The following is a 115,343-nucleotide window of genomic DNA, read 5'->3' as shown; positions in this document are numbered from 1 at the left end:
TCACGTCGTCATGGGTAAAGATAATCTGCATGAGCTTGCTCCTCGCATTGTCGAGCGGCCCGAAGGCCGAGAGCCACGGATCCCAATCGGGAGATTTGCGAAACGACGAAGGCGACTGTCCGAGCTGTCGCCGAAAGGCGCGGGCGAAAGCATCCGGTGCATCGTAACCGGCGTCCATTGCTATGTCCGTGACACTTTGGGCGTCGTCCGAGGCCAAGCACCCGGAAGCGCGCTTCATGCGGGCGAGCTGGATATAGTGATACATGGACAGCCCAAAGGTCGCCGTGAACTGCCGGTGCAAATGATATTTCGAGTAGGCTGCGACGCTGCTCAGCGTGTCCAGGTCCAGATTGTCGTCCAGATGCCGATCTATGTGATCCAGCACCCGCTGCATCCGGGTATGGTAGTTTCGAAGCGCCGCCTTCATCGTTCTATTCTCCGTGGCAACACCAACTAAACGCACGCAGGCATGACCCGCTCGACCGATCTTGCGGTTTTGCCACGGTTCACACAACGTTGCCAACGACCGTTACGGGCGGGCGCGAGGGCACATAAACTCCGATGTAGGACGCGGATCAGGTAACAGTGTCCTCCGGCCCCCCGATTGAGTAGGTTCAGCGGCCGACCTAATGAATAGGCCGCCCCGAGGGGCTGTGTCATGCGATTAAGCATCTCAAAATTGTAATGAAACAATATTCAGATTGACATGATCTTTTGTCTCTTTCACGCTGATGTCATGAACATTGGTCGTGAAAGAGATATGAAATCGTGCTGACGTCAGTCACAGCATTTCTAAACCAGCGGACTGTGCGATGACGGCAATGGTGACATTGCCCGATATCGAAGAGGCACGGCGACGCATTGCCGGACACGTCGTCAGCACGCCCTTGCTGCGCTCGCAGGCGCTTTCCCATCAATCCGGCGCGCCCGTGTTTCTCAAGCTGGAAAATCACCAGCAGACCGGCAGCTTCAAGCTTCGGGGAGCCACCAATGCGGTCCTCTGCCTGGATGAGGAGGCACGTTCGCGCGGGTTGGCAACGGCTTCCACGGGTAATCACGGCAGAGCAGTCGCACACGCCGCCAGGGCATTGGGCGCGCGGGCGACCATTTGCCTGTCGGCGCTTGTTCCCGCCAACAAAGTCGAGGCGATCCGCAGCCTCGGGGCTGAAGTCCGCATCGTTGGCCAATCCCAGGATGACGCCATGCGCGAGGTCGAGCGCCTAGTAAGCGAGGAGGGCATGAGCTTCGTGCCGCCTTTCGACGATGCCTGCGTGATTGCCGGCCAGGGAACAATCGGACTCGAGATCGCGGACGGCCTGTCGGATGTTTCACTTGTCCTCGTACCTCTGTCGGGCGGTGGCTTGGCGTCCGGCGTTGCCGCTGCGATCAAGGGCAGACGGCCACAGGCCAAGGTCGTCGGCATATCGATGGAGCGGGGAGCGGCGATGGCAGCAAGCCTTGCCGCCGGTACCCCTATTGAAGTCGAGGAGCTTGAAACCCTGGCGGATTCGCTCGGCGGCGGCATCGGGCTCGACAATCGCCTGACCTTTGCCTTGTGCCGCGACCTTCTCGACGAGGTGATCCTGCTCAGCGAGGACGAGATAGCGGCTGGCATCCGCCATATGGCTACAGTCGAAGGCGAGATCATCGAAGGCGCGGGCGCGGTCGGCATCGCGGCACTGCTTGCCAATAAGGTCAGGCCTGGCGGCCCGACGGCCATCGTCGTGTCAGGCGGCAACATCGATCCGGCGGTCCATCGCAAAATTGTCGACGGCATCAAATCGGGAGCGGCGTGATGGCGCGTGTACTTGTGCTAACAGAAACCGATTTGCGTAGAATCGTGCAGCTCGACGCGGATGCGGTCGACTGTGTCGAGCAAGCCTTTGCGGCCCTGGCGACTAAGGCGGTGGAGATGCCGCCGATCATGCGGCTGGATATTCCCGCCTACCGTGGCGAGGTCGACGTCAAGACAGCCTATGTGCCGGATCTCGACAGTTTCGCGATCAAGGTAAGCCCCGGCTTTTTCAACAATCCGTCGCTCGGCCTGCCCAGCACCAACGGGCTGATGATGCTGCTGTCGGCGCATACCGGACTGGTCGAAGCCCTTCTGCTTGACAACGGCTATCTGACGGATGTGCGCACCGCTGCCGCCGGCGCCGTTGCCGCAAAGCATCTTGCCCGCCCGGACACCCGGGTTGCGGCAATCCTCGGTGCCGGCATGCAGGCGCGCCTGCAGCTCCGCGCATTGACTTTGGTACGGCCGATCCAAGCCGCCCGCATCTGGGCGCGTGATATGGAAAAGGCCAAACGGCTTGCCAAAGAGCTGACGGCCGAGCTCGGCTTTCCGGTTTCGGCCGAGGCTGACGCCGAACGGGCCTGCCGCGGCACCGACATCATCGTCACCACCACCCCTTCGGACAGGCCGATCCTCGACGCCTCATGGCTGGAGCCGGGCCAGCATGTCACTGCCATGGGCTCGGATGCCGAGCACAAGAACGAGATCGACCCGGCGGCGATCCTGCGCGCCGCTCCCTATGTCGCCGACAGCCTGAGGCAGACTCGCCGGCTCGGCGAGCTGCATCACGCCATTGCCGCGGGACTTGTGAGCGCAGCCTCGGCTTTCCCCGAACTCGGCGCCATCATCTGCGGCCAAGCTGCCGGACGTCAGTCAAGCGAAGCGATCACCCTTTGCGATCTGACCGGCACCGGCGTGCAGGACACGGCCATTGCCACGCTTGCCCTTGGCCGCGCCATTGATGCCGGCGCAGGACAGGCAATTGAAACGACAAAAGCATCAGGAGATTCAGCGTGAGCGAACCGACCCTCAATTTCACCCGCTCCGAATATGCCGATCGGCTTGCCAAGACGCGGCGCGCCATGGAGAAGGCGGGTGTCGATCTCGTCATCGTGACCGATCCGTCCAACATGCATTGGCTGACAGGATATGACGGGTGGTCCTTCTATGTGCATCAATGCGTGCTGGTGCCAGGCTCCGGCGAACCGATCTGGTATGGACGCGGCCAGGATGCCAACGGTGCGAAACGCACGGCCTATCTCAGCCACGACAACATCATCGGCTATCCCGATCATTATGTGCAGTCGAACGAGCGCCATCCGATGGATCTGCTGTCCAAGATCATCGAAGAGCGCGGCTGGGCCAATGCCTCAATCGCCGTCGAGATGGACAACTACTGGTTCACTGCTGCGGCCTATGCCTCTTTGGTCAAGCACCTGCCAAATGCGCGTTTCAAGGATGCCCAGGGGCTGGTGAACTGGCAGCGCGCTGTCAAAAGCCCGACCGAACTCGATTACATGCGCAAGGCCGGCCGCATCGTCGAGGCGATGCACAAGCGGATCGTCGAAAAGGTCGAGCCGGGTATCCGCAAATCCGATCTTGTGGCCGAAATTTATGATGCAGGCATCCGCGGCGTTGATGGCTTCGGCGGCGACTATGCCGCGATTGTACCGTTGTTGCCATCGGGCGCCGATGCGTCCGCGCCTCATCTGACCTGGGACGACAAGCCGATGAAGGGCGGCGAGGGGACCTTCTTCGAAATTGCAGGGTGCTATCGCCGTTATCATTGCCCGCTGTCACGAACCGTCTTCCTCGGCAAGCCGACCCAAGCCTTTCTGGATGCCGAGAAGGCGACGCTCGAAGGCATGGAGGCCGGTCTTGCCGCCGCAAAGCCGGGCAACGCCTGCGAAGACATCGCCAACGCCTTCTTCGCGGTGCTGAAGAAATACGGGATCGTAAAGGACAACCGCACCGGCTATCCGATTGGTCTCTCCTATCCGCCGGATTGGGGCGAGCGGACCATGAGCCTGCGCCCCGGTGACCGCTCGGAACTGCAGCCCGGCATGACCTTCCATTTCATGACAGGTCTCTGGCTTGAAACCATGGGTATGGAGATCACCGAAAGCATCGTGATCACGGAAAGCGGCGTCGAATGCCTGTCCAACGTACCCCGTAAACTGGTTGTGAAGTGATCACCGGACATGAACAGCATGACGATTATCACACGCCCATCGCCCGTAACGCCAACTGTCGATTTCGATCGTGACGGCGTCCAACATGGTCACCTGCGACTACCCTGGTCACGCGACGATTCTGCCTGGGGCTCGATCATGATCCCGATCTGCGTCGTCAAAAACGGCGAAGGCCCGACGGCGCTTCTGACCGGAGCCAACCATGGCGATGAATATGAGGGGCCTGTCGCGCTCTTCGATCTCGCCCGGACGCTGAAGGCCGACGAGATCAAGGGTAGGGTTATCGTCGTCCCGGCAATGAACTATCCCGCCTTCCAAGCGGGCACCCGCACGTCGCCGATCGACAAGGGCAATCTCAACCGCAGCTTTCCTGGGCGGTCTGACGGCGGTGCGACGGAGAAGATCGCCGATTATTTTACCCGCTACCTGCTGCCGCTGGCAGACATCGTGCTGGACTTCCATTCGGGTGGCCGAACGCTCGATTTCCTGCCCTATGCCGCGGCCCATGCGCTGCCGGATAAGCGGCAGGAAAGGGCCTGTTTCGACGCGGTCGCCGCGTTTTCTGCTCCCTATTCGATGCGGATGATCGAGATCGATGCCGTCGGCATGTACGACACGACTGCCGAGGAGATGGGCAAGGTTTTTGTGACGACCGAGCTTTCGGGTGGTGGAACCATATCAGCGCGTACGGCTTCCATTGCCAAGCGCGGTGTTTTGAACGTCCTGAAGCAAGCCGGTATCGTTGCCGGCGCGCCGGAGGCGGATGCAACGCAATGGCTCGATATGCCGTCTTCCGATTGCTTCGTCTTTTCCGAAGCGGACGGCCTTTTCGAACCCGTGAAGGATCTTGGCGACATGGTTGCGGCCGGCGAGATCATCGCCCGGGTGCATCCGATCGGCCGCACCGGATCAGTACCCTTTGACTATCGGGCGGCTCTCGACGGTGTCCTTGCCGCACGTCATTTCCCCGGCCTCATCAAGGCCGGGGATTGCCTTGCCGTCGTCGCAACCTTGACGGAGGCCCCCTGAATTACCGCGCCGCGACAACGCGGCGCGGATCACCACCCCGTTGCGGCAAAGATCCGGAAAACCGGACAGCCGATGACGGAATTCAACCACAGAGGAGTGAACAATGAGATCGAATTTTTACCGCAGCTTTGCCGCCATGGGTCTGACCATCGGCCTAGCCGCTTCCGCACATGCCGCCAGCCTCGATCAGGTCAAAAAGGATGGCTATATCCGCGGCGCCAGCGCCAATGAGGTTCCTTACAGCTATATGGACGAGAGCGGCGCTGCCAAGGGCATCGGTCCCGACGTTGCCGCTGCCGTCCTGAAGTCGATGGGCGTGAAGGAGGTCGATTGGACCGTGACGCCGTTCGGATCGCTTATTCCCGGCCTGAAGGCCAAGCGCTTCGATTTCGTCGCCGCCGAGCAGAACATTTTGCCAGAGCGTTGCAAGCAGGTCCAATTCACCACGCCGAATTCAAGCTATGGCGAGGGCTTGCTGGTGCCGAAGGGCAATCCGAAGAAACTGCATTCCTATGAAGACATCAAGAAGGATCCGTCTCTCAAAGTCGCGATCGTATCGGGTGCAGATCAGCTCGACTTCTTCCATGGCCTCGGCATTCCTGACTCTCAGATCGTCATGATCCAGGCCAATGCCGACGCGCTCTCGACCATCCAGACCGGCCGCGCCGATGCCTATGCAGCAACGGAGCTGACGGTCGCCAAGCTGGTCCAAGGCGGCACGAATGTCGAGCAGGCAGCTCCCTTCACCGATCCGATCATCCAAGGCAAGTCGGTTAGAAGCTATGGTGGTTTCGATTTCCGTCCTGAGGACAACGATCTCTACAAGGAGTTCAATACCGCGCTCGCCGCCTTCAAGAAGACGGATGACTACAAGAAGATCCTGATGTCTTACGGACTTAGCGCCGAAAGTGTCGAGGCCGCACGGACCAAGAACACGGAAGACCTGTGCGCGGGCAAGTGAGGCTGGCGATATCCAACTCGGCTCGGTCTTTGCCTGTGGGCAAGGGCTGGGCCGATCGGTCCCATGCATCTCACGAACGGAGGTAACCCGGACATGAGCTGGACGCATTATCTTCCGGCACTGCTGAAGGGGGCAGAGGTGACGGCGATCATCGCCGTCGCATCGATGCTGCTCGGCGCAATCTTTGCCTTCGCGGCCGGCCTAGCAAGGTTCGCCGGCGGTGTCCTGTTTTCCTGGATTGCGCTGGTCTATATAGAAATATTCCGGGGTACGTCGCTGCTGGTGCAGCTCTTCTGGCTCTACTATGCGCTGCCGCTGATCGGGATATCGTTCGATCCGATCACGACCGGCATCGCCGGTCTGGCGCTGAACATCGGTGCCTACGGCGCGGAGGTGGTGCGCGGCGCGTTGCAGTCGGTTCCAGATACGCAGCACGAAGCGGCGCGCGCCCTGAACTTCGGACACGGACAGGCGCTCTTCCATATCGTCCTGCCTCAGGCGGTGGTGGAGATGATGCCGCCATTCGGCAACCTCGCCGTTCAGAACCTGAAGGACACAGCGTTGGTGTCGCTGATCTCGATCAGCGATCTGACGTTCCAGGCACAGCAATTGCGCAACATCACATTGGACAGCGTCACGATCTATTCGCTGACGCTGATGGGATATTTCATCATGGCGCTTATCCTTGTCGTCTTCATGCGCTGGCTTGAGACGATCCTTCGTCGCGGCGCCGCCTTTCCGGGGAGGGCGCCGGCATGATGTATGGCTTTGCCTGGGACACGTCCTCGACGCTCTCGTTCGCACTGTCGATCCTGCCGATCCTTGGCATCGGATTGATCGTGACGCTGGAGGCGGCGGCGGCTGGATTTGCGATCGCCCTGGTCCTTGGCCTGGTGTTCGCGCTGTTGCGGCGCAGCAGCTTCGTGGCGATCTCCTGGCCGACGGCGCTCGTCATTGAATTCCTGCGCGATACGCCGCTGCTCGTCCAGCTCTTCTTCCTGTATTATGTGCTGCCGATCTACGGGATCGTCCTGCCGGCCTTTCTCACCGGAGCGCTGGCACTCGGCCTGCAATATTCGGCCTATACCTCGGAAGTTTATCGTGGCGGCCTGGATGCCGTGGCGCGCGGCCAATGGGAAGCGGCGACGGCGCTCAATCTGGGACGCGGCCTGACCTATTGGGACATCATCATCCCGCAGGCGATTCCGCGCATCATCCCGGCCATGGGCAATTATCTCGTCTCCATGCTCAAGGAGACGCCGGTTCTGTCTGTTGTCACTGTCGTCGACATGCTGAACCTCGCCAACCTCATCGGCGACCGGACTTTCGAATATCTGGTGCCGCTGTCTCTCGTTGGCCTGATCTTTCTCATCCTCACGCTCGTCTGCTCGGCGGCTATTCATTGGCTCGAGAAGGCGTTGCCGAAACACGGAATTGCATTGAGATGACCGAACCTTTGATCCGCTTTCACGACGTCACCAAGCGCTACGGCGATTTTGTCGTGCTCGATGACTTCTGTTTCGACGTCGCACCCGGCGAGAAGGTGACGTTGATCGGACCATCGGGCTCGGGCAAATCGACGGTTCTGCGCATTCTGATGACGCTGGAACCTTTCCAGGAAGGCACGTTGCATCTGGCCGGCATGTCCTACCATCAGGAGAACGGCTGCGGCCGCTTCGGCGCCAGCGAGGCGCATCTGCGCCAGATCCGCACGCACGTCGGTATGGTATTCCAGAGCTTCAATCTGTTTCCGCATATGACGGTGCTGCGCAATATCGTCGAGGCGCCGACGCGTGTGCTCGGACTGAGTCGAGCGGAGGCGGAGGCTCGCGCCATCGAGCTGTTGCGCATGGTCGGTCTTTCCGAGAAGAAGGATCAATATCCGAGCCAGCTTTCCGGCGGCCAGCAGCAGCGCGTCGCCATAGCTCGAGCCCTTGCCATGCGTCCCCGAGTCCTGCTGTTCGACGAGCCGACCTCAGCGCTCGATCCTCAGCTCGTGGGAGAGGTGCTCGGCGTCATTCGCGATCTTGCGCATGAGCACGATCTGACGATGTTGCTGGTGACCCATGAAATGCGGTTCGCACGGGAGGTATCCGATCGCGTCTGCTTCTTCGACAAGGGTCGCATTTGTGAAGAAGGCAAGCCCGAAGCGATCTTCAGTGCCCCGACGGAAGATCGTACCAAGGAGTTTCTGCGCTCTGTTCTCTGACTGAAAAGGAACTGTGCTGCGAGATGTATCCGGGCGCTAGCTTCGATCCTAAGCAATTGATCCCACGTCGAAAATGGGAGGCAGTTGTTCGAAGGCCCCGCGGGTTGTTTCCAGCGCCGAGCGAAGAGCGGAGTGTGATAGGCGACCGCCGAGGCAGATGCGAATTCCGCCGACCGGTCGTTCCCCACCGGCGACGAATGGATCGGATGGTGTGACGGCGACACCTTTGCGGGCCAACGCGCGGACAAGTCCCTCCTCCGTCCAGCGCTCTGGCACCGAGAGCCACGCGCAGAGCGACAGAGGATGGCTGCCGGCGACGAAGGGCCCCATCACCTCCGATACGATCGCTTGTCTGGCCTGGGCCTCGCTTCTCTGAACGGCAATCAGCGCATCGGCGGTGCCATCCAGAACCCAGCGAGAGGCCATTTCCGCGACGACATTGGTTGCGCTCCACCCCGTGACGCGCAGGATCGATGCAACCCGGATGGAGAAGTGCGCCGGAACGACGAGATAGCCGATGCGCAAGCCCGTCATCACCGATTTCGTGAAGCTTGTGACGAAGAAGCCGAGCTCGGGCAGCAGATCCGGCATGGAGGGCAGGGGATCCCGAAGCATCGGCTTGTAGACCTCGTCCTCGATGACGAAGACGCCGTGCCGGCGCGCGATATCGGCGATGGCGTGGCGACGCTCCGCCCCCATGGCATGGCTTGTGGGGTTGCCGAGTGAGGGAACGATGACCAGGGCCGAGACGTCGCCGACCGCGCAAGCGGCCTCGAAGGCTTCCGGCAAGATGCCTTCGCGATCGGTCGGGAGGCCGCGCAGCGTAAAGCCCAGCACGTTGGCGAGGCCGATAATGCCGTGATCGGTGAGGTTCTCGGTCAAGACGACCTCACCCGGCCGCACGACCGAGGCCACGGCCAGGAAAAGGCCGTGAGCAGCGCCATTCGTGATCAGGATGCGATCGGGATCGGCATCGACGGACAAGCGCGCCAACCAGGCTCGTGCCGCGGCGCGGTGTGCATCCAAGCCGGCGATCGGCCGGCATGGCCGCATGAAACTGCTGTTGTCGCTTTCGGCAAGAGCCTGCATCAGCTCGCGCGCCGATCGCTCGTGCGCTTCGGTATAGACGGCCCGGATAATCGAAAGGTCGGCGCTGCCGCTCGGGTCGCGATCAAGCATGAAGCTGTCGGCACGTTCGGTGACGCGGCTGCGCACGAAGGTGCCGCGCCCCACTTCACCGCGCAGATAGCCACGCCGCTCCGCCTCCTTGTAGCTGATGCTCACGGTCTGAACCGAAATCCCCAGCGCATGGGCGAGATCGCGATGCGTCGGCATCCGCGTATGAACCGGCAGGATTCCTTCGTCGATATCGGAAATGATCTTGTCGGTGAGCAGCTTATGCTTGGTCACGCCCTTGCGATGCTGAAGGACGGGTTTCCAGGCATCACTATGCTGGTCTTTTGAATCATGACGAAGCATGGATTGATCCGGTACAATTGCAGGATATCCATGTACACCATTCAATGCGGCATGGCGATGACCAAGCCAATACGCTCAGTCCATTGTCAACAACGGACTGAGCGATCCTCATTTATGCCCTGCGCCTAAGGTTGCCGGCCGGGCGCTGCGTCAGAGATTTGAGAATACGCTTTTGATCGCATCAGCCGCAGCTTTGACAACGATATCAGCCTCGTCGCGCGTCAGGCACAAGGGCGGTGCAAAGCCGAGGATGTCTCCCTGCGGCATGGCACGGCCGATCACGCCGCGCTCAAGCAAAGCCGATGCTACCTGGGGGCCGATCTTTTTCGCTGGATCGAAAAACTTGCGGTCGTCCCTGTCCTCAACGAACTCGACCGCTGCCATGAGCCCATCGCCACGGACCTCACCGACATGCTTGTGATCGCCGACAGCACTGGCAAGCTCGGACCGGAAGTAGGCACCTGTCGAACCGGCGTTTTCGACAATGCCGAGTTCATCGATCAGTTCGAGATTCGCAATGCCGGCGGCCGCACAGATCGGGTGGGCGGAATAGGTCCAGCCATGGCCGATGGCGCCGAGCTGATCGGAACCTTGTACCAGCACTTGCCACATCTTGTCGGAAACGATGCTGCCGGAAAGTGGCGCATAGGCCGAGGTCAAGCCCTTGGCGATGGTGATCAGATCCGGCTTCATGCCGTAATGGTCCGAGCCAAACATCGTCCCGAGCCGGCCGAAGCCGGTCACAACCTCATCGGCGACGAGAAGGACGTCGTACTTGTCGAGTACGGTCTGGATCTTCTGCCAATAGGTCTTCGGCGGCGGAACGATGCCGCCGGTACCAAGGATCGGCTCGCCGATGAAGGCGGCGACCGTTTCCGGACCTTCGGCCAGGATCATTTCCTCAAGCTTGTCCGCACAATATTGCGCGAACTGTTCCTCATCCATCGACCGATCGGGGCAGCGGAAGAAATAGGGTGCTTCCGTGTGTAGAATGGGTTCGCGCGGCAGGTCGAAAGCCTTGTGGAAGAGTTCGAGGCCGGTGAGGCTGCCGGTCATGACGCCTGAACCGTGATAGCCGCGCCAGCGCGAAATGATCTTCTTCTTTTCCAGCCGGCCAAGGATGTTGTTGTAATACCAGATGAGCTTGATGTTCGTTTCGTTGGCGTCCGAGCCGGAGAGCCCGAAATAAACACGGCTCATGCCTTTGGGCGCCCTGTCGATGATCATCTTGGAAAGCGTGATCGACGCTTCCGTGCCGTGCCCGACATAGGCGTGATAATAGGCGAGGTTCTTTGCCTGTTCAGCGATGGCGTCGGCGATTTTCTGCCGCCCATAACCGACATTGACGCAGTAGAGGCCGGCAAAGGCATCGAGGCTCTTCTTGCCGTTGGTGTCGGTGATGTAGACACCGTCGCCGCCGCCGATGACACGGGTCGGCGTTTCGCCGCGTGCATGCATGCCCATATGGGTAGACGGGTGAAAGAAGTGATCCCTGTCCCACGCATTCAGTTCGTTACGCTTGTCCAACATGATATTTTTCCTTGTGCTATGGGTGGGTGGCCCGTCAGGCAGCCGTGTCGATGCAGAGGTATTTGAGCTCGGTGAACGCCTCGATGCCGTGGCGCGAGCCTTCCCGGCCAAGACCGGATTGCTTCCAGCCGCCGAAGGGAACCGGTCCACCGGTGATTTTCACACGGTTGATCGCCACCATGCCGTAGTCCAGCGCCCGGCCGAGGCGCATCTGGCGTGCGCCGTTTTGCGTCACGACATAGGCGACGAGGCCGTATTCGGTATCGTTGGCGCGAGCGACGACTTCGGCCTCGGTATCGAATGAAGTCAACGCAGCGACTGGCCCGAAGGTCTCCTCATGCATGATCAGTGCATCCGGTGGCGGATTTACAAGCAGTGTCGGTTCGAAGAAGAGGGGCCCTGCCGCGTGGCGCTTGCCGCCGGCGGCGAGCCTTGCGCCGCGTTTCAGCGCGTCGGCCACATGTTCTTCGACTTTTGCCACAGCGCGCTCGTGCATCAGCGGGCCGATGTCGACGGCGTCGGTCAGTCCGTCACCGACCTTGAGCGCTGCAATGCGCTTGGCGAAGGCCGCCACGAAGGACTCCACGATCGAGCGTTGCACGAAGATGCGGTTGGCGGCGAGGCAATCCTGGCCGGACGTCGCAAATTTGGCATTGATCGCGATATCCACGGCGCGATCCAGGTCGGCGTCGTCAAAGACAATCAGGGGCGCATGCCCGCCGAGCTCCATCACCAGCCGTTTCATGGTCGGAGCGCATTGGCCGGCAATCAGTTTGCCGATGCCTGTCGAGCCGGTGAAGCTCAAAGCCCGCACTCGGGCATCCTCGCAGAGAGCACCGACGATCGTTGCCGCGTCGCCGGTGACAACGTTGAAGACGCCGGCGGGAAGGCCAGCCCGCTCACCGAGTTCGGTGAGGGCAAGCGCCGACAGCGGCGTCTGGGACGAGGGATGGGCAACGACGGTGCATCCGGCAGCAAGGGCCGCGGCCGCTTTGCGCGTAAGCATGGCAGAGGGGAAGTTCCAGGGGGTAACGATCCCGGCGACACCCAATGCCTCCCTGCGCACGATCATTTCGGTGTCCGGCAGGTGGCTGGTGACGCTCTCGGCATTGATCCGCTTGGCTTCCTCCGTATACCATTCGATGAAGCCTGCGGCGTAGCCGATCTCGCCGCGGGATTCGGTGAGCGGCTTGCCCTGTTCCAGCGTCATGATCAGCGCCAGATCCTCCTTCGCGGCGAGCATCAGTTCATACCACTTGCGCAGGATCGATGCGCGCTGCTGCGGCAGGAGCGAGCGCCAGGCTAAAAAGGCATCCGCCGCGGCGGCAATCGCCCCGAACGTCTCATCCCTGCCCAGGCTCGAAACCCAGGCGAGGGTGGTGGCCGAGGCAGGATCGCTCACCTCGAAGCTTGCACCGCTCTTTGCGGCGACCCAGCGGCCGCCGACATAGGAGAGGTCCCGCAGCAGATGCCGGTCGTTCAGTCGTGACAGGGCTTCATGATAGGCGGGTCGGGCGCGCACTGCGGTCATCGGCAAACCTCTCTTTCCAGGTGCTCCAATGTTCTCACGGAATGCCGCGAGAGATTGTCCATTGGTTGCCGCTCGAAGAGAGGAAGGACCTAAAGCGAGCGGCAGCGGTAGAGAGATTCCCTATTCGCCGCCCTGAGGCTCCGTGGAAAGGAGATTGGCGATCGGCAGCACGGTCTCCTCCTTCACGGTCTTTGTCACGATATATGTAAAATAGCGTTCGATGCCGAGGTCGCGATCGAGGAGACCATCGATCAGGCGCTGATAGGCGTCGATATTCGGTGTCATGATCTTCAAAATGTAGTCGACGCCGCCGCCGACGGACCAACAGGCGACGATTTCGGGAATGGAGGAGATGGCTCGTTCGAAACGTTCGAAGTCGCTCTGGCGATGGTTGGCGAGCGTAAGTTCGACCATGACGCTGGCGACCGGCGCCAGCCGGCGTGGGGACAAATGGGCATGATAGCCGGTAATGATCCCAGCCTTCTCCAGCTTGCGAAGGCGAAGCCAGCATGGAGTAGGCGAAAGTCCCACCTTTTCGGCGAGTGCGAGCTTGGTGATGCGGCCGTCGCGTTGAATGGCATCCAAAATGCGTAAATCGATTGCATCAAGTTTCATTTGGAGAACTGCTTGTGAATTGGCTGACTACTCGACCAATGACATTCGGCACCGGGACTTACAAGCGCATATCCAAGAACTGAGCCCCTTGACGAATTGGTCTACGCTGAGGTGGCCGCATCCGGGATTGGGCACATCCAGTGAGGAACAAAATCAACGCCAGATGGATTTTATTCTTCGGTCCAACAGCGAAGAAGCGAGAAATCCCATGCCGGCAACGTCGGAATCCAAAGCACGGACCCGTGCATTCGCCCGCGTCATGGGGCCTTGGCTTGTGATCGTCCCCGGCATCATCGTGATGCGGATACAGGACATGGGCGCGCTGATCTCCGGATTCTTCGAAAATATGGGGCTCCTATGGTTCGTGGGTGGCCTGCTACTCTTCTGCGGGCTGCTGATCATTGCGTTCCACCAATATTGGTCGAGCCCATCGGCGATTTTGATTTCCCTATTCGGCTGGTTCCTGGCGCTCCGCGGCGTCTTGCTCATGGCCACGCCGCAACTGATCGAACGCGGCGCGGCGGCCTCGATGGGCGCGCTTCCTATCGTACGGATCGGTTTCGGCATCGTCGTGCTGATCGGTCTCTGGCTCACCTTTGTCGGCTGGATCGCCAAGCCGCCTGCGGAGGATGGCCCGTGAGTGAGCCTGTTGATCCAAAGGGGTGAGCTCGCTTCGGGGCGCGCCACTGGCTTTCCCGATGTGGCTAGCGGCTATCAAGCCTCTGCCCCCCGTGCGATGTCGGCTCGTCCCATTTGTCTGGCAGAGACCGTGCCACCATCCCAAGCCTTAACGCCGAGTTTAGCAAGTTCGCGCTATAGTCGAGTCATAAGTTTGATGATTGGTACGTTTTACATGAGTTGTGATGCATCGAACGCTCAACGGCAATGCCGGATGGCAACAGGGTTGGCCGAATATGAGTAGTGCGACGGACACGTCCGGGTTTGGATCGACGACGTCGCCGGTACTGCGGGTAGCGCTGATCCAGAGTGCCCTGGTCTTCGTGGTGGCGGCGCTGTGGCAGCAGCGATGGGGCACCATCGTTGACACAAGCTGGCTCATTACAGAGGCTGAGCGGGTACTCAACGGAGAGCGGCTTTACGTCGATGTGATCGACAACAACCCGCCGTTTTCGATCTGGCTTTTCCTGCCGGCGATCATGCTGTCGAGATGGGTCGGGTTTGCTCCGGAAATCGGCATGTATCTCTACACGTGCCTTGCAGTGATCGTGGGTCTGGGTTTGTCAGCCTTGATTGTCCGGCGGGCGGGCTTTGCCGAAAATCATGCCCTGCTCCGGCTGCTGCCGCTATTCGTCGCTCTCTTCATGATTTTTCCGGGTAATGCCTTCACTGAGAGAGATCAGGTGGGCACGGTGTTGTTCTTGCCATTGCTGGCGCTCATGGCCTTGCGGGCCGATACAACACGCCGTGTCGCACCCGGTATCGCCCTGATCGTCGGCGCCGGCCTCTGCGGCAGCGTTCTTGTTCTGGTGAAGGCCTATTATGTCGTCGCTTACATTGTGCCCGCGCTCTATGTGGCCTGGCGGCGACGAAACCTTCGGTTACTCCTTGCTCCCGAGAATTGTATCGTCGGCACTGTCGGTGTCGTCTACATCGCACTCGTCTTTTTGCTTACTCCCGAATTTATGCGCGACCTCCTCCCGCAGGTGGCGGATGTCTACATGAAGATGGGTGATCCAGTCAGGGTCGCGCTATGCTATGGGCCGCTTTACCTGCTGATTGTCCTTCTGTTCCGAGTGGTTGCACCCAAAGCGCCGGTGACACCGCTTTGTGCCGTGACCTTACTCGCTTCGCTCGCTGCCGTCGCGCCGTTGATCTATCAGGGTAAAGGCTGGGCCTACCACGCTTTTGCTGCGATCTCACTGGCCTTTGTTGCTGTGCTTTGCAAAATAGCAGCGTCTTCTGGCTGGCGTTACAACCGTGAAACGCTCGGACGTGCCACTCTTTGTGCAATTGTTGTCGCATTTGCATGGTTGCCGTTCTTACCGACGCAGAAGCCGGCGGACGCTTTCGTCGCTGCAGTGAAAGCGGCATCGAAAGGGGAACCGACACTCGGCGTCATCGGCAGCGATATCGCTGCTGCCCATCCGCTCGCCAGGATTGTCGGGGCGCGCTTCTTGTCCGCCAATAACAGCGACTGGTTCGGCGCCCTTGCGTACGTTCTAGCCGAGGAGGCTTCGGCGAAAGGAGAAGTGGCGGATGCCACTCGGTACCAGAAGCGGTCGGATGCCTATCTGGACGCCAAATATGCCGAGTTCGCCAGCTACAACTACGATCTGATCGTCATCCAGCAGGATGAGCCACTTTGGACCGACCACGTGCTTGGTCAACCACGTTTTGCCGCGGTGCTTTCTGCTTATCACCCCGTTGCAAAGGATGAGCGGTTTACTGTCTATGGTCGCAATGCTCGTACCGACAACTCGAGTGCCCGGTGATTGATCCGGAAGCGGTTCCTGGCTGAAAACCCTGCGGCTCGCCCGAAACGTCTGGTAGAACCGTGTCCGCGGCGCCAAAGCTCGACTAAACAATGCCTGAGGATGAAGCCGGTCGGGATACGGCTCGTTTCCCTCCTTCGCAGAGCCGATGGCCAAGCTCTCAGGCTGACCTTTCAGACGAAAGGATCAGCCTGAGGACGCGGCCCAGCGTACCGCATCAAGCGATCAGGCGGATCGCCGCGTTACCGGCAGGGATCATGGGGCTACCGTGAAGCTGTAGGTCCCATTGGTCTTGTGGCCGTCGGCGGAAAGGGCATGCCACTCCACGGTATATTTGCCGGCGGTCAGCTTGTCGGTGATTGGCACCATCAGCGTGCTATCGCCGTTCATCAGCATGCCTTCGCCGGTCTTGACGGCTGCCTTTCCAGGGCCGGTGACCTTCACGCCGCTGAACTTGAAGTTCAGTCCTTCGGAGAAGGTAAGGTCGAGTTCTGATGGCGCCTGTTTTACCGTGCTGTCTGCTGCGGGCACGGCCGATTTGAGCTGAGCATGGGCGAATGCGTGGCCGGCAAATGCAAGGCTGGCTGTGGCAGCGATAAAAAAGAGCGTCTTCATCCGGGGCATGCTGGTCTTCCTTCTGGTTGATGATGCACAGGTTCTTTGATCTCTGGTGAACATTGGATTCTCTCTTCACGTGTTGGACGGCGCCGCGGGGAAATCATGTCTGCGGGGAGGGGCTGCCGCTCAGATCGCGGCCTTATGCCGATGCGCCACGCGGGCGGGATGCCGAGGCAGCCCGTTTCTCGTCGCGATGATCAGCATGGAGGCAGTCCGCCCGCAGCCGGCACACGATCAGGTCTCGTGCATCGCCGGCCGCCGTTGATAACAAGCGTCACGGCTCGCGCCGCAACGCAGGCTCAGGCAACGATCTGCAGGGTGGGTGGCGCGCGGGGGCCGGTATTCGGCGGATAGAGCTGGCGATGGAAAGCTTCGGTTTTGGGTGCGAGCACATCCTGGCCGATCAAGGCAAGATGCTCGCAAACATCCGTCGGCGGCGCGGGAAGCAGGGCGGCCGCGGCAATCCGGCACGCCTCGCATCCTGGTGCATGCGTCTTAGCGTGTTCCTTGTCGTCAGTCCCCTTGTCCGTGAGGCACAAGACGGGCCGGGTCCCGTCCGGTAGCTGGTATTGTCCCAGCTCGATGGGCGTGAGTTCATCGGCCTTGGCAATGGGCGGCTGATGGGCGAAGCTGACAAACATCAGCGCGAGGGCGCATATGATGCGCACCATCCACTGCGTTGTCCCCGAGAGCCTCTTTCCCACTGTCGTCTTCATCCCCTTTGCAGACAAAGTTCGTAGGACGTTCGGCGCGCAAGCTCAATGCGGCAATTTGCAGCCATCTGAGACGTTGCTAGAGCGGGAAAGCGTTTCACGGAACCGCTTTCCCGCTCTATCCCTTTGTTTTTTCGCAATTTCGGACGGAAAACCGCTACGCACTTTTCCTGGAATTGCTCTAGGCCGCCCGTTTTCCCTCGCTGTCGAAGACATGCACATGTTGCGGCGGGAATATCACCTTCACCGTTGGTCCCGCCTTCAGCACCTCGCGATTGAGCGTGAAGACCTTGAACGGCAAGCCGTGGAGCGAAAGATGGAGGATGATGCCGAAACCGGTCGGCTCGACAAGTTCCACATCGGCGCTAATGCCGGAGTCGTCATTCGATAGGACCACATGTTCGGGCCGAATTCCGAGTGTCACCTTGGCGCCCGCCGACAGGTTCGGCGATGCCGAAAGCGGGATAATGGTTCCGTCCTTCAACCTCAAACCGCCGGCCTCGTAGGTGGCGTCCAGGAAATTCATGCCCGGCGAGCCGATGAAGCCGGCCACGAAGAGATTGGCGGGGCGGTCGTAAAGCTCGAGCGGGCTGCCGACCTGCTGGACCACCCCGCCATGCATGGCAACGATCCGGTCCGCCAGCGTCATCGCCTCGATCTGGTCGTGGGTCACGTAGATTGAGGTCGCCTTCAGGTCGCCGTGCAGTTTCTTGATTTCGGCCCGCATTTGTTCACGCAGCCGTGCGTCGAGATTGGAAAGCGGCTCATCGAAGAGGAAGGCCTTCGGCTGGCGTACGATGGCGCGGCCCATGGCGACGCGCTGCCGCTGACCGCCCGAAAGCGCCTTCGGGCGGCGTTCGAGCAAAGGATCCAGCCCGAGCTTCGACGCCGCGGCCGCGACGGCTTTTCCGATCTTCTCCTTCGCGATCTTCCGGAGCTTGAGGCTGTAGCTCATATTGCCGGCGACGTTCATATGCGGATAGAGGGCGTAGGACTGGAACACCATGGCGATGTCGCGATCCTTCGGATGCAGCTCGTTGACACGATTGTCCGCTATCCGGATCTCGCCGCCGCTAATGTCTTCGAGACCGGCGATCATCCTAAGCAGCGTTGATTTGCCGCAGCCGGATGGGCCGACAAGGACGACGAACTCGCCATCCTTGATCCTGAGGTCGATATCGTGCAGCACCTGCACGTGGCCATAGGCTTTCTTGACGTTCTGGATATCGATCGATGCCATTTGACTAACCCTTGACCGCGCCGGCCGTCAGGCCCTGCACGAGATAACGCTGGATGAGCAGGAAGAAGAGGCCGGCCGGAATGAGCGCCATGACGCCCGCGGCCATCATCTGCCCGAAATCCACGGAGAATTTCGAAACGAAGGTGAGAAGCCCGACCGGGAAGGTCGCCGCCTGATTGCCATTGATGAGCATCAGGGCGAACAGCAGCTCGCTCCAGGCGGCCGTGAAGACAAAACCGAGCGTTGCGGCAATGCCGGGCAGCGTCAACGGCAAAATGATCTGCCGGAACGCCGTGAACTGCGTCGCGCCGTCGATCATCGCAGCCTCTTCGAGGTCCTTCGGGATGCCGTCGAAGAAGGACTGCATCAGGAAGGTGGCAAAAGGCACGTTGAAAGCGGTGTAGACGATGACAAGGCCGCTTAGGCTGTTCGTGAGATGCAGCGGCGTCAGGATCTTGAAGATCGGCGCAACCAGCATGACCAGCGGAAACATCTGCGTCAGCAACATCAGCGCCACGATCCAATATTTGGCGCGGAAGGTGAAGCGCGAGAGCGCATAGCCGGAAAGCGATGCACAAATCGTCACGGCAATTGCCGTAGAGGCCGAGACGATCAGGCTGTTTTCAAAGAATGTCGGAAAGTCGCTGTGTTGCAGCACAAAAGCGTAGTGCTCCCACGTGGTGCGCGAGGGCCACATGCGCACACCTTCGGTATAGAGCAGGTCGTTCGGCGTGACCGAGACCTTCAGCAGCCAGAAGAGCGGGAAGAGCGCAAAAACCACGTAGCAAAGGATTGCCAGGCGATGCGCGATAGTGGGGATGATAGATCGTCTCATGGCTCAATCCTTGTTCAGCAGGGTCTGCCGCAGCAGGATGATCAGCATGGAATAGGCGAGCAGCAGCACGAGCAGGACAAGCGCGATGGCCGAGGCATAACCGAAATCCAGTCGCTTGAACGCCTGCGTGAAGATGTAGCTTGCGACGATCTGGGTCCGATCGGCCGGCCCACCTCCTGTCATGACGACGATCAAATCGGCGAAGTTCGAGATCCAGACCGTGCGCAGCAGCACTGTGATGGCAATTGTCGGGGCAAGGAAGGGAAGCGTGATCGAGCGGAAGCGCTGGAACCAGCCAGCACCGTCAATCGAAGCGGCTTCATAGAGATCGCGTGGAATTGCCTGGAGTGCCGCGAGCAGCGTGATGGCAAAGAAGGGAATGCCCCACCAGACATTGGCGACGATCGGTCCCCACATCGCATATTGCGGATCGGAAAGGATGTTGCCGGGCTCCTTCATCAGGCCGAGAGCGAACAGCCAGTGCGGGATAGGCCCGATCACGGGATTGAAGAGCCATGCCCAGTTGAGGCCGGCGAGGAAGGATGGAACTGCCCACGGCAAAAACACCAGGGCCTGGACGATCGCCCTGCCGAAAAACGGCTTGTCCAGCAGTAGGGCAAGGATTAGCCCGAAGATAAATTGCAAAACAACCGAGGCTCCGGTCCACCAAAGCGTATTCTTAAGCGCCCAGTAAAAGGCGGCATCCTTTGAAAGATCGCGGAAGTGCTGCAGGCCGATGAAGCCGCCGGAAAACGGATTGAGCAACTGTATATCGCGAAACGCATAGGAAATGCCGATCACAAGCGGCACCAGCATCACGGCGATAATGAGGATGAGCGCCGGGGCGCTGTAGAGATAGGGTTCCGAGGCGTCGGCGAGGCGCTTCCGCCACGGCCTGCGGTCGTGACGCCTGTCGAGCGTGTCGGTAATCGAAGCCATCTGCAAGAGTTCCCGTTCGCGGCGTTCAGACGCCGTCTGTTTCATGTGCGGAAAAAAGGCGGCGGATTGCTCCGCCGCCGGAGGGACGAATCTATTTCTTGGCGAGGAACTTCTGCTGCGCCTTGGTCAGATAGTCGGCCCACTGGTCGGCCAGATCCTTTGCCGAGATATCGCCGAGCAGTGCCTGTTGCGACGTCTTGATGGCGAGCGAATCCTTGAAGAAGGCGAATTCCTCAAGATAGGTCGGCATGACGGTCGGGACGGTGTTCTTGTCCGCCAGTTCCTGGAACCAGCCCTTGAACTGGTCGCCAGCGTAGAAGGGGTCCTTTTCCGCGGCGGTATAGGCCGGCAGTGCGCCGATCTTCTTGTTCCAGGTGAGGTTGCCTTCCGGCCCTTCGAGCGTGGCGATCAGCTTCCAAGAAAGATCCTTGTTCTGGCTCGTCGAGAACATCGACCAGCCGCCGTAGCCGATGGTCGGGAAGGACTTGCCATCCGGGCCTTTCGGCAGAGGTGCTACGCCGAAGTCATCGGGTTTCATGCGCTCGGCAACGGCGATCAAAGCATCCGGATCCTGGTCGAGGAAGGCGCAGGTGCCAGAATAGAAGCCAGCGACGACTTCGTTGAAGCCCCAGTTGACGCTGTCCTTCGGCGCATATCCCTTCTTGTAGAGATCGACCATCCATTCAATGCCCTTGGCCCAGCCGGGGCTGTTCATCGTCGAGGTGCCGTCATCTTTGAAGTACTTGTTGTCGCCGGCCATGGAGGCCGCGAAGATCATCCAGCCGTTCAGGCCGCCGGGGCCGCCGCGCATGCAATAGCCGTATTTGCCGGGTAGCTTGGAGACTGCTTCGGATGCCTTGACGAAATCGTCCAAGGTCTTCGGCGGCTCGCTCACGCCCGCCTGCTGCAAGAGCTTCTTGTTGTAGAACATGGCACGCAGGTAGAAGCCGTAGGGTAACATATAGGCGGTGTTCTTGACGTCGCGACCGAGTTCCAGCGCGCGAGGCGTCAGCTCCTTCGTGTGCTCCCACTTGGCGAGATAGGGCTCAAGGCTTTCCAGCATGCCGTTGTTGCCGTAGAGCGACAGCCAGGTATCGGGCATTTCCATCACGTCCGGCGTGTCGCCGGCCGAAACCATGGTAGCGAACTTCTGGAAGGCTTCGTTCCAGGGCAAGGAAATGATATCGACCTTGGTGCCCGCGTTGGCGGCCTCGAACTTGGCGACGATCGACTTAAGCGTCTCGGTGCGCTCCGGGCTCGTGATCACCTCAACGAGCTTCAGTGTCGTATCGGCAAAGGCGGTGCCGGCCATCATGGCGGTAAAGAGTGCTGCTGTTATCAGTCTTTTCATGTTGGTTCCCCTTTTAGGTGTTCCTCTTAGGTTGATGGTCTTATGAGGCGGCGGTGATCGCTTCCTCGATATCTCTCCACAATGCCTCGGTCCCTTCGAGACCGACATGGAGACGTACGGACCGCGGGTTGATACCAAAGGTATGCGCGGAATTCGGCTGTGCCTTCTGCTGAAGCACCACCTCGCCCGGTACGATCAGGCTTTCGTGCCCACCCCAGCTCACACCCAGTTTGAAGAGCTTGAGGTGATCCGCGAAGGCGCGGATATCGACGCCTTCGCGGAAGATGAATGAAAACAGGCCTGAGGTGCCGTTGAGGCCGGCGGGCAATCGGTTGGCAAGGCCTGGATGGCAGACCTGTTCGACGACATCGAGTTCCTGCAGCCGCTTGGCAATCGTCATTGCGGCAGCCTCGTGCGCCTTCATGCGGATCGGCAGAGTGCGAAGGCCGCGGATCAAAAGCCAGGCGTCGAAAGGCGAAAGCTTGCCGCCGAGATAAGGGTATGCCTCGGCCTTCACCCGCGCAATCGTCTGTTTCGAGCCGGCGACCACACCGGCAACGACATCGCTATGACCGCCAAGATATTTGGAGGCGGAGTGGATGACGAGATCGACGCCCAGCGTCAACGGCCGCTGGAAATAGGGGCTGGCCCAACTGTTGTCGATCATCGAAATGACACCATGCCGCTTGGCGAGTGCGGCGAGCGCGCCAACATCATGGGCTTCCATCACCCAGCTCGTCGGGCTTTCCAGATAAAGGACCTTGGCGCCGGGAAGCGCTTTGGCAACAGCTTCCTCGTCGCGGCCATCCACATAGGCTACCTCGACCTTCATACGCTTCAGGATCGTGCCGAAGAGGCGGAAGGCATCCGGATAGACATGCTTGACCGCCACGATGCGATCGCCTGGCTCGACGAAGCTCAATACGGCAGACGAGATCGCAGCCATGCCGCTCGCAAAACCGAGCGCGTCCTCTGCACCTTCGAGCTTCGCGAGCATTTCCTCGAACATGCGCACCGTCGGATTGAGGCCGCGCGTATAGATCGGCCGCACTTTCTCGCCGCGATAGGAAGCGATCATGTCGTCGTAGTCGGCAAAGGTGAAAAGCGATGTCTGAAAGATCGGCGGCACCACGGCCTCGGCGTAATTGCCGTCGTCATGGGCCGTTATGAGGGAAGCGAGTTCGAACGGCTCTAGCCCGTCAGTCATTTGGACATTTCCTTGATGTCTTCCTCGACAACGTCGAGAATTTTCAATGTTTCAGCGCGCGCCGCCTCGGGATCCTGGGCGACGATCGCGTTGAACAGCGTGCGGTGAAAGGGGAAGGACCGCCGGGCAAAGTCCTGCCGGTCGAAGGGGTGGGTCCAGAAGCGCTCGAAAGTTCCACGTATCTGTTCGAGAAGCTGCTTGAACAATGGATTATGGGTGGCGTCGTAGACGGCAAGGTGAAACGCAAGATCTTCCGGACCGGAGGTGCCCTTTGCGATATGGACGCGCTCCATCTCATCGAGCTTCTCCTCGATGATCGCGATATCCTTGGTCGTGCGCTTCTTGGCGGCAACCATTCCAGCCTCGCATTCGATGCCGCGACGAACCTCAAGGGTCTGCAAAAGCGCATCGCGCAGATGCGCCGTGTCGAGCGACAACGGCATATGGATGGTCGCCTTGGAAACCGGCTTCAGCAGATAGGTGCCGCTGCCTTTGCGGGTTTCCATCACGCCCAATGCCTGGAAATGCGTGATCACTTCTCGGATCGTCGAGCGTCCCACGGAGAGGGCAGCCCCCAGCTCACGTTCGGTCGGCAGCCGTTCGCCCGCCTGGAGCTTGGAGGACTCGATGAAATCGGACAGCGCGTCGATGACTTGCTGCGTCCGATCGATCGACGGGAGAGGGGTAAGCTTTGCCTTTGCCATGTCATAAATTGGTCTGACATCTGCCATCAGGTCAATCCCTTTTCTCGTTCATCAGCTCTTTTTCTCTAAGCTGACTCCGCCCCTCCACAATGTCCTTTGCACCCCCGAAAGGGTCTCAAGGTACCTGCAACGACAGCCTGAATTGTCGGATTCCCGTTGGCCGCCGCCTAAGTTATTGGAAACGCAAAATAACGCGCCACCTCCCAATTTTTTCCACCTGCTACACAAGGGCTACCGTTCCCGAATTGGTAGGTAGTTGTGGCTTCGGAGGGGCAGCAAGCTTGCCATGATCGCCGACGAGCACAAGGCGCGTGACGAGTGATGGACACTCATGACGAGATGGGCGTCGTCAACGACCATGCTGCTCGATCGCGCCAACCTGGGCGATCGGCGGAATAGCGGTGCCGAGAACCGCACCCGATAAATCTGTCTTGCTCTACGTGTCGATCGCGACGCGGTTGAGAGTGGAGCCTGCACCCTGCGGGCGATGGACGCGTCTGTCTGCCCGTCTGACTACGAGACGTTGATCTGGCTGAAAGCGGTTAGCCGGATATTGGCCTCGCCGACATGGGGAAGATCACCCGCCGCCGTGTCATAGGGGACGAGGACGTGCAGATCGAGTCCCGATCTCCGCGCGACCTCCGCGATAGTCGACCGAAACTGTGAAATCTGCACGGGCTTTTTGTCGTCGGGTTTTCCAGCTCCGCCTTTGTCTCGGGGAATTGAAAGCAGCTCGCTCTGGTCGGCCACGAGCGCGACGGCCTTAAGCCCGCCTTTTCCCTTCCACACCACGATCTTCCAGAAAGCGTTGGGAACCTCGACTTCGTCGGCATAGAGTGGTTGCGGGGCGTCGTAGAGCGGGCCTTGGAGCACGGTCAGGCGTTTATTGAGACCCGTCTCCCACAGCCCTTGCTCGAGAACATATCGCTCGATGCCCTGCCAGAAATCGGTGGACTCGTTGAATTTCCAATGCTGGGGCGAGCAGTTGGTGAAATGGAAGGTGTCTGTATTGGCTCTGCTCGCGTTCGGGCCCCAGGTCGGGTCGTTGCGGCGGGTGAGATGGCCGCGATCGAAAAAATGGCCCCACTGCTGGTAGAAGTCGTTTGTGAGGGTTAGGGCTTCGTTTATCCGGCTGTCCTTGAACCACGTATCGGCTTCCCGCTCGGGCTGATGCGCCGACGGCCCTCCGGTGGCACGGTCGATGGCGATGTAGGTTTCGCCGTCTATGTTGGTGGCAGTGACTATCGCGATCCGGTGGGTCTTGTTCATCACCACGCTGAAGTTCTGGTAGGCCAGCTCGCCGGGAAGCGGCCGATCCGACGGTTCGAGCAGCGGCGCGACATTCGCTCCCACTGATGCCACGACCGTCGCGAGGTTTATGTCGAGGCCAGGTACGAAACCCGGATCGAAACCGTTTCGGTTGGAGTAGTTTCGATCAATGGTCTGGGCTTCCGCGAGGCTGCGCAGCGCAGTTCCCGGCGTGCTGGCGCTGAGCTTCGACAACTCTCGGTGCGCCGAGCTTGCCGCGGCGTCGGGCTGTCCGATCTTGATGGAGATTTCGAGCGGGACAATAATCTTGGTCTCACCTTCGGGAAGTGACATGTCATGCTCCATTTGGGGACGAGGGTCTGAAATCGATGACTCGGCGCGGACCTGTGAAACAACGAGGTCGCTAGCCGACCTGGGGCCTGGAGTTAATGTCCTCTCGGTCGGCGTGTCAGTCTTCCAAAGGACAAGAGCGTCCTGGAGCAGTGCACGAGATTGGTCGGGGAGGGCATCGACCCTCCTCCCCAGATCGTCGTAGATGCTGCTAATTCGGATGCCCTCGTTCACGCTTCGAGTTTGTTTGCCGTCGGGACCGTCGATATCGGCGCTGACTTCCCCGTAGTGGTGCAGAGCGATCACATCCCACAGATCATTGTGGACCGGTGAGCCAGACGAGCCTTCAAGTGTATCGGTTTCGTAGTAGAGGCGACCTTTGTCGTCGTCGCGTGACAACACGAGATTGTTGCGCAGGACGACGCTTTTTCGCTGCCCGTTCGGATGTTGGACGATGTTCGCGTAGATGCCGAGTTGATGACGGTCAGGAGTGTTTGATAGCGGCGAAAATCCAAAGCCGGCAAGATCGCCTGTCCCTCGAATGCGCTTGCCGACAGCGACGAGCGCGTAGTCGAGATCGCCTTCGTCGGATGCAATGAATAGTGTACTGGGGTCGAGGGCGAAAACAGTTTCCGGGACGATCTCTCCACGGTCGTCGAGTTCGTAGTCGAACAGGATCTGCGTGAGGGCGGCTTCCTCGGCGTTCTTGATCACATGTTGGTTTGTCAGGAAGAGTTTGGTCGATATTAGGAATCCGGTGCCGGTGCGCGACTCTCCTGGCGTGTCCATCGAGGTCATGGCAACTGATCTACGTGCCCTCGCACCGCCAGGGAGGAAGGCGGCCGGCTGGAAGTCGTTCGTCCCGTAGGTTGCCTCCGCGTGCCCAGCCTTGCGGTCGATACGAAGGCGATAGGCAAGCGCGCGCGTGTCGTTCGGTTCTGCGCCGCTCCAGTCGCCGCTCGCAACCTTCTCGCGGTTTAACTTTCGTTTGTCCAGGCTCGCCGCTAGCCGCTCGCGCACGGCCTGCAGAGTACCTGGACGCAGATCTGCACTATTCGATCCCATTGCCCCTCCACGCGCATACGCGCAAATCAATGGCATTCAAACATCAATGCAGGTGAAGAACTCGATGCTTACGCGTTTGTCCGCATCGACCATGCACAAGATTAACGATAGGCGCGGGAAAATGCAATTTTATGACGAAGTGTCGTCCCAGGACGCCAATTCACATAGTCGAGGGGCCTTATGCAGATCTGCTTGTCGGGCTTCGACGTGGTGAAATTGATTCCTCATAGAAGCGTTGCGCGAGCCGGCGCCGATCGGAGACGTAGAACAGCGAGTTTTGTTTATCGATACCTTGGCGGTCGTTGCCGGCAGCGAGCAGGTTCGATCGCGGCAATGCGCGTCTGCATCACGGGAACGCTCCGAACTGGGCGCTGTGAAGCCCGGCGTAGCAACCGCCGCTCATCAGCAGTTCAGCATGTGTACCCTGCTCGACGATGCCGTTCGGTCCCATGACAATGATGCGATCTGCATTGCGGATGGTCGTCAGCCGATGCGCCACCACCAGGGTTGTGCGCCCCTTCGCGAGGTCTGCCAGCGCCTGCTGGATGGCATATTCGGTTGCCGTGTCCAGCGCAGACGTTGCCTCGTCGAGAATGAGGATCGGCGGGTTCTTGAGGAAAATGCGCGCGATGGCCAGGCGCTGCTTCTGCCCGCCCGAGAGTTTCACGCCACGTTCGCCAGTCGGCGTGTCGAGACCGTCCGGCAGGGATTGGACGAATTCGTCGAGCGATGCGCGATGCAGCGACTCCATGATGTCCTTGTCGCTCGCGCCAAGCCGCCCATAGGCGATATTCTCGCGAATGGTCGATCCGAACAGGAAGACATCCTGCTGCACGATGCCGATCTGGCTGCGCAGCGAGGCTTGCGTCATATCGCGGATGTCGATGCCGTCGATGGTGATGCTGCCAGCCGTCACGTCGTAGAAGCGCGGCAGCAGCGAGCAGATCGTCGTCTTGCCGGTTCCCGAAGGGCCGACGAAGGCCACCGTTTCTCCGGCGGATATCTGCAGGTTCAAGCCCTCGAAGATCGTGCCCTGATCCGAATAGCCGAAGTCGACGTTCTTGTAGACGATATCGCCCTTGAGATGATCGACCGCAATCGCGTTCGGGCCATCGGCGAGGTCGGGCTGCGTGTCGATCAGCGACAGGAAGCGTTTGAAGCCGGCGATGCCCTTCGGATACATTTCGAGCACCGAGGTGATCTTGTCGATCGGGTGGAAGAAGACATTGATCAGGAGAAGGAAGCTGACGAAGCCGCCATAGGTCAGCTCGCCGGAAACCACGAACCAGGTTCCGGCCACCATGACCACAAGCTGCACGAGGCGCGTGCTGAAATAGCTGAGCGCGATGCTCGCCGTCATATAGGCATAGGCATTGAGCTTGGTGGCCTTGTAGTCCTCATTGTTGCGCGCAAAGAGCCGGCTTTCGTAATCCTCATTGGCGAAGGCCTTCACGACACGGATGCCGCCGACACTCTCCTGCACGCGAGTGTTGAAGTCGCCAACCTTGGTGAAAAGGCTGCGCCAGTTCAATGTCATCCTGGCGCCGTAACGGCTGACGAGCCAGGTCATGAAGGGCACGATGATCGTCGTCAGCAGCGCCAGCTTCCAATGCACCGAAAACATCAGCAGAAAGGCGCCGATGAAGGTCATGATGGCGATGAAGACGTCTTCAGGTCCGTGATGGGCGATTTCGCCCACCTCCTCGAGATCCTTGGTGACATGGGTGATCAGATGCCCGGTTCTGTTGTTGTCGAAATAGCGGAACGAGAGCTTCTGGATGTGCTCGAAGGCCTGGCGGCGCATGTCGGATTCGATCGAGATGCCGAGCGCATGGCCCCAGTAGTTGACCACGGCCATCAAGCCGGTGTTCAGCGCATAGATGACGAGCAGCACGGCAGCCGTCGCGGCGATCAGACCCCAGTCACGACTTGGCAGCAGTTCATCGACAAAGAGCTTGACCGCCAGCGGAAAGCCCAGTTCGAGGAGGCCAGCGACGACAGCGCAGCCGAAATCGAGAAAAAACAGGGTCTTGTAGCGCGCATAATAGGAAAAGAAGCGACGAAACATGAATGCCCTCCAAGGGCACGAGAGATCATATTGTTAGACAAGGACGGACTGAACAGCAGTCCGCATTCGGCATCGCTGTTCAGCGCTGATAGGTGCCGAAATTTCTCATCTAATTGATCTCCCTCATGAGTCGCAGGGACCTTATAGCTGACGAACCAGGCGTTGTCATCCCCAACAGCATATTGGGGCCGAGACGTGGCGATTCGCCTAGTGCGCTGCGCGCCAATTTCCTTAGGAATTTGCGCGGCTACATTTCTTTTGGATTGCTGCAGCGTCATTGCCGCGTGTCGACCCGAGAGCCACGACACGCGGCAATGCCTGCACAGTCCAAATCAACGCGCGTTATATTTCGCGTCGAGGTCGTTGATGGCCTTCACGTTGCCGGCCGAGCGGCCCTGTTCGTCGAATGTGTGCCCGAGGAAGGTCTCGGCGATGGCCTTGGCAAGTTCCGGTCCGATGACACGGGAGCCCATCGTGATGATCTGCGCGTTGTTCGAAAGTGCGGCACGTTCGGCCGAATAGGTGTCGTGCGTCAGTGCGGCGCGGATGCCGGGCACCTTATTGGCCGAGATGTTGACGCCGATGCCGGTGCCGCAGACGAGGATCGCCTTGTCATAGGTGCCATCGATGACGCCGGAGGCGACGCGATCGGCAAGGTTCGCGTAGAACGCGTCCGGGCCGGCGTCCGTGCGCGAGACTTCCTGTACGTCGAAGCGGTCCTTGAGGTGCTCGGCGAGAATTTTTGCGAGGCCTTCGCCCGCACTGTCTCCTGCAATTGCAATTTTCAACGTCTATCTCCTTGGAGTTTGGCGGTGCATTGGGCGAGGATGCCGAGATAACCCTCGACGTTCCAGGCCGAACGACCGATGAAAAGCCCGTCGATGTTCGGGCACGAAATGAGTTCTTCACAGTTCCCCGGATTGACCGACCCACCGTAGAGACAGGGGATTCGGCGACCGAGCACGTCTTGCGCGACCGATACGATCTCGGCATGGCGTGCGTCGGCATAGTCTGGCGAGGCGGGAATTCCCTTTTCGCCAATGGCCCAGACAGGTTCGTAGGCAAGAAGGATCTGCGCGCCCTTCTGCACCTCGGACAGCTTCGAAAAAGCGCCGAGAACCTGAGTTTTCAGAATATCCGTTGCCCGGCCACTTTCCCGGTCGGCCAGCGTCTCGCCGATGCAGATCAGCGGGATCAGACCGTGGCAGACGGCAGCTTCTGTCTTCAGGCCGACCGTCTCGTTGGTCTCACCGAAATGCTCGCGACGTTCGGAGTGGCCAAGCTCGACGATGTCGAGATTGCAATCCTTGAGCATGAGGGGCGAAATCTCGCCGGTCCAGGCACCCTGATCGGCCCAGTGCATGTTCTGCGCACCCACCTTGACGGAGGTGTCGGCAAGCAGAGCCTTGACCTCCCGCACCGCCGTAAACGGTGGAATGACGAAACGCTGGAGCGTCGGATCCCGCTCGCCATCGGCGACGCGTAGCGCCTCGGCATAACTGCTGGCTTCCGCCAGCGTCTTGTTCATCTTCCAACTGGTTCCAATCCAGAATCGAGGTGTGGCGCTCATGTCGTCTCCCAGTTCGAGGCGATGGTCAGGTTGATATTGGCGCGTTCGAGCTGCTCGACGGCGGCAGGCTCGGGAGCGCTGTCGGTGATGATGACGTCGAAATCGGCAAGATCGGCCATGACGTGCAGGGCGGTATGTCCGATGCGCTGATGATTGACCAGCAAGCACGTCCTGCTTGCTGACGCGATCATCGCCCGCTTCGCGCGCACGACGTTGTCATCCATGTGATAGGCAAGGGTGCCGGAAACGGCGGGCGTCGAGATGAAGGCGATATCCGCCCTGAGGCGAAACAGCGCTTCCTCCGTCACCACCCCCAGAAACGCATTGAACTTCGGAGAATATATGCCGCCTAACGCGATCAGCGTGACGCCGCTTTCATTCTTCAGCCTCTCGATGATTGCGGCGTTGTTGGTGATCAGTGTCAGCGGCCGTTTCTGCAACAGCATCTCGCCGAGAACAGCGGCCATGGAGCCGTCGTTGACCATGACCGTCATGCCGGGTTCGACAAGCTCCAGCGCGCGACGCGCCATGGCGATCTTGGCTTCATTTCCCTGGCGCTCGCGGATGCGGAAATCGCTTTCGAACTGCACACCCGCGTCAATTGTCGCGCCGCCCCGGATCTTACGGACGACGCCGGCCTGTTCGAGATCATCGAGGTCGCGATGAATGGTCATCTTCGACACGGCAAAGCGATCGGCCAAGTCGTCGAGGTCGACGCTCTTATGCTCGATGAGCAAATTGATGATCGATTGTTGCCGTTCTTCTCGTTTCACCTTCGTGCTCCGGTTTCTCCGGATCGGACGCTGGAGAACATAACACATTCATCACATATTTCCACGAATATTTTGTTATATTGTTATGATTTTATGTGACTGGAGTAGGCTCCAGAAGCGCCTGGGCAGTCCGTTCATCGGTAATCAGGCCGTAAAGGCAGCGGCTCTTGAGGACTGCGCGGATGGCCTCGACCTTCGCAACACCACCGGCCAAGGCGACTAGCCTTTCAGTTTTCGATCGCGGCAAGGAGGCAGACAGGGTTCGTGCTGTCAGCGTCGTCTCGAGGATGCGCCCATCTGCGTCGAAGAAATGACCAAGTATTTCGCCCACACCGCCCGAGGCGGCGATTTCCGCGATCTCGCGCGGCTCAACCATGCCGGAGAGTACAAGCTGCGCCTCGGAATCGACCGTGCCGAGACCGACGAGCTTCAGGTCGGCGTTGTTGGCGAGGTCGAAGACCTCCTTGACCCCTCGCTGGGCAAGCATCACTTCCCGGTCCTCGCCGGTATTGGCGAAAAAGGGGACGGGCATCATGTAAGCATGCGCACCGGTTTTTTCGGCGATGCGATGCATCACGTCATAGGGGTTGGCCACATAGTTTCTCGACAGCCCGCCGAGCATGGAGACAAATCGCAGGCCCTTCGCGTTCAACCGCGGCATATGGTGCACGGCCGATGACAATGTTCGGCCATGGCCGAGACCTATGACCTTGTTGTCGCCGCGCTCGATCTCCCGCTTCAGAAAGCCGGCACCGGCCTGTCCGAGGGCGCGAAACTCGAAACCCTCTTCGCCGAGATCCGGCGCCACCTCGCAATATTGCAGGCCGAAACGTTCCGCCAGCCGGGTCTCGAGCTCGACACATTCGACGATATCGCCGTCGATCGTCACCTTGACGACGCCTTCGGCAACCGCCCGTGCGATCAGGCGATGGGCCTTGACGGACGGCACGCCAAGGCGCTTGGCTACCTCCGACTGTGTCAGTCCACCGGCATAATGCAGCCAGGCGGCGCGCACGGCGAGCGACTCATCCGCATCGACCATCAATTGTCCCTTTCCATTCAGCCCTGCTTTACCAAGGTCGTTTTGTTGCCGTCGGCGCCTTCGACGTCGGCTGACGGCAAGGTTTCATCGCTGTTGCGGCATCAATGCTGGAGCAGGAATCAAATTCAATGCCGTGACGTAGATGTCGTAAAGCCTTGCTGGGTTCTTGCAACTATCAGATGCGCAGGCTGCTTGCGCCGGTGTCGATATGAGGCGCCCAGAAGGCGATGCTTTCGGCGATTTGGGAGATAACCTGACGGTCATTAGGCTCGCGCTCCTTGAATGACAGTTCGAGACAGATCTCGTTGTTCTCAGCGCCGCCCTCCTTGAACGCCTGCAGCAACGGCGTGGGCTGGATACGGCCCTTGGCGTTGAATTCCGCCGCGAACGGGCGATGGCCGCCCTTGTCCATCAGGCTTTGCTTGATGTGGATGATTGGAGAAACCTTGGGAACTGCGCGCGCCCAGGCATAGGGATCATAATCGTTGGGGTTTGTCGATGTGACGTCGCCATGATCGATATCGGCCATCATCCACATAGGCACCGCCAGATTGGCAGCCGTCAGGCGGTCCTGCAGCTTGATGCATTCGCTGATCGTCTCGCCGAATTCGCGGCCGATGCTCATTGGCTCCCAGAATACGTAGGAAAGGCCGGCCGAACGGGCATGCTCGGCAACCTCGGCCCAACAGTCGATCGCGATCTGGATAAGGCTCTCCCGCCGTGCCGGATCGTCGAAATCCTTGTAGGTGAAGATGGCGAATTGCGTGCCCACCGATTGTCCGCCGAGATCGGCGATGATGTCGGCGAAGGTCTTGAACCAGTCGATATAGTAGCGCCGGACATCGGCGTCGGGATGGCCGAAATGGTTGAGGCGCCCATAGGGGCCGGTCATGCCCGAGATCACGTGAACGCCGGTGCGCTCCAATGCGGCCCGCATGGTACGGGTCAGTCGCCTGATTACCGGCGCTTGCCAGCTCGGATTGATGAACTCGTGCGTCAACTGCAGATCGCGGATCTTGAGGTCGCGGGCAACCGTCTCGATGAGGTCGTCCGGCTCGGCGAAGCGGTTCACGAGCGGATTGGTGTTGAGTGAAAGTGTCAGTGGCATGGGGACGGTTCCTCGGATGTCTCAGGCGGCCAGAGCCAGTTCGCTCTCGAACCAAGCCGAGAAATCCGCCTTCTCCTTGGCGGTCATATGTAGGCCTTCCTTGGTGCGCCGCAGCAGAACATCGTCCACGGTCTGCGCCCATTCATAAGCGACCAGGTAGCGTACCTCCGCCTCGTAGAGATTGCCGCCGAAATGGCGCCCGAGGCCGGCAAGCGATGTGGCGTCGCCCACGATGTTCTTGGTCCGCGCTCCATAGAGATGGCCGTAGTGGTTCACGAGCGTGCGCGGCATCCAGGGACAGGCCTCGCGCAGCGAGTCTGCGAAGCTGGTGTAATCGGCATTCGGAATATCGCCGCCGGGCAATGTCGCGGCGCGGGTCCAGTCCCCGCCCATCTTCGGAAAGAATTTGGCGAGCTTCTGCAGCGCGTGTTCGGACAGCTTGCGGAAAGTCGTGATCTTGCCGCCGAAAACGTTGAGCATGGGTGCGCCGCCGGTCTCGTCGAGATCGAAGACGTAGTCGCGCGTCACGGCGGAAGGATTGCCTTTGCCGTCGTCGAACAACGGACGAACGCCGGAGAAGCTTGAGATCACGTCGGAACGGCGCAGTTTCTCCTTGAAATAGCGATTCACGGCAGCGATCAGATAGTCCATCTCCTGCTCATCGGCCTTCACTTCCTCAGGCTTGCCGTCGTAGGGAATATCCGTGGTGCCGATCAGGGCCATGTCGCCCTCGTAAGGATTGATGAAGATCACGCGCCGGTCATGGTTCTGAACCAGATAGGCGTGCTGACCGCCCCAGAATTTCGGAACGACAATATGGCTGCCCTTGACGAGCCGGACCTTGCGCTGGCTGTTGGAGCCGGCAACGCGGCCGATGATATCGTTGACCCACGGGCCGGCGGCGTTCACAAGGACGCGTGCCCGCACCGTGCGCAGGTCGCCGGAGCGCTGGTCGCGCATCTGGACGACCCAGCTGCCCTTGTCGCGCCGCGCGCTGATGCAGGCGGTGCGCGTCAGAATCTGAGCGCCCTTCTCGGCTGCATCGAGGGCATTCAGCAATACGAGACGCGCATCGTCGACCCAGCAGTCGGAATATTCGAAGCCCTTGGTATATTGATCGATAATCGGCGTACCTTCCGGATCGCGGCGTAGATCGAGCGAGCGGGTGCCGGGCAGCCGCTTGCGGCCGCCGAGATGGTCGTAGAGGAAAAGACCGAGGCGGACGAGCCACGCGGGGCGATCCATCGGGCTGTGCGGCAACACGAAACGCATCGGCCAGATGATGTGGCTTGCGGAGTTCAGCAGGACTTCGCGCTCGATCAGGGCTTCGCGAACCAGGCGAAACTCGTAATATTCGAGATAGCGCAGACCGCCGTGGACGAGCTTCCCGGATCGTGACGACGTGCCTTCGGCCAGATCGTCTTTCTCGCAGAGCATGACGGAGAGGCCTCGACCGGCCGCATCCCGGGCGATGCCGGCGCCGTTAATGCCGCCTCCGATCACGAAAAGATCGAGGATTTCGGGTTCAGTCATTTCACGCTCCTTAGGATGCCTTCTGCATCAAAAATCATCTGTCCTGCCCACGCGCTCGGCTTGTCTGCCCTCATGGCTGCGCGGCAAGCGTGTCCCATGCGGGGGTGATCGCCTGCCGTACGTCCAGATAGGCTGCGAACAATCGATCGTACCGGCGTGCCTGTTCCGCATCGGGCGCTTCGGTTTCGCCAAGCAGCGGCGTGACCCATTCGGCGATACAGTCGTCCATGTTCGCGTAAGCGCCGATTGCAACCGCGGCCATCATGGCGACACCTGCGGCTCCCGCCTCCTGACGCGCGGAAATCCTGATGGGCGCGTTGACGGCGGCCGAAAGCGATTGACGCAGCGCGTTGCTTCGCGCCGCTCCGCCCGTCATGCGCAGTTCAAGCGGCATGTTTCCCATAGCCGCGTAACAATCGCGCGTCGCCATGCCGAGCCCTTCGACCACGGCGCGAACGAGGTCTGGAAAGCCGTGGCGAATGGAGAGCCCGGTAAAGCCGGCACGGGCGTGAGCGTTGACGAAGGGTCCGCGTTCTCCCGCCTCAGAAACATAAGGGTGATAGAGAACGGAGCCGGGACGGCTTTCCGCAAACCATGTGTCGATCCGGGAAATGAGATCCGAGGAGGCGACCGGCTTGCCGGCTTCCGATATCAGGTCGGCCGCAATCTGCAGAATCCAGTCGATATTGATCGTTGCGCCCATATTGGTCTGAACCTGGGTGACTATGCCGGGTATCGGCAGGGCGATCACATAGCCGGTGCCCTCGGCATTGAGCTGGACGTCGGAGACCGCCTTGGCGCGCATATGCACGCCCGTAGAACCAATCGTCGAGCAAGCGGCATTCTGGCCGGCGGTTCGCACCCCGGCGCCAAGCGCCGTCATGACCATATCGACATAACCAAGGCAGACCGGCGTGCCGGCCAGCAAGCCGGTCGCGCTTGCTGCGTCCGCCGACAGCGGATGCGTGATCTCGGTTCCTTCGATGATGTCGGGCAGAAGGGACTTCCTGTGATCGAGGCCGAGGGTGTCGATGACGACGGAATCGTATTGGCGCGTACGGAAATTGCCGAAGGTGAAACTCGCCTCGGACGGATCGGTCGCGCGGACGCCAGTGAGATTGAGGTAGAGCCAATCCTTGCAATGCATGGCCGTCTCCGCTCGGTCGAGGAGCTCCGGCATATAGCGGTCCATATGCGCGAGCTGGGGACCCTGCTGGCAGGTGTTGAGCCCCGTGCCCGTTGCCTCGAAGCGTGCGCGATTGTCCGGGCGACCGTTCAGGCTGTTAACGGTCGGTGCTGCCCGCGCGTCGAGCCAAAGCCAGGCATCGCCGACGGGCACGTTGCCGGAACCGACGAGCCAGGTGCCGTCGCCCTGGCCGGTTACGGCGATGACGGCCGTGCGCGCGGCAAGGTCGCTAACCTTGTCGGCGAGGCCGCGCAGGGCGCTGACGCAGTCCGACCATGTGCGGCCGAGCGGCTGTGTCGCGGAGCCGTCGTCCCCCATCGCGTATTGATTGCGCGCGGATGCGGATGCGATCTGCCGGCCCGAAAGCTCGAAGGCCACGGCCTTGATGACAGAGGTCCCCGCATCGATTCCGATGATGATCGTTTCATTGCTAGGCATCGCGCGACAGCTCCGGCGCGCCAAGACATGCCTCAGCGGCGGCCAATTCTTGTGTCAAAATCATTCTTCATTCCTCCCCGGTCTCCTCGACGTCGCTTGCCCAAGGTGACTGTGGCAGCGCCCGATTGCCTTCATTGAACTGCGCACGCGCAGCAACCTCAATAGCTCGTGTTTGCTCGCCTTAAGCAGCGATCACATTCTAACACAAAGATATCATAGTGTGCGTAATTTTTTTCTGGCAATGTAATTTTTTTCATATAAAATAGCTGGTGTCAATTGGTTCCGATCCCTCGGAAGCAAGTGAAAATCGAATGGCGAGCACTGCGCGGCTGAGTCGTGGTAACGCTTCAGTCGAAGTGCGGCTTGTTGAGCAACTTAACGATACGGTGCAGAATACCATTGATATTCAAAGATATATTTTGGCGGTCGTTCGTTTGAGAAGCTTGAATCGATCTTGGCGGATACCTGAGTGCTCGCGATGGTAACAAACGTGATGGCTATTTCGGCTCAGCCTGTCTTGCAGATGGAGAATGTGTCACGAAACCGCTGAAGCGACGCGAGGCCGTTGACACGACCAAGAATTTATAACATGGTTTGTGGCGTTAATAACATATTTCTATCGCAGCTAGCATCATACGCTGTTGTTGCGAGGCCAGGTGATTGGAGGAGACAAGCACCGGCAACCAAGGAGGAACTTCGATGAGCCATTTCGCTTCAAGATACGGTCCGGCTTTACGTCAACGCGATCGCGTCGGTGGGCGAGGCATGCGCCGTTCTGTCAGGGCAGGCCGCCAGCGACTGGCTCTCTCCGTTTCCTTGTCAACAGAGCAATCCGGCCGATAGCGCCGAAGGTCTTTCGAACATGAGTACACAAATTCAAAAAGCGGCTTCCAAGCCGAAATTTACATTGTTGGCGAGCGCGGCGGCCGTCGTGATCGTTCTGGCGGCGATCGCCTTCGATACGACCGTCGTCAAGATCGGCTCCGACCATGACGTGCGCGAGCAGGCGTTCTCACCGGAGGCCTACGGCGTTCAGGAATTCCCGAAGGTTCTGGCGAATGTCCAGAAACGTGCCGTCAATGCTCCCGATCTCGCCAACGCGATCGCGGCGGACAAGAAAGCAGCGGGCGATAAATACGGTGTGGCCACGAGCACCGGTCCGGTCATGCCGGTTTCGCTGACCGGTGTGTTCGGCGCGCGAAAGGCCAATTACAACGAGATTAAGGTCGACGGGCTGCCGGACGGTGTCGTCGTGCGCGTCCAGACGGGTCCGGCCGTCAACGGCACTGACCTGCGCGATGCCACGGGCACGATCGAATTCGGCCAGTTCACAAACCAGATCGAGTATCAGGATGCCGGTTCGGCAATCAACAATGAGATGAAAAAGGCCGTTCTTGCCAGTCTCGACGTCGACAATCTCTCGGGCAAGACCGCGTCTGTTGTCGGCGTCTTCAAGCTCATCAATCCGAAGAACTGGCTCGTCACTCCAGTGAAGGTTGAAGTCAGATGAGTACAGCGCCGCTAAATGGGGGCGCACTGGGCGAGGTCGTTCTTGCTGCCCGCAACATCGCAAAATCCTATGGCAACGTTCATGCCTTGAAGGGCGTCAATTTCGACATCCATCGCGGCCAGGTGACCACTTTGTTCGGCGAAAACGGGGCCGGAAAGTCGACGCTGATGAAGATCCTCTCCGGCGTCGTTCAGTCGAGCTCCGGCGAGATCGTCCTCGACGGTCAGCCAGTTTCGTTTTCCTCCTCCACCCATGCCCGCGAATGCGGTATCTCGATCATCCATCAGGAATTGAGCCTCGCTCCCAATCTCAATGTCCGCGACAATATTTTCATGGGCCGCGAGATCATCAAGAACGGCGGCGTGGACTTTGCCGAAGAGGAGCGTCAGACACGCGCTCTGATGGCGGAACTTGAGGAGGAGATCGATCCGCTGACCGCCGTCGAGAATCTGCGTCTCGGCCAGCAACAGATCGTCGAGATCGCGCGTGCTCTGTCGGTCAATTCGCGTATCCTCATCATGGATGAGCCGACATCGGCGCTCAGCGCCAGCGAGGTGGAGGTTCTCTTCAAGGTCATCCGCGACCTGACGAGCCGCGGCGTCTCCATCGTCTATATTTCGCACCATCTCGAAGAGGCGCTTCAGATTACCCACCATGCGGTCGTGCTTCGTGACGGCAACATGACAGCATATGCCGAGCGCAAGGACATCGATCTTGAATGGATCGTCCGCAACATGGTCGGCGAAAACTTCGATCTTGGAAGTCCGCCGACCGGCCATAAGATCGGTGATGTGGCACTTGCGCTCGAGGAGTTGACGGTTCCAGGCCCGTCCGGCGCCACCTATAAAGCGGTGGACCGTCTTTCGCTGCAAGTCCGCGCCGGCGAGATCGTCTGCATCTATGGATTGATGGGGGCGGGCCGCACCGAACTGCTCGAATGCGTCGCGGGACGCCTCCGATCTGATGGCGGCAGGGTTCTGCTCGAAGGTCGTGACGTCGCTAATCTCAACATTGCCGGACGCATCGCCAGCGGCCTCGTGCTGGTGCCCGAAGACCGCCAGCGTGATGGCCTCGTTCAGACGATGACGGTCGGCTCCAACCTTTCGCTCGCCAGCATCGCCGCATTCACCAAGGGATTGTTTACCTCCGGCGGACGCGAGCGGGAGTTAGTGAGCGACTCGATCCGCAAGGTTCATATCAAGACGGACGGCGGCGAGGCGGCGATCGGCTCACTTTCTGGCGGCAATCAGCAGAAGGTCGTGATCGGCAAGATGCTGGCGACAGAACCCAAGGTCATGCTGCTCGACGAACCAAGCCGTGGCATCGATGTCGGCGCGAAGGCGGAAGTGTTCAAGCTTTTGGCCGAGCGTGCCAAGCAGGGCCTGGCGGTGATCTACTCGACCTCGGAAGTCGGCGAATGCCTCAGCATCGCTCACCGCATCATCGTCATGCGTCGCGGCAAGATCTCTGCCGAATTCGGGCCCGACGTCACCAAAGAGAAGATCATGGCCGCCTCCGGCGAAGCAGTGGTCGCGCACTAGCCGCATTCATGGAGCACTGATTATGTCAGTCACGAACATCACAGAAAAGAAACCAATTTCGAACGGACAGCGGCGGAACTTCAATCTCGTGCGGCTGATCCTGGAAGGGCGCGCCTTCTTCGCGCTGATCGTCATCATCGCGGTCTTCTCCTTCCTGTCCCCTTATTACTTCACACTTAGCAACTTCCTGACGATGGCCTCGCATGTGGCCATCTTCGGTATCCTTGCCATCGGCATGTTGCTGGTCATCCTCAACGGCGGCATCGACCTTTCGGTCGGCTCGACGCTCGGCCTTGCCGGCTGTATTGCCGGCTTCCTGATGCAAGGTGTCACGCTTTCGAGCTTCGGCGTCATTCTTTATCCACCGGTCTGGGCTGTCGTCGTGTTGACCTGCGCGCTTGGCGCGGTGGTCGGCGCTGTCAACGGCGTGCTGATCGCCTATCTGCGCGTTCCGGCCTTTGTCGCTTCGCTCGGCGTGCTCTATGTCGCCCGCGGCGTAGCATTGCTGATGACCAACGGCCTCACCTACAACAATCTCGGCGGCCGTCCTGAACTCGGCAATACCGGCTTCGACTGGCTCGGCTTCAACCGCCTCGCCGGCATCCCGATCGGCGTCATCGTGCTCGCCGTCCTCGCCATCATCTGCGGTCTCGTTCTCAGCCGCACGGCATTCGGCCGTTGGCTCTATGCCTCGGGCGGCAACGAACGCGCGGCCGATCTTTCCGGTGTTCCCGTCAAGCGCGTCAAGATCACCGTCTATGTCCTGTCGGGCGTCTGCGCAGCCATCGCCGGCCTGGTTCTGTCCTCGCAGCTGACGTCGGCTGGGCCGACCGCCGGCACCACCTATGAATTGACGGCGATCGCCGCGGTCGTCATCGGCGGTGCAGCGCTAACAGGTGGTCGCGGCACGGTGCGTGGCACCATGCTCGGCGCTTTCGTCATCGGCTTCCTGTCGGACGGCCTCGTCATCATCGGCGTGTCGGCCTACTGGCAGACCGTCTTTACCGGCGCAGTCATCGTGCTCGCCGTGCTCATGAACAGCATCCAGTACGGACGTCGGACCAAATCCAGCTGACGCCGCACACGAACTTGTCTCCGCCGGTGAAGTTCATCGGTCGGAGAAAGAACCGCCGGTTCGCCGGTATCACCTGAGCTCATCAAGAGGGAGAGAGACTAATGTTTAAAAAAGGTTTGCGTATCGTCATGGCAGCGGTTGCTGTGGCACCGCTTCTGGCGGGAGTAGCATGGGCCGGCGGCCAGATGACGATCATCGTCAACGATCCGTCCAACCCCTACTGGCTGACGGAAGGCAATGTCGCCAAGACGGCGGCCGAAAAGCTCGGCTACACGGCAACGGTCGGTGCCCATAAGGGCGATACAAACACCGAGAGCAACCTGATCGACACGGCCATCACCAATAAGTCGGTCGCCATCATCCTCGATCCGGCCAATGCTGACGGCTCCGTCGGCGCAGTCAAGAAGGCCGTTGCCGCCGGCATCCCGGTTTTCCTCGTCAACGCTGAAATCAACCAGGAAGGCCTTGCCAAGGGTCAGCTCGTCTCCAACAACGCCCAGGGTGCCGCCATCGGCGCCCAGCAGTGGATAGAAGCCGCTGGCGACAAGGGCAAGTATGCCGAGCTCCTCGGTGCTCCTTCCGACAACAACGCTGCAACGCGTTCCAACGGTTATGAAACCGTTCTGACGCAGTACCCGGATCAGCAGAAGGTTGCCCAGGAAGTTGCGAACTGGGACCGCACCCAGGGCCACAACAAAATGCAGTCCATCCTGCAGGCCCATCCGGACATTACCGGCGTCATTTCCGGTAACGACGAAATGGCGCTCGGCGCGATCGCCGCGCTGAAGGAAGCCGGCAAGCTCGCCAAGATCAAGGTCGGTGGATTCGACGGTTCGCCGGACGCAGTCGCTGCCATCAAGGCCGGCGAACTGCAGTACACCGTCCTGCAGCCAGTTGCCGTTTTCTCGGAAGAGGCAGTCAAGCAGGCTGATAGTTTTATCAAGACTGGCAAGACCGGCGCCAAGAGCGAAAAGCAGCTTTTCGATTGCGTCCTGATCACCAAGGATAATGTTGACAAGTACACGGCTCCGTTCGTCCTGGCGCAGTGATAACAACAGGGAGCGCCGGCACAGCGGCGCTCCCTCATTCGGCCGCCGGACGTTCGCGGAAGACGGCCAGGACATGCGTAATGCAAAGGGTTGTTCCATCTCCTCTTTTTGCCTTCGCACTGCATTCGCTGTACGAAACTGACATCGACGAGATTCAGCGGCAGAGGCTCAAGTGACACGGAAGACAAGCTTAGGAGCATCCCTCTTGGACGAATTGCCAAGTGACAGCCGGCACACGCGCCAGCTCGTTCGCCGGCAAATGATTGCCGAGGCCGTCATGACGGAAGGCTCCATGCGTATCGAGGATCTGACCGATAGGTTCGGCATCAGTCTGATGACCGCTCATCGCGATGTCGACGAGCTCGTAAGCCGCGGTCTTTTCCGCAAGACGCGTGGCATCGTCACGGCAGCCGCAACCAGCCTCATCGAATCGAGCGATGTCTATCGTTCAAACCGGCAAGCGGCCGAAAAGAAGGCGATTGCCGCTGCGGCGATGCAGTTCGTCGAGCCCGGCCAGGCCATCTTCTTCGATGATTCCACGACCGTGCTGCAGATGGCCGCCCATCTCTCCGCCAAGGTTCCGTTAACGGCGATCACCAATTCGCTGACCCTCATGAACACACTCAAGGGAATGCATGACGTAACGCTTCTAGCTCTCGGCGGCCAGTACTACAGTTGGTGCAACGCCTTCATGGGCCGCATGACCATCAACGAGATCGCCCGGCTGAGGGCGGATACCGCCTTCATTTCGATGTCGGCGATCACCGACGACATCGTCTTTCATCAGTCGCCGGAAATCGTCGATACGAAACGGGCGATGTTCGACAGCGCCGTTAAACGCATCCTTCTGGCGGACCACACGAAATTCGAGCGGCGCGCGTTGCACAGTTTCGCGGCGCTCAACGAGTTTGACGCAGTGATCGTCGATGACAAGACGCCGTCCGTCCACATCGATCGCATGCGGTCCAAAGATATCAATGTCGTCATCGCCAAGGGCGATGGGGGCCGGTCATGAGGGTGGCGATGACAGGCGGGGCCGGAATGCGGCCAGCCGTTCGCAGACCGGATCATGCCTACGGCCTTTCCACTATCCGGAGTAATGAAAATGCCGAGTCTGCTCGGAATTGATAGCGGTCTGACGGTCACAAAGGCTGTCATCTTCGATATCGACGGAACACCGATTGCTGTTGCCCGGCGCCGCGTCACGCAGTTCATACCCAAGGCCCGGCACATCGAAAGGGACATGGATGAGCTCTGGACTGCGACGGCGGATGCGATCGCTGAGGCGATCAGCCTCAGCAAGCGCGCCGCGTCCGATATCCAGGCGATTGCGGCAACCGCTCACGGCGACGGCATTTACATTCTCGATCGGTCGCGCAGGCCGCTGGGGCGTGCGATCCTGTCGCTCGACAGCCGGGCAGGGGCCGTCGTCGATCGCTGGCTCGAAAGTCCGGTTGCAGACGAAGCCATAGAGCTTACCGGGCAATTGCCGCATGTCTCTGCGCCATCGGCGCTCCTTGCCTGGATCAAGGAGAAGGAGCCGACCCGTTTTGCGGAGATCGGCCATATCATGAGCTGCAAGGACTGGCTTCGCTTCTGTCTGACCGAGGCGATTGGCACCGATCGGACAGAGGCAAGCACCTCCTTCACCAATGTCCGAAGTCAGGATTATTCGCAGGATGCGCTCAAGCTCTTCGGGCTGGAAGAGCTGGCCAATGCCTTGCCGCCGGCCACACGTTCGGACGAGGTCGTCGGTCATGTGACGCGGGCTGCCGCTGCCCGTACGGGTCTTGTGGAAGGGACCCCTGTCGTGGCCGGCCTGCACGACGTCACGGCGTCGGCTCTCGGTGCGGGAGGCTACGCCTCCGGCGTCGTTGCGGTGATCGCTGGGACATACTCGATCAACGAGACCTTGTCGTCTGAGCCGCGCGTTGACAGACGCTGGTTCTGCCGCAACGCCATTGCCCCCGGTCAGTGGAACAATATGTCGATCTCTCCGGCTTCGACGGCGAATTACGATTGGTTCCTCGATCGGCTTTGTGCCAGCGAGCGCGCGAGCAGCGAAGCGTCAGGTGGATCGATCCACGCGCTGCTGGCGCCCGAGATAGACGCCGCATTCGCGCGTCCCTCGACGGCGCTTTTCCACCCTTATCTGTTCGGCTCACCCTACGGCGCGTCAGCCAGCGCCGGCTTCTTCGGCCTGGGTGGCTGGCACGATCGCGGCGACATGCTGCGAGCTGTTCTCGAGGGAATTGCCTTCAACCACAAGATCCATGTCGATGCTTTGAGTGACGGTTTTGCCTTTGGCGAGGCGCGGCTTGCCGGGGGCATTTCTCGCAATCCGACCGTCGTCCAGATGTTCGCCGACGTGCTCGGCATTCCAGTGACGGTGACGGAGACAGACGAAGCGGCGGCTTGGGGCGCGGCTCTTTGCGCAGGTGCGGGCGTCGGCCTTTATGCCGATCCGCAGAGCGATCCCCGCGATGTCGGCAAGATCGCCAGAACCTGCCATCCGGATGCATCCCGCAGCATCCACTATCGCGAGAGATACGATCTCTTTCGTGAGATCGCCGAGGCGATGACCCCGATCTGGCCGAAGATCGGCCGCCTCGCCCCCGCTGAATCGCGAGACTAGGACAATTGGCCGTCGCGCGGGCAGCTCGCATCGACGGCAGTTCAGTAGGAAACAATGGTATGACCGATATCGCCGCCGATTTGAAACAACGCTTTACGACATTGCCGGACAAGGACATAGACGTCGTCATTCTCGGTGCCGGCGTGAACGGCGCCGGGTTGTTTCGTGATCTCTCCGCCCAGGGTGTCAACTGCCTCATCGTCGACAAGGCCGATTTCGGGTCGGGAACGAGCGCTGCGCCGTCGCGCCTCATTCATGGCGGCCTAAAATATCTTGAGACGGGTGAGTTCGGCCTGGTTGCCCAATCAACGCTGGAACGCAATCTGCTCCTTCAGAACGCGCCGCACTGCGTCGAGGCGCTGCCGACCTTCATCCCGATTTTCTCATGGACGCGAGGCATATGGGCGGCTTTGCGGACGCTGACAGGCTCGACGACAGCGCCCCGCAGCCGTGGCGCCGTTCTCATCAAGATCGGGCTCGCGCTCTATGATTTTTTCGGGTCGCGCAACCGTGTTATGCCGCGCCATCGCTTCCTATTGAAGAAGCGCGCGCTCAAGGAAATGCCGCATGTCACTCCCGATATCGTGGCGGGCGGCATCTACTACGATGCCAAGATCAGCCGGCCTGAGCGGCTTGTCTACGAACTGGTCATGGATGGGCTTCAGGCCAACAAGAACTCGCTGGCGGCAAATTTTACCACGCTGACGTCGGCGGCGGAGGGGAGGCTCAGCTTCGAGCGAGCCGACGGCACAAGATTTTCGGTTGCTCCGAAGCTCGTTGTCAACGCCGCCGGCCCTTGGATCGACCGCGTCAACAAGGCGCTCGGCGCGCACTCGCGCCTCATCGGTGGGACGAAAGGCTCGCATATTCTGCTTGATCACCCCGAGCTCGTGCGCGGCCTGAACGGCCATATGATCTACTTCGAAGCGGACGATGGCCGTATTTGCCTCGTCTATAGTTATCTCGGTCTTGCTTTGGTCGGTTCGACGGATATTCCCAACGACGATCCCGACAGCGTCCGCTGCGAAGAGCCGGAAATCGACTATTTCCTCGAAAGCGTCCAGTCTCTGCTGCCAAGTCTTCGCTTCGGGCGGGAGCAGGTGGTCTACAGCTACAGCGGCATTCGGCCCTTGCCGGCTTCGGACGCGTCGTCGCCGGGCCTGATCAGCCGCGACCATTCCGCTCCGGTGATCGAGCCGCAGTCGGATCGTCCGTTTGCCATCGTCTCCCTTGTGGGCGGCAAGTGGACGACTTTCCGCGGTTTTGCCGAGGAAGTTGCAGACCTCGTGCTCAAGCGCCTGAACCGCGCTCGGAGCCAATCCACAAAGCATCTGGCGATCGGCGGTGGACGCGATTTCCCGGCGAATTCGACAGTGCGCGCGGAATGGGTACGCGCTCTTGCGAAGCGAACCGGTGCAGCGCCAGGCCGGATCGATCAGCTCTTGAGCCGCTACGGAACCACTGCCACGGTGATCCTCGAATTTCCATCCGCGCACACCGATGCCGTGCGCCTCTTCGGGGCTCCACACTATAGCGCTCTCGAAATCGATTGGATCGTGCGGCAAGAGCTTGTCGTCCACCTGTCGGACGTGGTGTTCCGGCGTACAACGCTTGCGATCGAAGGTGCGCTGACCATGCAAGGCCTGCGGGACGTGGGCGCAATTGCCGCCCAGGCGCTTGGCTGGACGGAACAAAGGCTTGCAGCCGAAATCGAAGACGTCGTCACTACCATGTCGACGTTCCATGGCAGGCGGCTGGAAGACGGCGCCGAACGCCCATTTTCGGAAGCCAGGACGACTGTAGGCCCGGCTTCCGCCTGAGATGTTATTGTAAAGCGGCCCGGCGATTCAAAAGAATCGCCGGGCCGCTTTATTTCTTTGTTTTGAGCAAGTCGTACTGAAAACCGCTGAGCGGTTTTCCGGGAATGACTTCAGGAGAAGACCGGGTCGAGCGCGCCCGACTTATAGCGTTTGGCCATCTCGGCGACAGAGAGCGGCCGAATGCGGGCAGCATCGCCTGCCGTTCCGAACTGCTCGAACTTTTCCTTGCAAAACTTCGTCAAAACGGCCATGCCCAGCTTCATGTATTTGCGCGGATCGAATTCGCTCGGGTCTTCCTTCAGCATAGCCGAGGTTCAGAGGCTATCATCGCAAAAAAGGGGGGATTGTGTCGATGGCCTCGGAGGACAGGGCACGATAGACCCGAATCCAGAACAGCGCTTCGTTTGTCCGTTGGCTTCGTTCGGCGATCAGTGCCCGAATCAGCGCCTCCGAGCCGGCCATATCGTGCCAGCTCGTTTTTAGTCCAGTGGCGGCTTGGCCCACCGCCTGCTCGGCTTCATCCGCTTGGCCCATATTGCTCTCCTAACTTGAGGATAGCGGACCGCCTTTGCAGACGTCATTCCCCTCATATGTGGGGAGATCCCCTTGTTTGTAGAACCGATCTCGCGGTAAGATTATGAGAAAGCTGGGTGATGCGTCATGCGGGGAACTTCAGACAACCCAAAATTCGAGCACGCCTTCAATGAGATCAAAGCGGCGTCCAATGTCGACACTGCCATTCGGTCTCTGCAGGCGGCATATGACGTCGACTACGTGACCTACCATCTCGCGCAGACCATCATGGATAGGATCGACGCGCCGTTTGTTCGTACCACCTATCCCGATGCCTGGGTCTCTCGATATCTTCTCAACGGCTACGTGAAGATTGATCCCGTTGTCAGGGAAGGGTTTCTCCGTCAACTTCCGTTCGACTGGAGCGAGGTCGAGCCGACGCCGGAGGCCTATGCGCTATTGGTCGACGCGCAGAAACACGGTCTCGGCGGCAATGGTTATTCCATTCCCGTTGCCGACAAGGCCAGACGCAGGTCGCTGCTTTCCATCAATTCCGATTTGCCGGTCGATCGGTGGCAGGAGTTGGTTGCAAATTGCCGAATGGAATGGACGGAACTCGCCCATCTTATCCATGGCAAAGCTATGCTGGAACTCTATGGCGAGCACGATCCGGTGCCATCCCTGAGTCCGAGAGAGATCGAGTGCCTGCACTGGACGGCGCTTGGCAAGGACTACAAGGACATCGCACTGATTCTCGACATTTCCGAACATACGACGCGCGATTATCTGAAGACGGCGCGATTCAAGCTGGGTTGTGCCACCCTTTCGGCAGCCACCACCAAAGCCGTCCAGCTCCGCATCATCACTCCCCTGACATATCCCCTCAAATGAGGGGCTCCATTTGCGGGAATTCCCGACCGCGGTTTTCCGGTTCATTATTGCCTCGCGACAATAAACTGTTGGAGGCGAAAGTGTTCATAGTTATTCAAGCACACGAATATCATAAGTATGCGAGCATCCTCGATCAGATGTTCCGCCTTCGTAAGACGATCTTTGCAGATACGCTCGGCTGGGACGTAACTGTCGTCGGACCCTACGAACGCGACAGCTATGACGCTCTCGGCCCCGCCTACCTTGTTTGGTGCGATGAGCGCCGTATGCGGTTTTATGGTGGGGTACGCCTAATGCCGACGACGGGGCCGACGCTTCTCTACGACGTCTTCCGAGACACGTTTCCAGCCGCAACCGACCTGGTTGCCCCGGGAATATGGGAAGGCACGCGCATGTGTATCGACGAAGCTGCCATCGCACGTGATTTTCCTGCCATCGATGCCGGCCGGGCTTTTAGTCTGTTGCTGCTCGCACTTTGCGAATGCGCACTCGACCATGGCATCCACACCATGATTTCCAACTACGAACCCTATCTCAAGCGAGTATATAAGCGCGCAGGTGCCGAAGTCGAAGAACTTGGCCGCTGCGATGGATATGGGAAATATCCTGTCTGCTGTGGTGCATTCGAGGTCTCGCAGCGTGTTCTCCGGAACATGCGGCAGATGCTCGACCTGTCGGCTCCGCTCTATGCTCGCCCCAAACCCGAACGATCCGTCGCGACTCGACTGTTGGAGCTCGCGGCATGAGAAACCTGATCTTCGTCTCTGGAAATAGGAGGCGCGCATGCCCGAAGACGACAATCTGAGAGCGCGTGATTTTGCCAGAATGTTCCGGCTGATTTCCGCGGCAAAAGAAAGAGCCGAAGCGCTACAGCTTCGTAACCTTGTCCACCTGACGAATATGGCGCTGCTGCAGGTGGCACTGGACTGGGAAGGCCTGGACCCGGAGCGTGACCCCGATATCGACCTCGGAGGGCTCGTTCGTGAGAAAGAGCGGATCGCGATGAGACATGGGCGAGAGAACCTGCTTGTTCTCCCTCACACCTAAACTCCGACCCGGGCGTCCGGACATCCAATGTCATTGGGTCGACGCCCTCGTCGACCCATTCATTATACCCATAAATAAACCTCCACCTATGGTGGAGGACTGGACGAGTTCTACACGGTAGTTGAGAGACCTCCTGCTTGAACCGCTGGCGCGGCCCAGACTTCGAACAAGGAGGTTCTATGGATGAGCAAACGCTCTCGCATGCGACGTGGGACTGCAAGTATCACGTTGTTTTTGGCAGCAAATACCGAACGAAAAGACTCTACGGGGACGTACGGCGTGAGTTGGGAGAACTCTTACGTCGGCTGGCACAGCAGAAAGGCTGCCAGATCGAAGAGGGTCATTTGATGCCCGACCATGTGCATATGTTGATATCGATCCCGCCGAAATACTCGGTTGCGCATATTGTCGGCTTTTTGAAGGGCAAGACAGCCCTTTACGTTGCCAACAAATATGCGCGCAAGCGCCGCTACAAGGGTTATCACTTTTGGGCGCGCGGGTATTTCGTATCGACGACGGGCTACAACGAGCAGGTCGTCAGACAATATATCCGTAATCAGGAAAAGGCCGACAAAGCTTCCGACTTTGCCGACCTCTTCAATCGTAGCTACTAAGCGCTAACAAAACCGCTTCTAGCGGTTCAAGCGCAGCGTTTCAAACCTCCACCTTTGGTGGAGGTTATGACTTCTTCGGATGGCGAACAGAAACAATATGACGAACACTGTGCTGGTTTGGGTCCGCGCCAGCCTCAGCGAAAATGCAAAAAGAACATTGTTGGCCCTACCAACGTCACCGCAAAGATGAACAGCGATATGCCAAGCTTCAACGCACGCATGCGGCGTGATTTCACGCCATCCCAGTCGTAGCCCATCACTATATCCCCCTTCTGTATTTACGCCGATCTAGGCGGCGCATTAGGAATATCTTGTATGAGGGATGTGCGAAGCTTGCCACTTTGCGGCAGTGTCTTCGTGATTGTCCGCCACGGCCTGGCGAAATCGCAGACCTCATTATCCCGCCCCGAAGAATACCGATGTCGGCCCCCATCGCCCTCGCTTAGGACGGAGCGTTTCTTTCGCTAAGCGAATCGGAATAAACTTTCCTGGCGTGGTTCGGCGGACTGTGCATAACGTCCGGGTCTGCTCGTCGGTGCCGTCAGGTGGCGGCGCCTTCGATCGATTGTTCTGGAGAATCAATGGTGCAGCATCTTTTCGCGGCGGGAGCCATTCTACTCGCCGCAGCTCCCGGCGATGCACTCCCAACGATCGCTGACGTTTCAGCGCTTGCTGTGGCAGCGGTAGTGCGAAGGATCGATGTGCCGACATCGGCTGTCCATGTATTGACCGCCAAACCTAGCACGAGGATGCCCGGTTTCGTGGTCTGCGGCGTCGTTGATGGACAACCCGCCGACGGCAGCGGAGACATGCAAGGTACAGAGCGCTTTTTCGTGGTCATTCCCGGCGATTTTGCGATTCTCGACCAAGATGGAAAGAACCTCGTCGACACCTACTGGTCTGCAAATCAGTGCGGCTGATCTGCCAGCACTTTCTTTATCATTGCAAGTTCCTCAGGAGTGCGCCCCGATTCCAGCCGGAGCCAGGTGTTCGGATTGCCAGCGGCTTGTCGCTTGACGAACGTGTAGCCAGTCGCGTTCCAGATCTTGATCGCATCGGTCAAATTGTCGAGGATGAGATCGCCGCCGCTTGTACGGGCCATTAGAACGAGATGGCCCTCATTGTGGTGGTCAAGTACGACCGTGAGAAGCAGGGCCGACCGAGGCCAGCCGGCCTCGATGAGGAGCTTCCTCTTCAGCAGGACATAATCATTGCAATTGCCTGCGCCGTCGTCGGGATAAGTCCACCAGTTTATGATGCCAAGTTTGTATATTCCATAATGGTCATTGTCTCCGATGCCCTGGATCGTCTGATTGACCAACTCGTTGATCTGCAGCAACTCTGCCGACCGGTTCTCGTCGACCTTGGCGAATTCTTCGCTCTTTTCTCTTACCGCGCATTCGGCAGGCTGCGCCGTGCAGAAGCTGGTCCAGCCGATCGGCGCATTCGCGTCCATCAGAACACGCGCAAAGCGTTGCGACGGGGTCGCTGAAACATCCCGCACAGGCTTGGCTGTTGTGGTCGTCGAAAAAATCAACCCTGCGAGAAGGAGGATGCCTATGGCTGTCAGTCGTCGCATCTGTAGCTCCATGAACAACGCCATGAAGCCCGATGCCGCCAAATTTACTCAGAAAAACATCGCTCGCATTTTAGATAATGTGCATTTTTTGTCGGTTCGCGCCACAGGTATGTGATCTGAACCCACCCATCCTGGACTTATACCCAGCCGGCATAGAATACGCCTGCCAGGATGACGATACCCAGAAGGACGCGATAGATGACGAAAGGCCAAGTGGAGAAACGCTCCAGGAAGCGCATGAGGCCCCAGATGGTCACAAAGGAGGAAAGGCTGCCGACGATGAAGCCGACCGCAAGGATCGACCAGCCCTGAAGCGAAAGATGCGCTTTGTAAAGCTCGAACAGTTCCTTCAGTCCAGCTAGGGTAATGGCCGGCAGCCCGAGCAGGAACGAGAAGCGGGCGGCCTCGTCGCGTTTTAAGTCGAGAAACAGAGCGGCGGTCAGAGTCGATCCGGATCTCGAAACACCGGGAAAAAGCGCTCCGACCTGGGCTACGCCGACGATCAGGGCATCGACGATGTTCATTTTGCTCATGTCTCGCCGGTGCTTGCAATAAAGCTCAGCGAAAGCGAGAAGGCCGCCCATAACGAGGCATGAGACTCCGATGACCCACAGATGCCTGATGGGTGTGCCGCATGCATTCAGAGACGAGGACAACAGCACGCCGGCGATGACGATTGGTACCGTGGCCACGATGATGCCGAACGCAAGCCGCAGTGCCGGCGACGACCAGTTCCTCCGCGTGACTGCCTCAACAGAACCGAACAACACATATCGCACGTCGCTCCAAAAGTAGGATACGATGGCGGCCAGGGCGGCCAACTGCATGGCCGCTGAGAAAGCCGATCCGGGATCCTGCCAGCCAAGAAGCGCCGGGACGAGGCGCATATGGGCCGTGGACGATATGGGGAGCAGCTCCGTAAGGCCCTGCACGACGCCTAATATCGCGGTTTTCGCGTAGCCCAGAGCGACGAAGCCCGTATCAATGCCCTGCGTACAAGTTTCGGCCATGTTTCACCGTCCAGGTTCGATTTGCCGTACCAAGCCCAATGCTGCATGAGCACAGCGCACATTCTTTTCAATTGCTGCGGCGCAACTGTCAAGCCCGATGGGGGCGAACCGAAGCATCGTGACGCAGGCAAGCCGCCTGAGGATCGTCGCGTCGGCGTCGTTTGAAGTAGGTGACGCGCCTTAGCAACCTGCTTGCCCGCTATTCCATCCCGTTTGACATGCTGGCGGGCAACAGAAGTGACAACCTTGATGTTTTCAGCAGCAGCAATGTCGCGGCTACTTCGGCACTATCTGCGCTTAGAGTTCGGCGGACCTATGCGCGTTTACCGTTGCCTGAGCAGGTCGCGCAGCTCCGGCAATCGCGCATTGACCAGCCAGCCGTAATAGTTCTCCTCGGGCAGCTTTTTGCCGCCGGAGGCATCGGCTGCCTGCCTTAAGGCGAGCGCACGACGTCGCGGTTGACCGACATTATAGAGCGTGGCCGTCAGGCCGGGATTGTCGGTGATATCAAAGCCCTGGGCACGATAGGCGTCCATGGCATCCCTGACGATGGCCGCTATATAGATGACGCTTCGCTCCGGATCCATGATATCGCGATAGATCGCCTGCGGATCGTCGGACGACAGTTTCGGCAGGCCGCTGGTCGCATGAACGAGATCGGTGACTTCGAGTGCCGTCAGTGGGCTGATCTGACCCAGGCCAAATGTCTGTCCTGCATAGAAGGGTTGGAAGAAAGCGCGCTGGAACGTCATGTTTTCGTAGGCGACACCATCAATCACCTTGCCACGAAAATTCTTGTCCCACGTCTCGTCGCGGCATTCCCAAAGTTCGGCGCTTCCCGTGAAGGTGTCACAATGGGCGAATTCCGGCTTTTTCACGAAGGATTGGACGCTCACATCCTTGTAGCTGAACTTGAAATCGGCCTCCGAATAGGTAAGGGCCTTGACGTAATAGGACTTAACACGATTGACGATGGTGATGTTGTAGGTGTGTTCGCCGACAAGGGCGCCGATGATGTGGATAGGATCGATCTGATAGGCTTGAGCGGCCTTCCTGATCGAAGCCATCAGGTCCTTGTCTTCGCGAAGCACCGAGACAATCTTCTGATATTTTTCTTCATAGGTCGTGTTGAATGCCTTAGCCCGCAAGGCCGACGTGTTGGGTATGGGAGGCTGAATGCTATTGCGGTTGCCGGAGGGCACATGCACGAGGTCATACCCGAAACAGGCAGTTGTCAGAGCAAGAACAATAAGGAGACTGAGTGCTGAGGTTCTCGGCAGGCTTGTTCGCATTTCGCAATATGACTTTCAAAAGCGTTCCTGGGCGCGGGAGCGATCTTGATACCTGATCGGATTGCGAAGACAAGGCGGGTGCCGCGTCCGCCGCGCAAAAAATTTACTGCGAAGCAGCTTGGGCCTGCAAAGGCGCATTGGTAGATACCAGCAGTTACGTCTGAGGGCCTGGGTCAAGTATATATGTCGTCATGCTAAATTTACGGCCCGCGGGCGAGGTTGCGGGATGCGCCCGTTGTGTTAGTCTGGTGTAACATCCCTGTGCGGAGGGTCTCCAAATGGCTACGGTGCGCGAACCGATCCTGCATCCCGTTCCGATCGAAGAACTTAGGCCTACCCAGATAACCGTCGGCATGCGCGAGGTCAAAGCCAAGCGAAAGGCGTGGCGCACGACAGCGGAAACCAAAGGCGAAAAAGCCGGCAAATTTCTAGGAAATCACATGGTGCCAGCGGTTCGCGGGCCACGCGGCCGATTTTATGTCATCGATCATCATCACCTGTCCTTGGCGCTCTATGAGGAAGGCGTGAAGGATGTCCTGGTGACGCCGGTGGCCGATCTTTCGAAGCTTGAAGCGGATTCCTTTTGGTTCGTAATGGATTGTCATGACTGGATGCATCCCTTCGACGAGGACGGGAAACGACGCGGCTACGAAGATATTCCGAAGAGTGTCAAGGATCTCGTCGACGATCCCTTCCGCTCGCTTGCGGGCGAACTGCGGCGGGTCGGCGGTTACGCCAAGGATACGACGCCGTTCAGCGAATTTCTCTGGGCGGATTTCCTGCGTCGCCGCATAAAGCGCAAAGATCTCGATCGGGATTTCGATGCTGCGCTCGAAAAATCGCTTGAGTTTGCCAAGAGCAAGGATGCGGATTACCTGCCAGGCTGGTGCGGCCCGGTTGACGAATAATTCTGCCGGGCTCAAGTACACTGCATGACTGTAGGTATACAGGTGTGATCCCGCGTGGCCGGATATCTGTATTGATTGAACACGCCGCGACCGCGAGGCCGGGATGAACCACGAAGCAAGATGTTCAAGAGCTTAGGGAAGTCGCTGCGGAAGAGGTTTATCACCAAGAACGCTTGGATGGCTATTTCTCTATATTGGCCACAACAATTGGCTTTTGGATAATATCCACCCAACGGCCGGTATCATCGGTCGCCTGCCGCTTCAGAAAATGATAGGGCGTCTGCGTCCAGTTCTTTACTTCGTCCGTCAGGTTGTCGAGAATGAAATCGCCGCGGTCGGTGCGCACGGTGACGACCGCATGACCTTCGCCGTCCGGCAGGCGTACCACCGTAATCAGTAAATCGGCGAGCGACATGCCCTTTTCCATCAATTCCCTGCGCTTTTCCAGGGCATAATGCTCGCAATTGCCCATACCGTCGTCAGGATAATTCCAATATTGTACCACGCCATAGTGATCTAGATCGCTGACCGGCTTGACCCATTTGTTTACCGAGAGATTGACCTCGACAATCTCGTCCCAAATCTTCTGTGTAAGCTTGATGGGACGTAAGTCGGTGGGGTGGATCGAGCACTCCTCTGGGCGCCGTTTGCAAAAATCGTAATGTCCGATCGGCTGCGATGTCAGCGAACCTGTCAACATGAACGGGTTTGAGGCAGCTGATGCACTCGCGCCGTACGAAAGCAGCGCAATGGCAAAGGTCAAAACCGAGACAATGCTCTTGCATACCGAGAGCACCCTGGTTGGCTGGACAACGCAAAACATAAGGCCGCCTTTACCTAAGGATCGTTATTAACGGATCGTTAAGTTTTGCGACGTTTAAAGTCAATTTGAGCGGCTGCGTTGCGGCCATAGATCTTAATAGATGGTTAACGGCAAGCCGCTAAGAGGTAATCGTCGAAGGCTCTACCAACGTGCGAAATCGGTTTGGCGCTTCCTAAATTAGGCGCGATGGAAGACTTCGTCCGTCAGAAGCAAAAGGAAATTGTTGTCGTCCAGCTTGTTGGCGATCTGGCCGTCTTCGGTCATGTAGTCGAAGACGGGCCCCGCCGGCCGATCCGAGAATGCAAATTTGGGCCATTTCAACTGTTCGATAATGACGATGCGGCGCCCGGCGTCATTTTCGCATGCTATTCTTCGCGTCTCCTCGAAATAAGTCATGGCGACACCTCAACAATAGTTCAGAAACGAAGCTTAGGTCGGACAAATTACGAGTCAACCTGACCATCGTGAGTATCACATAGGTGTTATCGTGCGGCTTGGAAGGGGGAAGTTGCGGTCCGAATCCGAGCAATCCGCAAATAGGGCGATGCGACCTCTAGTGCCAGGTCTGTCGATTATACCAGTCATCAATGTCGCGCCGCACGCGGTTTCTTTCTAAGCCGCAACGTTACCGGTTGATGACGTCGATGACAGCCAGATAGACTTACGAAAATCCGCCGCGAGGTGCTGCCGTCAATCATCTCAGTCGAATGACGTATAGAAGTTGTCATAAAAATATGTTCTAAATCAACCGTCGGACGTGCCCGCGCCCGACAGCTGGACTATCATTTGCCCTATCCATCACCGGATAGGGCTTTTTTATAGGAATGAACCATCTTCCCCCGAAGCGGTCATCGGAAGTTTAAGCTTCCTCATCGCGGAGGCTGCGACCCCTTAATCGGGTTGTTGTTACGAACGCTGCATCTTTCTTGCTTTTATGGCCGTCTGACCAGCTGCATAACCAGCGAGATGACAAACAAAACCAGGAAAAGGAAGAATAGAAATTGCGCGATCGAAGCAGAGGCGCCCGCGATGCCCCCAAATCCGAGAACACCGGCAATCAGCGCCACAACAAAAAACACCAGAGCGTAGTAAAGCATCGTGGTCTCCTTTCGAATCATGTGGGAGATAACGGAGCTCACCGGTATTGGTTCCGAGACGTCATGCCCGCGCCATATCTGTGCTTTTGAGCTTGGCTAGGGCATGTCGCGCAAAAGTGCGCAGTGCGCAGCGGTTTTGCGATAACGACATGCGAAACCTAAGAAGCTAAAGCACGCGGAGCGGATCTGAAAGATCGCGATGTGGCTTTAGCGCATTGACCTTTCAAGCCGTGCAAATGGATGACGGCTATGAACAGGTCCGACGGCAACTATTTTGCAGGCTATCCAAATTCGAAGCCATGTCGGAACGATCTATCGCCTTCATTGGGCTCTGGCGGTTCTGCCGCCTGAAGGTAGAATTTGACAGGCGCCGTCAGCACAAACCAAATGCTTGCTCCGAACACAAAACACGCGACCGTCGTGTCCGCTGATCCGGCGAAGAATGGAAGGCTGGCGGACAGGAACAAGACTGTCATTCGCACGGACCATTCTGCTTCCCGTTTTGCGAATGCGTATGTCCTAAGAAGCGCATATTCTCGTCTGCCATATGTATCGGTCTTTCTCATCGAGAAAAGGAGCTTCCATACGGAAGGAACTGCCAGCATGATGAGCGCTGAAGCGCTGAGCATGAGCTCGGAACCGCGCAGAAAATGTTCGGCGGCAATCAAAAGAAGCGAGAGCACAGCGACATGCCAGGTCGGCTCGAGCCGCTCTGGAGGTTGTCCGGAAACGATATGCCAGGTTCGAAGCCCAGTAGCTGCGCCATCGAGCAGCGGCTGATCGATGTAGCGATTTATCCATTCCATGCGTAAATAGTCCCATTGCCGGAAAAGGAGGGAACACCACGCAAATCGGTCATCATCGTGGCGACGCGCCGACAACTGTCGAATTGCAGTTGCGCCAGGCGTAAGCCAGCGGCCGGAACTTCATGAACACGCTGCCGTTTACAGCCACCTCTTATCCACGAAGGAGTCGAACTTTGAATACCGCCAACCTCCAACTCGAAGGTCTTCTCACCGCGATCGCTTCAATCAATGCCCTTCTTGTCGACAGCGGCATCGTTTCCCGTGGCGAGATGCAGCAGGCATTGGAACGTGCGCAGCAGGGCGTCAACGGAGAAGCCCGCAGCCTTTCTGAGGCTAACCAGAAGGCGATGCTTTTCCCTATCCGCGTTCTCCTGCTCGCCAATGAGGACACTGGTCAAGGGAGATCCAGGACATTCGCCGAATATGCGGAGGCGGTCGGCAAATCATCCTGAAGGATACCCGATCCGGGAGGACATGGCTGAGGCGCGCCGATAGTTCTTGCGGCCGCGCTGAAAAGCTTTGCGGCAGGTTGTCTCATTCCGGCTTGCTGCGATCGAGTGAAGACGATTTCCGCGTCGTCGCCACCTTCTCGTCCTACTTGAGGATGATGCCTTTAGCGGCAATGCCTCGTCTCAGACGATCGATCATGTCATGACGCGTCTCTGACCATTCCCTTGTTTTTGCCCAGTATTCTATCATCAGTACTGTCTTTTCGGCGGTAAGATCCTCTGAATAGACGCGGGGCGGCGGATCCTTCCGTACACGTTCGTCCGATCTTACCAGCTCCAGGAGCGTCTGCGTCACGATGTCAATATCGACATCGTTGCCGACGCCGACCGACAATTGCTGGCGTCGGCTGGCTTGGCGGCTGTGATTTGTGATCGGTGTATTCCAGAGGGTGGAATTGGGAGCCATCAGGTACAGGCCGTCGGCTGTCTTCAATTCCGTTGCGAACAAGCCTATTTCGACGATGGTTCCTTGGACATTGAGTGTCTCGATATGCTCACCCACGCGCAGCGGTCTCAGGACCAGGAGCATAATACCGGCTGCAATGTTTTGGAGCGTGCCTTGTAAAGCCAGGCCGATTGCCAAGCCGGCAGCGCCGAGAGCGGTAATGATCGATGCTGTCTGAATGCCGAATTGTGCCAGCACAGCGACAAAGACAAAGATGAGGATACCGTAGTGCATGACGCTTTCGAAAAAGCGGGAAAGCGTCTCATCTATCCCATGTATTTTCGATATGCCTTTATAGGCCCACCGGCTGAACACTCCGGATAGAATCCAGCCGGCAATAAGAAGAATGACGGCGCCGACAATGGAGAAGCTGTATTGTACAACCAGCGCCGATGCCTGGCTGAAGGCGGTTTGCGCGGCGAGGATGAGGTTGGCCGGTTGTTCCATCGGAAAAGCAATCCTTTCAGACAGTGGCAAACATGATTTGGTCTGAAATAGTCCGCTGAACTCGTTTTCAATGAAGATATTGCAGTTTTTGCGTTGATAAAGCCTAACGGCCCCGATCGACATCGAGGCGGTGGTATCGCAGTGGGAAGCCTCCATCTCAATCAGTCAAGATTGCAACACAGCGCTGCCTTTCGATGAGCACTGGCAAACTCTCGTTCTTGCCTGGGAGATAAAGAGATTTTGGCTGTCGGCCAGTGCTGGCATGAAAAGAACCCGCAGCTTTCTGGCGGTAGCGGCGAGTTCTCTTCATTCAGTCCGCCGCAAAGCAGTCATCTGTCCGCCTTGTAGCTGCACGAAATTCTTCGACTCAGCACCGCCCCGAATTCCGCTTAATAATTGCCACATGCCAAGGCGTCCCAATAGTCGCCAATATGTATTAGCGCTTTCGGTCGTACGAACATTCCGAAGGGTGATCCGGGCAACCTATCAGCAAGATATTTCCGTGCCGAACCGATTTTCTCTGATCCTTCGCTTGCCTGGCGGATACCGAAAACCGTTGCCTTCCGGCTGACTCAACGCGGCGCGATGCGAGCCCAGGGCCATCAGTGGCATTTATGCGATTGCTCTCGACTTGACATTTGTCGAGTCATGATCGAATAATGTCAGAAATCGACATCAACTCGCAGATGAATGATGTCGATCGGCATCCGCCTTCAGGATTGCCGAATGCGAATGCGGAGGAGAGCAGGTGGAATTTTTGCTGGAGGTGGAAGGGCTGAAGAAGTCCTTTGGCGGTGTTGCCGCTTTGCGCGACGGTCGCTTTCAATTGCGCGCCGGCTCGGTTCACGCGCTGTGTGGTGGCAATGGCGCCGGCAAATCGACCTTTCTCAAGATTCTGATGGGCATCCACAAACGCGACGCCGGTTCCATCCGCCGACGCGGCAAGGAGGTGGAATTTGCCGGCCCCGCCGACGCGCTGGCTTCCGGCATTGCCATCATCGAGCAGGAACTCAGCCCTGTTCCTCACATGACTGTTGCGGAGAACATCTATCTTGGCCGCGAACCGTCAACCCGTTTTGGCGGCATCGATTTTCGCAGCATGAACCGTGCAGCGCAGAAGCTGCTGGATGATCTCGAATTCGATATCCGGGCCACGCAGTACATGATGAACTTGTCCGTTGCGCAGATGCAGCTCGTGGAGATCGCCAAGGCGCTCAGCCATGAAGCCGAGGTCATCTTCATGGACGAACCGACTTCCGCGATCGGCGAGCGAGAGGCGCAACATCTGTTTGCGGCCATCCGCCGGCTGCAAGCGCAGGGGCGCGGCATAGTCTATGTTTCGCATCGCCTGTCGGAAATCTTCCAGATCGCCGACTCCTATACAGTCTTCCGCGACGGTGCCTATGTCGGCAGCGGTGCGCTGGCGGATATCGCCAGGCCCGATCTCATCCGCATGATCGTCGGACGCGAGCTGACGGAAGAATATGTCAAGACGAATGCGCCGACAGCGCAGGTCGGTCTGGAAGTCGCTGCGCTCGCCTGCCCGAACAAGATTGAGGACATTTCCTTCTCTGTCCGGAAGGGGGAGATTTTCGGCATTTATGGCCTCATGGGGTCCGGGAGAACCGAAATTTTCAATTGCCTTTTCGGTCTCGACAAGCCTTCGGCGGGCAGCATCACGATCGATGGCGCCAGGGTTTCCATTGCGAAGCCAGCGGATGCCATGGCGCGCGGGCTGGCGCTCGTCACCGAGGACCGAAAGCAGACCGGCCTCAATCTTTCAGACTCGGTGCGGGCAAACATCTGCATGGCAAGCCTGCCTGAACTGAGCCCGGCTTTTGCGATGAACCGGGCGGGCGAGGTGGAGGCTAGCCGCCGGATGCGGGAGCAATTCCAGATCAAGGCGGCGCAGGACACCATGCCGGTCTCCGGTCTTTCGGGCGGCAACCAGCAGAAGGTGGTGCTCGGCAAGTGGTTCCTGCGCAATCCGAAGGTGTTGCTGCTGGACGAGCCGACGCGCGGCGTCGATGTCGGCGCAAAACGGGAAATCTATCGCATCATCTGCGACTTCGCCGAAGCAGGCGGAACCGTCGTGATGATCTCATCGGAAATCGACGAAGTTCTCGGCATGTCCGACCGCATCATGGTGATGCGCGCCGGCAGGAGCGCCGGGATTTATAGCCGGGAGGAGACGGATGCCCAATCACTCGTCCACCTATCGACCTGACGAGGGTCGGAGCAATCCTTCGGCAACAGAGGAGCCAGTGGTGTCAGTTAGCGAAAATGACAACAAGAGTGCGGGCGGTTGGTTCGGTTCAGACCAGCGACGGCTGCTGATTCAGGAATACGGCATCTTCCTGGCCTTCCTGCTGCTGGCGGGCGTTCTCGCCTTTTCGAACGAGTACTTCCTGACCGCAGGCAATATATCGAATATCCTGCTGCAGACCTCGATAAACGGGGTTCTGGCCATTGGCATGACCTTCGTGATCCTGACGCGCGGCATTGATTTGTCCGTCGGTTCGGTCGTGGCGCTGGCCGGTATCGTCAGCGCCAGTTTTGCGACGACATCCGCGACGGCCGGTATCGTTGGCGCGCCTTATCCGGTAGTCGTCGACCTGGGTATCGGCCTGCTGGTCGGCATTGCCTGCGGCGCGGTATCGGGTGTCATCGTCTCGCGCTTTTCCGTGCCGGCCTTCGTCGCGACGCTCGGCATGCTGTCTGCAGCGCGCGGTCTGACGCTTATTTATGGCGCGGGCCGCCCCGTTCCTGCTCTGACACCGGCTTTTCGCTGGATCGGCACCGGCGACGTCCTCAATATACCGGCACCGGTGATCATTCTCGCCGTCGTGTTCGCCGTTTCTTGGTGGATCCTCAATCGGACCCGGTTCGGTCGCTATATCTACGCGGTCGGCGGCAATCCGCATGCGGCAAAGACCTCAGGCATCAACACCACCCGCATCCGCTTCCTCGTCTACGTCATCTCCGGCGGTCTTGCCGGCATTGCCGGAATGCTGCTCAGCGCTCGCACGGGTTCCGCGCTTCCGCAGGCTGGCGTTGCTTATGAGCTGGATGCGATCGCGGCGGTGGTGATCGGCGGAACAAGCCTTTCCGGCGGCGTCGGTCGCGTCACGGGAACATTGATCGGCGCGTTGATCATCGGCGTCATGAATAACGGCCTCGATCTTATGGGCATCCAGTCCTACTACCAGCAGGTGCTGAAAGGCGCGCTGATCGTCGGTGCCGTGATGCTCGACCAGAAACGGAATTTCGGAGCCTAAGCTCCGACACGGAAATTCGGGGCAGGCGTATTGCCGACCCGTCTCAAAGGCAAGCCATGCCGGTAGCCTAAACCCAAGGTGGAGGAAATGAAATGAAAAAACTTTTGATTGCGCTTGCTTCGGCAACCGCGCTGCTGGCTTCATCGGCCGTAGCGCAGGAGAAGATCAAGATTGGTGCTGCGCCCTACGGCTTGAATGCGGAATTCATGCAGATCTGGGCGGCAGCGCTCCAGGACCATCCGGCGGTTAAGAGCGGCGAAGTTGAGCTGACGGTTTTCGACGGTCGTTATGATGCGCTGGTCCAGCAGGATCAGTTCAAGACGATGGCCACACAGAAATACAATGCGATCATCTTCGCGCCGATCGACGTCGACGCCGGCGCGGCCGCCGTGCAATCGGCCGTCGATGCCGGCATTCCGGTCATCGGCTCCAATACGCGCGTCAATTCCGATCAGTTGACGTCTTATGTCGGTTCCGACGACACGATCTCCGGCTACATGGAAGCCAAGGCCGTACTCGACAAGATCGGCTGCAAGGGCAATGTGGTGATCCTCGAAGGTCCTGTCGGCCAGTCCGCACAGATCCAGCGTCTGCAGGGCAACAAGAAGGCGCTTGCCGAATGCCCCAACGTCAAGGTTCTCGAAGACCAGACGGCGAACTGGTCGCGTGCGGAAGCCCAGACGCTGATGGAAAACTGGTTGACCGCCCACCCGAACCAGATCAACGGAGTGATCGGTCAGAACGACGAAATGGCTCTAGGTGCGATCGAGGCGATCAAGTCGGCTGGGCTTGACGTCAAGAGCTTTGCCATTGCCGGTATCGATGGTGTCACCGACGCTTTGCGCGCAGTCAAGGCCGGCGAAATGACATCGATCCTGCAGGATGCCCGGGCCCAGGCGCAGGGCGCACTTGACCTGGCGATCTACCAGGCGAAGCATGGCAACTACAAGCCGGAGTCGGACATCTGGACGACTTACAAGGACATGCCGTGGCACGACGGCAAGGACAAGAACTACAATGTGCCGTGGACCCCGGTTACGGCGCAGAACGTCGATCAGCTTCTTGCGACACGCAAATGATCCATCCGCGGGGTGGGCTGATGCCCACCCCCAATCCTTACAGGTCGAGAGAAAGTCATGACTGATTCAAAACAGATTGATCTGAATTTTTCGCTGGGCGGCAAGGTCGCTCTGGTCACGGGCGGCGCCTCCGGTATCGGCAATGCCATCGCATCGGCGTTCGCTGCCAAGGGTGCTGCCGTCGGGGTGATCGATATCAATGAATCGGTCGCGAAGTCCAAGGCTGATGAGCTCGGTAACGGCGCGAAATCTTTCGTTTGCGATGTATCCGATCCGCAATCGGTGGAGAGGGTGATCGCTTCGGCGGAGGCCGCTTTCGGTCACATCGACATCGTTGTCAATAGCGCTGGCGTGGTCATGCTGGCTCCCGCCGAGGATCTTAGCCTCGACGCCTGGGACAAGACCATTGCCATCAACCTCAAGGGAACCTTTCTGGTTTCCCAGGCTGCCGGACGCAGGCTAATTAAAGCCGGCAAAGGCGGGAAAATCATCAACATGGCTTCGCAGGCAGGCACCGTCGCCATCGACCAGCATGCCGCCTACTGCGCATCGAAATTCGGTGTCATCGGCCTTTCCAAGACACTTGCTGCCGAATGGGGAAAATACGGCATTACCGTCAATACGATTTCTCCGACCGTCGTCCTGACCGACCTCGGCAGGAAGGCCTGGGACGGTCCACGCGGCGAAGCGCTGAAGCAGCGCATTCCAACCGGCCGCTTCGCCTTCCCGGAAGAGATAGCGGCCGCAGCGGTGTTTCTGGCCTCGAACGGCGCCGACATGATCAATGGCGCGGACCTCCTGGTCGATGGCGGCTACACCATTGTCTGACGAGCGGAAAATAGGAGCAACAATGCAGCGGTTCATCAACAATCCGGACGAGGTCGTCGAGGATACGGTCAAGGGCTTCGTCAAGGCGCATGCGGATATCGTCCGGCTCGGCAGCAATCCCCGTGTTATCGCCGCCCGTCATGCGCCGGTGAGCGGCAAGGTCGGGGTGATCACAGGTGGAGGTTCCGGCCATGAGCCTGCCTTCATCGGCTATACCGGACGCAACATGCTCGATGCGGTTGCCGTCGGCGAGCTCTTTTCGTCGCCGACCGCCAAGAGTTTCCTCGACGCGGCGCGGGAAGCAAATGGCGGCAGGGGCGTCGTCTGCCTCTATGGCAACTATGCCGGCGACAACATGAACGTAAAGATGGCGACCAAGCTTGCCGAGAAGGAAGGCATTACCATCGCGACGGTCGTCGCCAATGACGACGTGTGCTCGGCGGGACCGGATGAGCGCGAGAAGCGCCGCGGCGTTGCCGGTGAGATATTCATGTGGAAATGTGCCGGCGCGAAGGCCGGGGAGGGGGCAAGCCTCGAGGAGGTGCAGGCGATCGCACAACGGGCGATCGATAATTGCCGCTCCATCGGCGTCGGCCTCGGCCCCTGCACCCTGCCGGCCGTCGGCCATCCCAACTTCTCGATCGAGCCTGGAACAATGGAGGTCGGCATCGGCCACCATGGCGAACCGGGCGTCAGGGTCGAGCCGCTGAAATCGGCAAGCGAAGTTGCGCGCGATATGACGAAGATCGTTCTCGGCGATCATAATCTTACCGCCGGAACAGAGGTGGCTGTCATCGTGTCCGGTCTCGGCGCCACACCTCTCAACGAACTCTACATTCTCCATGACACCATCGAATCCGAGATCACTGGCCGCGGCCTGAAGATCTCCAAGACCTATATCGGCAACTATTTCACATCGCTTGAAATGGTCGGAGCCACGCTCACCGTGATGGCGCTCGACGAAGAGCTGAAGCGGTTGCTGGATGTCGATGTTCACTGCCCGGCTATGCCTTGATGGAGGAAAGAGACGAGATGCAGCAATTTCAGAATGTCTCCTCGGGGGACATCGTTCTTTCGCTGGCAGAGCAGATCATCGAGAACCGTGCCTATCTTAGCGAAATCGACGGCAAGATCGGCGACGGCGATCATGGGGTCAATATGGCCAAGGGTTTCGGCATGGCCGCGGAGAGGATCAAAGGCAATGACATGTCGCTGGCCGTTGCCCTCGATACATTAGGCACCGTCCTGATGACCGAAATCGGTGGCTCCATGGGACCGCTCTACGGTGTCATGTTCACCCAGTTCGCCGAAACCATCGAAAAAGTTCCGGCTATCGATGCTGCAACCTTCAGCGCGATGCTGCATAGCGGTCTCGACGGTATCCAGGCCATCGGTTCGGCAAAGGTTGGCGACAAGACCCTTCTCGATACCCTCGTACCCGCCATAACGGCGTTCGATGCCGCCAGTCGCGACGGGAAGTCGTTTTCGGATTCGCTGAAGGCTTTGGTGGTGGCCGCGGAGGCGGGGCGCGACAGCACCCGCGATCTGGTCGCCAAGATCGGCCGGGCCAGCCGGCTGGGCGAGCGTTCGCTCGGCGTCCTTGATGCCGGCGCCACGTCCTGCGCACTGATTCTCAAATCGCTCGCGCTTGGCATCGAGGCCAGGCTCTCGCCTGCCGCATGACATTATGGGCTTTGGTGAGAGCCCATGATCCTCCCGAGCATCACCTTTCCGGCCGCTTCGGCGGCCGGAAACCATCTTGCTCAGACATACGTTGAAAACTGCAGCCTTTACGCTCATCTTCGCGGTCGATCGTGGATAAGGGGATACCAGGCAGCATGACCGCCAAGACATCATCGGCACGAAAGAATGGCACTGCGCGAAGCGGCACCGCCGAAGCGGTCGAGCCTATTCCGCTGCGTTTCGGCGATGATCCCTATGTCTGGGCATGCTGGCTCTATTACGAAGATGGCATGACGCAGGGCGATATCGCCGAGACGATGGGGATCTCCCGGGCGACGGTCAACAGCTACCTCGCTGATGCGCGCGCACGCGGCATCGTCAATATTTCCATCGAGCCCTCCCGGCTGAGTTCCCTGACGATCGCCCAGGAATTGAAGCGGCATTTCGGATTGCAGGACTGTCTTGTGGTGCCGAGCGACGACAACAGTCGTCCGCTCATCGATCGTTTGGGTGTTGCAGGCGCGCAGGCGCTGCAGAGAATTCTGAAATCCGGCGACACGCTGGCGGTCGTCTGGGGTCGCACGGTCATGGCGGTCGGTGAGCATGCCTCGATCACGGGCCTGCAGGATATGACGGTGGTTCAGGCAACGGGCGGCACCAGCGCGACATTCAGCTACACGCCGGAGCTTTGCGCGGCAGCTTTTGCCGGCGCCGTCAATGCGAAGCTGATCAACATCGCCGCCCCCGCCATTGTTTCCGCTCCGGAGGTCCGTGATGTCCTGCTGCGTGAGCCCCTGATCGAAAGCCAATTTTCCGCACTCTCGCAAGCCAACAAGGTGATATTCGGCATTGCTTCGATGCGGCCGAATTCGACCATCCACACCAGCGGATTTTTCGAGTCGGTGTCTCTGCAGCAATATTTGGCGAAAGATGCCGCAGGCGTCGTCGCCGGGCGTTTCATCGATGGGAAGGGTCACCCGGTCGCTGGGCCGCTTGATGGGCGGACGATCGGGATATCGCTCGATATGCTGAAGGGGATCGGTTTGCGGATTGCAGTTGCCGGCGGATTCGACAAGGTTCCGGCAATTCTTGCCGCGCTTCGCGGCGGCTACGTCAATGTCCTCGTCACCGATGCTGCAACCGGTCGCGGCATCCTCAACGCCGACGGCGTTACCGAAGTTGATCAGAAGCTTGCCCAGCGCCCAAAGACCGACATCGTGCCGCTCGCGAGCGCAGTCCGCACCCACATCAAGAAATTCCTGAACAATCCGGACGATGTCGTCGAGGAAATGCTCGATGGCGTGGTGAAGGCACATGCGGCCTATATCAAGTCGATTGACAGCGCCCACCGCGCGCTTGTCGCTCGTGCAGGCCCGCGACCTGGAAAGGTCGGCCTGGTGATCGGCGGCGGCACGGGACATGAGCCCGCATTTCTCGGTTATGTCGGCAAGGGTCTCGCGGATGCCGTCGCCGTGGGGAATATCTTCTCGTCGCCTCCGCCTGGCCCGATCCTTCAATGTGCCAAGGCGGCGTCCGGCGGTAACGGCGTGCTCTTTGTCTACGGCAACTATGCCGGTGACGTCATGAATTTCGAAATGGCGGCTGAAATGGCCGCTGAGGACAATATCGAGGTCCGCACGGTCGTCACGACGGACGACATCTCCTCGTCGCCCGTGGAGGACAGAGATGGCCGCCGCGGGGTCGCCGGCAATTTCTTCATTTTCAAGATCGCCGGTGCTGCCTGCGACCGTGGCATGTCGCTCGACGCTTGCGAGGCCGTAACACGCAAAGCGAATGCGCGGACATTTACGATGGGCGTCGCCTTGGAACCAAGCTCGCTCCCGCAGACCCGTCGCCATAATTTCGAGATGGGTCCCGATGATATCGAAATCGGTATGGGCATACACGGTGAACCCGGCGTGATGCGCGAAAAGATGATGACCGCCGACGCGGTGGTCGACATCGTCATGGATCGGATATTTGCCGAGATGAAGGCGGTGGCGGGCGATCGCGTCGCAGTGCTCGTCAATTCCTTTGGCGGGACGCCTCTGATGGAACTCTATATTCTTTTCAGACGTGTCGAACAGCGGCTGAGTGCGAAAGGTATTGGGATAGAGGCGAATTGGGTGGGGCATTATTGTACGTCGCTCGACATGGTCGGCGCATCGATCACGATCCTGCATCTTGACCAGGAACTGGCGGAATTGCTGCATCATCCGTGCGACACCGCTTTCCTGCGGATCACGAACTGAAAATGCGAGAGATGCGCCCGGCTGACATGGGCCGCATCCTGCTCGAATTGGGAGGATAACGATGTCGGAAAATGCGGCGCGCCGCCTTAGCAGGATGTTTCATCGCATATCCGTGTTGATCGCGGCGGAGAAGGATCATCTCTCGGACCTGGACGGCGCCATTGGCGATGCCGATCATGGGATCACCATGTCGCTCGGTTTCCAGGCGGTGAACGGGGAACTGGCAAAACGCGACCTTGATCATATGCTTCCGTCTGAGGTGTTCACGGCCGCCGCGACAGCCTTTCTCGATGCCGTCGGAGCATCCACGGGACCGCTTTATGCCACGGCATTTCGGCGGGCGGCGCAGGCCCTGAAGCAGGATGAAAGCCTTTCGCCTGCCGGTCAGGCGATAATCGTCGAGGCCATGACGGCAGGCATCAAGGAGCGCGGCAAGGGGCAGCGCGGCGACAAGACGATGCTGGACGCTTGGATTCCGGCGGCGGAGGCGGCCAACGGCGCGCAAGCTCGCGCTGTTGGGCCGTCGGAGATGTGGAGCGGCATTCTGGAAGCTGCCGAAGCCGGGGCGAATTCGACACGATCCATGGTCGCGACCCGTGGAAGGGCGGCACGCCTCGGTGAAAGATCGCTCGGCCACATGGATCCGGGCGCAGCTTCGGCGGTCATTATTTTGCGCGCCATGAAAGACGCCTTGGTTGAGCGCGACGCGGGCGAATAATCTCGGATCGGCGCGCTGCGGATCCTATCTGTTGCGCTGGCGGCTTAACAGACGCCCTGAGGACGGAACAGATTTCCTGTTTTCCATGCAGGGAAAGATGGCTGTTCCTTTAAATCCACTATTTTTATAGACAATATCTGGTCATCGATAGGCCTGTCGAAGCTTGGATCGCGAACTCGCGCTCCGATCAACGAGATGGAGGATCGCATGACATTCAATTTCATCAGTCGCTTGAAGATGGCCTTCAGTCCTCTCGCGCTTCAGGGCACGGGCAAGCCGGGCGCTCCCGGCACGCCGATCGAAGGAACGAGGGCTTTGGATGACGACCGTGAGCAATCGGCTCGCGATTACGAGTTCTACTATTGGTGCTCTACACCGGCACCCTGGTATTGAGAGAGGAAACACATCATGGCGCTGGCTTTCGACCTGCGACGACCGGTTGTGAAACGGTTTCCGAACGGTATCCGATCTCATCTTGTTTATGGTGTCGAGATTTGTTCCGTCGTCTCGTCCTTCGTATTTCTGTTCGCGCTCGTGGCGGGAGTGTTCTGATGCTCCTTTCTCCTTATTGCGATTGCGGAGCCTTCGCGCGGCACGTGCCGCATCCTCAAATAGCGATGACGGAGCTGCAATGAGCAAGGTGCTTGTCTTGCCGGGTCTGTTCGGTTCGGGGGAGGGGCATTGGCAGCATTACTGGCTGCAGGATCAGCCGGACTGCCGTCTGGTGGATCAGGACGATTGGGATCATCCGAATTTGCGAGCGTGGATGACGAGGCTTGACGCGGCTCTGGAAGAGGCGGGGGAGGCCTATATCGTCGCTCACAGCCTCGGCTGCCTGCTGGCCGCGAGACTGGCGGGCCGACCGACGGCGCAACGGGTCAAAGCTGCGCTGCTCGTCGCGCCCTGTGATCTTCCGGCGACCGAGGCGCTGCATGCGGGGCATATCTCTTTCGGAACCATGCCCGCCGAGGCTTTGCCTTTTCCCAGCATGACGATCGGCAGTTTGAACGACATATATATGACGCTCGACCGCCTTACGTTGTTCGGGCACCTCTGGAAATCCGATATCCGGAATATCGGTCTTGCGGGCCACATCAATGTCGCGAGCGGCTTCGGGCGCTGGCCGAGTGGGTATGGCCTGCTGGAGATGCTGAAGGCGCGCGCCAGGCGCCGCAGACCGCGGAGTTCTATGTCCGAGGCTGGCGCGACCGTTTAACAAAAAGGCTTTTCTTTGAAAGCTTTAAACGCCATCCTGTGGCCGCTGCGCTTCACGATATCGCGCCCAAAAATAATAGCCTGGAAAACGGATTTCGACCCCAAGGGAACCTCGGCAAGGCCGGGGCCATTGAAAGCAATATTGAGCCGTTTCCACCTAGATGGAAAAATAGATGCTGCAGATGGAACGACCAAGCTGCAATCCGGAAGAATCAAACCTGCATCTTCATCAGGATCGGCTATCCAAGCTGTTCCTCTGCAATCAGAAAATTAAACCGATTAAAATATTAAAATCGATTTAAGCATATTGAAACTGTTTGATATCGTGACGCTTTCTGTGTCCTGTGCTCTGGACAGAACGTCCTCGCTCTGATGGATATTCGTGGCAGCCAAAAAAGCGTGTACACCGTTTAGAGAACGCGCTGTGACACGCCCCTTCTTGGGCTTAGTCGTAAATTGGAAGGAGAAAGCATGGTCGATGCTAAGCAGAAATCGCAGATGGCCGAGAAGAAGGGTTTTATTGCCGCTCTCGATCAGAGCGGTGGTTCTACCCCAGGCGCCTTGCGTCTCTACGGGATCGCTGATTCCGGATATAGCGGCGACGAGGAGATGTTCCGCCTGATGCACGAGATGCGCGTGCGCATCATGACGGCGCCCAGTTTTTCCGGAGACAAGGTCATCGGCGCTATCCTGTTCGAAAAAACCATGGACGGCGAAGCCCAGGGCAAGCCGGTTCCTGCCTATCTCTGGGAAGATCGCGGCGTGGTGCCTTTCCTCAAGGTCGATAAGGGCCTCGCCGCTGAAGAGAATGGCGTTCAGTTGATGAAGCCGATGCCCGATCTGGATGCCTTGCTCGCTCGCGCTGTGAAGAAGGGTATTTTCGGCACCAAGATGCGTTCGGTCATCGCCAGTGCCGACAAGACCGGCATTGCCGCCATCGTCAAGCAGCAGTTCGAAATTGGCCGGCAGATCCTCGCCCACGGGCTCATCCCGATCATCGAGCCGGAAGTGTCGATCAAGAGCCCGACAAAGCAGGAAGCAGAAGCCATTCTGCGAGACGAGATCACCAAGGAACTCGACGCGCTGCCTGAAGGTACGCAGGTGATGCTGAAGCTCACCATCCCGACGGTCGCGGATTTCTACGCTCCCCTCATCGCTCACAAGGCAGTCATCCGCGTCGTGGCACTCTCGGGCGGTTACAGCCGCGCAGACGCCTGCGAAAAGCTCAGCCACAATCACGGCATGATCGCGAGTTTCTCGCGTGCTTTGACGGAAGATCTGCGCGTCACTATGAGCGACGCCGAATTCGATGCGAGCCTCGCTGCGACCATCGACCAGATTTATGCCGGAAGCGTCAATAAGGCCTGATCACCGCACGTGTTATATCGCTGACTGTGCGCTCTCAATGCGATTGAGAGCGCACCGCTATTTGCAAGCCATGATTGGAGTGATGCAATGATCGTAAGAGTTGCCATCAACGGTTTCGGCTGCATCGGCAGAAACGTGCTGCACGCTTTCGTCGAAGGTCCGATCCGCTCTTATCATGGTGAGGTTGTATGACGTCGGATTTCAATGCCGAGCTTCATGCCCGACCTTCGATCTACTTTACCGGTCCGGCGTTTGTTGAGCACATTGCGCTCATGCAATCTGCTCACGCTGCGTTGCATGGCAGCCGCTATCTGCCTGAAGCCGATGACAACGATGATCCGCGATTACAGGTGGAACACCATACCGAATTCATAACCATCACCCGTGTGACCCAATTGACGGCAGACGCCGAAGAGTGGCCGGTATCGAGCCTCTCGGTGGATGACATTGCGTCTCTCGTGGACATTGAGGCGCCTCTGATCGTATCTCGAGTTGGAATTCTGGTACTAGGACCCGCACCGGCGGAACTTGGACCAATCCTTTCAAGGTTCGGCTTTCACGATACAGCTGCCTCTTTCATCGGTGGGGGTGCTGCGCAAGTATGCTCGGACTTCCGTGTCCAGGAAGACCAGGCGAGCCGGATCCTTCTCTTCAATAAGGAGCTGAACGCGTATCGCCTCGGCCGGATGGTCCGCAGAATCTATGAAATCGAGACCTATCGATCCATGGCTCTTCTCGGGCTTCCCGAGGCTCGCCGCTTGGCTCCCCTTCTCGGTGGGTATGACAAGAACCTCGTTGAGCTTACGAACCGCAATCAGACGACGGCGACCACCGAACACAAAAAACTGCTTGAAGAGATTTCGGAACTTTCCGCTCAGATTATTTCGGCAGCCGCTTCTACGCGCAATCGCTTTGGTGCCACGGCAGCCTATGCGAAAATCGTCGAGGAGCGCATCGGCGAACTACGTGAATCCCATGTCCCAGGGTTCCAAAGGTTCGGTGTTTTCGTGACCAGGCGCTTCCGACCGGCCATTCGAACCTGCGAAGCGACCGCCCTGCGCCTAGACCAACTCTCGCACGCGACCATGCACTTGATCGATCTCCTGCAAACCCGCATTCAGGTTGAAATAGAATATCAGAATGCCATTCAGATCCAGGCGATGGCGGATCGGGCCGCAACCCAGGTGAAAATTCAGAGGGCTGTGGAAGGCCTTTCCATTATCGCCATCAGCTATTACCTTCTAAGCCTACTTAAAGTCGCATTTGAGACCGCCGATCACGCGGGTTACCACATCAGCCCGTTGGTGATGCTGGTGTCGATCCCGGTCGTTATTGGCGCAGTCGCCCTCGCGATCCTGCGTGTGAAGCACGCGCTATCAGCACATGCCTGACCGGCGCGGTTGGGTGTTTCAAACGGTGTCACCCGATCCTTTGGAATCGCAACTTAAAGGACATTTGGATAGCGAGCTGGCCACGCTATAAGCTCGCGCTACATTAGGGAAGAAGAGACCTTTAGCGGAAACCAATGCCAAGCCCCCCCAATTCCTCAGCCGAAAGTGCCAGCGACCCGAGCACGGGTGCTAATCGCTCGCCGGATTTGGAGTCCGCAGCCGAACAAATTGAGGCGTCGGCACCCGCCTCGGACTCAGGAGCCAACTCATCCACCCAAGCTGATCCTCCGCGACAGCCTGATGGATCCTTCGGCCAAAGCAGACTGGCAACGTACAATCTGTTGCGTGCACTCGGTCATGATTTGCAGGCGAGTTTAACCTTGGCAAGGGCAGGAGCCAGAACAGCAGTTTCCTATTTGAGGACGAAACTCAAGGGATCAATCCAGCCGGAAACCACAACAGCTGTCCGCAATCTTGGCAACTGGTTCGCGACCGCTGCGGGTAAAATAGGGGGCGGTATTCGTGGTCTGCGTATAAGACAGTTCGAAAATCAGCGGCGCGCTTCCCCAAATACCGGCCGGTGGAAAATCGCTATAGGACTGACATTTCTTGCCTGCTTCCTCCTTGTGGGAAGTGTACTAGTGTGGGCACTAAAGGATGTACCTTGGGGCGAGATCCGCGATGGAACCTTGAAGCCCGTCGTGGTGCTGGAAACCACTGACGGTGCACCATTGGTAAGACAGGGGCCTTATCAAGGACCATATGCCCAATACAACCAGTTTCCGCCGCATCTCATCGATGCCGTCCTCTCAATTGAGGATCGCCGCTTCATGGATCATTTCGGCATTGACCCCAGAGGGATCGGAAGAGCACTGCTGCGGAACCTCGAAGCTGGCTCGGTGGTAGAAGGCGGCAGCACGATTACCCAGCAGCTCATCAAGCTGCAATATCTCGATAGCGATCGGACAATAAAACGAAAAATACAGGAGGTCGTCATAGCCGTTTGGCTGGAGTGGAAGCTCGGCAAGCAGGAAATCCTGACGCGCTATCTCAATAGCGCCTATCTTGGAGCCGGCGCGACCGGCATGCCTGCCGCCGCGCGGATCTATTTCAACAAAGATATCGGCGCTCTCGACCTGCCGGAATCGGCGATGCTCGCGGGATTGCTGCGGGCGCCGAGCCAATGGAACCCGATCGACAATTTCGAAGGCGCGCGCCAACGCACCGCCGTTGTTCTTGACGCGATGGTGGCCAACGGCAAGATCACCGCACCGGATGCGGAGGAAGCCAAGGCGAGCTTCGCGAAGCTGCATCCAACGACGCCGACACCGCGCTCCGGAAGCTGGTTTGCTGACTGGATTTCGCCGCGGGCGAGCGAAATCGCCGGCTCCTCGCCGGGCTCAACCACGGTGCGCACAACTCTGGTACCGCGGTTTCAACAGATTGCCGAAAGGGTCGTGAGAAACGCGCTGGACGGTGAAGGACAGGCAGTCGGAGCATCGCAGGCGGCATTGGTTGCGATGACGCCGGATGGCGCAGTCGTTGCCATGGTCGGCGGGCGCGACTACAAGGCAAGTCAGTTCAACCGCGCCGTCACTGCGATGCGTCAGCCGGGTTCGGCCTTCAAACTCTTCGTCTATTATGCAGCGCTGAAGGCAGGATTCACCCTGTCCGACCGGATATTGGACGCGCCAATCGACATCAACGGCTGGTCGCCGGAAAATTCTAGCGGCGGCTATCACGGCTGGGTGACACTTGCCGAAGCGTTTGCCCGGTCACTCAATGCCGCCTCGGTGGCGCTTGCCGAAGAGGTCGGGCTCGACAATGTGATTGCCGCCGCGCGCGAGCTCGGCATCAAGACGCCGCTTGCCAACACACCATCTCTGACGCTCGGCACATCTGAAGTGAACTTGCTTGAGCTTACCAGTGCCTATGCGTCCGTCCATCTCGGCAAGGCGCCCGTCGAGCCCTGGGGCGTTGTGGACTTTCAGGCTGCCGGACAGCCAAAGGCGTTTCGCGTTGGCTCACAAGTGAGGCCGAATATCGACCTTTCCCCGTACCAGTCCGATCTCCTCGGCCTGCTGCAGTTGGTGGTCGAGCGTGGCACCGGACGTGGAGCTGATCCTGGCATGTTTGCGGCCGGCAAGACAGGCACCAGCCAGAACAATCGCGATGCCTGGTTCGTCGGCTTCACTGAACCGCTCGTCGCCGGCGTATGGGTGGGCAATGACGACGGCGCGCCAATGAACGGGGTCACAGGCGGCGCCTTGCCGGCGCATATTTGGCGGGACTTCATGCGCGAGGCGATGTCCGAGCCTGCGTCGAATGGAGCGCAATCGACCGAAGCAGCGATCGACAACCCAGGGGCAACGCAGTCCTGCAACATCACCGCCTGTTCCCGCAGTTACCGCTCTTTCCGCCCGGCGGACTGCACCTACCAGCCCTATGGCGGTGGGCGACGGCTTTGTGAAAAGTGATCCTCGCGTTGGTGAAAGGCGCCTTTTGGCACGCTCTCGCGCGAGCCGTTGCAGGTCGAAACGCTTGGTTCCCGCCGCCACCTAAGCAAGATCAAGCAGGGCATTGCCTAGCGAGGCGAGCGGCATTGCTTCAACGTCGTTTTTAGCGGGAAGGTCTCCTGTCCGAGATAGACGACGATGCGCGGTGCTGGATTGAGATCCTCGGTACGCTCGAGCGGTTACCAGAGATGATCCGCGATGAACTTTAATTGCAGTGCTTCCGGCGCCGACCAGGAAAGGGGAGAGCCGACGGCAAGCTCGCACCAGGCCTCAAGGTAGCCGAGATCGGAGGCCAGCGCCCGGAGCGGGTGGGCGCGCCCAAGCCCTCCTTGGCGAGGTGTTTCAAGGTGCCGACGTCCTCGTCGGTCAGCAAGGTCGCGCTTTGATGTCCGCCGTTCATTTCCTCGCAACATCGCGCTGGGTTTACAAAACGTGGAGAGCTGATCCGAGTTCAGTGTCCCGTCAGTCAACGGTGATAGCCATGACTTTGATAGCCATGACTTTTAGTTGGGTACGCGCGCAAGAGCCGACGCGATTATGAGATTTGTCAATAGAATAGACGGGAGAATATTTCCCGCGAGCTAAAACGAACGATGGAAATCTTGACGAAGGAGCCGACGCCTAACTCACGACTGCCGGGTCCGGTGGAGATCATTGGCAAGGCAAAAATTATCCGCTCGATCTACGAGGGGCGTGACATCATGCCCCTGTGGCACGACCTCCTTGGCCGGGTGACGGCCGATCATTCCGATGCAGCAGCTTTTTTTGACCTGTCGATTATTACGAATTCGGTAGGCCAAAAAAGCGAGGCCGCGATCGCGCAAAGGGCCGCGCTTCGGCTCTCGAAGACCTACCGGGTAACGTTCGGCAGTGGCACTGGCCTCAACATCCTCGTCCTCGTCGCAAAAGGCGACTTCATGGCGAACACGCCGATCGAGCTCCTGCTGGAAGAATCAAACGTCAACGTCCTGCTCCACTATGTCGATGCCGATACGACCAACCTCGACGACATCCCGAATCATGACATCGCCTTTGTCGCCGTTGCCGAATCGACCGAAAATCTGCCTGTGCTTCTTAATCTCGAAAGATTGCTGCGGGACTGGCGCGGCCCAATAATGAATAATGCGCCGCGCGCGGTCATGGGTTTGTCTCGCGACGGCGTCGCCGAATCGCTCCGGGAAGCAGTTGCCGTCGTGACGCCAGCCATCACGCGAATTTCCAGAAACGTGCTTCAGGACATCGCCAACCGTGTGCTGGCCCTGGAGGCTGCCGCCGGTATCGTCAGCTACCCGTTCATCGTCCGCCCGCTCGACACCCATGCCGGCCACGGCATGGAAAAGATCATCGACCCCGCGCAGTTGCGCGGCTTCTTGGAACTGCATCCGGACCCGCTATTTTACGTTGCCTCATTCATCGATTACAGCAGCGAGGATGGCAAGTTCCGCAAGCAACGCATAGCCTTTATCGACGGCAAAGCCTATGCCAGCCATATGGCTGTCTCCGAACACTGGATGGTGCATTACCAGAACGCCCGCATGTCGCATTTCGAGGACAGGCGTGCTGAGGAAGCCGCCTGGATGACGAGTTTCGACGAGGACTTCGCTATCCGCCACGCAAACGCCTTCGCCGAGCTCGGTCGGTGTTTCGGACTGGACTATTTTGCCATCGACTGTGCCGAATTGCCCGATGGCCGCCTGCTGGTGTTCGAGGCCGATGTGGGGATGTACGTCCACGGGATGGATTCAACGGAGGTGTTTCCCTACAAAGCGCAGGTGATGAAGAAGTTATTTCGAGCGTTTGAAGCCGCTCTGGAACAGCGCGTTCGGCAACGCGACCAATATTAGAACCACGAGTTGCCTGTGGCTATAAAACTGCGTCAGAAACACTTGCAGAATATATTTTCCCACCAGCGTCAGTAAAGCAATCGCGCTCGGATCGTTCCCGGAATCTGGCGAAGCGCATCAAGTATGTCATCCGCTATCTGGCCAACGCCCTCGGCTTCAATGACCACGTAACCCGTTTCGCCATACGTCTGCAGGAACTCGCCGACGATATTCAGTCCACGGGACGAAAAAATCACATTCAGACTATTTAGGATGCCAGGGCGATTTTCGTGAACATGGATGAAACGCGTGCCGTTTGGACGTGGCGGCAGTTGAACCTGGGGAAAATTGACCGCCCCCAGCGTCGAGCCGACGTCGGAATATTCGACAAGCTTCCTGGAGACTTCCCTGCCAATACGCTCCTGGGCTTCTTCGGTCGACCCGCCAATATGCGGAGTGAGAATGGCATTCTCCAAACCCTGAAGTGGCGTTTCGAAACGCTCCTTATTCGATGCCGGCTCCTTCGGGAACACGTCCACGGCCGCGCCTGCGAGATGTCCTTCTTTCAAAACCTTCGCGAGCGCTTCAAGATCCACCACGGTCCCGCGGGAATTATTGATGAAAATCGCTCCCTTTTTCATCCTGCGCAGTTCGGCCTCGGTTATCATGTTTCGCGTCGAACTCGTTTCCGGAACATGCATCGTCACGAAATCTGAGATTTCAAGAAGCTCGCCGAGCGTTGTCATCGATTCTGAATTGCCATGACGAAGCTTATCTGACGGATCAAAATAGCGAACGTTCATACCCATGCTTTCCGCAAGAACGCTCAGCTGCGAGCCGATATTGCCATAGCCCACAATGCCTAGCGTTTTCCCGCGCACCTCGCGACTACCTTCGGCAGATTTGTCCCATCCGCCTTCATGAGCGGAAGCCGAACGCGGGAAAATCCGCCGGGTCAGCATTATGATTTCGCCGATGACAAGTTCTGCCACCGAGCGCGTATTCGAATAGGGGGCGTTGAACACGGGTATCCCGCGTCGGCGGGCTGCATCCAGATCGACCTGATTTGTCCCCACAGAAAAACAGCCGACAGCCATGAGCTTCTTCGCGGAACTGAAAATTTCCTCTGTCAGATGCGTGCGTGAGCGAATTCCGACAATATGCGCTTCCGCTATATGACTTTTGAGATCCTTGTCATCCAGAGCCTTCGGCAGATGTGTCAGATTGACGTAGCCAGACGACGCAAAGTAGTCCACGGCGCTTTGACTGATGCCTTCCAACAAAAGCACGGAAATCCGATCGCGGGGGAGAGAAAGTTGTCCGGTCATTGAATTGCCTTCGATTCTCGTATTGGATCAGGCCGAGGTTGCTTGTCGACCACAAAAGCTCACGGATGCAGCAACGTGACTTAGCGACCAACCAACGGATAGCGCAAGAACAAACTCAGTTCCCTCGTCGGACACAAGGATGTGCACGCTGCTTTGAAATACGCAATCTCCAGATCATGGCAGCCCAGCAAGCGCCAAGGTGCAATCAGAGCACAACGACCTTTGTTCCGACGCTGACCCGGCTATAGAGATCCATCACATCCGGATTTGCCATGCGGATGCAGCCAGAAGATACCGCCTTGCCGATCGAGTTGGGTTCATTGGTGCCATGGATGCGGTAGAGGGTGGAACCGAGATAGAGCGCTCTCGCTCCGAGCGGATTATTGAGGCCGCCATCCATGTGGTCAGGTAATTCTGGCCGGCGAGCGATCATTTCCTTGGGTGGCGTCCAGTCCGGCCACTCCGCCTTGCGGCTGATCGTCTCCGTGCCCTTCCAGGCGAAGCCCTGCTTGCCGACACCAATGCCGTATTTGAGGGCAGTTCCGTCGCTGAGCACAAGATAGAGACGTTTTTCCTTGGTGGAGATCACGATTGTACCGGGTTCGTAGCCGGAAAAGGGGACTACCACACGCGGGATCGACGACCGCGCCAACCCGGCCCGCCTATCGTCCTTGGCGCCAGGAATGAATTGCGGAGAGATTGCGCCCTGATCGATCGACGCCTGTCGCTGTGGACGGCGGCGCGGCGGGAAATCGCCGTCTTCGTCGTCATAATAGCCATAGGGATCACCCCGGTAGGAATAGTCATCGCCGGAACGCCGATAATCACGATAGTCCGGCGGCGCCTCCTGCCAATAGCGCTGAGCAGCATAGCCGCCATCCGGGTCGTCGCCATAATCCCGCGAGTACCTCCATTCCTGAGCATGCACAGAGCTTGCCATCAGGACGGCCAAAGCGGGCAAAAGGGCTAATTTTATAGTCTTCATGGTCACAACTACTTTTCCAAAGAACGCGCCGGATCGCGCCCCCACGTGACAGGGCGTACGCGCCGGCGACAATTCCCGAAAACAGCAGGCGTAATTGTGGCAGCGGCGGTTGAAAGTCGCGATTTGTCGGGCTGTTTTTGGGGCCTCGGTCCAGATGCGAGATACGTGCGAAAAGGTTGCTTTGCAGGCGTGTCTTGTGATCGAGAGCATGCCGCGCATTTCGTGGCCATGGACGAACAGCCTACTTCGCGACAGGAAAGCGCGTCAGCCGCTTGCTAGAGTGAAATGCTTTAACCTCTGTCATTTTGGAAGTCGGCCGGGGCCGATCGATTCAAGTGGACCTATTTTGCGGGCCGTATGCGGTCACGCAGGGTAGCTCAGGCAAATACGGCAATACCCACGGCCAACCAGATTAACATCGTCCCCAGTGCCATCGCTCGCCTGGCGGTGCCGACTTTCTCTGCATCCTCCTCCGCGACAGGCGTGGTCACAATCCAAGGCACAGAACCAAGTGCTGCAAATCCGATGAGAGCTAAGACCAACACAACATAATCGACTGTATGCCACGGCCCCTGTTCATACACTCCCCAGTAACCCAGAAAGGCCATTCCCACTGCAAACATGGTGGCGGACGCAGAGCAAAGCCCTGTAACGGATCCGGTAGGTGCGCGCATGTTGCTTTCCCGTGTTTGCAGGTTCATGAGGCTCTGCAAATATCGCAGGAATTGAGGGCGGCGTGAAGCGCTGGTCAGCGCCGGATCGGGTTAACCACATAGCTGCAACGAGATATTGCCTTGCTTGGAGTCGAGTCGATCAACTCGCTCAGCTCAGCAAATCAGAGCGGGATGAACTTCATCAAGTTCGCGACCCCCAACGGATTTCCCAAGCGACCAGGAGGCGCGTTGGTTGCGCTTGCCGATAAATTGTCACTTTTTGTCACTGTTTCCCGGTTTTTGCGGGACAGCCTTCAGCATGCCAGCCTGGAGATCCGCCTCGTCGGCAACGATGGAGGCGGTCTCGTTCAGCAAGACGTCTTTTGCGTTCCTGCGGGCATTTTCAATCGCAATATCAGCGCTGAGGCTGCGCTCGTTTGCCTCCAGGCCATCGTCCTCACCAGTGTCCTCACCATCATCCATTTGCTGGCGAGACTTGAGGCGATTGGCCTGAGCGATCAATTCATTGCGCCGCTCGGTTTCATTCAGGGAGACAACCCGCTTTTCGCGCTGCGCCTTCAGTTCGGCAACGTCTTCTGTAAAGCGCTGGAAATCCTTGTCGTTCGCCACCCGAGCGTCGTGGCGGCTCTGCAGTTGCGGCAGTAGCGCCTTTATATCGCCGTCAGGAGTGTAGCGTGCCGGTTTGATCTTGGTCCACGGCAGGGCATTGTCATAACTCGCTTCACCAAAGCTCTTGGGATCAGAAGAGCCCGGCAAGCTGATGTCGGGCGTCACGCCGCGCAACTGTGTCGTACCGCCATCGACACGGAAAAATTGGGCAACCGTCAATTTCAACTCGCCGAATTTCGGCTTGCTGCCGTGGGTCAACTGGTCAAGATTGATCACAGTTTGCACTGTGCCCTTGCCAAAGCTGGGTTCGCCGACAATCACACCTCGACCATAGTCCTGAATCGCCGCGGCAAAGATCTCGGAAGCCGAAGCCGAGCCACGATTGATCAATACAGCTAGCGGGCCTGTCCAGGCAGGCACGGGAAGATCGTCGCTCTCAACCTCGATCTTACCGCCGGCATCGCGTTCCTGAACCACCGGGCCTTTGCCGACAAACAGACCTGTCAAATCAACTGCCTCGGCTAACGAACCGCCGCCGTTATTGCGCAAGTCGATCACAACGCCGTCGGCATTGTCCTGCTTCAGTTCAGCAAGAAGTTTGGCGACGTCGCGGCTGGCGCTCCGGTAGTCCTTGTCGCCTTTTCGCCGCGCCTCGAAGTCTTCGTAGAAAGCGGGCAGGGTAATTACCCCGATCTTGCGGGTGGCGTCGCCATCTTTTATCGGCAGAATCGTCTTCTTGGCCGCCTGTTTGTCAAGGCTGATCTTGTCGCGAACCAGGCTGATGACGTGATGCTTGCCATCCGGTCCGGCATCCGCGGGCAGAATGTCCAGGCGCACGACAGACCCCTTCGAGCCGCGTATCATCTGCACGATTTCGTCGAGGCGTGTACCGACCACTTCCTTTATAGGACCATTCTCGCCTTGACCGACGCCGACAATGCGGTCGCCCGCCGCGAGCTTGCCGGATAATTGCGCCGGGCCGCCGACGACGAGCTCACGGATCGTCGTGTAGTCATCTCTTTCCTGCAATACCGCGCCGATACCAACGAGCGAAAGCTTCATTGAAATATCGAATTCCGCCGCAGCGGCTGCGCCGAAATAGTCGGTATGCGGGTCGATCGATGTTGTATAGGCATCCATGAACGTCTGGAAGACGTCGTCGCTCTTGTACTTGTAGGCGCGATCGAGGGAATTTTTGTAGCGTTTGTCGAGCGTATCGCGAATGCCGGCATCGTCTCGGCCTGCCAGCTTCAGACGCAGCCAGTCGTTCTTGACGCGCTTGCGCCACAGGTCATTGCTTTCCGCTTCGGATTGCGGCCAGGGCTCCTTGTCGCGGACGAGGGGATAGTCTTCCTGCACACTGAAATCGAAGTTCCGTTTGATCAAGTCGCGCGCGTAGTTCATGCGGTCGACAACGCGCTGCACATACACGTTGAAAATGGAAAAGGGGATCTGCAGGTCTTCCCGGTTTATGGCATCGTCAATCTTAGTGCTGTTGGCCGTGAACTTGTCGATATCGGTCTGCAGGAAGAGGACACGGTCCGGATCCAGCGACTTGATAAACTGGTTCATGATCCTGACCGACAGGGCATCATCGAGCGGAACGGGCTTATAGTGGAAACGCGTGAGAAATTGCGCGCTCAAATGAGCGGCTTGCTCTTGTTGCTGTAGCGGCGTCAGAACTGACGGTGAACCGGTTTCCAGCGCATACGCCGATGGGGCAATCGCCAGGAACAGACAAAGGAAACTATATTGTAAACGCATTCAGCTTCGATCCAACTCTCACCGTTGACTCTTTAGTGAGTGATGTTCGTGGAGCAATTATGGTTTTTTGGCAACAAAATCGACGCGCTTTCTCTGAATGCGTGTTTAAAAAAAGCTCCGGACAGAGATTCCGGTATGTCGCGGACCGAATTGCTGGTGGAATTAGATCGATTTTGTGAGATCAGCGACTGTGACCCTCGCCAATGTTTCCATCGTCGGCTCGGGTCCTGCTTCCACGCGGTGGAGGGGTATCTCCCTTCCGCCTGAATTCATGTTCAGCGTCAGGTTATCATTTGACCGGCGCGCTTGGACACAAGGTGTCGAGCGCCAGATCCTGAAGTCTCTACCATTTATCTTCGAGACTTTGATCGGGTACATCTCGGTATTGCCACCCGTGTTCTAAATAAGATACGGCGCTGATCATTTGCGCGGCTGCAAACGCGTATCTTACGGCAGCTTCAATAATTCCTCTTGGGCAACCGCTGGGACATAGATCGGCCCTGGTAACATTCCGCCTCAAACCGGCGCATAATGATGAACAAATATACTTGCAAGAGCAACGATCAAATTTGGGGTGATCGCAAACACAACAAACATTCTTGCTTCGGCTGTGAACAGACCAAAAATAGTCGGAAAATTGTTAGCACCAAGGCTTGCGCGTCGCGATATTAACTGTTTCAGAGAAATACGTGTGAATCTACTTTGCAGCAGACGTGACTTCGTTTAAGCCTAATAGATGGATAAGCTTTCTAAAGTATATTCTATATTAGAAAAGCATTGTTATAGGGGAAGGTTACCATTTTGACCTATGGAAAGCGATTGATTCGGGCGATCGGCACTTCAGTCGCCATTGCTTCTTTATCGAGCGGTGCCGCTTATGCTACGACATTGCAGCAGGCAATTGATAAGACAATGAAGACCAATCCGCAGATCATGGAGGCTGCCCAGAATCGCGAGGCGACAGAGTTCGAATTGCGCCAGGCGCGGGGACTTTACTTGCCATCTGTCGATCTGGAGTCAGGTTATGGTCGCCGTAGACTGTCAGACACCACGTCCGGAGCTTTGAAGTCTACCACGGATTACCTGAATCCGGCTGATGTAAGCTTGACTATTACGCAGACGTTGTTTGACGGCGGCGATCGCAAGGCACAGAAGGACAAGCAGGCAGCTCGGGTCGACAGCGCATCCTTTCGCGTCCAGCAGCGCTCGGAAGCCTTGGCGCTTGAAGTGACGCAAGACTATCTCGAATATCTACTGCAGACGGAAATCGTCTCCGCGGCGGAAAAGAACGTCGCCTTCCATAAGCAGATGGTCGGCAACATCGAGGATAGCATCAAGGGCGGCGCCCTTACGGATGCCGACCGTTTTCAGGGCCGCGAGCGCCTGCAAGCAGCCAATGCCCGCCTCCAGGAAGCCAAGCAGGAACTGGATGCGACGAAGATCCGCTACCTTCAGGTGGTCGGCGAGCCGATCAGCAATGCGCAGCGTCCGGTCTCCGTGGCGCATTACCTGCCGAAGACGCTGGATGACGCCGTCTTCATCGCCCAAAAGAATAATCCGCAGATTTCGTCAGGTAAGGCTGACGTCAATGCCGCTGACGCCGATGTCCGTGGTTCCAAGGCGGCCTTCCTGCCGAAGTTGGATTTTGTCGGCAGCGCCCGCATGGGTGACGATGTTGACGGCAACAAGGGTAACACCAACGACGTCCAGGTCGGTGTCGTTGCCAAATGGAACCTCTATCACGGCGGCATCGATACTGCCCATCAGCAGGAACTGGTCCGTCGCGCCGCCGAACAGCGTTACGCGTTGAGCCAGAGCTATCGTGAAGTCGATCAGTCTGTTCGTTCCGCCTGGAGCGAGCGCACCAATCAGGCCCAGCTAGCGCATATCTTGGACGGGCAGGAGAAGACAAACGCCCAGCTCGTGACGTCCTATCGGGAGCAGTTCAAGGTCGGTCAGCGCTCGCTACTCGATCTGTTGGATGCCCAGAACACCCGCTTCAATACCGAGGTTTTGGCCAAGACGGCGGACGTCGCTTCGCTCTTTGCCGAATACAAGATCCTCGCCGCATCGGGCAGTTTATTGTCGACGATGAAGCTGAAGCCGGTCGAGCAGGCAACGCCTTATGCCCGTGATCAGTTTGGCGTGTCGTCGAACACGGCTGATCCCGGTTATGTCAAATACGACTCGCATCAGAAGCCTGGCCTGCCGATGGATCTGCTCGAGCCGATTCGTTAATCGTCGCGATCCGGATTGGATAGTACTCCATGTTGAACGTGGCACCTGAGGTGTCTGCGAGCGTATCGCTGCAGACGTTTAAATCGGCATTTAAATCGGTCGCCGCGTTTTACGGTCGCCCGAGCTCCGATACCGTGCTGTTTTCGGGCGTTCCGGACGAGGTTCTGGAGGCAATGGAGCAGGACGATGTCGAGCGGCTGTCAGAGCGCGTCGGCCTTCAGGTGCTGAAGCACAAAGAGCGCGATTGCCGGCTGGGTAATTTCGACTGTCCCGCCATCGTCACCTTTGCCGGTGGCGGCGTGCTCCCATTGCTCGAAATGACCGAAAATGGCTCCTACGTCATCGATATCGCGTCAACAGCCGGGGCGCCGCTTCGCTTGACGCGAGAAGAGCTGGCCGCGCTCAATCCGCAGGCCGCCTTTGCTTTCACGCTCTTCTATCAGAATGCTTCGGAAGAAGCGCGCGTCGGTCATGCGATGGAGATCGAGAAGCGTCATTGGTTGGCGACGACGCTGGTGCCTTACTGGCGCACCTATGCTCGCGTCATGCTGGCGGCGCTGTTTATTAACATCATCGCGCTGGCCTCACCGCTCTTCACCATGAACGTCTACGACCGCGTGTTGCCGAACAAGGCGTTCCCAACGCTCTGGGTGCTGACGGCCGGCATTTCCCTGGCCTATCTCTTCGATTTCCTGCTGAAGACGGCCCGCGCGTCGCTGATCGACTATGCCGGCCGCAAGGCGGACATGCGTCTGTCGCAGCTGATCTTCGACAAGATCCTGAATTCGACGCTAGCCTCCCGCCCGATGTCGACAGGTGAATATGCCAACCGCGTGACGCAATATGAATTCGTACGCGAATTCTTCACCTCGAACACGATCGGCGTGCTGATCGACAGCCTCTTCGTCGTCATTTTCCTGATCGTCATCTATATGATCGCCGACTGGCTGGTCGTCATCCCGGCCGTTGCTTTCGTTCTGTCCGTCGTAATCGGCCTCGTGGCCCAGGCGCAGATCGGCAAGCGTATGGCGACTGCGACGAATGAAGCATCGCGTCGCCAGTCGATGCTCGTCGAGACGATTTCGACGATCGAGACATTGAAGAGCCTTCGCGCCGAGGCGACCATGTTGCGCCGCTGGCAGGAGCTGACGAAATATTCGAGCCGCACCAGCGAGGACATCAAGCACATCTCGTCGAACGCCATCAACTTGACGATGTTGTTGCAACAGATGGTTAGTGTGTTCATCGTCGTGGCGGGCACCTATGAATTCGCCGATGGAAAAATTGCCATGGGCGCGATCGTCGCGACCGTCATGCTGGCGAGCCGCGCCGGCGCGCCTTTCGGCCAGATCGCCATGACACTGGCGCGCTTCCGCCAGGCCACCATGTCGCTGCGCATTCTCGATAAGATCATGGAACAGCCCGATGACCGCCCGTCGACTGTCGGCTTCGTCAATCGGCAGATCCGCAGTGGCGGGTTCAGCTTCCAGAATGTCTCTTTCCAATATCCGGGTTCCGACCAGTCGGTCATCAATCGGCTGTCCTTTACGGTCATGCCCGGCGAGAGGATCGGGATTATCGGCCGCATCGGTTCGGGCAAGACGACGCTCGGCCGGCTGCTCGACGGGCTTTTTCAGCCGGCCAGCGGTCGCGTGCTGATCGATGGCGTCGATATCCGCCAGTATCACATGGCTGAAGTGCGCGCCGCGGTGGCCGTCGCCGGCCAGTCGTCGGATCTGTTCTCCGGCACGGTGAAGGAAAACCTGCTGCTCGGCCGGGCCGATGCCAGCGACGAGGAGCTTCTGGCCGTCTCGCGTATGACCGGTGTCGAGGAATTCGTCGCCGTTCACCCGCGCGGTTTCGACATGCCGGTCGGCGAGCGCGGCGCGAACCTCTCGAATGGCCAAAAGCAGGCATTGACCATCGCTCGCCTGCTCCTGACCCGGCCGAAGATCGTCTTCCTCGATGAGCCCTCGGGGGCGATGGATTTGGCGAGCGAACGGCACCTGATCAACAAGCTGACGAGTGCATTCGGTCCGGAAACAACGCTGATGGTGGCGACCCATCGCCACAGCATGTTGGAGCTGGTCGATCGGCTGATCGTCATCGACAAGGGCCGCATCATTGCCGATGGACCGAAGAACGCCGTCATCGAGGCGATGCAGCGCAAGGCGGTGCCCTGATGCGTACCCATCGTCGCAACATCCACGACAATCCTCCATTTTTCGCCCGGCTGATCCTCGGTATCTGTGCCTTGATGATCGCCGCCTTCATCGCCTGGGCGGCCTTGGCCGACATCGATGAGATCGCGCGAGGCGAGGGGAAGGTGATACCGGTATCGAAGACGCAGATCGTACAGTCGTCCGAGCCCGGCATCGTCCAGCAGATCAATGTCAATCTTGGTCAGGTCGTCCATAAGGGCGATCTTCTGGTGCAGCTCGACAATACCACGACGCAATCGACGCTTGGTGAGTCGGTGGCCAAGGCCCGCGCTCTGGGTGCCAAGGTTGAGCGCCTCGCCTTGGAAGAAGCAGGCACCTACGACGCACAATTCGTCTGCCCAGCCGATATTCTGGCCACCGCCAAGGACGTCTGCGACAACGAGGAAAAGCTCTTCGAGGCGGATCGTGCCGCCTACCAGAACAAGCTTGATGTTCTCGATCAGCGTTTGAAGCAGCATCAGAACGAGCTGGACGAGGCGCATGCCAACATAGACCGCCTGACGCAGAATATCGCCGGTGCCCAGAAGCAGTATGATCTGCTGAAGCCGCTCGGCGAGAAGAAGCTCGTCGCCGAAACCGAAGTGCTGAAGGTCCAGCGAGACTTGGTCGACCTGCAGGGTCAGCTTAAAGTCTATGTCGAAAGTCTGGATCGCCTGCAGGCGGCCGTCAAAGAGGCGACGCTGCAGGTCAACGACCTCGGGCTGCAGCTGCGCCAGCAGGCGTTGACCGACAAGGGGCAGGCACTGTCGGAGCTGTCCGTCGTTGACGAGACGATCCGTGGGGCATCCGACCGGGTCAAGCATACAGATATTCGTTCCCCGGTCGATGGCATCGTCAACACGCTGGAGGTCAATACGATCGGCGCCTATGTCGATGCCGGCAAGGTCATCGCCGGCGTCGTGCCGACAGCCGACACTCTGCTGATCGAGGCGAAGATTTCGCCGCGCGACGTCGCCTTCGTGCGCGTCGGCCAGCCGGCAGTCATCAAGATCTCGGCCTACGATTTCTCGATCTTTGGTGCGCTGGACGGTACGGTCGTCAACGTATCTGCCGACAGCCTTGTCGATAAGGACAAGAACGAGACCTACTACCTCGTGCGCATCAAGACCGACAAGTCGGAGCTGGAGCGCGACGGCAAGCGCTATCCGATCATACCCGGCATGGTGGCTTCGGCCGAGATCATGACCGGCCGCAAGGCGATCCTCACCTATCTGATGAAGCCGATCAACAAGGCGCGCTCTGAAGCGCTGACGGAACGGTGAGGGCGGCCATGCGCAAAGTAGCCGGAAAGGACGAAGTCACGACGATGGCCCGCAGCGAAGCCTTGCCGTCTGTCGATGGTGACGAACTGGAGCCGCGTTTCCGCGCCGTGACTGGCGGCGGCGAGCGCCGTGGCGTTCGCCTGGAGCGGATCTACTGGGACAGCCTCGGACGGATGTCCGAAGCTGGCGGCATCAGCATCGGCGACCTCGTTTACCACACGGCGGCCGACATGCCGGAAACCGGCAATCTCGCCTCGCTGTTGCGTGTGCTGAGCTTCAAATGGGTGCTGAGCCGTTTGGACGCCATCGAGGATGTCGCATCGCTGACCAATCTCAACGCAGTCCTTCAGGCATCGCCGACGCCGGCGGTGGTGTTGACGCAAGAGCGGGGGATCAAGCTCTTCAACGATGCCTTCCTGAAGATGCTGCGCCATCGCCTGCCGTTGATTGATGACGTCCAGCAGACGGCGCGCACCCTGCGCTTTTCTATCGACACCCAGGTCGAGGAAGTGCTCTCCGTCCTGTCGGCCAATCGTGGCAAGACGCTGAACACCGGCTTCAAGATCGGCCTCGGTTCGCAATCGCTGACGGGCCAGATCAACTTGGCGTTGGCGCCGGCACACGAGGCGCCGATGCTGATTGGTTATATTTCCGTTTATTGAGAATATCGCCACTGTCGCTGTGCGCGGAGTTCGTCCCGAAACGTCGAGAAGGCGAGTCCAATCAGTGGATCTCGCCTTCGCCGGGGGCCACCTTGGCGAGCGGCATTGCGGCGACAACCGCTTGCGCATGAGGATCGCGGGAGCCGTGCAGGTAGCCGCGGCCGGCGACGATCGAATAGAGCGGCAGATATTCTGCAATGCGCTTGTCGGGCAAAACCTCATCGCGCATGTTGTCGAGGATAAGATTGTTGCCGTTGACGGAAACCGACAGGACGGCGTGGTAGAAGTGCCGCTGCTGGTCGAAGAGGATGACCAGCGCCATTTGCTCAAGATCGACGCCTGCATTGTAGAGGGCGGCCATCTTTAATATGGCATAGTCCTCGCAGTCGCCCTGCTGGCGCGACAGGGCCTCGCTCGGCTTCGCCCAGTAGTCCGTCACATGATAGGTATCCATGTCGCTGGCGTAGCGGATGGCATGGTTGACGGTGAAATTGATAGTGTTGATCTTGTCGCGGATCGAGGCGCCGGCAGTCTTTGTCTCGGCCGCTGCAACGGCGGCTGCGGCTGCGTCGCATCCGCCCGCACCGCAATCGAGCGCTTTGCCGGACCGGATCTCGGCGAGCGGGCCTGCGAACTTGTCGAGCGCAGCAAGATGCTTGAAGGGAATGGCCACGGTTCCGAACACCGAGTCGCCCATCGGGGTATTGGTCGGCTGTGCGGGATGTACCGGCTGGAGTGCAGCCGTATCGTTACCTGGTAGGCCGGCCGGTTCGACGGCGAGGCTCTGGCTTAGCGCAGCAAGGTCGACGCTCCCGATCGCCTTCGCCGTGTTTGCGGCGGTCGGCGCAAAGAGATCGATGACTGTGTCAAACAGCGGGTCCGCAAGCAGGTTGACTACCGGGCGGACGGTATCGCTGGGCGCCGCCAGGCAAATGGTCGACGACGACAGACCAAAGGCAAGGGAAGTTGCAGCAAATGCTGCAAGTATAATTTTATTTTTCTTGCGTTCCATTGGCGCTTGTTTCTCCCTGGTTGAGAGAATAATGCGCTATACCTCTGAATATGGGGTTCGGAAGCGTAGATAATCTAAGTATAAATTGAGCGATCAAATAAGTATAAAATTCCACGGGGTTTGGTGGGGAAGCATTAAGGATGATGTCGCCATGCGCATCAAAAATGATCCGCTCTGGTGCGGGAATCGATGACGCAGCAGCAGCGCGCTCTAACGCGCGCTGCGCTCGATGCCGTCGGGCTGCTTCAGAACGATTGTGAGGGCTGCGCGGCGACCTTCAGCTTGCCGCCGTCGATCGTATTGATCACCATTTTGCGCTCCACCATGCCAGTGGCGTTGAAGCGGAAGAGCCCTGTTGTGCCCCGGAAGCCGACCTTGTTCATCAGGTTGGCGGCGGTCATGGCTTGCGGTCCCTGGGAGCGGATGAGGCCGGAGGCGATAGCCATGGCGTCGTAGCCGTAGGCGCCCGAGGTTGTCAGCGGATGGTTGAAGTGGCGCTGATAGCGCTCGGCAATCAGCCCGCTGCTCTGGGTATCGTCCGTCGCGATAAACGCGCCCGTCACAGTCGGCATCGTGTACATCGATTGCGGCCAGTTGTTGGTGCCGACCAACGCCTGGCCGGGAACGGCGGCGCTGCGCACTGCACTCGCCACCATACCGATTTCGGAAGTACCGCCGAGAATGACCACGATCTCGGCCGAGCGGATGAGCGGTTGGTTCTTGGTCAGGATATCAGCGGCCTGATCGCTTGTGTTGTAACGGCCGAGACCCATGAAAGTGTTGCCGCTGTTCCAGATGGCGTTGCCCAACCTGGTGCTATCGGATTGAGAAAAATCCGCGGGCACCAGCGCCGAAACCTTCTTGTGACCTCCGGGGCCGGCCGCCTTGACGCCTTCGGTCGCGCTATCGATTTCGTCCGAGGCGAGGTTGAAGACATCGCCTCCGCTCGTGGCCGTCGGACTTGCAAGGTTAAGCAATGGTGGACGCTGGGCGGGGGAAATGGCGGCGATAGCAGCGGTCTCGCCCGGCGGCAGATAGCTGACGATAAGCGCGGCATTTCGGCCCTTGGCTGCGGCGACCTGCGCCGCGATTCCAGCGAGACCAGGGCCAACATCCTTTACACGCAGCCGAATCTGATTGTTGCCGAGCTCGCCGACACCAAGCACCGCTCCGTCGCGAACGTCGCGGGCCGGACCTTCGTAGAGACCGGCGGCACCCTTGCGCAGCAGCAGCGTGATTTCCGTGCCGCTGTCGCCGCCGTAGCTTTCTTCGATGGCGGTGGACGGCATTTTTATATCGTCGTTCTTGCTGTTGCTGCTCAGGCCGCTACCGTCCATCTGGCAGCCGGCGAGGCCAGCGCAGAGGATAAGAACGGCACCGCATGCGGGCTGCCAATGCCGTCTGTGCGGCAGCCAACCGGTCAAAAGGCTCAACGAAAGGCTGCTCGCAAACGGCACAACTCACTCCCCCAATTCTCGAACGCAGGCTGCGACAGCCTATGGCGGCGCATTTGCACACGGCGAACGGCAGAAAGTCAAGCGGTATACTTAAGGAGTTGCTTGGTTATTAAGTTAACCATGGGTAAATATATCTGCGATCGTGCATAACCGGCTATATCGGTGAGGTTAACGAAGTATTGCAATCATCCCGCTCTCGTAATTGATTGGCGCCACATTACGAGACACCGGGAGTTAGACTTATGGAAGATTCGCGCATTTCGACGGTAGACCACGAAGCGGTTTCGAACGATTTCGTATCGGGCGACCGGAACGAGGGCCTTGCAGCCGATATCGGTGTGGATCAGCGGCTGCCGTTGTCGCAGAATGCTGATGTCGCGGCGTTCGAGCTGGCACAGGCCGCCGAGCAGCAGGCCAACGGCAAGACCGCGCGCCTTGCCGCCAACGAGCCGCAAAACGCCGACACCCGTCAGCCGATCCAAATTGTGCCGGACAATGGCAACGTCGTTCATCTGCCACCGAACACCTCGATCGACGACATCCACGTCGAGGGGCGTAATCTTGTTCTCGTCCAGGCCGACGGCACGCGCATCGTCATCATCAACGGCGCGCTGCACGTCCCGACCTTCCTGATCGGCGACGTCACGCTGCCGCAGCAGGCCGTCGTCGCTGCCCTACAGCAGCAGGGCGTCAACGTCGCCGAAGGTCCTGATGGTTCGGTTCACGCGGGCAATAGCACGGATTCCGGCCACCAGTTCACGGACAGCCAGGCTGGGAATGCCCGCACGCCGCTTAATCTGATTGGTCTCCTCGGTCCTGGCGGCATAATCGGGAACGGTAACGGCGGCAATCTGCCCGGCACCCAGACTCGCGTTCCCTTTATCCTTCAGCAGGCGACCGAAACAGCCTCGCTGATCGAACGCGGCAGCAGCACTGGCGCCTTCGTCACTGAAAGCAGTAGTGGCCGCTTCGGCTTCGGCGGCCATAATGCCGCGATCACCACCGTCACGCTGGTCGGCGAGGCAGAAATCACCGGTAGCGGCACGCAGCAGCTGTCGGGACTGACCTCCGGCGGCGCTCCCGTTGTCGTCACCCAGAACGGTCAGACCGTCACCGGCGTCGCCAATGGCGTCACTGTCTTCACGTTGGTGTTCAACGCCTCGACCGGCGAGTACACTTTCACCCAGCTCGCTGCCCTCGACCATTCCCGTGGCGCCAATTCGGCCAGCGATGTGCTTGAACTGCAATTTCGGTACACGGTCTCCGACACGAGCGGCCATACGGTTTCGGCTGTCGCGACCGTCGATATCACGGACAGCGTGCCGGTTGCGGCCGTTGGTACGGCGGGTTCGGTTACCGAAGCAGCTCTGTCTGCCGGTAACGCAGCCCTGACCCATGCGACCGGCGACGCGACCGCCACTGGTTCACTTAACATCTCCTGGGGCGCTGACAGCGCCAACACCGACAAGGGCGGCCTCGGCGATCGCTCTGTCGCCTTCACCAATGCCACAGTTTCGGCGACGGGTGAGGATAACGGCGCGCTGAGCTCGCACGGTCTGGCCGTGCACACGGCGATTTTGGCCGACGGCACGCTGGTCGGCTACACCGGCGAGGCCGCTCCGACGGCAACTTCCGCATCCAACGTGGTCTTCTACGCGACGGTCTCTGACACCGACAACGGCCACTATAACTTCACGCTGGTGCAGTCGCTCGATGACGCCAAGGGTTCGGACGCCATCCAACTGACCTTCGGCTATACGGCCACCGATTCCGACGGCGATACCGCCACGAACACCTTCACCATCACCGTCGCCGACGACAAGCCTGTCGCTGCGACTGGCGATGCAGGCTCGGTCACCGAAGGCGCTCTGGCGAGCGGCAACGAGAACCCGCATGTCGAGACCGATGCGATTACTACCGGCTCGCTCAACATCTCCTGGGGTGCCGATAACGCCAACACCGACAAGGGCGGCGCCGGTGACCGCTCGGTCGCCTTCACCGATGCGTCGGTTACGACACAAGGCCAGGATGGCGAAGCACTGAGCTCGCATGGCCTTGCGGTTCATACGGCGCTGCTGGCCGACGGCACGCTGGTCGGCTATACCGGCGACGTCGCTCCGACGGCGGTCGCAGATGCCAAGGGCGCAGTTGGCTCGAACATCGTCTTCTATGCGACGGTATCGGACACCGACAATGGCCACTATAACTTCACCCTGGTGCAGTCGCTCGACGACGCCAAGGGCTCGGACGCCATCCAACTGACCTTCGGCTATACGGCCACCGATTCCGACGGCGATACCGCCGCAAACACCTTCACCGTCACCGTCGCCGACGACAAGCCTGTCGCTCACACGATTGACAACACTGCTTCGCCGCTGAATGACGATGCGCAGATCGGCGGAAACCTGGATGCCAACGACGCCAACGCGCATAGCGTCTCGGGCGCCGCCGGCGCGCTGTTCAGTGTTGGCGCCGACGGCTTTGCAAGCGTCTCGATCGATCAGTCGAGCCTTCCGGCTCTGAAGACGATCTATGTCGACGCCAACGGGTTCGCGCAGCAGGAAGACGTTACCTGGGGCAAGCCGACGATTTCCGGCGGTGCGACGACTTGGGTTGCTTCCAGCGCCAATCACGAGACCGTCGCCACGCTGACCATCAATGCCGATGGCTCCTACACGTTCAGCACCAGTGCGCCGCTCGTCCATCCGACCTCCGGCACAACGGAAGAAGGCTTGCCGCTGACCTTCACCTTCACGGTGACCGATGGCGACAATGATACATCGGCCGGCTCGCTGACCTTGCACGTTACCGATGACGTGCCGCTGGCAAACACCGTCACCGTGACCAGCGTGACGCTGAACGACGACGCGCTGAAGGGCGGAAATCCCGACACGGTCGGCGTGACCGATACCGACACGGTCAGCGGCGCGAGCGGCACGCTCTTTTCGGGCGGCGCTGATGGCGTCCATCAGGTGACGCTCGGAGCGACGACGGATTTCAGCGCCATCTATACCGGCAAGGACGGCTTTGCCCATGTCGAGTCGGTCGTTTGGGGCAGCCCGACGACGACGGCGGGCGGCGAGACGATCTGGATCGCGACGGGCAAGGACAGCGGCCAGACTGTTGCGACCCTCACGATCGGCACGGATGGTTCCTACAGCTTCACGCTCAGTGCGCCGGTCGCCCATGCGGCAAGCCCGACCGCGGAAAATACGCAGGATCTGACCTTCAACTTCACCGTCACCGATGGTGACAGCGATACGGCCGGTGGCTCGCTGACGATCACCGTCAAGGACGATGCACCAATCGCCTATAAGGTTGATACCACCTCCACGCCGCTCAATGACGACGCGCAGGCACATGGCAACCTGGATGGCGCCACCGACGCAAAGACGATCAACGGCGATGCCGGGGCTCTGTTCTCCGCCGGCGCCGATGGCGTTAAGAGCCTGTCGATGGACAGCCTGCCGACGCTGAAGGCGATCTACCTCGACAGCCACGGCATCGGCCACCAGGAAGCCGTGTCCTGGACGTCGTCTGCGGCGAACGGTGTCACGACCTGGACGGCAACCGGCGCCTCCAGCCATGCTACCGTTGCGGTTCTGACGATTGGTTCGGACGGCTCCTACAGCTTCACCGCGGATGCGCCGCTTGTTCATTCGACGTCGTCGACGACCGAAGATGGCCTGACGCTGAATTTCGGCTTCACGGTCACGGATGGCGACGGCGATACAGCGAAGGGCTCGCTGGCGATTGCCATCACGGACGACGTCCCGGTTGCTTCCGGCACGACCGTTGCGGTCAGGGCCGACGAGGGCGACATTTACAATCTCCTGTCGCATGGCAACAGCGCGCTCGATGGCACGCATGACGGATCGTCCTCGCAGCCCGCACTGTTCGGTTTCGGCTTTGCGGCCACGGTATCCGGCTCCGTTGCTTCCACCGTTTCCTTCGGTGCTGACGGCGCAGCGGTTGGTGGCGGCTTCAGCTTCACCGCGAATGCGGCGTCGACGCTTACCGCTCTGCATCTGACTTCGGGTGGCGAAGCGCTCTCCTATGCCGTCGTCAACAACGTGATCATCGGCTATGTCGATAATGACCACCACAGCGGCTTCAATCCGCTCCTCGACCGCCCTGTCCTGTCATTGTCGCTGTCTAGCAACGGCAATTTCACCTTCCAGCAGTACGATCAGCTCGACAACGTCGCCGGTCCCGGCAACGACCTGCGCTCGGGCAATAGCTCGATCTCGGCCATCGACTTCGGTTCCGTCATTCAAGCGACTGACGGCGACGGCGACAACGTGACGCTGACCGGCGCTTTGAAGGTCACCATCGTTGATGACACGCCGAAGGTCGATCTGGCCCTCACGGGCTCGATCACGATCGACGAGAGCGGCAGCGGCGACAACGACGTCAACGCCAGCAATGCGGTCAAGAGCCTGTTTGCCGGCATAACTGGCGGCACCGATCCCTATATGTCGACGGTCTACGCTCAGCACAACGTCGTCTCTCCGTCAGTTTCGATGGGCGCCGACGATGCGTCGGGCGCGACCAGCAGCCTGACGCTTCATATCGACAATGCCGACTCCGGTCTGAAGACGACTGCTGGTCAGGCGATTACGCTCTCGCAGCTCGGCGACGGTACCGTCGTTGGCAAGATTGCAGACGGCGAGATCGCCTTTGCGATCCGCCTCGACAACAGCGGCAAGGTCAGCATCGCCCAGTACATGTCGCTTGCCAACCCGAACACGTCTAAGTCGGACGGCGATACGGTCGATCTCACCGGCAAGCTCTCGGCGGTGCTGAGCGCGACCGATAGCGACGGCGACACCGTCGCCAAGTCCGTTTCCATCGGCAGCAGCATTCGTTTCGATGATGACGGCCCGTCGATCGGCGGTGCCGTATCGACGAAGACACTTGCCGAGCATGACCTTCTGACGAATTCGGGTTCGCTGTCGCCCTCTGGCATCAGCACTGGCGCGGTTGCGCTCAATCTCGCCTTCGGCGCCGACGGCCCGGCCGCCCATGCTGTCACCTTCGCAGCGGGTTCGAACGGCAGCTATTTCACCGCAAGCTACGGCAATAATCAGACGCTTGATGCGACCAAGCTCAGCTCTGGCGGCCATGCGCTGTCCTACTCACTCAGCGGTGACGGCTTGACGCTCATCGCTTACACCGGCAGCAATGCCGCCGACCAGTCGAGCTGGGTCTTCAAGGTGGTCCTGTCCCAGGACAGCGGCCACGCCAGCGGCGCCTACAACTTCACGCTTTACAAGTCGCTCGACGACGTCAACGGTCAAACCAACCTCTCGGATATCAAGCTGACCTTCCAGGTTGCTGGCCATGATGGCGACGGCGACACCACGAACGGCACGCAGAGCTTCACGGTCGATGTGATCGACGATGTACCGACGCTGGTTGATCATGCCACGGTTTCCGCGACCGTCTCGGAAACGGCGATCAATGCTCCCGTAGTGACGACGGCATCTTACACGATCGATTTCCACACGGTGAATCCTGCGGCTGCCAAACTGACAGTTACCGAAGGCACCGTCAGCGGCGGTGAGGTAGGCTCGTCGTCCAAGGGTGGCGAAATCGTGCTCGTGTCCAACGCGGGAACGACCTTTGTCCTCACCCAGATGGATATAGGTGTGTTTGACCACAAAGGCGTGTCGTCCAAGACCGTCACGATCATCGGCACCGATGCGCAAGGCCACACCTATTCGGTGACGACTGCCGGTACGACCTTCTCGGCCGCCGGCACTGCCCTCGAAGGCAAACAACTGACGTCGCTCGAGATCGATCCGCATGACAGCTCACTGACAGTCACGGCCGACAACATCCATGTTACCGACACGACGACGACGCCCACCCATGATCCCGCTGAGACGACGGTAGATCTGACCTCGCTCGTTCACGCCGGCGCCGACAGCCCATTGACCTGGTCGGTGAACACGGTTGCCGGTGGAACGTCTTCCGGTAACCTGACGGGCGGTACCGGATTGACTTACAACGGTACGGCCATCACGCTCGCCAGCACGGATGGACACACGATCACCGGCTCGGCCGGAGGCGTCACGGTCTTCACTTTGACTGTCGATCCCGCGAGCGGTCACGCCACATTCGACCTTTACCATGCGATCGACGGCGGCAAAACGCTGCCGCTCGACTTCTCGAAATACGTTACGGCGACGGATTTCGACGGCGATGCTGTCACCCTGGGCAGCGGCTCCGTCACCATCGTCGTGCAGTCGGCCACGGACAGCCTTCCGACAATCTCTTCGGCCGGCTTGGTATCAGGCGTCAGCGAAAGCGGCTTGCCGGGTGGTACGGGAGCGGCCGGCGTCGCCAATGTTCATTCGGGTAGTATCGCAATCACCGCAGGCGATGCGCCTTCGACGGTGACAATCGCAGGCCATACGTTCAACGTCGGCGCCACAATCGCCAATGGCGATACCAATGCCACCGTTCGGGGTGCCTACGGAACGCTGCACATCCTCAGCGTCACCACGACGGCCATCAATTACACCTATACGCTGACGAGCACCACGAGCGGGGCGAGCAACCATGACTCCTTCGCCGTCACGGTCAGCGACGCGCCGATTGACGGTGAAAGCCAGACTGCAACCCTGACCTTCAGCATCACCGATGATAAGCCGATCGCAAGCACCATTTTGGTCGGATCGATGCATGAGAACGACAGCAGCGCGACCTTCGCACTGGCTTCCGGAACCATCGCCTTCGGCGCCGACGGAGCGGCCCAGAGCGGGGCGATCCATGTCGACAGCGTCAGCGCCAACGGAGATCTCGTCGGGTCGACGCTGAGCACCTCCATGGTCACGATCGACGCCGGTCACGTCACCGTCACGCCGGGCAGCGCACTCGATGCCCTGGCGCTCGGCCACTCCTCGACACTCTCGATCGGTTACACGGTCACCGACGGCGACGGCAGCAAAACCAGCGGCACCTTCACGATCAGGGTAGACGGCGTCAATCACGCGCCGACCACGGTGGACGGAAGCGTCTCCACCGGCGAACATGCGGCCTATTATTTCTCGTCGAAGGATTTCGCCTTCAGCGATAGCATTGATGGCAATACGCTGAAATCCGTCACCATCACCAGCCTTCCGACGGGTGGGACGCTTTATCTTGGCGGGACAGTCGTCACGGTCGGTCAGCACATCGCCGCGAGCGCGCTTTCAACGCTCCACTTCACGCCTTCGGCGGGATTTGCCGGCGCGACCGAAACCGCGAACTTCGGCTTCACGGTCCAGGATAATGGCGGCACGGCCAACGGCGGCGTCGACACGTCGGCCGCTCATACGATGACAGTCACCGTGACCGCCGTTGACGACGGCAGGGCGACGGTCTCGATTGCCGATCAGACGACGCATACGGGCAAAGCGCTCGTCGCAGGCGACACGCTGAACGCGGCGATCGCGACAAACGACCCGGATCACGGGCAGTCCGGTCTGACCTATGCGTGGAGCTGGGCGGACGATCAGTCCCATACGGTTCTCGGAACCGGATCATCCTACACGGTGACGAACGCCGATGTCGGGCATTCGTTGATCCTGACGGTGAACTATACGGATGGCCAGGGCTTCAGCGATGTCGCGACGCAGACGACGTCTGCTGTCATCGCCCCGACGGTTTTCGCTCCGACAGTCGATGCAACGCCCCTGTCGGAAGCCAATCTTTCGGATGGCTCCAACCCGCAGCCTTCTGAACTGACAGCCACGGGCAGCATTGCCCTGGGCACCCTGGACAATCCGCACATCACCAGCGTTGTGGGTGCCGACGGCACGGCGGTAGGCGTCGATCAAACGGCCCCGGACAGCCAGACGACGACGATCCACGGTTCCTACGGTGATCTCGTAATCGACGCGAATGGTGCATATACCTACACGCTGACACATGCGGGCTCGAACCCATCGGGAGACACGGATCAGTTCACCTATACGGTGACGGATATGAACGGCAAAACGGCTCAGGAGACCCTGACGTTCAATATCGCCGACGACACGCCGACGCTGACCGGTACCGAGATTTCCGCAACCGTCTCCGACGATGGTGTGGTGACAGCCGCCGAACACTCCGCAACGATGACGGCGGGACTGACCTCGCTCGTTAACTCTGGTGCCGACAGCCCATTGACCTGGTCGGCGAACGCGGTCGCAGCCGGTACCTCTTCCGGTACCCTGACAGGCGGCACCGAGTTGACTTACAACGGCGCGGCCATCACCCTCGCCAGCACGGATGGGCATACGATCACCGGCTCGGCGAACGGTACCACGGTCTTCACACTGACGGTCGACAGCAGCGGCCATGCCACGTTCGTGCTTGACCAGACAATCGATGGTGCCAAGGACCAGACACTCGACTTCTCGCAGTATGTGAAGGCCATGGATTCCGACGGTGACTCTGTGACATTGGGCACAGGCGCCTTCACCATCGCTGTGGACCACGTCAATCACCCGGCGGAGATCGGCGGTGCCGATAGCAGGGCCGTCACGGAGGACCTGAACGTTTCCGCAGACGGTCATCTGCAGGCAAGCGGCACGTTGATCATCAATGATGCCGATCGGGGCGAAGGCAAATTCCAAGCGGCGACCATAAACCCTGACGGTACGCATCTGGGTGCGCTAACGATCGATGCGGACGGCAACTGGAGCTATAAGGTCGATGACAGCCTGTCGGCTGTGCAGAGCCTGGGTGCAAACCAGAGCAGAACCGACACGTTCACGGTTTCCTCGGTTGACGGAACGACCCATGACATCGTGGTGACGATCAACGGCACGAACGACGCGCCGACGATCTCGATCGCCAGCGGCGACAGCGCCAGCGGTGCAGTGACCGAGGCCGGCATTGGCGTTGCCGACGACAGCGCTCACAACACGGTTTCCGGTCATCTGACCGGGGCTGATATCGACAGCCCGACCTTGACGTGGTCGGTGATTGCGGGCAGCGGCCAGACGGCCGGTCAAGATGGGTCGGTTACGGGCGCTTATGGTACGCTGAGCGTCGGTGCGGACGGCACCTGGACCTATGTCCTCGATCAGTCGAAGGCCGACTCGCTGAATACTTCGGACCATCCGCAGGAAAGCTTCACGGTTCAGTTGAGCGACAACCAAGGTGGCATCACGACGCAGACGGTCGTGGTGACTGTCAACGGCACGAACGACGCGCCGACGATCTCGATCGCCGGCGGCGACAGCGCCAGCGGTGCCGTGACTGAGGCCGGTGTTGGCGTCGCCGACGACAGCGCTCACAACACAGTTTCGGGTCATTTGACAGGGGCTGATGTCGACAGCACGTCGTTAACATGGTCGGCGGTTGCCGGCAGCAACCAGACTGCCAATGGGAACGGGTCCGTCACCGGCACTTATGGCACGCTGAGCATCGATGCGAACGGCACCTGGACCTATACTTTGGATCAGTCGAAGGCCAATTCGCTGAATGCTTCGGATGTCCCGCAGGAAAGCTTCACAGTTCAGTTGAGCGACAACCAAGGTGGTGTTACGACGCAGACGATTGTGGTGACGGTCAACGGCACGAACGACGCACCGACGATCTCGATCGCCAGCGGCGACAGCGCCAGCGGTGCCGTGACTGAGGCCGGCATTGGCGTTGCCAACGACACCGCTCACAATACGGTTTCCGGCCATCTGACCGGCGCTGATGTTGACAGTGCATCGTTGACGTGGTCGGTGGTTGCGACCGGCAGCCAGACGGGCAATCCAGACGGATCGGTTACCGGCGCCTACGGCACGTTGAGTGTCAATGCGAACGGCACCTGGAGCTATCTCCTCGATCAGTCGAAGGCCAATCCGCTGACGGCTTCGGATCATCCGCAGGAAAGTTTCACGGTTCAATTGAGCGACAACCAAGGTGGCGTCACGACGCAGACTGTCGTGGTAACGGTCAACGGCACGAACGACGCGCCGACGATCTCGATCGCCAGCGGCGACAGCGCCAGCGGTGCCGTGACTGAGGCCGGCGTTGGCGTTGCCAATGACAGTGCTCACAACACGGTTTCCGGCCATCTGACCGGGGCTGATGTCGACAACACGTCCCTGACGTGGTCGGTGGTTGCGGGCAGCGGCCAGACTGCCAATGGGAGCGGGTCGGTTACGGGTGCTTACGGCACGCTGAGCGTCAATGCGAACGGCACCTGGACCTATCTCCTCGATCAGTCGAAGGCCGATCCGCTGACGGCTTCGGATCATCCGCAGGAAAGCTTCAAGGTCCAGTTGAGCGACGGCCAGGGCGGCATCTCGACGCAGACGGTCGTGGTGACGGTCAACGGCACGAACGATGCCGCCTCGATCTCGGGCTCGGCGACCGGTTCGGTCACCGAGGACGGCCAATTGACGGCGAATGGTGTGCTGACGGTTGCCGACGTCGACAATGGTCAGAGCCATTTCCAGACACCCGCATCGCTGACTGGCACTTACGGCACGTTCACCTTCAATGCGACGACCGGTGTTTGGGGCTACACACTCAACAACTCTGCCTCGAATGTGCAGGCTTTGAACGGAGGGCAAACGGTTACGGATAAGCTGACTGTAGCGTCCGCGGACGGAACAGCTTCGCAGGATATCGTAGTGACCATCCACGGCACCAACGAGGCCGTGTCGGCACCGAGCATCAGCAGTGTCACCGACAATGTCGGGTCGATCCAAGGCAACCTGGCTGACGGTGCGGTTACGGATGACACCAATCTTGGTATTCGCGTAAGCCTGACCGAAACCGGTGCTGTCAGCGGTGATACGGTGCAGCTCTATAACGGCACGACCGCACTCGGCATAGCCGTCACGCTGACGTCGACCAATATCAGCAATGGGTATGTCGATATTACCACCCCGACGCTGACGAACGGATCGACTTATAACTTCCGGGCCTCACTCACGGATGCGGGCACCACCAGCCCGCTATCGCCGAGCGGCGCCTATGATATCAAGATCGATACGACGGCGCCGACACTTGTCATTACGCAGAACAGCGGCGTGATGACCTTCACCTTCAGCGAGGCAGTGTCTGGGTTCAACATCAATGACGTTACGCAGGATAGCAATTACTCGCTCTACAACTTCAAGCATGTTGGCGTGAATGCCTTCGGCCAGGACATCTACACGGCGAATATTTTCAACTGGAACAATGGCTGGAAGTCTGCCTCAGTTTCGGGGAGTAGCTATACCGATCTAGCCGGCAACGCCGGGACAAACAGCAACGTGTTGACATTCAAGCCAGCCGGCATCTCCGGCGAGGCCATGAACCTCGCGCTCTCTGATCCGTCGCATCACGTTGGCGCGGTCACGTTGAGCATTGCCGGAGTGCCGGCAGGTTGGACGCTGAGCGAAGGCACGCATAATGCCGATGGCACCTGGTCTGTGGTGACGAATGATCCGTCGTCGCTGACGGTCACGTCGCCCAATGGCGCCACCGGCGCACTGGTTCTTCAGGTCACCGAGACCTGGACCAATGCGGACGGCTCGACGGGCATGGCCACTGTGGCCGACAACGTCGAAGCCTATGCCAAGGGTTCGCCGATTTTCGCCTGGTCGGGCGACGATACGCTCACCGCATCGAGCGGCAACGACACGCTGGTCTTTGCGAACACCATCGGCACTGACGTCGTGCACAACTTCGATACGGCGCATGACAAGATCGATCTGATCGGCTTCGCAGGCTTCAATAGCTTCGCGGATGTTCAAGCCCACCTGTCGACCGACGCGTCGGGCAATGCCGTCATCACGCTCGGCGATGGCGAGACCATCACCTTGACAGGCGTCAGCGCCGCAGCGCTCACCGCGAATGACTTCCTCTTCAACGAGGCAGTGGTGACGCACAATACCGGCGACATAGTCCTCAGCGACGGCGCGCTCTTGCCGTTCAGCGGCACACTCGACAACACCGGCAGCATCCATCTCGCCTCGACCGGTAGCGAGACGGCCTTCGAAATCGTGCAGCACGGCCTCACGCTGACCGGCGGCGGCACGATGACGTTCTCCGACGATGCGCACAACGTCATCGTCGGCAGCGGCGATGATGTCACACTGACCAATGTTGACAACACGATCTCCGGTGCCGGCCAGCTCGGCGATGGTCACCTGACGCTGGTCAACGAGGGCACGATCATTGCCGACGGCAGCCACGCGCTTGTCATCGACACCGGTGTCAACGCGGTGAGCAACACCGGCACGCTGGAGGCGACCGGAACCGGCGGCCTCGACATACACAGCGGCGTCGTCAATGACGGCCTACTGTGGGCGAATGGCGGTAACATCAATCTCGAGGGCAATGTCAGCGGCAGCGGCACGGCGCTGTTGTCGGGCCACGCCAGCCTCGAAATCGGTGGTTCGTTCAGCGAGGCGATCACGCTGAGCACGGACGCCCAGGCTACCATCACCATCGACCACGCGGCCGCATTCACCGGCACGATCGCCGGCCTCGACGGTAATGACGCGCTGCGGTTCGGCGATATCTCTGCCGCGACCGCCAGCTTCTCCTATGCGGAAAACGCTGAGAAAACTGGTGGCGTGCTGACGGTCACCGACGGTAACCACACCGCCACCATTGGTCTCACCGGCGACTACACGGCCAGCGACTTCTCGCTCGGCCACGACGGTGACTATGCCGAGATTGACTTCAGCGGGCTCGGCCACCTCTATGGCACCGACGGCAGCGACACGCTGACGAGCGGCGGTGGCTACATCATCACCGGCGGCGCCGGCGCGGATACTTTCGTGCTCGATGCCCAGGCCCTGCACAACCTCAACATGGCCGACGTCATCACCGACTTCAGCCCGAAGGGAGAGGGCGACAAGCTGGATGTTTCGAACCTGCTGAACGCACTGGTCGGCGAACACCCGGGCATGACCGAGGCGAATGCCGTCGCGTCGATGACGGCAGCGGTGGATACCGCAACCAATTCGACGAAGATCAGCATCAACACCGGCTCGGAAACCCATGTGGTCGCCACGCTGCAGAACTACACGCCGACAGGCCACGATGCCGTCCACGTGCTGTTCAACAATCACGACGAGCAGCTTGCAACCCATACGCAAACCGCTGGCGCCTGACGCCTTTAAACGGGCACTCAAATCTGGAAGCGGCGCGTCCCGGACGCGCCGCTTTTCATTTGAAATGGATGCCGCCGCGATGGCAAAGCGTTGTGTCGATCGGGAGGCGCCGCGTTAACGGCTGGTGCTGATACGCGGGTATGACCATTGATCATTGGACCAGCCCCACTGCGCACCATTACAAGCGCTGCCGCTTTCCCACCGAGATCGTTGGACACGAAGTGTCGCTAGGATCGACCATGATTGTGACGTTGCGTCGCGATCGTCGCCAACTCAGCGATGTTATCCTCCTCACAAAAAGCTGGCCTCCGCGGGTTCGTCCGACGTCGTGACGATGCTTGATCCATACCCTTCGCGCGAGATGGCCTTGATAGTGTCGTTCGGTGCCGCGCGAGCGAAACGCTGGGCTTCCTCCCACGGAGCGTTCAGCCGGATATGGGGATTTTCCTTAGTCAACAACAAGACGGCATTGCTTTGCCGTGATACCTGTGAGGAGACGCGAAATAAACGCTATTGTGCAGGATCTAGTCACCAGATTTCGAGGCTATAGTTTCCGCTCGATGTGAAATCGAATAACATCTCTTTATCTGAGATTGTCAAAGGGGGCAGTGAGAATGTCTTTGCAGCCGATCCAATACGGGCTCATGAGGGCTGTTGCCTTTGGCATTCCGATTATTCTTTCGGCTGTTTTCCTGGCCTCCTGCTCAACAGTCGGCAGAGCTGGAGGCCAATCTGCGCCCGTAACCGCAAGCAAGTCGGCAGATTCCGTCAACGACAAAGACAAAGCGGCCGACCGTCGGCGATGGGCAGAGAGAGTGCAGCGAGATAACCAGTTAGATCCGAGCGGGTCGCAACCAGGTTACTATGGGTCTTTCGGCCCCCGTTTCAGTTGGTGATCAGTGGCTATTCGTCCTGACCACTATTGGTCTCCTATGCTGGATGCTATGAGGCGCAGGCGCGCTAAGGTCGAACAAACGTGGAATTAAACCTCGAGCTGCAGGATAAAGGTGAATACAACAAAAAAGCTGATTACATTACGAGAAGCACGCGAGATAGCAATTAGTGAGGCAAAGGGCATCATTGGCGAATTCCTGCCGAAAAGTGGCATCGGCTCGATTTTGGAGGATGAGTATGTCGAGAATGAGGATTGTTGGATTTTCTTCCGGAATAGGCAAACCAATATTCCCGTTCCAAACAGGACAATAGTCGCGCACTGGGCGTTTGCGGTTAGTAGGTCAGGTGAATATTTAACAGTTCCGGACAACTACGGCGACGCGAAGGCGATAGCAGTACAACTGAGAAGACTTTCAGCTTATTATAAGTCTCACGATTTTCCTTAAAGACCGGTCACTGAAGCTGGCTTTACATTATGCCGACTCTTGGTGGAGGGCCGTTGGGTGCTAAGTGTGCGATTCATCGTTATGCGAAAAGACGCTTCCGGCACGTGATTGCAGTCTAGGAAGTTGTCGGTTGCTTTAGTGGAGCAGTTTGACGCAACAACGCTTCAGCGGCCGGAACTCGGACGACGTGACGATATCGATCGAATGCAGCTGCGGGAAGCGAATTGCACCTTCCCGCGATCCTTGATTTTGAAGCTAGGCAATCGTTCAAGGATTGGCCGGGACCTACAAGATCAAAACTCTTCCCAGGATGCCACTGCGGCTCCGCCGGAGCCACCGAATGCGCCGGCAATTCTGGACCGGAGCGAGCGCGCCGGCGATGCGGTGGGACTGGACCGTTCCGTCGCGGTAGCCGGGCGTGCATGGCTGCGTTCGCTTTGCAGATTGAATTGCCCGAGGAGGTCATTCAGCGCTGTCACCTCCTTGGCCAGGCTATAGCTTGCGGCGGTAGACTCCTCGACCATGGCTGCATTCTGTTGCGTCCCCTGGTCGATGCTATTGACGGCCGTATTGATCTCCTGCAAGCCGGTTGCCTGTTCGCGCGCGGCTTCGACGATCGCTCGTACATTGCGGTCGATCTCTTCCACCTCCCTGACGATCTGCTGGAGCGATTGCCCGGTTTTGGTGACAAGATCGACGCCGCTGCCTACCTGCTGACCGGACGTCGAAATGAGCGTCTTGATCTCCTTGGCGGCAGTGGCGGATCGCTGCGCAAGCTCGCGCACTTCCTGCGCGACGACGGCAAAACCCTTGCCGGCTTCGCCCGCACGTGCTGCCTCGACGCCGGCGTTGAGGGCAAGCAGGTTCGTCTGGAAGGCTATATCGTCGATCACGCTGATGATGTTGCTGATTTCGCCCGACGATTTCGAGATTGCCTCCATTGCCGCAACCGCCTCCTGCATGACTTCGCCGGATTTCTCGGCGCCGATGCGAGCACGGCCAACCAGCGAGCTTGCTTCCTCTGCGCGCCGAGTGGAATCCTTGACGGTCGTGGTGATTTCCTCAAGTGCGGCTGCCGTCTGTTCGACGGAGCTTGCCTGTTGCTCCGTACGCTTGGAGAGATCGTCCGCGGCAGAGCGGATCTGGTTGGCGCCGGCCGCGATGGCTTGGCCACCTTGGCCGATGGCGCGAAGCGTTTCCTCAAGCTTTGCCATCGATGCGTTGAAGTCTGCTCTCAGGCGATCAAGATGAGCGACAAATGGCTGCTCGATGCGGTAGATCAGGTTGCCGTTTGAAAGCTCGGCTAGACCGCTTGCAAGGCCATCGACGGCAAATTGGATGTCAGCCGTGTCCTTCGCCTTTTGAGCCTCGCGTTCCAACCTCTCTCTTTCTGAGAGACTGCGACCGTCGGCAGCTTCCTGTTCCAACCGGATACGTTCGACGGCATTATCACGGAACACTGCGACGGCCTCGGCCATCTGACCGACTTCGTCCCTGCGTCCGATGCCTGCAATCTGTTCTTGGGTGTTGCCGTCGGCGAGAGAAGCCATGCGCGCCCGCAGGCGTTCGATGGGCGCGGCAATGCCGCGTGCTGAAATCAGCGCTGCAATCAGGATCGCAGCGACGAAAAGAATGCCGAGCGCGATCAAGGTATTGGTAATCGTGCTCGTCGCGTGCTTGTTGAGCAGCTCACTTTTGGTGCCGATGTTCTCATTGAAGGCGACAACCCACTGGCGAATGGCGAGAGCTTCGTTGCTAATCAGTCCGTCGGCCTGCTTCAAAAGCTTGGTCGCCGCGTCGTTGTCGTCATTCTTACCCGCCATCACAGCTCTGTCGGTGACAGCAACGATATTATTGGCCTTTACCGAGAGTTCTTCGACTGCGGCCCCCTGTTCCGGCACCAATTTCCTGACATTCGCGAAGCGTTCCAGAAGGGCCTGCTTGTTTTCCTCATAGTTCTTGAGGAACCCAGCCATTTCTGAATCTTTGGAATTGTAGAGTTGGATTTGATAGGCATTGTAACTCAGTGCCGCCAATCGCTGATTGGCCATCGACATCTGGATCGATGCCGCCTCATCCGTTGAGATGAATCTGGAGTAGTTTGCAACGGTATCGCGGTATTGAGACGATACGAGTAGGGCACCAGCAATTCCGATCAGGCAGATCGGGATGATAACGCAGAGGACCTTTGTTCTGATCTTGGCGTTCTGAAAAATGCTCATGGGGCTCGTCCACTTTAGGGAGCCGGTGACCGCCTACGCGACAAGGTCTGTATAGGTCGGCTATCGCCTGCTCTGAAGGCTGGGAACATTGCAGGCGTGAGCATCCTGCTCGCCGCCTATTGGCGCTGCACGTCAAAAATGGCAGAGACATCTGATGAAACAATTAATAATCAAAAATCGTACTAATTGAATAAAGTACTTCTGTCACTTGTTGGCGGGTGAAATAACTATTATAAGTTGTTTTCACGAAGATTTATGCAATTTGAAAGTTGTATTCAAAATATAATTTGAGGTATTATTTCAGATATACCGTTAGATGGTGGAATCGGCTTTTTGGAATCCAACTTCTATTTTTCATTTGCTTTAGTTGCATGTTGGTGGATAAAATACAACCATGATCTACATTAGTGTGTACGCATTGAGAGGCGGCGTGCAATGCAGTCGCAACATGGTCCACGTCTGCGGCGCTATATGTTGAACGCCGGCGATGAGCACGGCATCCGTCAACGCCTAGGATAGATGCCACGCGCGCAGCGCTGGAATGCAACAGGAAGAGGTTTGTGGTGAATACGAGCACCAGGTGCTCAGTGATCTAGCCGATGCCCAGTGCGTAGGTCAGGCCATGCGAGATCCTGATTTGATCGGACGAAGTTAGTTGGCCGGCTGATCTTCGGTTGCCCCCGAACAAAGGTTTTTCCTTGAAGCGAGGAAATCGATGAAAGTACGAACCTTGGCGGAGAGATATTTTCTGCTGGGATAGACCGCGTGCAGGGTCGCGGTGAATTTCACCTGTTCGGGCAGAACCATCTCCAGTCTGCCCTCGGCAACGTCGGTTTGCGTCATCCATACGGGCAGGAAGACGAGGCCCATGCCTTCGAGCGCTGCGAGATGCAGCATGATTTCGTTTTCGCTTTGCATGACGGGCCGAAGGTTGACCGTTACGGGGCCTTCTGCTCCGTCGATGGTTATGCTGCCGCTTGCATTCATGCCGCTATAGGCCAGCAGCGAGTGACCATTGAGGTCGGCCAGCCGGGTCGGGCGGCCTGTACGCGACAGATAGGCGGGTGATCCGACGAGGTGAAAGGTGACCTTCATCAATGGGCGCGCAATAAGACTGGGGTCTAGCCGTTCGGGAGCCGTCGCACGCAGGGCCAGATCAAAGCCCTCGTCCACGAGATTGACGATCCGGCCGCTCAGATCCATGTCGAAGCGCACGTCGGGATAGCGCTCGTGATATTCGGCAAAGGCTTGGGCAATCAGCGTATTGGCAGCCCAAACCGGAGCGCTGAGCTTTAGAACCCCGCGCGGCATGACGGTGACGTTACTGACGGCGGCCTCCACCTCATCCAGCCCGTCGAGCATTTGCTTGGTCTGGTTGAAATAGAGCATACCGGTTTCGGTCACGCTGACGTGGCGACTGGTTCGGTTCAGCAACCGGGTTCCGAGCCGGTTTTCCAAGTGCATAACATGCTTGCTGGCCATGGCCGGCGAAAGGCCAAGGCGCTCCGCGGCTGCCGTGAAGCTCCTGAGCTCGGCCACTGTGCAAAAGACTCGCAGGCTCGTCAAACTATCCATCGATCATCAACGTATAGGAAATGTTTCTTCAATGTAAGACGCATTGATCAACATCTGTGAAAGGCTCAAATTCGCTGCATGAACACGGGCAGGGCTCGTTTTCCCGCGATTTCGCACCCGTGGACTGGTGCGGCTCAACAAGGATGCAGCAGGTGAGCAAGTTTCGGCTTCCGACTTATTTCGTCAGTCACGGCGGCGGTCCGTGGCCGTATATCACCGATGGTTTCCGCCGTAACTTCGACAAGCTCGAGCAATCGCTGATCGAGATGCGGGCAGAGCTCGCCAATGCGCCCAAGGCGGTCCTGGTGATCTCCGGCCACTGGGAAGAACAGGGCTTTGCCATTTCATCGGGTGCCAGACCGGGAATGGTCTACGATTATCACGGTTTTCCCGAGTATCTCTATCATATCAAATATGGCGCGCCCGGTTCGCCGGCGCTTGCCAAGCGCGTTCAGGACCTTCTGCATGTGCGCGGAATCGACGTCAACCTCGATCCGACGCGGGGTTTCGATCATGGCACTTTCAGTATCATGAAGCCGCTTTACCCCGAGGAAGACATCCCGCTGGTTCAGCTCTCCCTGGACGTGGGCTACGATCCGGCCTTGCATCTCGAGGTAGGACGGGCTCTTGCGCCATTGCGCGACGAGGGTGTGCTGATCATCGGCAGTGGCCTCAGCTATCATAACCTGCGGGAAATCCGGGGCACCAGCGGCTATGAGCCCTCTCGGCAGTTCGACGCCTGGCTCCAGCAGACGCTGGTCCATTCCTCGCCCTATGAGCGTGCCGAGCGGCTGCTCGAATGGGAACAAGCCCCCTCCGCCCGCGCCGCACATCCGCGCGAGGATCATCTCATTCCGCTGATGGTGGTGGTCGGTGCAGCCAGGGATGAACCCGGTGTCGTCACCTACCATCAGACCGATTTCGCAGGCGGCATCACCGCTTCCAGCTTCCGCTTCGGAAATGTGCCCGAGGCCCTCTCATCCGCACAATGAGCGACGATCGGTCAAAGCCGCTTGAACGTATCAACAGCCAATCAGGAGTAATGCCATGCCGAACACAACCAAGTGGACGCCTCATATCCTCGCCATCTTGCGGATCGTAACCGCATTGCTGTTCCTTGAACATGCGACGATGAAGTTCTTCCAGTTCCCCACCGCCATTCCCGGCGTGCCCTATCCGCTGCCCGCCATCATGCTCGTTGCCGGCGCAATCGAGATCGTGACCGGATTGCTGATAACGGTCGGCTTTTACACGCGCGTCGCAGCTTTCATCGCTTCCGGCGAAATGGCGGCCGCCTATTGGATGGCTCACGCGCCGCAGGGCTTCTGGCCGGCACTCAACATGGGCGAGGCCGCCATCATGTTCTGCTTCATCTTCCTCTATATCGCCTTCGCCGGCCCGGGCAGTTGGGCTCTCGATAATGTCCTGCGCCCGTCCGCGAAGCAGGTGTCGCTTACCGAAGGCGCATAGAGCCAATTCGCTCCCGTCCCGCCACGGGAGCGCATTCGACCCGGCAGGTCTGCTGCCCTGCGGGAAAACCAAATCAATCAAAGCAACAACCAGCTTCTGGAGACAAGCAATGAAGGCTGCTCTTCTGAAATCCTATGGTGATATCGACCAATTCGAGATCGGAGAGATTCCGACACCGAAGCCGGGGCCAGGCGAAGTCCTGATCAAGATCGAAGCCTCGGCCGTCAACCCTTTCGATCTCATCCTGCGCCAGGGTTTTATGGCTCAGTACATACCGCTTCCGCTACCGGCAGTGTTGGGCGGCGATGCCGCGGGCATCATCGCCGCAGTCGGCCAGGGAGTTACCGAAGTGGCGATCGGTGACAGGGTCGTTGCCGACTTCGCGGCTGACGGTAAAGGGGCTCATGCCGAATTCGGCGTCGTTCCCAGCACCTCCGTCGCCAAGTTGCCGGCCGCGCTGAGCTTCGAGGAAGGAGCGGCGTTGGTAAAGGCCGGGCTTACGGGGCGCCAAACCGTGGATGCTCTGGGAGTCAAGGCTGGCGACCGCGTATTGGTTTCCGGCGCCCTTGGCTCCGTCGGCCGCGCGGCCATCCAATATCTCCAGCAGATCGGCGCCAAGCCGGTGGCCGGCGTCCGGCCGGAGCGATTGGGCGAGGCTCGCGAATTGGCGGGTGAGGCGGTGGACATAACGGCGTCGCCGGAAAGCCCCGGCTTCGACTACGCGATCAGTGCTGCGGCACCAGTGGCCGAAAATCTCATCGCTCATGTCCGAGACGGCGGCCAAGTCGCGAGCATCGTTCCAGTGCCCGAGGGCGCCAAGAGGGACAGCCGCGTGATCATCCATGAACTCTATCATCGAACCGATGCCGCAACACTCGATGCAGTCCTGGATGCCGCCGTAAGGGGGGTGCTTGTAATACCGATCTCGCAAACCTTTGCTCTGGAAGAGATCGGAGCTGCCCAAAATGCAGTCGCGGCGGGCGCCCAAGGGAAGGTTGTTCTCAAGCATTGAACGGAGAATAGACAGAAGCTGTACTCGGAGGCCGTGAAGGCTCGATAGCCATCCCAGTTCACGGCCTTCGCCGGCAGACAGCCTCTCCTATCGAAGTTGGGTTGTTTTGTTCGGCAGCATTCCGATCATCGATAATCCTAGACAAATATATGGAAGATATCAGGACTCTGATCTGAGGTTACCAAGATCATGCGATGGATGTGGTCGACCTTGAGATAAACCACGTCGAGGCCGGCGGCAGGATCGTCTCTGTCGCCGTTCCGCTTTGGAGCATATGATCATTCGCCGGCCAACTAAACCATCTTAGTCGGTCGGCGCCGCTCCGGTCGAGGCGCGCACGATCAGCCCGTCTCTCAGAATTGTGAAGACGCAATGGCGACAGGGGTCAACCACACGTGCGATACGGGCCCCACCACGATCCGGAATCCGTAAGCGGCGAGAAGGTCACCAAATTTCTCTCTTCAAAGTTGCGGACCCAATGCATCCAGCGGCATAAATCCCGGCGCCAAAGCTGATAGTTGCATATTGGTCACAGCGCCCGAAGCTCGTGATAAGGGCACCTTCATATAATTGACAAACATACCGTTGGTTTGTAAATAAAGCTCAGGACATGAATATGTCTTGCGGTCGGCGTGTCGGCCGCATCGGTAGGGCGTTTCAAAGCCGTGTCGCGGGTGGGACAAGAGGGACTCAAGCCAACTTCAAGCAGAGCAATCGCAGGACTGTTCGATCGTGTTGATGCGAGGCCAATTCCATATGGGATGGGCAAATGAACCTGCATGCGCACTGGATCTTTGAAATGTAAATTACAACCAGGAGTTTAATATGAATTTGAAAAGCCTTCTGATCAGTTCTGCTGCCTCGCTTGCCGCAGTTTCTGGCGCGCATGCCGCGGATGCCATCGTCGCTGCCGAACCGGAGCCTCTTCAGTACGTTCGCATTTGCGACGCCTATGGCGCGGGATATTTCTTTATTCCGGGTACTGAAACCTGCTTGAAGATCGGCGGCAAGGTTCGTACTGAAGGCGAGTGGTATGATGCCTACAACCCGAACAGCAAGGTCGGCACATTGTGGCACACCCGCGCCGAGCTCAATCTCGATACCGCAACGGATACCGAATACGGCCCGCTGAAGACCAACATGGTTCTGCGTTGGGACTGGAGCGAAGGTAATTCGACGACCACCAAACTGCTGTTTGCCAATATCAGCCTCGGTGGTTTCACGGTCGGTAAAGCAGACTCGCAATATAACTCTTACATTGGTTACGCTGGCGACGTCATCAACGACGACGTGATCTACGACGGCCCGTACGAACTCAACCAGATTACCTACAACTATGACGCCGGCAACGGCTTCACGGCTGTGGTCTCGGTCGAAGACAGCAACTCCAGCGGCTCGGGCGCTTCCTATGGCTCCAGCTGGTGGAGCGATGACAAAGCGAATCACTACGCTCCGGACGTCGTTGCCGGTGCTGGCTTCAAGTCCGGCATCTGGGGTGTCAAGGTCGTCGGCGGCTATGACTCGATCGTCGAGGAAGGTGCCGTCAAGGCTCGCGTCGATGCCGACTTCGGTGCCTTCTCTGCCTTCTTGATGGGCGGCTGGAACACGGATGGCGACAAGCTGAACAAGTATGCCGGTACGAACCTGGACCGCTCTGCTTGCCCGGCAGGCCGTCCGGACCTTTGCGGCTGGGGCGACTGGGCAGTTTGGGGTGGCGTTGGCGTTCCGATCAACGACAAGCTGAAGTGGAACCTGCAGCTCGCTTATACCGACTCCAAGATCTTCGCCGCTACGACGAACGTCAAGTGGAACCCGGTTAAGAACCTCCTGATCGAGCCCGAAGTCTCCTATACCGATTGGGATTCGGTCAATCAGGACCAGTGGGCCGGTATCCTGCGCTTCGAGCGTAATTTCTAATCTGAAGTTATCCGGCCTTCTGCCGGGTATGAGAAGCCTGCGGTTTCCAATCCTGCAGGCTTCTTACACTGATCGGTTGACCTCCGATCAAATACGGAAAGGGTTCGGTTTTCCCTACCGAACCCTTTTCACGTGCGTCAGCAGCTGTCTTGGATTTCGATGGCCGTATCGGCTGGGATTGTGCGTCCCTAATGCGTCGGAAACCAGGTGGCCAGGATCATTTTGACAAGAGCTTGGCCGCAGGGAACCAATTGAAAGTCGCCTTTATCGAGAGCCCATTCTCCGACCAACCCTCCAATGACGGCCGTCAAAGCGGAAGCGGCAGTATCTGCCGTCCAAGGGGAGGCAACGGCCTGATGGCATCCATGGAATGAAAGATTCTTGCGAAGTGCTCTCGCATGTCATGCCGGAAAGAATTCGCGTTATCTGCGACCTCCTCACAAAATGCCATGTCGAGATACATTATGACTTTCAGTAGCCCACGTTTGCGCGGCTCCTGTTGAAGATCCGCGAATGTCGCCGAAATCGTCTCCGCCACCAGCTCAAGCGGATTGGGTGCGTGCCCTTCCGCAATTCGCTCCGCAAGTTCCTTGAACGGCTGCTGCGCCTTGTCGCGGATCGCAAACAAAAGACCCTGCTTGTTCTTGAAGTGCCAATGGACTGCTCCGCGCGTAACGCCCGCCGCCGCTGCTATTTCGTCCAGGGTGACATTTTCATAGCCCTTGTCGAGAAATAGCGCTTCCGCCGCTCGCAATACCTCACGTCTGGTTTCAGCCGCTTCCTCCTTTGTGCGTCTCATTTATTCCCCTCCGATTTCCGAGCTGCGCCCCTTCAGCCCTCGCACATAGTCATAACGTCTATTGTTGTGCTTACAACACCGTTATGTTCGGCTTCGGGATCAAGTGTTCAGCTCATCCAGCATATCGCCGTCAAGCTTGTGTATCACAGCAGCGATCTGCGTGGAGTATGCCCCTCGGAAGCTGGCAGGGAGCGCGGCCGTTAACGTTGCGATCGGAGGACGTCAAACACGAGCATCTTACTAGCCCATCGCCAGGCCGGAGGTGAAGACGAAGACGGAATAAATCGAGCTGGTCCCGCAGATGAACAACCTGTTCCTGCGACGGCCGCCAAAGGTCAAATTCCCGACGATTTCGGGAATTCGTATTTTGCCGATCAGCGTGCCATCGGGATCGTAGCAATGCACGCCGTCAAACGCGCTTGCCCATACCCTGCCATCGCGGTCCAGCCGGATTCCATCATGGATACCGCACGTCGATGTCGCAAAGACATCTCCACCGTAAAGACGCCCATCGTCACCGAGATTGAACCGGCGGATATGTTTCGGGCCATCGCGCAGATGCGTGGCCCCAGTGTCGGCAATGAACAGGGTCTTCTCGTCAGCAGAGAAGGCAAGTCCATTCGGCTGGACAAAGTCGTCGGTCATCTGCCGGATGCGGCCCGTCAACGGATCAATCCGATAAACGTGACATCCCTCCAGTTCGCGTTGCTGAACGAGGCCTTCATAGTCGGTGATGATGCCGTAGAAAGGGTCGGTGAACCAAATCGATCCATCCGATCGAACGATGACATCATTGGGCGAATTCAATCTCTTGCCATCGAAAGTTTCCGCCAACACTGTAATAGAGCCGTCATGTTCGGTGCGCGTAACCCGTCGTGTTAGATGCTCGCAGGTGACAAGTCGGCCCTGCCAATCCACTGTGTTGCCGTTGGCGTTATTGGCCGGTGCGCGGAAAACGGAAACGGAGCCGTCGGTCTCATCCCAGCGCATCATTCGATCGTTGGGAATATCTGACCAAATCAAATAGCGTCCCGCGGCGAACCACGCCGGCCCCTCGCACCAGCGCGCGCCGGTCCACAGCCTTTCCACTTGAATATGCGGGGCGAAGAGAGCCTCAAACCGCTCGTCGAGAACCTCGAACCGAACGTCTCCTGCCTGATCGTTCATGCCGTTTTCCTCCGCTTGTTCCCGAGGCTCGACAAAACAGGCCTGGTCACTTGTGTTATTGGTATACTGGTATAATGTGTTGACCACACGGTGTCTAGCTGATGGAGAAGGTAGCCGTGCATCTGGAGGAGAGATTCATGAAGAAATCGATTGCAATGACGGCCGCTGGGGGCGTTTTGGTGGCTTGGCTTTCTGGGCCAGCCCTCGCCTCCGATAAGCCGGTCATCGCCCTGGCCAATGCCTATTATGGCAATACATGGCGCCATCAAATGGTCGACGCGTTTGAGGCTGCCGCCAAGCAGGCGAAATCAGACGGTAAGATCGCCGATTATATCGTCGTCAACGGTGACGGCACAGTCGCACAACAGAACAGCCAGATCGGCGAGCTCATTCTCAAGGGCGTGAAGGTTCTTGCCGTCGACGCTGCCTCCGAGACGGCCGTCAACGGCGTGATCGAGAAGGCCTGCAAGGCCGGGATCATCGTCATTTCGTTCGATTCGGTCGCTTCGGCTCCGTGCAATTACCAGCTGAATTTTGACTTCAAGGGCTACAAGGCCCAGCAGGCTGAAGCCGTCTTCAAGATGCTCGGCGGAAAGGGCAATATTATTCAGGTTCGGGGCGTAAAGGGCTCCGCTCCCGATAACGACATGTACAACTCGCAGATGTCGGTGATTAAGAAGTATCCCGATATAAAGGTTGTTGCGACCGTCTATGGGCAGGCGACCGCTTCAGTTGCGCAGGCTGCTATCGCGAACGTTCTTCCCAGCTTGCCGCACGTTGATGCCGTGCTTGGACAAGGGGGGTCGGACGATGTCGGTATTGCCCAGGCTTTCCAGCAATTCGGCGGCGACTATACCAACCACATGCCGATCATCGAAGGCGGCGGCGGTACTGATTTCGTGAAATGGTGGGCCGACGAAAGCCAGAAGAACGGCTATAAGACAGTATCGATGAATACGACGCCTGGCATTGGCGGCGCCGCATTCTGGCTGGGTCTG

At 58.8% G+C, this 115,343-nt stretch carries 92 protein-coding genes and 4 pseudogenes (2 of these 96 only partly in view); 52 read left to right on the top strand and 44 right to left on the bottom strand.

The annotated features are described in order from the left end of the window. Positions 1-427, bottom strand: partial view of an AraC family transcriptional regulator gene (locus CCGE525_RS32230; protein ID WP_120708239.1) — the 5' portion only. 458 nt of this gene lie to the left of the window's left edge; only the first 427 of its 885 coding nucleotides appear in the window; its start codon is at positions 425-427; the stop codon falls past the left edge of the window. Positions 428-812: 385 nt separating this feature from the next. On the opposite strand from CCGE525_RS32230, the gene eutB reads away from it, so the two are divergent. From eutB to ehuA, 8 genes are all read left to right on the top strand, one after another. Further along, entirely contained in the window at positions 813-1,796 is a 984-nt protein-coding gene (gene eutB / locus CCGE525_RS32225; protein ID WP_205587497.1) for a hydroxyectoine utilization dehydratase EutB, read from the top strand. Beyond that, positions 1,796-2,812 carry an ectoine utilization protein EutC gene (gene eutC, locus CCGE525_RS32220; protein WP_120708237.1) on the top strand — a complete coding sequence of 339 codons (1,017 nt, stop codon included), beginning with the start codon at positions 1,796-1,798 and terminating at the stop codon, positions 2,810-2,812. Before eutB ends, eutC begins: the two co-directional genes overlap by 1 nt. Next, positions 2,809-3,987 carry an ectoine hydrolase DoeA gene (doeA, locus tag CCGE525_RS32215; protein WP_120708236.1) on the top strand — a complete coding sequence of 393 codons (1,179 nt, stop codon included), beginning with the start codon at positions 2,809-2,811 and terminating at the stop codon, positions 3,985-3,987. The genes eutC and doeA overlap by 4 nt, the downstream gene beginning before the upstream one ends. A 9-nt stretch (positions 3,988-3,996) precedes the next feature. Beyond that, the gene (gene doeB / locus CCGE525_RS32210; RefSeq protein WP_205587496.1) at positions 3,997-5,016 is read left to right on the top strand and encodes a N(2)-acetyl-L-2,4-diaminobutanoate deacetylase DoeB; all 1,020 of its coding nucleotides are present in this window, start codon (positions 3,997-3,999) and stop codon (positions 5,014-5,016) included. A 103-nt stretch (positions 5,017-5,119) separates the two neighbouring features. Then, positions 5,120-5,977: an ectoine/hydroxyectoine ABC transporter substrate-binding protein EhuB gene (gene ehuB, locus CCGE525_RS32205; RefSeq protein ID WP_120708235.1), complete on the top strand. Its 858-nt coding sequence runs from the start codon at positions 5,120-5,122 to the stop codon at positions 5,975-5,977. Positions 5,978-6,070: 93 nt separating this feature from the next. After that, positions 6,071-6,736 (top strand): ectoine/hydroxyectoine ABC transporter permease subunit EhuC, encoded by a 666-nt coding sequence (gene ehuC, locus CCGE525_RS32200; RefSeq protein WP_120708234.1) that lies wholly within the window; start codon positions 6,071-6,073, stop codon positions 6,734-6,736. Next, the gene (ehuD, locus tag CCGE525_RS32195) at positions 6,733-7,425 is read left to right on the top strand and encodes an ectoine/hydroxyectoine ABC transporter permease subunit EhuD (RefSeq protein ID WP_120708233.1); all 693 of its coding nucleotides are present in this window, start codon (positions 6,733-6,735) and stop codon (positions 7,423-7,425) included. Before ehuC ends, ehuD begins: the two co-directional genes overlap by 4 nt. After that, positions 7,422-8,186, top strand: a complete 765-nt coding sequence (gene ehuA, locus CCGE525_RS32190) for an ectoine/hydroxyectoine ABC transporter ATP-binding protein EhuA (RefSeq protein WP_120708232.1) — start codon at positions 7,422-7,424, stop codon at positions 8,184-8,186. Before ehuD ends, ehuA begins: the two co-directional genes overlap by 4 nt. 48 nt (positions 8,187-8,234) lie before the next feature. On the opposite strand, the gene ehuR is transcribed toward ehuA, so the two are convergent. The 4 genes from ehuR to CCGE525_RS32170 form a co-directional block, all read right to left on the bottom strand. Beyond that, positions 8,235-9,665, bottom strand: coding sequence for a MocR-like ectoine utilization transcription factor EhuR (gene ehuR, locus CCGE525_RS32185; RefSeq protein ID WP_120708231.1), 1,431 nt, complete (start codon positions 9,663-9,665; stop codon positions 8,235-8,237). Positions 9,666-9,815: 150 nt separating this feature from the next. Next, the gene (locus CCGE525_RS32180) at positions 9,816-11,195 is read right to left on the bottom strand and encodes an aspartate aminotransferase family protein (RefSeq protein ID WP_120708230.1); all 1,380 of its coding nucleotides are present in this window, start codon (positions 11,193-11,195) and stop codon (positions 9,816-9,818) included. A gap of 34 nt (positions 11,196-11,229) precedes the next feature. After that, on the bottom strand, positions 11,230-12,726 hold the full coding sequence (locus CCGE525_RS32175) for an NAD-dependent succinate-semialdehyde dehydrogenase (protein WP_120708229.1): 1,497 nt from the start codon (positions 12,724-12,726) through the stop codon (positions 11,230-11,232). Between the two features lie 120 nt (positions 12,727-12,846). Beyond that, the gene (locus CCGE525_RS32170; protein ID WP_120708228.1) at positions 12,847-13,341 is read right to left on the bottom strand and encodes an Lrp/AsnC family transcriptional regulator; all 495 of its coding nucleotides are present in this window, start codon (positions 13,339-13,341) and stop codon (positions 12,847-12,849) included. Between the two features lie 208 nt (positions 13,342-13,549). Between CCGE525_RS32170 and CCGE525_RS32165 the strand changes: the two genes are divergently transcribed. Together CCGE525_RS32165 and CCGE525_RS32160 are read left to right on the top strand one after the other, a co-directional pair. Then, positions 13,550-13,981 carry a hypothetical protein gene (locus CCGE525_RS32165; RefSeq protein ID WP_120708749.1) on the top strand — a complete coding sequence of 144 codons (432 nt, stop codon included), beginning with the start codon at positions 13,550-13,552 and terminating at the stop codon, positions 13,979-13,981. A gap of 223 nt (positions 13,982-14,204) precedes the next feature. Beyond that, the gene (locus CCGE525_RS32160; RefSeq protein WP_120708227.1) at positions 14,205-15,794 is read left to right on the top strand and encodes a hypothetical protein; all 1,590 of its coding nucleotides are present in this window, start codon (positions 14,205-14,207) and stop codon (positions 15,792-15,794) included. A 255-nt stretch (positions 15,795-16,049) separates the two neighbouring features. Here CCGE525_RS32160 and copC read toward each other — a convergent pair whose 3' ends face one another. From copC to CCGE525_RS32115, 9 genes are all read right to left on the bottom strand, one after another. Next, a complete protein-coding gene (copC, locus tag CCGE525_RS32155) occupies positions 16,050-16,418 on the bottom strand; it encodes a copper homeostasis periplasmic binding protein CopC (RefSeq protein WP_120708226.1) in 369 nt (122 codons plus the stop codon). Positions 16,419-16,711: 293 nt separating this feature from the next. Next, positions 16,712-17,083 (bottom strand): hypothetical protein, encoded by a 372-nt coding sequence (locus CCGE525_RS32150; protein ID WP_245472228.1) that lies wholly within the window; start codon positions 17,081-17,083, stop codon positions 16,712-16,714. A 223-nt stretch (positions 17,084-17,306) separates the two neighbouring features. Beyond that, positions 17,307-18,365 (bottom strand): ABC transporter ATP-binding protein, encoded by a 1,059-nt coding sequence (locus tag CCGE525_RS32145; RefSeq protein ID WP_120708224.1) that lies wholly within the window; start codon positions 18,363-18,365, stop codon positions 17,307-17,309. 4 nt (positions 18,366-18,369) lie between these two features. Beyond that, positions 18,370-19,200 (bottom strand): carbohydrate ABC transporter permease, encoded by an 831-nt coding sequence (locus CCGE525_RS32140; protein WP_120708223.1) that lies wholly within the window; start codon positions 19,198-19,200, stop codon positions 18,370-18,372. 3 nt (positions 19,201-19,203) lie between these two features. Then, the gene (locus tag CCGE525_RS32135) at positions 19,204-20,139 is read right to left on the bottom strand and encodes a carbohydrate ABC transporter permease (protein WP_120708748.1); all 936 of its coding nucleotides are present in this window, start codon (positions 20,137-20,139) and stop codon (positions 19,204-19,206) included. Between the two features lie 91 nt (positions 20,140-20,230). Then, on the bottom strand, positions 20,231-21,490 hold the full coding sequence (locus CCGE525_RS32130) for an ABC transporter substrate-binding protein (RefSeq protein WP_120708222.1): 1,260 nt from the start codon (positions 21,488-21,490) through the stop codon (positions 20,231-20,233). Positions 21,491-21,530: 40 nt separating this feature from the next. Then, positions 21,531-22,697 carry a PLP-dependent transferase gene (locus tag CCGE525_RS32125; RefSeq protein ID WP_120708221.1) on the bottom strand — a complete coding sequence of 389 codons (1,167 nt, stop codon included), beginning with the start codon at positions 22,695-22,697 and terminating at the stop codon, positions 21,531-21,533. Beyond that, positions 22,694-23,401, bottom strand: coding sequence for a FadR/GntR family transcriptional regulator (locus CCGE525_RS32120; protein ID WP_120708747.1), 708 nt, complete (start codon positions 23,399-23,401; stop codon positions 22,694-22,696). Before CCGE525_RS32120 ends, CCGE525_RS32125 begins: the two co-directional genes overlap by 4 nt. A 513-nt stretch (positions 23,402-23,914) precedes the next feature. Next, positions 23,915-26,065, bottom strand: coding sequence for a DNA/RNA non-specific endonuclease (locus tag CCGE525_RS32115; RefSeq protein WP_162950366.1), 2,151 nt, complete (start codon positions 26,063-26,065; stop codon positions 23,915-23,917). Positions 26,066-26,202: 137 nt separating this feature from the next. Here CCGE525_RS32115 and CCGE525_RS39235 point away from each other — a divergent pair. Beyond that, positions 26,203-26,378 (top strand): annotated as a pseudogene (locus CCGE525_RS39235) (LysR family transcriptional regulator); the annotation flags it as partial. A 33-nt stretch (positions 26,379-26,411) separates the two neighbouring features. Here the strand turns inward: CCGE525_RS39235 and CCGE525_RS32105 are convergent. From CCGE525_RS32105 to CCGE525_RS32070, 8 genes are all read right to left on the bottom strand, one after another. Then, positions 26,412-28,133 carry an ABC transporter ATP-binding protein gene (locus CCGE525_RS32105; RefSeq protein ID WP_120708219.1) on the bottom strand — a complete coding sequence of 574 codons (1,722 nt, stop codon included), beginning with the start codon at positions 28,131-28,133 and terminating at the stop codon, positions 26,412-26,414. A gap of 332 nt (positions 28,134-28,465) precedes the next feature. Next, positions 28,466-28,921: a D-erythrulose-4-phosphate isomerase gene (derI, locus tag CCGE525_RS32100; RefSeq protein WP_120708218.1), complete on the bottom strand. Its 456-nt coding sequence runs from the start codon at positions 28,919-28,921 to the stop codon at positions 28,466-28,468. Then, positions 28,918-29,703, bottom strand: coding sequence for a triose-phosphate isomerase (locus CCGE525_RS32095; RefSeq protein ID WP_120708217.1), 786 nt, complete (start codon positions 29,701-29,703; stop codon positions 28,918-28,920). The genes derI and CCGE525_RS32095 overlap by 4 nt, the downstream gene beginning before the upstream one ends. After that, on the bottom strand, positions 29,700-30,476 hold the full coding sequence (locus CCGE525_RS32090; RefSeq protein WP_120708746.1) for a DeoR/GlpR family DNA-binding transcription regulator: 777 nt from the start codon (positions 30,474-30,476) through the stop codon (positions 29,700-29,702). Before CCGE525_RS32090 ends, CCGE525_RS32095 begins: the two co-directional genes overlap by 4 nt. A 91-nt stretch (positions 30,477-30,567) precedes the next feature. After that, positions 30,568-31,518 (bottom strand): sugar-binding transcriptional regulator, encoded by a 951-nt coding sequence (locus CCGE525_RS32085; RefSeq protein WP_120708216.1) that lies wholly within the window; start codon positions 31,516-31,518, stop codon positions 30,568-30,570. 175 nt (positions 31,519-31,693) lie between these two features. Continuing rightward, positions 31,694-32,626, bottom strand: coding sequence for a sugar phosphate isomerase/epimerase family protein (locus tag CCGE525_RS32080; protein WP_120708215.1), 933 nt, complete (start codon positions 32,624-32,626; stop codon positions 31,694-31,696). Between the two features lie 21 nt (positions 32,627-32,647). Continuing rightward, positions 32,648-34,159, bottom strand: a complete 1,512-nt coding sequence (locus CCGE525_RS32075) for a glycerol-3-phosphate dehydrogenase (protein WP_120708214.1) — start codon at positions 34,157-34,159, stop codon at positions 32,648-32,650. A 70-nt stretch (positions 34,160-34,229) separates the two neighbouring features. Then, positions 34,230-35,783 (bottom strand): FGGY-family carbohydrate kinase, encoded by a 1,554-nt coding sequence (locus CCGE525_RS32070; RefSeq protein WP_120708213.1) that lies wholly within the window; start codon positions 35,781-35,783, stop codon positions 34,230-34,232. Between the two features lie 862 nt (positions 35,784-36,645). Between CCGE525_RS32070 and CCGE525_RS32065 the strand changes: the two genes are divergently transcribed. From CCGE525_RS32065 to CCGE525_RS32035, 7 genes are all read left to right on the top strand, one after another. After that, complete coding sequence (locus CCGE525_RS32065; protein WP_120708745.1) at positions 36,646-37,293, top strand: DUF2291 domain-containing protein; 648 nt, start codon at positions 36,646-36,648, stop codon at positions 37,291-37,293. After that, complete coding sequence (locus CCGE525_RS32060) at positions 37,290-38,834, top strand: sugar ABC transporter ATP-binding protein (RefSeq protein WP_120708212.1); 1,545 nt, start codon at positions 37,290-37,292, stop codon at positions 38,832-38,834. The genes CCGE525_RS32065 and CCGE525_RS32060 overlap by 4 nt, the downstream gene beginning before the upstream one ends. 22 nt (positions 38,835-38,856) lie before the next feature. Further along, on the top strand, positions 38,857-39,909 hold the full coding sequence (locus CCGE525_RS32055) for an ABC transporter permease (protein WP_120708211.1): 1,053 nt from the start codon (positions 38,857-38,859) through the stop codon (positions 39,907-39,909). Between the two features lie 101 nt (positions 39,910-40,010). Beyond that, positions 40,011-40,958 carry a D-ribose ABC transporter substrate-binding protein gene (locus tag CCGE525_RS32050; protein WP_120708210.1) on the top strand — a complete coding sequence of 316 codons (948 nt, stop codon included), beginning with the start codon at positions 40,011-40,013 and terminating at the stop codon, positions 40,956-40,958. Positions 40,959-41,130: 172 nt separating this feature from the next. After that, the gene (locus CCGE525_RS32045) at positions 41,131-41,973 is read left to right on the top strand and encodes a DeoR/GlpR family DNA-binding transcription regulator (RefSeq protein ID WP_120708209.1); all 843 of its coding nucleotides are present in this window, start codon (positions 41,131-41,133) and stop codon (positions 41,971-41,973) included. Between the two features lie 90 nt (positions 41,974-42,063). Then, positions 42,064-43,593: an FGGY-family carbohydrate kinase gene (locus tag CCGE525_RS32040; RefSeq protein WP_120708208.1), complete on the top strand. Its 1,530-nt coding sequence runs from the start codon at positions 42,064-42,066 to the stop codon at positions 43,591-43,593. 59 nt (positions 43,594-43,652) lie between these two features. Beyond that, on the top strand, positions 43,653-45,413 hold the full coding sequence (locus tag CCGE525_RS32035; protein WP_120708207.1) for a glycerol-3-phosphate dehydrogenase/oxidase: 1,761 nt from the start codon (positions 43,653-43,655) through the stop codon (positions 45,411-45,413). Positions 45,414-45,523: 110 nt separating this feature from the next. Here the strand turns inward: CCGE525_RS32035 and CCGE525_RS32030 are convergent. Both CCGE525_RS32030 and CCGE525_RS32025 read right to left on the bottom strand, forming a co-directional pair. Continuing rightward, positions 45,524-45,718, bottom strand: a pseudogene (locus tag CCGE525_RS32030) (fructose-1,6-bisphosphate aldolase); the annotation flags it as partial. 19 nt (positions 45,719-45,737) lie between these two features. Beyond that, positions 45,738-45,947, bottom strand: coding sequence for a hypothetical protein (locus tag CCGE525_RS32025; RefSeq protein ID WP_120708206.1), 210 nt, complete (start codon positions 45,945-45,947; stop codon positions 45,738-45,740). 126 nt (positions 45,948-46,073) lie between these two features. Here CCGE525_RS32025 and CCGE525_RS32020 point away from each other — a divergent pair, with 126 nt between their 5' ends. The 4 genes from CCGE525_RS32020 to tnpA all read left to right on the top strand — a co-directional run bounded on the left by CCGE525_RS32020 (position 46,074) and on the right by tnpA (position 48,478). Then, the gene (locus CCGE525_RS32020) at positions 46,074-46,817 is read left to right on the top strand and encodes a LuxR family transcriptional regulator (RefSeq protein ID WP_120708205.1); all 744 of its coding nucleotides are present in this window, start codon (positions 46,074-46,076) and stop codon (positions 46,815-46,817) included. A gap of 80 nt (positions 46,818-46,897) precedes the next feature. Further along, positions 46,898-47,563, top strand: coding sequence for an acyl-homoserine-lactone synthase (locus tag CCGE525_RS32015; RefSeq protein WP_120708204.1), 666 nt, complete (start codon positions 46,898-46,900; stop codon positions 47,561-47,563). Between the two features lie 37 nt (positions 47,564-47,600). Continuing rightward, entirely contained in the window at positions 47,601-47,864 is a 264-nt protein-coding gene (locus CCGE525_RS32010; protein ID WP_120708203.1) for a hypothetical protein, read from the top strand. 179 nt (positions 47,865-48,043) lie between these two features. Continuing rightward, the gene (gene tnpA, locus CCGE525_RS32005) at positions 48,044-48,478 is read left to right on the top strand and encodes an IS200/IS605 family transposase (protein ID WP_120663694.1); all 435 of its coding nucleotides are present in this window, start codon (positions 48,044-48,046) and stop codon (positions 48,476-48,478) included. A gap of 134 nt (positions 48,479-48,612) precedes the next feature. On the opposite strand, the gene CCGE525_RS39620 is transcribed toward tnpA, so the two are convergent. Beyond that, on the bottom strand, positions 48,613-48,735 hold the full coding sequence (locus CCGE525_RS39620) for a hypothetical protein (protein WP_281024666.1): 123 nt from the start codon (positions 48,733-48,735) through the stop codon (positions 48,613-48,615). 324 nt (positions 48,736-49,059) lie between these two features. Between CCGE525_RS39620 and CCGE525_RS32000 the strand changes: the two genes are divergently transcribed. Beyond that, the gene (locus tag CCGE525_RS32000) at positions 49,060-49,398 is read left to right on the top strand and encodes a hypothetical protein (protein WP_245472226.1); all 339 of its coding nucleotides are present in this window, start codon (positions 49,060-49,062) and stop codon (positions 49,396-49,398) included. Here CCGE525_RS32000 and CCGE525_RS31995 read toward each other — a convergent pair. From CCGE525_RS31995 to CCGE525_RS31985, 3 genes are all read right to left on the bottom strand, one after another. Next, positions 49,386-50,057, bottom strand: coding sequence for a transglutaminase-like cysteine peptidase (locus CCGE525_RS31995; RefSeq protein ID WP_120708202.1), 672 nt, complete (start codon positions 50,055-50,057; stop codon positions 49,386-49,388). The genes CCGE525_RS32000 and CCGE525_RS31995 overlap by 13 nt on opposite strands. 137 nt (positions 50,058-50,194) lie before the next feature. Continuing rightward, positions 50,195-51,067, bottom strand: coding sequence for an undecaprenyl-diphosphate phosphatase (locus tag CCGE525_RS31990; RefSeq protein WP_120708201.1), 873 nt, complete (start codon positions 51,065-51,067; stop codon positions 50,195-50,197). Between the two features lie 323 nt (positions 51,068-51,390). Further along, entirely contained in the window at positions 51,391-52,359 is a 969-nt protein-coding gene (locus tag CCGE525_RS31985; RefSeq protein WP_120708200.1) for a DUF1402 family protein, read from the bottom strand. Between the two features lie 278 nt (positions 52,360-52,637). Here CCGE525_RS31985 and CCGE525_RS31980 point away from each other — a divergent pair, with 278 nt between their 5' ends. Further along, on the top strand, positions 52,638-53,267 hold the full coding sequence (locus CCGE525_RS31980) for a ParB-like protein (RefSeq protein ID WP_120708199.1): 630 nt from the start codon (positions 52,638-52,640) through the stop codon (positions 53,265-53,267). 181 nt (positions 53,268-53,448) lie between these two features. On the opposite strand, the gene CCGE525_RS31975 is transcribed toward CCGE525_RS31980, so the two are convergent. The 4 genes from CCGE525_RS31975 to CCGE525_RS31960 form a co-directional block, all read right to left on the bottom strand. Further along, complete coding sequence (locus CCGE525_RS31975) at positions 53,449-54,090, bottom strand: transglutaminase-like cysteine peptidase (protein ID WP_120708198.1); 642 nt, start codon at positions 54,088-54,090, stop codon at positions 53,449-53,451. A 177-nt stretch (positions 54,091-54,267) separates the two neighbouring features. Then, entirely contained in the window at positions 54,268-54,486 is a 219-nt protein-coding gene (locus tag CCGE525_RS31970; protein ID WP_120708197.1) for a hypothetical protein, read from the bottom strand. A gap of 536 nt (positions 54,487-55,022) precedes the next feature. Further along, positions 55,023-55,187 (bottom strand): DUF1328 domain-containing protein, encoded by a 165-nt coding sequence (locus CCGE525_RS31965; RefSeq protein ID WP_120708196.1) that lies wholly within the window; start codon positions 55,185-55,187, stop codon positions 55,023-55,025. 281 nt (positions 55,188-55,468) lie between these two features. Then, positions 55,469-55,993 carry a hypothetical protein gene (locus CCGE525_RS31960; protein ID WP_120708195.1) on the bottom strand — a complete coding sequence of 175 codons (525 nt, stop codon included), beginning with the start codon at positions 55,991-55,993 and terminating at the stop codon, positions 55,469-55,471. Positions 55,994-56,115: 122 nt separating this feature from the next. Here CCGE525_RS31960 and CCGE525_RS31955 point away from each other — a divergent pair, with 122 nt between their 5' ends. Continuing rightward, positions 56,116-56,445, top strand: a complete 330-nt coding sequence (locus tag CCGE525_RS31955) for a hypothetical protein (RefSeq protein ID WP_120708194.1) — start codon at positions 56,116-56,118, stop codon at positions 56,443-56,445. A 142-nt stretch (positions 56,446-56,587) separates the two neighbouring features. Here CCGE525_RS31955 and CCGE525_RS31950 read toward each other — a convergent pair whose 3' ends face one another. Then, the gene (locus CCGE525_RS31950) at positions 56,588-57,394 is read right to left on the bottom strand and encodes a mechanosensitive ion channel family protein (protein ID WP_120708743.1); all 807 of its coding nucleotides are present in this window, start codon (positions 57,392-57,394) and stop codon (positions 56,588-56,590) included. A 748-nt stretch (positions 57,395-58,142) separates the two neighbouring features. On the opposite strand from CCGE525_RS31950, the gene CCGE525_RS31945 reads away from it, so the two are divergent. The 15 genes and pseudogenes from CCGE525_RS31945 to CCGE525_RS31885 all read left to right on the top strand — a co-directional run bounded on the left by CCGE525_RS31945 (position 58,143) and on the right by CCGE525_RS31885 (position 73,683). Continuing rightward, a complete protein-coding gene (locus CCGE525_RS31945) occupies positions 58,143-59,621 on the top strand; it encodes a sugar ABC transporter ATP-binding protein (protein WP_120708193.1) in 1,479 nt (492 codons plus the stop codon). Next, entirely contained in the window at positions 59,590-60,672 is a 1,083-nt protein-coding gene (locus CCGE525_RS31940; protein WP_245472225.1) for an ABC transporter permease, read from the top strand. Before CCGE525_RS31945 ends, CCGE525_RS31940 begins: the two co-directional genes overlap by 32 nt. Positions 60,673-60,764: 92 nt before the next feature. Further along, a complete protein-coding gene (locus CCGE525_RS31935) occupies positions 60,765-61,751 on the top strand; it encodes a substrate-binding domain-containing protein (RefSeq protein ID WP_120708191.1) in 987 nt (328 codons plus the stop codon). Positions 61,752-61,808: 57 nt separating this feature from the next. Continuing rightward, positions 61,809-62,579: an SDR family oxidoreductase gene (locus tag CCGE525_RS31930; protein WP_120708190.1), complete on the top strand. Its 771-nt coding sequence runs from the start codon at positions 61,809-61,811 to the stop codon at positions 62,577-62,579. Positions 62,580-62,601: 22 nt separating this feature from the next. Next, positions 62,602-63,594, top strand: coding sequence for a dihydroxyacetone kinase subunit DhaK (locus tag CCGE525_RS31925; RefSeq protein WP_120708189.1), 993 nt, complete (start codon positions 62,602-62,604; stop codon positions 63,592-63,594). Between the two features lie 17 nt (positions 63,595-63,611). After that, the gene (gene dhaL, locus CCGE525_RS31920) at positions 63,612-64,262 is read left to right on the top strand and encodes a dihydroxyacetone kinase subunit DhaL (protein ID WP_120708188.1); all 651 of its coding nucleotides are present in this window, start codon (positions 63,612-63,614) and stop codon (positions 64,260-64,262) included. 155 nt (positions 64,263-64,417) lie between these two features. Continuing rightward, the gene (locus CCGE525_RS31915) at positions 64,418-66,514 is read left to right on the top strand and encodes a bifunctional sugar-binding transcriptional regulator/dihydroxyacetone kinase subunit DhaK (RefSeq protein WP_120708187.1); all 2,097 of its coding nucleotides are present in this window, start codon (positions 64,418-64,420) and stop codon (positions 66,512-66,514) included. A gap of 61 nt (positions 66,515-66,575) precedes the next feature. Next, complete coding sequence (gene dhaL / locus CCGE525_RS31910) at positions 66,576-67,232, top strand: dihydroxyacetone kinase subunit DhaL (RefSeq protein ID WP_120708186.1); 657 nt, start codon at positions 66,576-66,578, stop codon at positions 67,230-67,232. A 207-nt stretch (positions 67,233-67,439) separates the two neighbouring features. Continuing rightward, the gene (locus CCGE525_RS31905; protein WP_245472224.1) at positions 67,440-67,625 is read left to right on the top strand and encodes a hypothetical protein; all 186 of its coding nucleotides are present in this window, start codon (positions 67,440-67,442) and stop codon (positions 67,623-67,625) included. A 238-nt stretch (positions 67,626-67,863) separates the two neighbouring features. Next, on the top strand, positions 67,864-68,448 hold the full coding sequence (locus CCGE525_RS31900; protein WP_120708184.1) for an RBBP9/YdeN family alpha/beta hydrolase: 585 nt from the start codon (positions 67,864-67,866) through the stop codon (positions 68,446-68,448). Positions 68,449-68,463: 15 nt separating this feature from the next. Continuing rightward, on the top strand, positions 68,464-68,721 hold the full coding sequence (locus CCGE525_RS38550; RefSeq protein WP_162950365.1) for a hypothetical protein: 258 nt from the start codon (positions 68,464-68,466) through the stop codon (positions 68,719-68,721). A 197-nt stretch (positions 68,722-68,918) separates the two neighbouring features. Continuing rightward, entirely contained in the window at positions 68,919-69,815 is an 897-nt protein-coding gene (locus CCGE525_RS31895) for a fructose bisphosphate aldolase (RefSeq protein ID WP_120708183.1), read from the top strand. A gap of 90 nt (positions 69,816-69,905) precedes the next feature. Beyond that, positions 69,906-70,004, top strand: a pseudogene (locus CCGE525_RS39935) (hypothetical protein); the annotation flags it as partial. After that, complete coding sequence (locus tag CCGE525_RS31890) at positions 70,004-71,206, top strand: DUF3422 domain-containing protein (RefSeq protein WP_120708182.1); 1,203 nt, start codon at positions 70,004-70,006, stop codon at positions 71,204-71,206. The pseudogene CCGE525_RS39935 and the gene CCGE525_RS31890, both read left to right, overlap by 1 nt. A 134-nt stretch (positions 71,207-71,340) precedes the next feature. Continuing rightward, entirely contained in the window at positions 71,341-73,683 is a 2,343-nt protein-coding gene (locus CCGE525_RS31885) for a PBP1A family penicillin-binding protein (protein WP_120708181.1), read from the top strand. Positions 73,684-73,904: 221 nt separating this feature from the next. Here the strand turns inward: CCGE525_RS31885 and CCGE525_RS39230 are convergent. Beyond that, positions 73,905-74,107 (bottom strand): annotated as a pseudogene (locus CCGE525_RS39230) (integrase); the annotation flags it as partial. Positions 74,108-74,324: 217 nt separating this feature from the next. Here CCGE525_RS39230 and CCGE525_RS31870 point away from each other — a divergent pair. Next, the gene (locus tag CCGE525_RS31870) at positions 74,325-75,566 is read left to right on the top strand and encodes an ATP-grasp domain-containing protein (RefSeq protein WP_245472223.1); all 1,242 of its coding nucleotides are present in this window, start codon (positions 74,325-74,327) and stop codon (positions 75,564-75,566) included. A gap of 68 nt (positions 75,567-75,634) precedes the next feature. Here the strand turns inward: CCGE525_RS31870 and serA are convergent, their stop codons facing one another. From serA to CCGE525_RS31850, 4 genes are all read right to left on the bottom strand, one after another. Next, positions 75,635-76,873, bottom strand: coding sequence for a phosphoglycerate dehydrogenase (gene serA / locus CCGE525_RS31865; protein ID WP_120708179.1), 1,239 nt, complete (start codon positions 76,871-76,873; stop codon positions 75,635-75,637). Positions 76,874-77,078: 205 nt separating this feature from the next. Further along, entirely contained in the window at positions 77,079-77,858 is a 780-nt protein-coding gene (locus CCGE525_RS31860) for a L,D-transpeptidase (protein ID WP_120708178.1), read from the bottom strand. Positions 77,859-78,235: 377 nt separating this feature from the next. Next, positions 78,236-78,559 (bottom strand): hypothetical protein, encoded by a 324-nt coding sequence (locus CCGE525_RS31855; RefSeq protein ID WP_120708177.1) that lies wholly within the window; start codon positions 78,557-78,559, stop codon positions 78,236-78,238. 225 nt (positions 78,560-78,784) lie between these two features. After that, positions 78,785-80,905 carry a carboxy terminal-processing peptidase gene (locus CCGE525_RS31850; protein WP_120708176.1) on the bottom strand — a complete coding sequence of 707 codons (2,121 nt, stop codon included), beginning with the start codon at positions 80,903-80,905 and terminating at the stop codon, positions 78,785-78,787. 831 nt (positions 80,906-81,736) lie between these two features. On the opposite strand from CCGE525_RS31850, the gene CCGE525_RS31845 reads away from it, so the two are divergent. Genes CCGE525_RS31845 through CCGE525_RS31830 form a run of 4 tightly spaced genes read left to right on the top strand, consistent with a single transcriptional unit; the run spans position 81,737 to position 87,289 of the window. After that, a complete protein-coding gene (locus tag CCGE525_RS31845; RefSeq protein ID WP_414130146.1) occupies positions 81,737-83,143 on the top strand; it encodes a TolC family outer membrane protein in 1,407 nt (468 codons plus the stop codon). Positions 83,144-83,172: 29 nt separating this feature from the next. After that, positions 83,173-85,326, top strand: a complete 2,154-nt coding sequence (locus tag CCGE525_RS31840; protein ID WP_120708174.1) for a type I secretion system permease/ATPase — start codon at positions 83,173-83,175, stop codon at positions 85,324-85,326. After that, positions 85,326-86,627 (top strand): HlyD family type I secretion periplasmic adaptor subunit, encoded by a 1,302-nt coding sequence (locus tag CCGE525_RS31835; protein WP_120708173.1) that lies wholly within the window; start codon positions 85,326-85,328, stop codon positions 86,625-86,627. The genes CCGE525_RS31840 and CCGE525_RS31835 overlap by 1 nt, the downstream gene beginning before the upstream one ends. An 8-nt stretch (positions 86,628-86,635) precedes the next feature. After that, a complete protein-coding gene (locus CCGE525_RS31830) occupies positions 86,636-87,289 on the top strand; it encodes a ribbon-helix-helix domain-containing protein (protein ID WP_120708172.1) in 654 nt (217 codons plus the stop codon). Between the two features lie 61 nt (positions 87,290-87,350). Here CCGE525_RS31830 and CCGE525_RS31825 read toward each other — a convergent pair whose 3' ends face one another. Both CCGE525_RS31825 and CCGE525_RS31820 read right to left on the bottom strand, forming a co-directional pair. Further along, a complete protein-coding gene (locus CCGE525_RS31825; protein WP_120708171.1) occupies positions 87,351-88,301 on the bottom strand; it encodes a transglutaminase-like cysteine peptidase in 951 nt (316 codons plus the stop codon). A gap of 245 nt (positions 88,302-88,546) precedes the next feature. Next, positions 88,547-89,734, bottom strand: coding sequence for a type 1 periplasmic-binding domain-containing protein (locus CCGE525_RS31820; protein ID WP_162950364.1), 1,188 nt, complete (start codon positions 89,732-89,734; stop codon positions 88,547-88,549). Between the two features lie 266 nt (positions 89,735-90,000). On the opposite strand from CCGE525_RS31820, the gene CCGE525_RS31815 reads away from it, so the two are divergent. Together CCGE525_RS31815 and CCGE525_RS31810 are read left to right on the top strand one after the other, a co-directional pair. Continuing rightward, positions 90,001-102,843: a beta strand repeat-containing protein gene (locus CCGE525_RS31815; RefSeq protein WP_120708169.1), complete on the top strand. Its 12,843-nt coding sequence runs from the start codon at positions 90,001-90,003 to the stop codon at positions 102,841-102,843. A 1,007-nt stretch (positions 102,844-103,850) separates the two neighbouring features. Further along, positions 103,851-104,183, top strand: a complete 333-nt coding sequence (locus CCGE525_RS31810; protein WP_120708168.1) for a hypothetical protein — start codon at positions 103,851-103,853, stop codon at positions 104,181-104,183. Positions 104,184-104,476: 293 nt separating this feature from the next. Here the strand turns inward: CCGE525_RS31810 and CCGE525_RS31805 are convergent, their stop codons facing one another. Both CCGE525_RS31805 and CCGE525_RS31800 read right to left on the bottom strand, forming a co-directional pair. Then, the gene (locus CCGE525_RS31805) at positions 104,477-106,405 is read right to left on the bottom strand and encodes a methyl-accepting chemotaxis protein (RefSeq protein ID WP_120708167.1); all 1,929 of its coding nucleotides are present in this window, start codon (positions 106,403-106,405) and stop codon (positions 104,477-104,479) included. A gap of 651 nt (positions 106,406-107,056) precedes the next feature. After that, positions 107,057-107,980, bottom strand: a complete 924-nt coding sequence (locus tag CCGE525_RS31800) for a LysR family transcriptional regulator (protein ID WP_120708166.1) — start codon at positions 107,978-107,980, stop codon at positions 107,057-107,059. 152 nt (positions 107,981-108,132) lie between these two features. Between CCGE525_RS31800 and CCGE525_RS31795 the strand changes: the two genes are divergently transcribed. The 4 genes from CCGE525_RS31795 to CCGE525_RS31780 all read left to right on the top strand — a co-directional run bounded on the left by CCGE525_RS31795 (position 108,133) and on the right by CCGE525_RS31780 (position 112,379). Then, positions 108,133-108,972: a DODA-type extradiol aromatic ring-opening family dioxygenase gene (locus CCGE525_RS31795; protein ID WP_120708742.1), complete on the top strand. Its 840-nt coding sequence runs from the start codon at positions 108,133-108,135 to the stop codon at positions 108,970-108,972. Positions 108,973-109,027: 55 nt separating this feature from the next. Further along, positions 109,028-109,450 carry a DoxX family protein gene (locus CCGE525_RS31790; protein ID WP_120708165.1) on the top strand — a complete coding sequence of 141 codons (423 nt, stop codon included), beginning with the start codon at positions 109,028-109,030 and terminating at the stop codon, positions 109,448-109,450. Positions 109,451-109,559: 109 nt separating this feature from the next. Next, the gene (locus CCGE525_RS31785) at positions 109,560-110,462 is read left to right on the top strand and encodes an NADP-dependent oxidoreductase (protein WP_120708164.1); all 903 of its coding nucleotides are present in this window, start codon (positions 109,560-109,562) and stop codon (positions 110,460-110,462) included. An 825-nt stretch (positions 110,463-111,287) separates the two neighbouring features. Then, on the top strand, positions 111,288-112,379 hold the full coding sequence (locus CCGE525_RS31780; protein ID WP_120708163.1) for a porin: 1,092 nt from the start codon (positions 111,288-111,290) through the stop codon (positions 112,377-112,379). Positions 112,380-112,686: 307 nt separating this feature from the next. Here the strand turns inward: CCGE525_RS31780 and CCGE525_RS31775 are convergent, their stop codons facing one another. Continuing rightward, positions 112,687-113,178: a TetR family transcriptional regulator gene (locus tag CCGE525_RS31775; RefSeq protein WP_245472221.1), complete on the bottom strand. Its 492-nt coding sequence runs from the start codon at positions 113,176-113,178 to the stop codon at positions 112,687-112,689. A 240-nt stretch (positions 113,179-113,418) separates the two neighbouring features. Next, entirely contained in the window at positions 113,419-114,345 is a 927-nt protein-coding gene (locus tag CCGE525_RS31770; RefSeq protein ID WP_120708162.1) for an SMP-30/gluconolactonase/LRE family protein, read from the bottom strand. Positions 114,346-114,482: 137 nt separating this feature from the next. On the opposite strand from CCGE525_RS31770, the gene CCGE525_RS31765 reads away from it, so the two are divergent. Next, positions 114,483-115,343, top strand: the 5' portion of a protein-coding gene (locus tag CCGE525_RS31765) for an ABC transporter substrate-binding protein (protein WP_120708161.1). Its footprint extends 159 nt past the window's final position; only the first 861 of its 1,020 coding nucleotides appear in the window; it begins with the start codon at positions 114,483-114,485; its stop codon lies beyond the right edge, outside the window.

The sequence above is a fragment of the Rhizobium jaguaris genome, from assembly GCF_003627755.1.
Classification (GTDB): Bacteria; Pseudomonadota; Alphaproteobacteria; order Rhizobiales; family Rhizobiaceae; genus Rhizobium; species Rhizobium jaguaris.
Note: the sequence above shows the minus strand (reverse complement) of the source record. Positions and strands in the feature narration are given on the sequence as shown.

What these genes read in the sequence shown, in the direction of transcription:
- CCGE525_RS32140 (WP_120708223.1), bottom strand. Translation starts at nt 19,200, where the DNA reads ATGAGACGATCTATCATCCCCACTATCGCGCATCGCCTGGCAATCCTT.
- CCGE525_RS32075 (WP_120708214.1), bottom strand. Translation starts at nt 34,159, where the DNA reads ATGACTGAACCCGAAATCCTCGATCTTTTCGTGATCGGAGGCGGCATT.
- CCGE525_RS31840 (WP_120708174.1), top strand. Translation starts at nt 83,173, where the DNA reads ATGTTGAACGTGGCACCTGAGGTGTCTGCGAGCGTATCGCTGCAGACG.
- CCGE525_RS32150 (WP_245472228.1), bottom strand. Translation starts at nt 17,083, where the DNA reads ATGGTGCGCATCATATGCGCCCTCGCGCTGATGTTTGTCAGCTTCGCC.
- CCGE525_RS32070 (WP_120708213.1), bottom strand. Translation starts at nt 35,783, where the DNA reads ATGCCTAGCAATGAAACGATCATCATCGGAATCGATGCGGGGACCTCT.
- CCGE525_RS32165 (WP_120708749.1), top strand. Translation starts at nt 13,550, where the DNA reads ATGCCGGCAACGTCGGAATCCAAAGCACGGACCCGTGCATTCGCCCGC.
- CCGE525_RS31800 (WP_120708166.1), bottom strand. Translation starts at nt 107,980, where the DNA reads ATGGATAGTTTGACGAGCCTGCGAGTCTTTTGCACAGTGGCCGAGCTC.
- CCGE525_RS31975 (WP_120708198.1), bottom strand. Translation starts at nt 54,090, where the DNA reads ATGTTTTGCGTTGTCCAGCCAACCAGGGTGCTCTCGGTATGCAAGAGC.
- CCGE525_RS31925 (WP_120708189.1), top strand. Translation starts at nt 62,602, where the DNA reads ATGCAGCGGTTCATCAACAATCCGGACGAGGTCGTCGAGGATACGGTC.
- CCGE525_RS31895 (WP_120708183.1), top strand. Translation starts at nt 68,919, where the DNA reads ATGGTCGATGCTAAGCAGAAATCGCAGATGGCCGAGAAGAAGGGTTTT.
- CCGE525_RS32175 (WP_120708229.1), bottom strand. Translation starts at nt 12,726, where the DNA reads ATGACCGCAGTGCGCGCCCGACCCGCCTATCATGAAGCCCTGTCACGA.
- CCGE525_RS31995 (WP_120708202.1), bottom strand. Translation starts at nt 50,057, where the DNA reads ATGCGACGACTGACAGCCATAGGCATCCTCCTTCTCGCAGGGTTGATT.
- CCGE525_RS32170 (WP_120708228.1), bottom strand. Translation starts at nt 13,341, where the DNA reads ATGAAACTTGATGCAATCGATTTACGCATTTTGGATGCCATTCAACGC.
- CCGE525_RS31965 (WP_120708196.1), bottom strand. Translation starts at nt 55,187, where the DNA reads ATGCTTTACTACGCTCTGGTGTTTTTTGTTGTGGCGCTGATTGCCGGT.
- CCGE525_RS32115 (WP_162950366.1), bottom strand. Translation starts at nt 26,065, where the DNA reads ATGGGATCGAATAGTGCAGATCTGCGTCCAGGTACTCTGCAGGCCGTG.
- ehuB (WP_120708235.1), top strand. Translation starts at nt 5,120, where the DNA reads ATGAGATCGAATTTTTACCGCAGCTTTGCCGCCATGGGTCTGACCATC.
- CCGE525_RS31825 (WP_120708171.1), bottom strand. Translation starts at nt 88,301, where the DNA reads ATGGAACGCAAGAAAAATAAAATTATACTTGCAGCATTTGCTGCAACT.
- CCGE525_RS31980 (WP_120708199.1), top strand. Translation starts at nt 52,638, where the DNA reads ATGGCTACGGTGCGCGAACCGATCCTGCATCCCGTTCCGATCGAAGAA.
- CCGE525_RS32065 (WP_120708745.1), top strand. Translation starts at nt 36,646, where the DNA reads ATGAGTACACAAATTCAAAAAGCGGCTTCCAAGCCGAAATTTACATTG.
- CCGE525_RS32025 (WP_120708206.1), bottom strand. Translation starts at nt 45,947, where the DNA reads ATGGGCCAAGCGGATGAAGCCGAGCAGGCGGTGGGCCAAGCCGCCACT.
- CCGE525_RS32130 (WP_120708222.1), bottom strand. Translation starts at nt 21,490, where the DNA reads ATGAAAAGACTGATAACAGCAGCACTCTTTACCGCCATGATGGCCGGC.
- CCGE525_RS31775 (WP_245472221.1), bottom strand. Translation starts at nt 113,178, where the DNA reads ATGAGACGCACAAAGGAGGAAGCGGCTGAAACCAGACGTGAGGTATTG.
- CCGE525_RS31780 (WP_120708163.1), top strand. Translation starts at nt 111,288, where the DNA reads ATGAATTTGAAAAGCCTTCTGATCAGTTCTGCTGCCTCGCTTGCCGCA.
- CCGE525_RS32145 (WP_120708224.1), bottom strand. Translation starts at nt 18,365, where the DNA reads ATGGCATCGATCGATATCCAGAACGTCAAGAAAGCCTATGGCCACGTG.
- dhaL (WP_120708186.1), top strand. Translation starts at nt 66,576, where the DNA reads ATGTCGGAAAATGCGGCGCGCCGCCTTAGCAGGATGTTTCATCGCATA.
- eutC (WP_120708237.1), top strand. Translation starts at nt 1,796, where the DNA reads ATGGCGCGTGTACTTGTGCTAACAGAAACCGATTTGCGTAGAATCGTG.
- CCGE525_RS31890 (WP_120708182.1), top strand. Translation starts at nt 70,004, where the DNA reads ATGACGTCGGATTTCAATGCCGAGCTTCATGCCCGACCTTCGATCTAC.
- CCGE525_RS31970 (WP_120708197.1), bottom strand. Translation starts at nt 54,486, where the DNA reads ATGACTTATTTCGAGGAGACGCGAAGAATAGCATGCGAAAATGACGCC.
- CCGE525_RS32040 (WP_120708208.1), top strand. Translation starts at nt 42,064, where the DNA reads ATGCCGAGTCTGCTCGGAATTGATAGCGGTCTGACGGTCACAAAGGCT.
- CCGE525_RS39620 (WP_281024666.1), bottom strand. Translation starts at nt 48,735, where the DNA reads ATGGGCTACGACTGGGATGGCGTGAAATCACGCCGCATGCGTGCGTTG.
- CCGE525_RS32050 (WP_120708210.1), top strand. Translation starts at nt 40,011, where the DNA reads ATGTTTAAAAAAGGTTTGCGTATCGTCATGGCAGCGGTTGCTGTGGCA.
- eutB (WP_205587497.1), top strand. Translation starts at nt 813, where the DNA reads ATGACGGCAATGGTGACATTGCCCGATATCGAAGAGGCACGGCGACGC.
- copC (WP_120708226.1), bottom strand. Translation starts at nt 16,418, where the DNA reads ATGCCCCGGATGAAGACGCTCTTTTTTATCGCTGCCACAGCCAGCCTT.
- CCGE525_RS31915 (WP_120708187.1), top strand. Translation starts at nt 64,418, where the DNA reads ATGACCGCCAAGACATCATCGGCACGAAAGAATGGCACTGCGCGAAGC.
- dhaL (WP_120708188.1), top strand. Translation starts at nt 63,612, where the DNA reads ATGCAGCAATTTCAGAATGTCTCCTCGGGGGACATCGTTCTTTCGCTG.
- CCGE525_RS31905 (WP_245472224.1), top strand. Translation starts at nt 67,440, where the DNA reads ATGACATTCAATTTCATCAGTCGCTTGAAGATGGCCTTCAGTCCTCTC.
- ehuC (WP_120708234.1), top strand. Translation starts at nt 6,071, where the DNA reads ATGAGCTGGACGCATTATCTTCCGGCACTGCTGAAGGGGGCAGAGGTG.
- CCGE525_RS32160 (WP_120708227.1), top strand. Translation starts at nt 14,205, where the DNA reads ATGCATCGAACGCTCAACGGCAATGCCGGATGGCAACAGGGTTGGCCG.
- CCGE525_RS31785 (WP_120708164.1), top strand. Translation starts at nt 109,560, where the DNA reads ATGAAGGCTGCTCTTCTGAAATCCTATGGTGATATCGACCAATTCGAG.
- CCGE525_RS32010 (WP_120708203.1), top strand. Translation starts at nt 47,601, where the DNA reads ATGCCCGAAGACGACAATCTGAGAGCGCGTGATTTTGCCAGAATGTTC.
- CCGE525_RS31885 (WP_120708181.1), top strand. Translation starts at nt 71,341, where the DNA reads ATGCCAAGCCCCCCCAATTCCTCAGCCGAAAGTGCCAGCGACCCGAGC.
- CCGE525_RS31830 (WP_120708172.1), top strand. Translation starts at nt 86,636, where the DNA reads ATGCGCAAAGTAGCCGGAAAGGACGAAGTCACGACGATGGCCCGCAGC.
- CCGE525_RS31950 (WP_120708743.1), bottom strand. Translation starts at nt 57,394, where the DNA reads ATGGAACAACCGGCCAACCTCATCCTCGCCGCGCAAACCGCCTTCAGC.
- CCGE525_RS31790 (WP_120708165.1), top strand. Translation starts at nt 109,028, where the DNA reads ATGCCGAACACAACCAAGTGGACGCCTCATATCCTCGCCATCTTGCGG.
- CCGE525_RS32135 (WP_120708748.1), bottom strand. Translation starts at nt 20,139, where the DNA reads ATGGCTTCGATTACCGACACGCTCGACAGGCGTCACGACCGCAGGCCG.
- doeB (WP_205587496.1), top strand. Translation starts at nt 3,997, where the DNA reads ATGAACAGCATGACGATTATCACACGCCCATCGCCCGTAACGCCAACT.
- CCGE525_RS31855 (WP_120708177.1), bottom strand. Translation starts at nt 78,559, where the DNA reads ATGAACCTGCAAACACGGGAAAGCAACATGCGCGCACCTACCGGATCC.
- CCGE525_RS31940 (WP_245472225.1), top strand. Translation starts at nt 59,590, where the DNA reads ATGCCCAATCACTCGTCCACCTATCGACCTGACGAGGGTCGGAGCAAT.
- CCGE525_RS32055 (WP_120708211.1), top strand. Translation starts at nt 38,857, where the DNA reads ATGTCAGTCACGAACATCACAGAAAAGAAACCAATTTCGAACGGACAG.
- CCGE525_RS31985 (WP_120708200.1), bottom strand. Translation starts at nt 52,359, where the DNA reads ATGCGAACAAGCCTGCCGAGAACCTCAGCACTCAGTCTCCTTATTGTT.
- CCGE525_RS31860 (WP_120708178.1), bottom strand. Translation starts at nt 77,858, where the DNA reads ATGAAGACTATAAAATTAGCCCTTTTGCCCGCTTTGGCCGTCCTGATG.
- ehuD (WP_120708233.1), top strand. Translation starts at nt 6,733, where the DNA reads ATGATGTATGGCTTTGCCTGGGACACGTCCTCGACGCTCTCGTTCGCA.
- CCGE525_RS32180 (WP_120708230.1), bottom strand. Translation starts at nt 11,195, where the DNA reads ATGTTGGACAAGCGTAACGAACTGAATGCGTGGGACAGGGATCACTTC.
- CCGE525_RS31835 (WP_120708173.1), top strand. Translation starts at nt 85,326, where the DNA reads ATGCGTACCCATCGTCGCAACATCCACGACAATCCTCCATTTTTCGCC.
- CCGE525_RS31960 (WP_120708195.1), bottom strand. Translation starts at nt 55,993, where the DNA reads ATGGAATGGATAAATCGCTACATCGATCAGCCGCTGCTCGATGGCGCA.
- CCGE525_RS32060 (WP_120708212.1), top strand. Translation starts at nt 37,290, where the DNA reads ATGAGTACAGCGCCGCTAAATGGGGGCGCACTGGGCGAGGTCGTTCTT.
- CCGE525_RS31805 (WP_120708167.1), bottom strand. Translation starts at nt 106,405, where the DNA reads ATGAGCATTTTTCAGAACGCCAAGATCAGAACAAAGGTCCTCTGCGTT.
- CCGE525_RS31815 (WP_120708169.1), top strand. Translation starts at nt 90,001, where the DNA reads ATGGAAGATTCGCGCATTTCGACGGTAGACCACGAAGCGGTTTCGAAC.
- CCGE525_RS32020 (WP_120708205.1), top strand. Translation starts at nt 46,074, where the DNA reads ATGCGGGGAACTTCAGACAACCCAAAATTCGAGCACGCCTTCAATGAG.
- CCGE525_RS32035 (WP_120708207.1), top strand. Translation starts at nt 43,653, where the DNA reads ATGACCGATATCGCCGCCGATTTGAAACAACGCTTTACGACATTGCCG.
- CCGE525_RS31900 (WP_120708184.1), top strand. Translation starts at nt 67,864, where the DNA reads ATGAGCAAGGTGCTTGTCTTGCCGGGTCTGTTCGGTTCGGGGGAGGGG.
- CCGE525_RS32000 (WP_245472226.1), top strand. Translation starts at nt 49,060, where the DNA reads ATGGTGCAGCATCTTTTCGCGGCGGGAGCCATTCTACTCGCCGCAGCT.
- CCGE525_RS32095 (WP_120708217.1), bottom strand. Translation starts at nt 29,703, where the DNA reads ATGAGCGCCACACCTCGATTCTGGATTGGAACCAGTTGGAAGATGAAC.
- CCGE525_RS31770 (WP_120708162.1), bottom strand. Translation starts at nt 114,345, where the DNA reads ATGAACGATCAGGCAGGAGACGTTCGGTTCGAGGTTCTCGACGAGCGG.
- CCGE525_RS31935 (WP_120708191.1), top strand. Translation starts at nt 60,765, where the DNA reads ATGAAAAAACTTTTGATTGCGCTTGCTTCGGCAACCGCGCTGCTGGCT.
- CCGE525_RS32120 (WP_120708747.1), bottom strand. Translation starts at nt 23,401, where the DNA reads ATGGCAAAGGCAAAGCTTACCCCTCTCCCGTCGATCGATCGGACGCAG.
- CCGE525_RS31930 (WP_120708190.1), top strand. Translation starts at nt 61,809, where the DNA reads ATGACTGATTCAAAACAGATTGATCTGAATTTTTCGCTGGGCGGCAAG.
- CCGE525_RS31850 (WP_120708176.1), bottom strand. Translation starts at nt 80,905, where the DNA reads ATGCGTTTACAATATAGTTTCCTTTGTCTGTTCCTGGCGATTGCCCCA.
- CCGE525_RS31955 (WP_120708194.1), top strand. Translation starts at nt 56,116, where the DNA reads ATGAACACGCTGCCGTTTACAGCCACCTCTTATCCACGAAGGAGTCGA.
- CCGE525_RS32105 (WP_120708219.1), bottom strand. Translation starts at nt 28,133, where the DNA reads ATGTTTCGTCGCTTCTTTTCCTATTATGCGCGCTACAAGACCCTGTTT.
- ehuR (WP_120708231.1), bottom strand. Translation starts at nt 9,665, where the DNA reads ATGCTTCGTCATGATTCAAAAGACCAGCATAGTGATGCCTGGAAACCC.
- CCGE525_RS32080 (WP_120708215.1), bottom strand. Translation starts at nt 32,626, where the DNA reads ATGCCACTGACACTTTCACTCAACACCAATCCGCTCGTGAACCGCTTC.
- ehuA (WP_120708232.1), top strand. Translation starts at nt 7,422, where the DNA reads ATGACCGAACCTTTGATCCGCTTTCACGACGTCACCAAGCGCTACGGC.
- CCGE525_RS31990 (WP_120708201.1), bottom strand. Translation starts at nt 51,067, where the DNA reads ATGGCCGAAACTTGTACGCAGGGCATTGATACGGGCTTCGTCGCTCTG.
- serA (WP_120708179.1), bottom strand. Translation starts at nt 76,873, where the DNA reads ATGACCGGACAACTTTCTCTCCCCCGCGATCGGATTTCCGTGCTTTTG.
- tnpA (WP_120663694.1), top strand. Translation starts at nt 48,044, where the DNA reads ATGGATGAGCAAACGCTCTCGCATGCGACGTGGGACTGCAAGTATCAC.
- CCGE525_RS32085 (WP_120708216.1), bottom strand. Translation starts at nt 31,518, where the DNA reads ATGGTCGATGCGGATGAGTCGCTCGCCGTGCGCGCCGCCTGGCTGCAT.
- CCGE525_RS32125 (WP_120708221.1), bottom strand. Translation starts at nt 22,697, where the DNA reads ATGACTGACGGGCTAGAGCCGTTCGAACTCGCTTCCCTCATAACGGCC.